The 86180-nt window shown below is 68.8% G+C and carries 73 protein-coding genes; 31 read left to right on the forward strand and 42 right to left on the reverse strand.

Features of this window, described 5'->3' with window-relative positions; genetic code table 11:
• Window positions 1-83: 83 nt before the first annotated feature.
• Together sphst_RS03365 and sphst_RS03370 are read left to right on the forward strand one after the other, a co-directional pair.
• Window positions 84-1730, forward strand: a complete 1647-nt coding sequence (locus sphst_RS03365; RefSeq protein ID WP_107045144.1) for an inorganic phosphate transporter — start codon at window positions 84-86, stop codon at window positions 1728-1730.
• Window positions 1731-1779: 49 nt separating this feature from the next.
• The gene (locus sphst_RS03370; protein ID WP_107045145.1) at window positions 1780-3039 is read left to right on the forward strand and encodes an MFS transporter; all 1260 of its coding nucleotides are present in this window, start codon (window positions 1780-1782) and stop codon (window positions 3037-3039) included.
• A gap of 35 nt (window positions 3040-3074) precedes the next feature.
• Here the strand turns inward: sphst_RS03370 and rsmD are convergent, their stop codons facing one another.
• Window positions 3075-3611 carry a 16S rRNA (guanine(966)-N(2))-methyltransferase RsmD gene (gene rsmD / locus sphst_RS03375; protein WP_037530705.1) on the reverse strand — a complete coding sequence of 179 codons (537 nt, stop codon included), beginning with the start codon at window positions 3609-3611 and terminating at the stop codon, window positions 3075-3077.
• On the reverse strand, window positions 3611-5185 hold the full coding sequence (locus tag sphst_RS03380; protein WP_107045146.1) for a pseudouridine synthase: 1575 nt from the start codon (window positions 5183-5185) through the stop codon (window positions 3611-3613). The genes rsmD and sphst_RS03380 overlap by 1 nt, the downstream gene beginning before the upstream one ends.
• 119 nt (window positions 5186-5304) lie before the next feature.
• Here sphst_RS03380 and sphst_RS03385 point away from each other — a divergent pair, with 119 nt between their 5' ends.
• Together sphst_RS03385 and sphst_RS03390 are read left to right on the forward strand one after the other, a co-directional pair.
• Window positions 5305-5736: a response regulator gene (locus sphst_RS03385; protein WP_031395459.1), complete on the forward strand. Its 432-nt coding sequence runs from the start codon at window positions 5305-5307 to the stop codon at window positions 5734-5736.
• A gap of 89 nt (window positions 5737-5825) precedes the next feature.
• Window positions 5826-7157, forward strand: coding sequence for an AmpG family muropeptide MFS transporter (locus sphst_RS03390; protein ID WP_056680522.1), 1332 nt, complete (start codon window positions 5826-5828; stop codon window positions 7155-7157).
• A 6-nt stretch (window positions 7158-7163) separates the two neighbouring features.
• Here sphst_RS03390 and sphst_RS03395 read toward each other — a convergent pair whose 3' ends face one another.
• From sphst_RS03395 to sphst_RS03440, 10 genes are all read right to left on the reverse strand, one after another.
• On the reverse strand, window positions 7164-7616 hold the full coding sequence (locus tag sphst_RS03395; RefSeq protein WP_107045147.1) for a DUF6628 family protein: 453 nt from the start codon (window positions 7614-7616) through the stop codon (window positions 7164-7166).
• Window positions 7617-7684: 68 nt separating this feature from the next.
• Window positions 7685-9004, reverse strand: coding sequence for a bifunctional folylpolyglutamate synthase/dihydrofolate synthase (locus sphst_RS03400; RefSeq protein WP_107045148.1), 1320 nt, complete (start codon window positions 9002-9004; stop codon window positions 7685-7687).
• 150 nt (window positions 9005-9154) lie between these two features.
• Window positions 9155-10006, reverse strand: a complete 852-nt coding sequence (gene accD, locus sphst_RS03405) for an acetyl-CoA carboxylase, carboxyltransferase subunit beta (RefSeq protein WP_031395022.1) — start codon at window positions 10004-10006, stop codon at window positions 9155-9157.
• Window positions 10003-10830 carry a tryptophan synthase subunit alpha gene (trpA, locus tag sphst_RS03410; RefSeq protein WP_031441223.1) on the reverse strand — a complete coding sequence of 276 codons (828 nt, stop codon included), beginning with the start codon at window positions 10828-10830 and terminating at the stop codon, window positions 10003-10005. Before trpA ends, accD begins: the two co-directional genes overlap by 4 nt.
• A complete protein-coding gene (gene trpB, locus sphst_RS03415; RefSeq protein WP_031393717.1) occupies window positions 10827-12056 on the reverse strand; it encodes a tryptophan synthase subunit beta in 1230 nt (409 codons plus the stop codon). Before trpB ends, trpA begins: the two co-directional genes overlap by 4 nt.
• Window positions 12057-12215: 159 nt before the next feature.
• On the reverse strand, window positions 12216-12851 hold the full coding sequence (locus sphst_RS03420) for a phosphoribosylanthranilate isomerase (RefSeq protein WP_031393718.1): 636 nt from the start codon (window positions 12849-12851) through the stop codon (window positions 12216-12218).
• A 174-nt stretch (window positions 12852-13025) separates the two neighbouring features.
• Complete coding sequence (pyrF, locus tag sphst_RS03425; RefSeq protein ID WP_031393719.1) at window positions 13026-13700, reverse strand: orotidine-5'-phosphate decarboxylase; 675 nt, start codon at window positions 13698-13700, stop codon at window positions 13026-13028.
• On the reverse strand, window positions 13700-14080 hold the full coding sequence (locus sphst_RS03430; RefSeq protein ID WP_042467388.1) for a LapA family protein: 381 nt from the start codon (window positions 14078-14080) through the stop codon (window positions 13700-13702). The genes pyrF and sphst_RS03430 overlap by 1 nt, the downstream gene beginning before the upstream one ends.
• Window positions 14081-14190: 110 nt before the next feature.
• Window positions 14191-16479, reverse strand: coding sequence for a patatin-like protein (locus sphst_RS03435; RefSeq protein WP_107045149.1), 2289 nt, complete (start codon window positions 16477-16479; stop codon window positions 14191-14193).
• A gap of 51 nt (window positions 16480-16530) precedes the next feature.
• Complete coding sequence (locus sphst_RS03440) at window positions 16531-17226, reverse strand: endonuclease/exonuclease/phosphatase family protein (RefSeq protein ID WP_031441229.1); 696 nt, start codon at window positions 17224-17226, stop codon at window positions 16531-16533.
• Between the two features lie 381 nt (window positions 17227-17607).
• Between sphst_RS03440 and sphst_RS03445 the strand changes: the two genes are divergently transcribed.
• From sphst_RS03445 to sphst_RS03455, 3 genes are read left to right on the forward strand one after another with little or no spacing between them, the layout of a single operon-like run.
• On the forward strand, window positions 17608-19209 hold the full coding sequence (locus sphst_RS03445) for a flavin monoamine oxidase family protein (protein WP_325049424.1): 1602 nt from the start codon (window positions 17608-17610) through the stop codon (window positions 19207-19209).
• 5 nt (window positions 19210-19214) lie between these two features.
• Window positions 19215-19787: a GNAT family N-acetyltransferase gene (locus tag sphst_RS03450; RefSeq protein WP_234387281.1), complete on the forward strand. Its 573-nt coding sequence runs from the start codon at window positions 19215-19217 to the stop codon at window positions 19785-19787.
• A 35-nt stretch (window positions 19788-19822) separates the two neighbouring features.
• Window positions 19823-20371, forward strand: coding sequence for a RidA family protein (locus sphst_RS03455; protein WP_031394665.1), 549 nt, complete (start codon window positions 19823-19825; stop codon window positions 20369-20371).
• A gap of 16 nt (window positions 20372-20387) precedes the next feature.
• Here the strand turns inward: sphst_RS03455 and sphst_RS03460 are convergent, their stop codons facing one another.
• On the reverse strand, window positions 20388-20960 hold the full coding sequence (locus sphst_RS03460) for a cytochrome b (RefSeq protein ID WP_031394664.1): 573 nt from the start codon (window positions 20958-20960) through the stop codon (window positions 20388-20390).
• A 131-nt stretch (window positions 20961-21091) separates the two neighbouring features.
• Here sphst_RS03460 and sphst_RS03465 point away from each other — a divergent pair, with 131 nt between their 5' ends.
• Window positions 21092-21574: a potassium channel family protein gene (locus tag sphst_RS03465; protein WP_051916434.1), complete on the forward strand. Its 483-nt coding sequence runs from the start codon at window positions 21092-21094 to the stop codon at window positions 21572-21574.
• Between the two features lie 56 nt (window positions 21575-21630).
• The gene (locus sphst_RS03470; protein WP_056680557.1) at window positions 21631-22437 is read left to right on the forward strand and encodes a universal stress protein; all 807 of its coding nucleotides are present in this window, start codon (window positions 21631-21633) and stop codon (window positions 22435-22437) included.
• A 10-nt stretch (window positions 22438-22447) separates the two neighbouring features.
• Here the strand turns inward: sphst_RS03470 and sphst_RS03475 are convergent, their stop codons facing one another.
• Genes sphst_RS03475 through sphst_RS03485 form a run of 3 tightly spaced genes read right to left on the reverse strand, consistent with a single transcriptional unit; the run spans window position 22448 to window position 24482 of the window.
• Window positions 22448-23362: a hypothetical protein gene (locus sphst_RS03475; protein ID WP_031394729.1), complete on the reverse strand. Its 915-nt coding sequence runs from the start codon at window positions 23360-23362 to the stop codon at window positions 22448-22450.
• Between the two features lie 38 nt (window positions 23363-23400).
• Window positions 23401-23613: a hypothetical protein gene (locus sphst_RS03480; protein WP_031394730.1), complete on the reverse strand. Its 213-nt coding sequence runs from the start codon at window positions 23611-23613 to the stop codon at window positions 23401-23403.
• On the reverse strand, window positions 23610-24482 hold the full coding sequence (locus sphst_RS03485; RefSeq protein ID WP_031394731.1) for an SDR family oxidoreductase: 873 nt from the start codon (window positions 24480-24482) through the stop codon (window positions 23610-23612). The genes sphst_RS03480 and sphst_RS03485 overlap by 4 nt, the downstream gene beginning before the upstream one ends.
• Before the next feature lie 127 nt (window positions 24483-24609).
• Here sphst_RS03485 and sphst_RS03490 point away from each other — a divergent pair, with 127 nt between their 5' ends.
• Window positions 24610-25044: a DUF3291 domain-containing protein gene (locus tag sphst_RS03490; protein ID WP_107045150.1), complete on the forward strand. Its 435-nt coding sequence runs from the start codon at window positions 24610-24612 to the stop codon at window positions 25042-25044.
• Window positions 25045-25061: 17 nt separating this feature from the next.
• On the opposite strand, the gene sphst_RS03495 is transcribed toward sphst_RS03490, so the two are convergent.
• The 7 genes from sphst_RS03495 to sphst_RS03525 all read right to left on the reverse strand — a co-directional run bounded on the left by sphst_RS03495 (window position 25062) and on the right by sphst_RS03525 (window position 30609).
• The gene (locus tag sphst_RS03495; protein WP_107045151.1) at window positions 25062-26069 is read right to left on the reverse strand and encodes a zinc-dependent alcohol dehydrogenase family protein; all 1008 of its coding nucleotides are present in this window, start codon (window positions 26067-26069) and stop codon (window positions 25062-25064) included.
• A gap of 97 nt (window positions 26070-26166) precedes the next feature.
• Window positions 26167-27039, reverse strand: coding sequence for an exonuclease domain-containing protein (locus sphst_RS03500; protein ID WP_107045152.1), 873 nt, complete (start codon window positions 27037-27039; stop codon window positions 26167-26169).
• Between the two features lie 55 nt (window positions 27040-27094).
• Window positions 27095-27355 (reverse strand): DksA/TraR family C4-type zinc finger protein, encoded by a 261-nt coding sequence (locus tag sphst_RS03505; protein WP_031395993.1) that lies wholly within the window; start codon window positions 27353-27355, stop codon window positions 27095-27097.
• Window positions 27356-27453: 98 nt separating this feature from the next.
• Window positions 27454-27933, reverse strand: coding sequence for a MarR family winged helix-turn-helix transcriptional regulator (locus sphst_RS03510; RefSeq protein ID WP_234387282.1), 480 nt, complete (start codon window positions 27931-27933; stop codon window positions 27454-27456).
• 101 nt (window positions 27934-28034) lie between these two features.
• Window positions 28035-28835 carry an SDR family NAD(P)-dependent oxidoreductase gene (locus sphst_RS03515; RefSeq protein ID WP_031395992.1) on the reverse strand — a complete coding sequence of 267 codons (801 nt, stop codon included), beginning with the start codon at window positions 28833-28835 and terminating at the stop codon, window positions 28035-28037.
• A 14-nt stretch (window positions 28836-28849) separates the two neighbouring features.
• A complete protein-coding gene (locus sphst_RS03520) occupies window positions 28850-30028 on the reverse strand; it encodes a zinc-dependent alcohol dehydrogenase (RefSeq protein ID WP_037530290.1) in 1179 nt (392 codons plus the stop codon).
• A complete protein-coding gene (locus sphst_RS03525) occupies window positions 30028-30609 on the reverse strand; it encodes an SRPBCC family protein (RefSeq protein WP_107045153.1) in 582 nt (193 codons plus the stop codon). Before sphst_RS03525 ends, sphst_RS03520 begins: the two co-directional genes overlap by 1 nt.
• A 359-nt stretch (window positions 30610-30968) precedes the next feature.
• On the opposite strand from sphst_RS03525, the gene sphst_RS03530 reads away from it, so the two are divergent.
• Complete coding sequence (locus sphst_RS03530; protein ID WP_234387283.1) at window positions 30969-31451, forward strand: hypothetical protein; 483 nt, start codon at window positions 30969-30971, stop codon at window positions 31449-31451.
• 95 nt (window positions 31452-31546) lie between these two features.
• Window positions 31547-33340, forward strand: coding sequence for an autotransporter domain-containing protein (locus tag sphst_RS03535; RefSeq protein ID WP_107045154.1), 1794 nt, complete (start codon window positions 31547-31549; stop codon window positions 33338-33340).
• A gap of 47 nt (window positions 33341-33387) precedes the next feature.
• On the opposite strand, the gene sphst_RS03540 is transcribed toward sphst_RS03535, so the two are convergent.
• Window positions 33388-35766 (reverse strand): TonB-dependent receptor, encoded by a 2379-nt coding sequence (locus sphst_RS03540; protein WP_107045155.1) that lies wholly within the window; start codon window positions 35764-35766, stop codon window positions 33388-33390.
• Between the two features lie 250 nt (window positions 35767-36016).
• Here sphst_RS03540 and sphst_RS03545 point away from each other — a divergent pair, with 250 nt between their 5' ends.
• The 5 genes from sphst_RS03545 to sphst_RS03565 all read left to right on the forward strand — a co-directional run bounded on the left by sphst_RS03545 (window position 36017) and on the right by sphst_RS03565 (window position 44008).
• Complete coding sequence (locus sphst_RS03545; protein WP_107045156.1) at window positions 36017-38467, forward strand: TonB-dependent receptor plug domain-containing protein; 2451 nt, start codon at window positions 36017-36019, stop codon at window positions 38465-38467.
• Entirely contained in the window at window positions 38468-39640 is a 1173-nt protein-coding gene (locus sphst_RS03550; protein WP_159043490.1) for an endonuclease/exonuclease/phosphatase family protein, read from the forward strand.
• 9 nt (window positions 39641-39649) lie between these two features.
• On the forward strand, window positions 39650-40075 hold the full coding sequence (locus sphst_RS03555; RefSeq protein ID WP_056405581.1) for a DUF2946 family protein: 426 nt from the start codon (window positions 39650-39652) through the stop codon (window positions 40073-40075).
• A 151-nt stretch (window positions 40076-40226) separates the two neighbouring features.
• On the forward strand, window positions 40227-42608 hold the full coding sequence (locus sphst_RS03560) for a TonB-dependent receptor family protein (protein WP_056405582.1): 2382 nt from the start codon (window positions 40227-40229) through the stop codon (window positions 42606-42608).
• The gene (locus sphst_RS03565) at window positions 42608-44008 is read left to right on the forward strand and encodes a PepSY-associated TM helix domain-containing protein (RefSeq protein WP_107045157.1); all 1401 of its coding nucleotides are present in this window, start codon (window positions 42608-42610) and stop codon (window positions 44006-44008) included. The genes sphst_RS03560 and sphst_RS03565 overlap by 1 nt, the downstream gene beginning before the upstream one ends.
• 10 nt (window positions 44009-44018) lie before the next feature.
• Here the strand turns inward: sphst_RS03565 and sphst_RS03570 are convergent, their stop codons facing one another.
• Window positions 44019-44495 (reverse strand): GAF domain-containing protein, encoded by a 477-nt coding sequence (locus sphst_RS03570; protein ID WP_107045184.1) that lies wholly within the window; start codon window positions 44493-44495, stop codon window positions 44019-44021.
• Window positions 44496-44591: 96 nt separating this feature from the next.
• The gene (locus sphst_RS03575) at window positions 44592-45434 is read right to left on the reverse strand and encodes a type 1 glutamine amidotransferase (protein ID WP_056405585.1); all 843 of its coding nucleotides are present in this window, start codon (window positions 45432-45434) and stop codon (window positions 44592-44594) included.
• A 196-nt stretch (window positions 45435-45630) separates the two neighbouring features.
• On the opposite strand from sphst_RS03575, the gene sphst_RS03580 reads away from it, so the two are divergent.
• A complete protein-coding gene (locus sphst_RS03580) occupies window positions 45631-46749 on the forward strand; it encodes a Gfo/Idh/MocA family protein (RefSeq protein ID WP_056405586.1) in 1119 nt (372 codons plus the stop codon).
• Window positions 46750-46788: 39 nt separating this feature from the next.
• On the opposite strand, the gene sphst_RS03585 is transcribed toward sphst_RS03580, so the two are convergent.
• Window positions 46789-48264, reverse strand: a complete 1476-nt coding sequence (locus sphst_RS03585; RefSeq protein ID WP_043156603.1) for a helix-turn-helix transcriptional regulator — start codon at window positions 48262-48264, stop codon at window positions 46789-46791.
• A gap of 170 nt (window positions 48265-48434) precedes the next feature.
• On the opposite strand from sphst_RS03585, the gene sphst_RS03590 reads away from it, so the two are divergent.
• Together sphst_RS03590 and sphst_RS03595 are read left to right on the forward strand one after the other, a co-directional pair.
• The gene (locus sphst_RS03590) at window positions 48435-48704 is read left to right on the forward strand and encodes a GlsB/YeaQ/YmgE family stress response membrane protein (RefSeq protein WP_031393553.1); all 270 of its coding nucleotides are present in this window, start codon (window positions 48435-48437) and stop codon (window positions 48702-48704) included.
• A gap of 141 nt (window positions 48705-48845) precedes the next feature.
• Window positions 48846-51434, forward strand: a complete 2589-nt coding sequence (locus sphst_RS03595; RefSeq protein ID WP_031393552.1) for a PAS domain-containing protein — start codon at window positions 48846-48848, stop codon at window positions 51432-51434.
• A 46-nt stretch (window positions 51435-51480) separates the two neighbouring features.
• On the opposite strand, the gene sphst_RS03600 is transcribed toward sphst_RS03595, so the two are convergent.
• The gene (locus sphst_RS03600; RefSeq protein WP_234387285.1) at window positions 51481-51927 is read right to left on the reverse strand and encodes a PA2169 family four-helix-bundle protein; all 447 of its coding nucleotides are present in this window, start codon (window positions 51925-51927) and stop codon (window positions 51481-51483) included.
• A gap of 212 nt (window positions 51928-52139) precedes the next feature.
• Here sphst_RS03600 and sphst_RS03605 point away from each other — a divergent pair, with 212 nt between their 5' ends.
• Window positions 52140-52850: a prolyl hydroxylase family protein gene (locus sphst_RS03605; protein ID WP_043156602.1), complete on the forward strand. Its 711-nt coding sequence runs from the start codon at window positions 52140-52142 to the stop codon at window positions 52848-52850.
• Here the strand turns inward: sphst_RS03605 and sphst_RS03610 are convergent.
• From sphst_RS03610 to sphst_RS03620, 3 genes are all read right to left on the reverse strand, one after another.
• Window positions 52844-53533, reverse strand: a complete 690-nt coding sequence (locus tag sphst_RS03610) for a hypothetical protein (protein ID WP_056405587.1) — start codon at window positions 53531-53533, stop codon at window positions 52844-52846. The two genes, sphst_RS03605 and sphst_RS03610, sit on opposite strands and share 7 nt — an antisense overlap.
• 1 nt (window position 53534) lies before the next feature.
• Window positions 53535-56099 (reverse strand): two-partner secretion domain-containing protein, encoded by a 2565-nt coding sequence (locus sphst_RS03615; RefSeq protein ID WP_107045158.1) that lies wholly within the window; start codon window positions 56097-56099, stop codon window positions 53535-53537.
• Window positions 56100-56169: 70 nt separating this feature from the next.
• Window positions 56170-57807 (reverse strand): ShlB/FhaC/HecB family hemolysin secretion/activation protein, encoded by a 1638-nt coding sequence (locus sphst_RS03620; RefSeq protein ID WP_234387287.1) that lies wholly within the window; start codon window positions 57805-57807, stop codon window positions 56170-56172.
• Window positions 57808-58351: 544 nt separating this feature from the next.
• On the opposite strand from sphst_RS03620, the gene sphst_RS03625 reads away from it, so the two are divergent.
• Genes sphst_RS03625 through sphst_RS03650 form a run of 6 tightly spaced genes read left to right on the forward strand, consistent with a single transcriptional unit; the run spans window position 58352 to window position 67330 of the window.
• Entirely contained in the window at window positions 58352-61009 is a 2658-nt protein-coding gene (locus sphst_RS03625) for a glycoside hydrolase family 2 TIM barrel-domain containing protein (protein WP_107045160.1), read from the forward strand.
• The gene (locus sphst_RS03630) at window positions 61006-62289 is read left to right on the forward strand and encodes an MFS transporter (protein WP_107045161.1); all 1284 of its coding nucleotides are present in this window, start codon (window positions 61006-61008) and stop codon (window positions 62287-62289) included. The genes sphst_RS03625 and sphst_RS03630 overlap by 4 nt, the downstream gene beginning before the upstream one ends.
• A gap of 19 nt (window positions 62290-62308) precedes the next feature.
• Complete coding sequence (gene uxuA / locus sphst_RS03635) at window positions 62309-63478, forward strand: mannonate dehydratase (protein WP_234387294.1); 1170 nt, start codon at window positions 62309-62311, stop codon at window positions 63476-63478.
• On the forward strand, window positions 63475-64887 hold the full coding sequence (gene uxaC / locus sphst_RS03640; RefSeq protein WP_107045162.1) for a glucuronate isomerase: 1413 nt from the start codon (window positions 63475-63477) through the stop codon (window positions 64885-64887). The genes uxuA and uxaC overlap by 4 nt, the downstream gene beginning before the upstream one ends.
• Window positions 64884-66329, forward strand: coding sequence for a mannitol dehydrogenase family protein (locus tag sphst_RS03645; protein WP_234387296.1), 1446 nt, complete (start codon window positions 64884-64886; stop codon window positions 66327-66329). Before uxaC ends, sphst_RS03645 begins: the two co-directional genes overlap by 4 nt.
• Window positions 66326-67330 carry a sugar kinase gene (locus tag sphst_RS03650; protein WP_107045163.1) on the forward strand — a complete coding sequence of 335 codons (1005 nt, stop codon included), beginning with the start codon at window positions 66326-66328 and terminating at the stop codon, window positions 67328-67330. Before sphst_RS03645 ends, sphst_RS03650 begins: the two co-directional genes overlap by 4 nt.
• A gap of 6 nt (window positions 67331-67336) precedes the next feature.
• Here sphst_RS03650 and sphst_RS03655 read toward each other — a convergent pair whose 3' ends face one another.
• Window positions 67337-68299 carry a 2-hydroxyacid dehydrogenase gene (locus sphst_RS03655; protein ID WP_107045164.1) on the reverse strand — a complete coding sequence of 321 codons (963 nt, stop codon included), beginning with the start codon at window positions 68297-68299 and terminating at the stop codon, window positions 67337-67339.
• A 176-nt stretch (window positions 68300-68475) separates the two neighbouring features.
• Between sphst_RS03655 and sphst_RS03660 the strand changes: the two genes are divergently transcribed.
• The 4 genes from sphst_RS03660 (at window position 68476) to sphst_RS03675 (ending at window position 72019) form a co-directional block, all read left to right on the forward strand.
• On the forward strand, window positions 68476-68754 hold the full coding sequence (locus sphst_RS03660; protein ID WP_128082125.1) for a hypothetical protein: 279 nt from the start codon (window positions 68476-68478) through the stop codon (window positions 68752-68754).
• A 135-nt stretch (window positions 68755-68889) separates the two neighbouring features.
• The gene (locus tag sphst_RS03665; RefSeq protein WP_234387298.1) at window positions 68890-69465 is read left to right on the forward strand and encodes an SAM-dependent methyltransferase; all 576 of its coding nucleotides are present in this window, start codon (window positions 68890-68892) and stop codon (window positions 69463-69465) included.
• Window positions 69462-69725, forward strand: a complete 264-nt coding sequence (locus sphst_RS03670) for a hypothetical protein (RefSeq protein WP_031394926.1) — start codon at window positions 69462-69464, stop codon at window positions 69723-69725. Before sphst_RS03665 ends, sphst_RS03670 begins: the two co-directional genes overlap by 4 nt.
• 176 nt (window positions 69726-69901) lie before the next feature.
• On the forward strand, window positions 69902-72019 hold the full coding sequence (locus tag sphst_RS03675; protein WP_107045165.1) for a phosphocholine-specific phospholipase C: 2118 nt from the start codon (window positions 69902-69904) through the stop codon (window positions 72017-72019).
• Here the strand turns inward: sphst_RS03675 and sphst_RS03680 are convergent.
• From sphst_RS03680 to sphst_RS03725, 10 genes are all read right to left on the reverse strand, one after another.
• Window positions 71989-72783 (reverse strand): MetQ/NlpA family ABC transporter substrate-binding protein, encoded by a 795-nt coding sequence (locus tag sphst_RS03680; protein ID WP_031394900.1) that lies wholly within the window; start codon window positions 72781-72783, stop codon window positions 71989-71991. The two genes, sphst_RS03675 and sphst_RS03680, sit on opposite strands and share 31 nt — an antisense overlap.
• 8 nt (window positions 72784-72791) lie before the next feature.
• The gene (locus sphst_RS03685; protein ID WP_031394901.1) at window positions 72792-73454 is read right to left on the reverse strand and encodes a methionine ABC transporter permease; all 663 of its coding nucleotides are present in this window, start codon (window positions 73452-73454) and stop codon (window positions 72792-72794) included.
• Window positions 73451-74185: a methionine ABC transporter ATP-binding protein gene (locus sphst_RS03690; RefSeq protein ID WP_081877636.1), complete on the reverse strand. Its 735-nt coding sequence runs from the start codon at window positions 74183-74185 to the stop codon at window positions 73451-73453. Before sphst_RS03690 ends, sphst_RS03685 begins: the two co-directional genes overlap by 4 nt.
• Window positions 74182-75198 carry an LLM class flavin-dependent oxidoreductase gene (locus tag sphst_RS03695; protein WP_031394903.1) on the reverse strand — a complete coding sequence of 339 codons (1017 nt, stop codon included), beginning with the start codon at window positions 75196-75198 and terminating at the stop codon, window positions 74182-74184. Before sphst_RS03695 ends, sphst_RS03690 begins: the two co-directional genes overlap by 4 nt.
• Window positions 75198-76103, reverse strand: a complete 906-nt coding sequence (locus sphst_RS03700; RefSeq protein WP_031394904.1) for an ATP-grasp domain-containing protein — start codon at window positions 76101-76103, stop codon at window positions 75198-75200. Before sphst_RS03700 ends, sphst_RS03695 begins: the two co-directional genes overlap by 1 nt.
• Window positions 76104-76392: 289 nt before the next feature.
• A complete protein-coding gene (locus sphst_RS03705) occupies window positions 76393-77001 on the reverse strand; it encodes an alpha/beta hydrolase (protein ID WP_107045166.1) in 609 nt (202 codons plus the stop codon).
• A 187-nt stretch (window positions 77002-77188) separates the two neighbouring features.
• Window positions 77189-79012 (reverse strand): diguanylate cyclase, encoded by a 1824-nt coding sequence (locus sphst_RS03710; RefSeq protein ID WP_031396208.1) that lies wholly within the window; start codon window positions 79010-79012, stop codon window positions 77189-77191.
• A 68-nt stretch (window positions 79013-79080) separates the two neighbouring features.
• Window positions 79081-81216 (reverse strand): alpha-L-fucosidase, encoded by a 2136-nt coding sequence (locus sphst_RS03715; RefSeq protein WP_031396207.1) that lies wholly within the window; start codon window positions 81214-81216, stop codon window positions 79081-79083.
• A complete protein-coding gene (locus sphst_RS03720) occupies window positions 81213-83555 on the reverse strand; it encodes a beta-N-acetylhexosaminidase (RefSeq protein ID WP_107045167.1) in 2343 nt (780 codons plus the stop codon). The genes sphst_RS03715 and sphst_RS03720 overlap by 4 nt, the downstream gene beginning before the upstream one ends.
• The coding region (locus tag sphst_RS03725) for a TonB-dependent receptor domain-containing protein (protein ID WP_107045168.1) at window positions 83555-86180 on the reverse strand (2626 nt) is incomplete at its 5' end. The genes sphst_RS03720 and sphst_RS03725, both read right to left, overlap by 1 nt.

Raw genomic sequence — 86180 nt, forward strand, 5'->3', positions numbered from 1 at the left:
GTCACTGTGTCATTCTGGTATCGCCGCGCGGCGATGCATCGCGTTGTCATAAAGTTGTAATCGTTAGGGCCGACTGCGCGATCATGGCTACTTCCCCATTAACGGTCGACGCGATCGACCGCGCACCGCGCAGCGGACCGCGGCTCGATCATGATCTGCATCCGGCCGGGCGCTGGATCTTTTTGGCAATATTGCTGGGGGGGCTGGCCTATGCGGGGTTCAGCATCGCCACCGATACCGCGCAGGTCGGCGAGACGCTCGCGGTCGGTGCGTTCGCGTTCCTCGGACTCGCGCTGCTGATCGCGCTCGGGTTCGAGTTCGTCAACGGCTTCCACGACACCGCCAATGCGGTCGCGACGGTCATCTACACGCATTCGATGCCCGCGCCGCTCGCGGTCGTCTGGTCGGGCTTCTTCAACTTCGTCGGCGTGATGACGTCGTCGGGTGCGGTCGCCTATTCGATCATCACGCTGCTGCCGGTCGACCTGATCCTCAACGTCGGCAGCGCGGGCGGGTTCGCGATGATCTTCGCACTGCTGCTCGCGGCGATCCTGTGGAACCTCGCGACCTGGGCGGTCGGGCTGCCCAATTCGTCGAGCCACGCACTGATCGGCTCGATCCTCGGCGTCGGGCTCGCCAACCAGCTGATCAACGGCGGCGCGGACGGCACGTCGGGCGTCGACATGGCGCAGGTGACCAAGGTGCTCTCCGCACTCGCGTTCAGCCCGGTGGTCGGCTTTGTCGGCGCGCTGCTGATGCTGCTGGTGATGAAGCGCTTCCTGCGCGATCGCAAGCTGTACGAGGCGCCCGAGAGCGATACGCCGCCGCCGCGCGGGATCCGTGCGCTGCTGATCGGCACCTGCACCGCGGTCAGCTTCGCGCATGGCAGCAATGACGGCCAGAAGGGGATGGGGCTGATCATGCTCATCCTGATCGGCTGCGCACCGACCGCCTATGCGCTGAACCGGACGATGCCCGAAAGCGCGACGCCGGCGTTCGTCCAGAGCGCCCGCGCGGCGTCGTCGGCCTATGCCGCGCATGCCGACGGCACGCCCGCGACGGTCGAGGCCGCCCGCGCGCGCGTCACCACCGCGCTGAAATCCAAGCAGGTCGCCGAGCCTGTCGTCTATGGCGCGCTCGCCACGCTGTCGAACGACGTCACCCGCCGGATCGAGGGCTATGGCTCGCTCGGCAAGGTGCCCGCGGCGGCGACGTCGAACCTGCGCAACGACATGTACCTCGTGCTCGACACGACCAAGCTGGTCGCGGCCGACAAGACCGCGCAGGCGCGCTTTACCGCGCAGGAGATCACGGAGCTTAAAACCTATGGCGGCGGGCTGGAGCAGGGGACGCGCTACATCCCGATCTGGGTGAAGGTCACGGTCGCGCTCGCGCTCGGGCTCGGTACGATGGTCGGGTGGAAGCGGATCGTCGTCACCGTCGGCGAACGGATCGGCAAGTCGCATTTGACCTATGGCATGGGTGCCTCGGCAGAGCTGGTCGCGGCGGCGACGATCCTGATGGCGGACCGGTTCGGCCTGCCCGTGTCGACGACGCATATCCTGTCGTCGGGGATCGCCGGTTCGAGCGTCGCGAATGGCGGCGGGCTGCAGCGGCGGACGCTGGTGAACATGGGGCTGGCGTGGATCATGACGCTGCCGGTCGCGATGCTGTTGTCGGGCGGGCTGTACTGGATGCTGCTCGGGGTGGCGCACGCGCTCGGCCGCTGAGTACGTACGCGCGATTGACGGAGCGGCGGCGGGCGGCGATGCACGCGGCATGAGCACGCTTAGGTCCAGCCGCCGCATCCTCGCCGCCAGCCTGGTCGGCACCGCGGTCGAATTCTACGACTTCTACATCTACGCGACCGCGGCGGCGCTCGTGTTCGGGCCGCTGTTCTTCGCGGGCCAGTCGGCGTCGGCGCAGCTGCTGCTGAGCTATGCGACGTTCGGGCTGGCGTTCGTCGCGCGGCCGGTGGGCGCGGTGCTGTTCGGGCATTTCGGTGACCGGGTCGGGCGCAAGTCGACCCTGGTCGCGTCGCTGCTGCTGATGGGCGGATCGACCGTCGCGATCGCGTTCCTGCCAACCTATGCGCAAGTCGGCTGGTGGGCGCCGGCGCTGCTCTGCCTGATGCGGCTGGGGCAGGGGCTGGGGCTGGGCGGCGAATGGGGTGGCGCCGCGCTGCTCGCGGTCGAGAATGCGCCGCCGCACCGCCGCAACACGTTCGGCATGTTCCCGCCGCTCGGCGCGCCGGTCGGGTTTCTCGCCGCCAACGGGCTGTTCCTGATCATCGGCCTGGTCCTCGACGAGGCGCAGTTCCTTGCCTGGGGGTGGCGGATCCCGTTCCTGGTCAGCGCGGTGCTGGTCGGGCTGGGGCTGTGGGTGCGGCTGAAGCTGACCGAGACGCCCGCGTTTCTGGAAGCCGAGAAGACCGAGGCAATCCCGCGCGTGCCGATCGCCGAGCTGCTGACGCGGCATCTGCGCGCGACGCTGGCGGGGACGTTCGGAGTGATCGCGTGTTTCGCGCTCTTCTATCTCGCGACCGCGTTCGCGCTTGGCTACGGCACCAAGACGCTTGGTTATTCGCGCGAGGCGTTCCTTGGCGTCGAGCTGGTCGCGATCTGGTTTCTCGCGGCAGGGGTGATCCTCGCGAGCGTGCTGGCGGATCGCTATTCGGCGGCGCGGATGCTCGGCATCGGGTTTGCGGGCTGTATCGTCGTAGGCGCGCTGATGGGGCCGATGCTGGGATCGGGATCGCTGGTCACGGTATCGCTCTGGCTGTCGGGCGCGCTGTTCGTGATGGGGTTCGCCTATGGCCCGCTCGGCGGATGGCTGCCGAGCCTGTTTCCGGCGGGCGTGCGCTATACCGGCGTGTCGATGACGTTCAACCTTGGCGGCGTGCTCGGCGGCGCGCTCGCGCCGATCGTGGCGGAGGCGCTGGCGCCGCGCGGGCTGGGGCTGGTCGGGGTGTATCTGATGGCCGCGGGGGTGCTGAGCCTTGGCGGGCTGCTGATCGTCGGGCGCCGCGCCGCCGCGTAGGACGGGGTCTCCCGCTTGCGCGGGAGACCGTTACGTCAGGCGGGGCGCAGCAGCGTCAGCCGCGCCTTGCCGTGGACGCGCGTGGCGTCGACCTCGAAGCCCGGCAGTTGGACGACCTCCGCCTTGGCCGTCTCCAGGCTGATCCACGTCGCCGGGCTGGTCCAGCCGAGCCGGGCAAGCTTGTCGAGCGCGACGAGGCCTGCCCCGGTGTCATAGGGCGGATCCATCAGGATGATGTCGAGCGGCGCGGGCGCGGGGCCCATCGCCATCACCGAGGTCGCGCGGACGTCGCCGCGAATGCCGAGCTTGGCGAGATTGGCCTTCAGCGCATCGAGCGCGGGCTTGTCCTGCTCGACGAACAGGCACGATCCCGCACCGCGCGACAAGGCCTCGATCCCGAGCGCGCCCGAGCCCGCGAAGAGATCGGCGACCGCGAGGCCTTCGAAACTGCCGACCCGGCTGGTCAGCATCGAGAACAGCGCCTCGCGCATGCGATCGGCGGTCGGGCGGGTCGCGTCACCCTTGGGCGCGACGATCTGGCGGCCGCGATACTGGCCTGCGATGATCCGCATCAGCGTTTACCTCCGCGTGGTGCGCGGGGCGGATGACCGCGCCCCCCTGATGGTCCCTTGCCGGGCGCAGGCGGACGGCTGCCGCGTTCGGGGCGCGGTGCGGCGTCGCGCGGCGGGCGGGGATCCGCACCGGGGCGACCCGCGGCACTGCGCGCGGCACGCTTGTCGAGACCGGTCCGCGCGCGGGAGTCGTCCGTCTGAGGGCGGAAGCCGCGTTGCTGATCCTGGCGCTGGGGCGAGTCGGGACGGCGCGGGGCTGTCGTGCCGGCGCTACCTCCGCCGCCGACGCGGGTCGGGGCGGCGCGGTCGCGGGGCGGCTTGGCGGCGCGGAAATGCTTGATCTTGGGGCTGGTACTCAGTTCCTCGCCGCGGTCCGCGCGCTCCTGGCGATAGGTCGGGCGGCCGGCGCCGGCGCCGGTCGGCTGGGCGTGATGCGTCGCGGCCGCACGACTGCCGCCGCGTGCATCGGGCTTGGCCCAGGGATCGGTGACGTCGCCGCGGACCATCGCCGCGGTCGGGCGGATGCGCTCGGGCCGGGCCGGGCGGGCGGGCCGTGCGGCACGGTCGACCGGTGCTGCGCCGCTCGAGAAGCCCGAGCTTGCCGGCGCCGCATAGGGGCTGCGCGCGGGCTGGCGTGTTGGGGTCGCTGGCCTGGCCGAGGGGGCGGGACGGGGGGCGTTGGCGCCACGCTGGGGCGACTTGGCGCCGATCCCCGCGCCCGCGCCGGCGCTGGCGCTGATGCCGATGTTCGGACGCGCGCCGGGGCCCTCGGGCTTGCCGCGCGCGAGTTCCTTCTGGAAGGCGACGACGTCGTGCTGGAGCACCTCGCCGATCTGGCCGGGGGCGAGATCACCGAGCACGAACGGACCGTAGCGGGTGCGGATCAGGCGCGAGACCTGGAGACCCAGATGTTCGAGCACGCGGCGGACTTCGCGGTTCTTGCCCTCGGTCAGGATCATCTCGATCCAGACGTTCGCGCCGGTGCGACGTTCGATATTGGCGTTGATCGAGCCGTAGCGGACGCCCTCGATCTCGATCCCCTCGATCAGCTCCTCGAGCTGTGGCTGGGTGATGTTGCCATAGGCGCGGGCGCGATAGGCGCGCTCGACGCCGGTCGCGGGGAGTTCGAGCTGGCGCTTGAGGCCACCGTCGGTGGTCATCAGCAACAGCCCCTCGGTGTTGAGATCGAGCCGGCCGACGGGAACGAGTCGCGGCAGTTCGCGCGGCAGGCGGTCATAGATCGTCGTCCGGCCCGCCGGATCGCGCTCGGTGACGAGCAGGCCGGTCGGCTTGTGATAGAGGAACAGCCGCGCCGCGCTGGGCGCCTCGACCGGATCGCCGTCGACGGTGACGCCGGCAAGGTTGCGCAGGATCGTCGCCGGCGTGTCGAGCGTGGTGCCGTTGAGCGCGACGCGCCCCTCGGCGATCATCCGTTCGATGTCGCGGCGCGATGCGACGCCCGCGCGGGCGAGTAGTTTGGCGATGCGGTCGCCCTTGATGGGGACTGCGGGGGCTGTTGCGGGCGCGTCGTGCGACGGGCTGGCAGTCGGGTTATCGTCTTTTGAAGTCGTCATGGCGCGGCTGATACTATGGATCGGGGTGCAGCGCGAAAATATTTGCGTCCCTTCGTGGTGCGGTGCGTTATGTCGCATGGGCGTAACGACCATTCGTTGCGCGAAGGGGCGTGATGTCGATGCTGTTCGCAAAGAAGAAGCGGCTGATCATCCGCTTGCTGGTTGTTGAGGACGAACCGCTGGTCGCGTTCGACACCGAATATTTCCTGACCGAATCGAAATTCACCGTGGTCGCGACGGTCGACCGGGTCAGCGATGCACTGGCGGTGATCGAAAGCGAGTCCGCGATCGACCTGATCCTCGCCGATGTCAGTTTGAGCGACGGATCGGGGCTCGACGTGGCGCGGGCTGCGCTCGAACGCGGGGTGCCGGTGCTGTTCGTCACGGGCAATTGCCCGGTCGAGGCGACGACGCTGGCAGCGGGCTGTCTTTCCAAACCCTATTCGCAGCGCGACCTGCTCGCCGCGATCGCGGCGATCGAGGCACGGATGGCGGGGAGTGAGCCGAAGAAGCTGCCCTCGGGCCTGCGACTGTTCAGCGCGCCCGTCTGACGGCACGCGCGGCGGCCTGATCGGCTGACGGGTAGCGCATCCGCAAATTGCCGCTAGGGTCCCGCCCAAGTGAGTGGGAGCGTAGGGCGATGGACGAGATGGCAGCCAAGAGCTGGGGTGACGGCGTGCGGCCCTATTTCGAGCGAGCGCCGCTGGCGGCACTGGCATTGGGGATCTCGTCGGGCTTTCCCTATGCGATGATCGGCGCGACGCTGACGACGCGCCTCGCGGCAAGCGGCATCGACAAGAAGACGGTGACCGCGTTCAGCCTCGCCTTCCTCGTCTATAACCTCAAATTCCTCTGGGCCTGGATGGTCGACGGCGTGCGGTTGCCCGTAATTGGCCGGCTGGGGCAGCGGGTGTCGTGGCTGATCCTGACCGCCGCGCTGGTTGTTGCGGCGCTGGTCAATCTCGCGCTGGTCGATCCGGCGGCGAGCATCGCGCAGACCGCCACCGCCGCGATCCTGGTCGGCGCAGCCGGGGCGACGTTCGACATCGTGATCGACGCGTTCCGGATCGAGATCCTCGAGCCGCGGCAACTCGGCATCGGGTCCGGCATGAGCCAATATGGCTGGCGGATCGGCTCGGCAGGGGCAGGTGCGCTGGCGCTGGTCGTGGCCGAGCGGGCCGGATGGAGCGCGGCCTATCTTGCCTGCGCCATGTTCGCACTGCCTGCGGTGATTGCCGGGCTAGTGCTCGGCGAGCCGCAGCGCCGTCGTCCGACGATCGAACGCCGCGGCCTTGCCGAGGGGCTTCGGGCGATCTGGGGGCCTTTCGTCCAGTTCTTTTCGCGGGAGGGCGCGTTCGTCGTCCTCGCCTTCATCCTGATCTTCAAGGTCGGCGACACGCTGGCGAACCTGACGCTGCGACTGTTGTTCGACGATCTGGGCTTCACCGGCGACGAGATCGCCTTCTATGACGTCGGCATCGGCTTCATCGCCTATCTCGTCGGGATCCTGATCGGTGGTATCCTCTATGCGCGGATGGGCATGAAGCGGTCCGTCCTGCTGTCGCTGGTGCTGATGGGGGTATCGAACCTGTCGTTCGCAGCGCTGGCGGCATCGGGCCATTCCAATCTCGGCATGGCGGCCGCGATCGGTTTCGAGAATGCCGCAAGCGGCTTTGGCGGAGTCGTGGTCATCGCCTATTTCTCCGCGCTGTGCGACCTGCGCTTCACCGCTGCCCAGTTCGCGCTGATTTCGGCGGCCGCCAGCATCGTCGGCCGGATCGTCACGGGCACGACGGCGGGCGCGCTGATCGAGGCGATCGGCTATGTCGACTTCTATCTGCTGACGACGGCGCTCGCCCTCCCGGGCGTGGCGCTGTTCTGGTGGATGTGCCGTTCGGGCATGATCGATCGCTCGATCGGCAGCGCCGGCGTCGAGGGGGAAGGCGACGCCCGCGCGGGCGAGCCGGTCTAGCCCGGTTCAGCCCGTAACCGGGCGCCCCTCGTCCGCGAAGGCGGCGGCGACTGCGGCGGCGCTGGTGAGGACGCCGTCGACGCGGCGGACGCCGAGCAGGTCGGTCATCAGCAGCCGCGCGGTGTCGGGCGCGGTCTCGACCCGCGCGAGGATCGACAGCAACGCCGCCTCCGCGGGCGTCATCCGCGCGCAGCAGCAGGGCGCGATCGCGATCGTCCCCGCCGCGCTGCCCGCCAGATCGGCCATCAGTGCGCGCATCAGGATCAGCGGCCGGCGAAACCCCTGTCCGAAGGCGGTGAACAGCGTGTGCGCGGCACGCGCGTCGCCAAGCCCGTTCGCACCCATCCGCCGCATCGCGAACAGCGCGACCCGCGCATTTTCGCACGATGGCAGTGGATGCGGCAGCACCGTCGTCATGCTGGCAAGCGTCGTGCCGGCAAAGCGGTTGGCATCGGTCATATACGCGACTCCGTGGTTACAAGACCAAGGTCGCTTGTTCGTTATTGATAGTCAATAGCAATAAGGGTTCAGTGCGGCAGCTCGTCGTTGCCCGCGAGCACTTCGCCCGCGAGATAGAGCGAACCGGCGATCAGCACGAACTGCGGCGCGTCACCCTGCGCGGCGATGCGGTCGAGCGCCTCGGCCGGCGTCGCGGCGGTCTCTGCGCTGCACCCGGCGCGTCGGGCGATCGCCGCCAGCGCGTCCGGGGCGTGGTGCGCATGACCCGGGACGGGGAGCGCGACGACGTGGCCGACCTGCGGGCCGAGAATGTCGAGCACCGCGTCGGCATCCTTGTTCGCGAGCATGCCGAGTACCAGCGTTGCGGGACGGCCTGCCGCCAGCGTCCGCAGCACGCGCGCGACCGGCTGTGCGGCATTGGGATTGTGCGCGCCGTCGAGCCACAGGTCGCTGCCGGCGGGCAGTCGCGCGTGGAGCGGGCCGTTGGACAGGCGCTGCATCCGCGCGGGCCAGTGCGCGGCGTCCGCGGCGGCGCGCATCGCCGCCTCGGGGATGGCGAGCGCCGTCTGGTGCCGCAGCATCGCGATCGCGAGCGCGAGGTTGCGCGACTGGTGCAGGCCGACCAGCCGCGGGCGGTTGGTGACGAGCGTGCCGCCCGCATCGGTGTAGCGCATCGTCGTGCGCGTCGTCTCGCTCGTCCAGGCGGTGCCGCGCGCGAGGACGGGGGCGCCCGCCGCCTCGGCGATTCCCGCGATCCGCGCGCGCAGCGGGCGGGCATAGTCCATCGTGACGAGCGGCACGCCGCGCTTGGCGATGCCCGCCTTCTCGCCCGCGATGGCGAGCAGCGTGTCGCCGAGAAACGCCTGATGGTCGATCCCGAGCGCGGCGATGCCGGTGACGACGGGGTTCGGGATGACGTTGGTCGCGTCGAGCCGGCCGCCCAGCCCGACCTCGACGATCGTCGCCGCGGCGGGGGTGCGCGCGAAGGCGAGGAAGGCGGCGGCGGTGGTGACCTCGAAGAAGCTCGCCTGCAGGTCCGCGGCGTAGTCGAGCACCTCGGACAGCAGCGCGGCGAGCGCGTCGTCGTCGATCAGCCGGCCGGCGAGGCGGATGCGTTCGTTGAAGCGGACGAGGTGCGGGCTCGAATAGACATGGACGCTGAGCCCCGCCGCCTCGATCGCGGCGCGCAGGAACGCGCAGGTCGATCCCTTGCCGTTGGTGCCCGCGACATGGAACACCGGCGGCAGCGACAGATGCGGGTCGCCGAGCCGCGCCAGCAACGCGGTGATGCGCTCGAGGCCGAGGATGTCGGCGCCGGGGGACAGCGCTGTCAGCCGGTCGAGCTGTCCCTGGACGGCGGGGGATGAGGAGGTGGCGTGGTCGGGCATGATAGGCTCCCTCTCCCCTCCGGGGAGGGGGCGTCGGGTAAGCTCCCTCTCCCCTCCGCGGAGAGGGCTGGGATGAGGGGCGGTTCCGGGTGCAGCAGTGCTGGGCTGCCCCTCACCCCGACCCTCTCCCCCGAGGGGAGAGGGCGTAGGTTACGCCGCTTCGCGGGCGCTCAGATAGCCGATGACGGTGCCGAGCTGTTCGCGCAGGTCTTTCCGGTGGACGACCATGTCGATCATCCCGTGTTCGAGATAATATTCCGACGTCTGGAAATCCTCGGGCAGCTTCTCGCGGATCGTGCTCTCGATCACGCGGCGGCCGGTGAAGGCCAAAGTCGCCTTGGGTTCGGCGATCTGGACGTCGCCGAGCATCGCATAGGCCGCCATCACGCCGCCCGAGGTCGGATCGGTCAGCACGACGATATAGGGCAGGCCGGCATCGTGGAGCATCTGGATCGCAACGGTGCTGCGCGGCATCTGCATCAGGCTGAGGATGCCCTCTTGCATGCGTGCGCCACCGCTGGCGGTGAAGATCACATAGGGTACGCGGTCCTCGATCGCGGCCTCGACGCCGCGGACGAAGGCTTCGCCGACCGCGAGGCCCATCGATCCGCCCATGAAGCCGAAATCCTGCACGCCGACGACGACGCGGTGGCCGTCGATCGCGCCGCGGGCATTGACCAGCGCGTCACGCTCGCTGTTGTCGGTCCGCGCGGCCTTGAGGCGATCGGTGTAGCGCTTCTGGTCGCGGAACTTGAGCGGATCCTCGGGCACCGGGGGCGCGGGCAGCTCGCTGCAGCTGCCTTCGTCGAACAGCTGTGCGAACCGGATCTTCGGGCCGATTCGGTCGTGATGGTCGCATTTTGGGCAGACGTGGAGATTTTCCTCCAGCTCCTTGGTGAAGACCATCTGCCCGCAGCCCTTGCACTTGTGCCAGAGATTTTCGGGCGTCTCGCGCTTGGCGACGAACGGCAGGACGTTGCGGACGCTGTTGAGCCAGCTCATGCGCCGATCTCCATGCGAATTTCCTTTCTTGCGGACGCGACGGCATCGGCGAGAGACGTGATATAGGCGCGGACGGGCTCGGCCGCAGCGGTGCCGTGCTGCGCGACCAGCTCGACGATCGCCGAGCCGACCACGACGCCGTCGGCGACGCGCGCGACGTTCGCCGCCTGTTCGGGGGTGCGGATGCCGAAGCCGACCGCGACCGGGATGTCGGTCTGCGATTTCAGCCGCGCGACCGCGTCCTCGATCGAGGATTGCTGCGCCTGTTGCAGCCCGGTGATGCCCGCGACCGAGACGTAATAGAGGAACCCGCTCGCGCCATCGAGCACGGTCGGCAGCCGGGCCGCGTCGGTGGTCGGGGTGGCGAGGCGGATCAGGTCGATCCCGGCGGCGCGCAGCTGGGGCCCAAGCGCATCGTCTTCCTCGGGCGGCACGTCGACGCAGATCACGCCGTCGACGCCCGCAGCCGCGGCGGCCTGCGCGAACCAGTCGGCGCCGCGCCGCAGCATCGGGTTGCCGTATCCCATCAGCACCAGCGGCGTCTCGGGATGGCGCGCGCGGAAGGCGGTGGCGATCGCGAGGATGTCCGCGGTGCGCGTCCCCTGCGCGAGGCTGCGGATATTGGCGGCCTGGATCGCGGGGCCATCGGCCATCGGGTCGGTAAACGGCATGCCGAGCTCGATCGCATCGGCGCCGCCCGCGACGAGCGCGTCGAGGATCGCCGGCGTCGCGGCGGTCGAGGGATCGCCCGCGGTAACGAACGCGACGAGCGCAGCGCGGTTCTCGGCCGCGGTGCGCGCAAAGGTGGCGGCGAGGCGGCTCAAATCGCCACCCCGAGCGCTTCGGCCACTGTGAAGATGTCCTTGTCGCCGCGGCCGCACAGGTTCGCCAGGATGATCTGGTCCTGCCGCATCGTGCGCGCCTTCTTGGTCACCGTCGCGATGGCGTGGCTCGGCTCCAACGCGGGGATGATGCCCTCGGTCCGGCAGAGCAGCTGGAACGCTTCGAGCGCATCCTGATCGGTCGCGCTGTCATAGTCGACGCGGCCGATGTCGCGCAGCCAGGCATGCTCGGGGCCGATGCCCGGATAGTCGAGCCCCGCCGAGATCGAATGCGCCTCGGTGATCTGGCCGTCCTCGTCCTGCAGCAGATAGGTCTTGTTGCCGTGGAGCACGCCGGGGAAGCCGCCCGCAAGACTCGCCGCATGCTGCTTGTCGAGCCCATGGCCCGCCGCCTCGACGCCGAGCATCGCGACATCGGCATCGTCGAGGAACGGGTGGAACAGCCCGATCGCGTTCGATCCGCCACCGATCGCGGCGACGAGCAGGTCGGGCAGGCGGCCGACGCGGTCGAGCATCTGCGCGCGCGCCTCGGTGCCGATCACCGACTGGAAATCGCGGACCATCTCGGGATAGGGGTGCGGGCCGGCCGCGGTGCCGATGATGTAGAAGGTGTCGTGGACGTTCGCGACCCAGTCGCGCATCCCCTCGTTCATCGCGTCCTTCAGCGTGTGCGCGCCGCTGGTCACGGGACGGACTTCCGCGCCGAGCAGCTTCATGCGGAACACGTTGGGCGCCTGACGCTCGACGTCCTTGGCGCCCATGTAGATCACGCAAGGCAGGCCGAAGCGCGCGCAGACGGTCGCGGTCGCGACGCCGTGCTGGCCCGCGCCGGTCTCGGCGATGATCCGCGTCTTGCCCATCCGGATCGCGAGCAGGATCTGGCCGATGCAGTTGTTGATCTTGTGCGCGCCGGTGTGATTGAGCTCGTCGCGCTTGAACCAGATCTGCGCGCCCATGCCCTCGGGAGCGGACTCGCGCAGGGCCTCGGTGAGGCGTTCGGCGTAGTAGAGCGGGCTCGGGCGGCCGACATAATGTTCGAGCAGGTCGTCGAACTGCGCCTTGAACGCAGGGTCGGCCTTGGCGGCGCGGTACGCCTCGTCGAGTTCGAGGACGAGCGGCATCAGCGTCTCGGCGACGTAACGGCCGCCGAAATCGCCGAAATGGCCGCGTTCGTCGGGCTGGGCGCGGTAGGAATTGGGAGCGTTCATGCGGAGCGCTTTAGCATTTCGGAAAACGCTGTCACCCCTAGCGTTTCTGATACGCACCACCCCGGCGAAGGCCGGGGTCCAGTCGGGAAGGTCGTGGTGACGGGCAGGACCCGGCAATGCACCGTCCCCAACTGGGCCCCGGCCTTCGCCGGGGTGGTGCTAGAGCGCAGCGACTGCCTTCAGAAATGCCGCGATCCTCGCTTCGTCCTTCGTGCCGGGTTCGCTCTCTACCCCCGAGGACACGTCGACCAGTTCGGCGCCGGTCCGCCGGATCGCCTCGGCGACATTCGCCGGGTCGAGCCCGCCCGACAGCGCCCAGCGCAGCGGATGCCGGAACCCGTCGAGCAGGTCCCAGTCGAAGCGCAGTCCCATCCCACCGGGCAGCGCGGCCGAATCGGGGGTTTTCGCGTCGTAGAGGATGCGATCCGCGACACCGACGAACGCGTGCGCACCGTCGAGATCGCCGCGCGTGCGCACTGCGACGGCGACCCACAATTCGATCCCGAACCGCGCGCGGATCGCGGCGGCGCGTGCGGGCGTGACCTTGTGGAGCTGCAGCACGTCGAGCGCCGCGGATGCGATCGCCTGTTCGAGCATCTCGTCCTCGGGATCGACGAACACGCCGACCCTGGCGACATGGCCGGGCACGCGCGCGGCGAGTTCGGCGGCCTTGTCGAAGGTCACGTGGCGCGGCGAGGCGGGGAAGAAGACGAAGCCGACATGGCTCGCCCCGTGCCGGATCGCGGCGTCGAGCGTCGCGGGGGTCGAGAGGCCGCAGATCTTGGCGGTAGTCATGATGTTCCTTCGGTGCCTTTCGGCGGAGGCGGCGTGAACCTGTCCCGCAAACCGTCCGTCATCCTGACGAAAGTCAGGATCCAGAGCCATGGCCGCCAGCGTGCGTTACTCTGGATCCTGACTTTCGTCAGGATGACGGGGGTAGAGGGTCAGGATGACCGTGGACGGTGGGGGTCAGAGCGTCGCGGCGATCGCGCGCGCGGCGGTGTCGGGGTCTTCGGCCTGGGTGATCGGGCGACCGACCACGAGGATCGAGGCGCCGGCGTCGAGCGCCGCGCGCGGGGTGACGACGCGCTTCTGGTCGCCGACATGGCCGTCGGGCAGGCGGACGCCGGGCACGACGAAGAACCCCTTGGGCCAGATCGCCTTGGCCGCGGCGACTTCGGCGCCCGAGCAGACGATGCCGTCGACCCCGGAGTCGCGCGCCAGTTCGGTCAGCCGTGCGACATGGTCGTGCGCGCTGCCGGTGATCCCGGTGGCGGTGAGATCGGACACATCGAGGCTGGTGAGCATCGTCACCGCGATCACCTTGGTCCCGACCGGCGCGGCGGCCTTCGCATCCTCGAGCATCGCGCGACCGCCGCTGGCATGGACGGTCAGGATCGCGGGGGCGAGCCCGCCTAGCGCCTGCACCGCCTTGGCGACGGTATTGGGAATGTCGTGGAGCTTGAGGTCGAGGAAGATCGGCAGGTCGAACTCGGCCATCGCATGCACGCCGGGCTGGCCGTGTGCGCAGAAGAATTCGAGACCGAGCTTGATCCCGCCGACATGGTGGCGGACGCGCCCGGCGATCGCCTTGGCGCGGGCCAGATCGGGGGTGTCGATCGCGACATAGATAGGGCTGCTCATCATGCGACTCCCGGCGGGACCGCGGTCGGCGCGGCGGCGGGCGGGATGGCGGACGCGACGGCCGGTTCCTCAGGGTAGGACGGAGTCGGATAGGACGGGGTAGGGTAGCCCACCGGCGGCACGGCATGCGCGGCGCGCAGGTCGAGGATCGTCCGCTCCGCGGTCGCGAGCCGCTGACGCAGGCGCCAGCGCATCGCGAGATTGTAGAGCAAGGTCGGCAGGAACCCGATCAGGAACGTGACCAGCAACAGCATCGGCAGATTCACGTCGGCGATCAGGCCGCCCCAGAGCCGGATCGGCACGGTCGCCCAGTTGGCGATGGTGAAGACTGCGGCGATGAACGCCAGCAGGCACCAGAACAGGATCTTCAGGAACTGCATGACTTATCCCCTTGCATCCGCCCGGGGGTAAAGCCGCCGTCCGCTTTTGGCCAGCCTTGCGCCAACTTAACCCTGTTCCGGACCGGGCCGGCGGTCACGGGCCGTGCGTTTCAGCCGATCTCGCGCCGCAGATCCGCGAACAGGCCGGGCACCGCGGTCAGCCGTTCCTCCTCCTCGTCGAGGATGGCGAGGAACGCAGCGCGCTTGATCGCGGCGACGCGGCCGGGCTTCATCCGCACCGACGGGGGCAGCGTCGAGACGGTGATGTCGATCATCCGTTCGGCACCGTGCAGCCGGCCCCAGAGATAGTCGTTCTCGCGGTAGGCGCGGCTGAAGAACGCGCCGAAGCTGTTGAACTGGATCCCCTTCAGCGTCGCCTCCGCCCCGCCCGAGCGAATCGCGACCGCGTCGTCGGGGGCGATCCGGTCGACCTTGATGGGATCGAATTCGTCGAGCCCCTCACCCTGCAGCAGCGGCAGCGTCGCGGTGTCGAAATAGGGGAAGCCGAGATAGGCGAGCAGCATCGAGCGGCGCACCGGTCGGTCGAGCGCGACGAACGCCTCCGCGAGCCGTACATCGGTCTCGGCATCGCGGCGGTTGAGGTCGAGCGAGGCGGCCAATGCGTCGAGCAGCGGCATCGCGTCGTCGCGCAGCGTGCGGACCTCGCGGCGCAGCGCGGCATGCGCATCGGTCCGCTGGCATTCGAGATAGTCCGACAGCGACGCATAGATCGCGTCGCGGATCGGCGCGAGCGCGACCTCCTCGACCTCGGCCTCGAGCACCGTCAGGCGGCGTGCCATCAGGCGCAGCCGGCGGATCCGGAAGCCGAGATCGAAGCGTCGCAGGAACGCGATCGTCGCGGGGCTCGCGCCGCCGCCATGCGCCGCGCCGATCTCCTCGGCGCCGCTCGCCGTCACCGCGGTCGCGATCGCCGCGCGGATCCGGTTCCAGCGCTGCGGCCCGGGTTCGCCGCCAGCGTGGAACAGCAGCGAGGTCAGCGTCTCGACCACGCCCGCGACCTTCAGATGGCCATAGGCGGCATAGCCATAGCCCGCGCTGCTTGCCGCCGCCTTTTGCGCACGCGCACGCCAGTTGGCGAGCCGCGCCGCGGTCGGGCTGTTGAGGAACAGCGTGTGCCCGAACAGCTGCTCGACCTCCGCCTCGACATCGGGGCGGATCGCATCGATGATCGCGCGCATCCGGTCGATCTGCGCCGAGCGCGCGGCGATCGCGTCGAGATTGTCGCGGATCGGCTGCTGGCGCGGCAATTCGCTGATCGCGCCGATGATCGTCTGGAAGAAGCCCGGCGTGCCGTTCTGTGGCGGGAGGCGGAACTTCATCCCCGGCGACGGATCGATATAGACGAAGCGGCGGTCGATCTGGCGGCGCGCCGGGCGTTCCTTCAGCGCGTCGATCGCGGGGCGGAACGGCGCATTGGCGAGCACCGACCCGTCGATCAGCACGACCTGATCCGCGCCGTTGGTCGCCGACTGGCGGGGCAGGATGCGCTTGAGGAAGGCATCGCGCGACGCCCAGGACGTCTTGCGATCGGCGAGCACGCCGTCGAGCTCGGCGACCATGAACGGCGGGAACGCACCCGGAAAGCTCGATGTCGCGCGTGCGGCAAAGGCGAGTTCGGGGATGTCCGCCAGGCTGTCGGTCGGCGCGCCATGATCGGAAAAGTCGACGACGACGCGGTGCTCGGTCTCGACCACCTCGGGCGGCGAATTGAGTTTGAGCCGTTCGGGATGGCCGGTGAAATCGGTCACCGTCACGAACAGGTCGAGCGGCTGGCCCGGCGGCAACAGCCGCGGCCCGCGCTCGCTGGCGGCCATCGCGTCGAACGCGTCGAGCAGCAGCCCGGTAAAGGTCGCACCGCCGAACGGGGGCTCGAACCAGCGCGAGCGGACGAAATGCGACAGCTTGGCCTTCACCTCCTCGCGCGTCGTGTCGTCGAGCGTCTGGACCTTGTCCGCGCTGCGCCCCGCCGCCATCCAGGCGAGCGGCAGGGCCCAGGCCTTCGAGAAGCGCGAATGCGGCGCGGCATGGGGATCGATCAACGCCTCGACATCGGCCGAGCTCAGCCAGAGATCGGTGAGCGGATCGAGGCTCTGCCCGGTCGCGATCGCCTGGGCGAGGAAGATCCCGTTGATCCCGCCCGCGCTGGCGCCGGCAATGATGTCGGCGAGCACGCGGACCTTGAGCGCGCCCTGCGCCTCGATCTCGTTGAGCAGGTCGCGGTAGACCGCCTGGCTGCCGGTCCCGCGGTCGCCACCGGCATGATGGCCGTGGCTGGCGCGGACGAGATGCCAGATCTCCTTGGTGATGCCGTGCATGTAGACGGCCAGGCTGATCCCGCCATAGCAGACCAGTGCGAGGCGGAGTTCCTTCTCGCGCACCCGCTCAGCCTCCGACCGGGCAATGGTGATAGCTGACGGCGCCGGTCCGGATCATGCGGGTTCCAGCGTCGCCCAGATCGGCAGGTGATCCGACGCCTTGCGCGCCGCGGCGCTGCTGTGCACGCCGCAGCTGGCGATGCGCAGGTCGCGCGACGCCATGATCCGGTCGAGCCGGGCGATCGCGCGGCGCGAATGGAAGCTCGCGCCGGTATCGGCAAACGCGAAGTCGCGGCCGAAGTCGCGCAGACAGCCCGAGCCCGCGCTCCATTCGTTGAGGTCGCCCATCAGCACGGTAGGGTGGCGGGTCGCGCAGGCGTCGACATGCGCGAGCACCGCCGCCGCCTGACGCCGTCGCCACAGCCCCGACAGGTCGAGATGCATGCCGACGACGCGGATCATCCCGCCCGTGGTCCGCACGTCCGCCATCACCGCGCCGCGCGGCTCGAGCGAGGGCAGGTGGATCGCCTCGCTGTCGACGATCACCGCCGACTTGCGCACCAGCACGACATTGCCGTGCCACCCCATGCTGAGCGCGCTGAGGCTGACTGGGATCGGCTTCCAGTCGCTATGCTCCTCGAGCAGGTGATAGGGCAGCACGCAGGCGCGCGTGCCGAACCGGCGATCCGCCTCCTGCAGCGCGATGACGTCGGCGTCGATCTCGCGCAGCACCTCGACCACGCGTTCGGGGTTCCGGCGGCGGTCGAGACCGATGCCCTTGTGGATATTATAGCTGGCGACCTTGATCATGTGCGCGGGCTTAACGCGGGATGGCGGGTGCGGGTTGCCGCGGGCTCGGCCGATTGCCCCGGCCTGCGCCGTGCATGATGGACTAACCGGCACCGCACGGCGGCGGAGCGATGGATTGGAATACAGCAATCTCCTTGTACGTAACAATAGCACCGGGATGCGCGCGAAACAGGACAAAAACTGCTTGCGCGATCGATTCAATTGGGGTGTCATGCGGTCATAACAAAACGCAGGGACGAACGATAACGAGCTGGTGCGGGCAACGCGCCGGTCGCCGGGGGAGTGTGCCGCGGATCCGAGCCAACAGGACGGACGACGCGAAGGTGAGCGACTTTCCAGGGGACGCGCGGTCGAGGCCGCGCAAACGGGGCGGACTCACAGATGATCACGCGGCGATCGATCCTACAGCATATCGGCATGGCGGGCGGCGCGGCCGCGACCTTCGGCGCGATGGAGGCGCTGGGGATCGCGGGCAATGTCGCGGCGGCGGCGCCGATGCCCGATCTGCCCGCCGGCTTTGGCAAGGGGCGGTCGGTGATCGTGCTGGGCGCGGGGATCGCCGGGCTGGTCGCCGCCTATGAGCTGCAGCAGGCGGGGTTCGACGTCACCGTGCTCGAGGCGCGCGACCGGGTCGGCGGGCGCAACTGGACGGTGCGCGACGGTGACCGGATCGTGATGGACGGCGAGGCGGACCAGGTCGCGCGCTTCTCCGACGGCGCCTATTTCAATGCCGGGCCGGCGCGGCTGCCGAGCTTCCACCACCGCATCCTCGGCTATTGCGGCAAGCTTGGCGTCCCGCTCGAGGTCGAGATCAATTCGAGCCGCAGCGCCTTCCTGATGGGGCAGAAGGGCGACAAGGTGCGGATGCGCACCGCGATCAACGACACGCGCGGGCATGTCGCCGAACTGCTGATGAAGGCGGTCAACCAGGGTGCGCTCGACCAGAGCCTGAGCCCGGCGGACAAGCAGGCGCTGCTGCCGTTCCTCAAGACGTACGGCGATCTCGATGCGACGGGGCATTTCGCAGGGACGTTGCGATCGGGGTTCCAGGCGTTTCCAGACGCGGGCGTCGGCGTCTTCGCGCGACCGCCCGCGCCGATGCCGCTCGACCGGCTGCTCGCCAACGAACAGCTGCCGGCGATGCTGTTCGAGGACAATGTCTACATGCAGGCGACGATGTTCCAGCCGGTCGGCGGGATGGACCGGATCCCGGCGGGGTTCGAGCGCGCGCTGAGGCGCAAGGTGGTGCGCGGCGCGGACGTGACGCGGATCCGCAACCGCCCCGATGGCGTCGAGATCGCCTGGCGCGATACGAAGACGGGCGCGGGCCGGATCGCGCGCGCCGATTTCGCGGTCTGCACCATCCCCTTTCCGGTGCTCGCCAAGGTCGACTGCGACTTCGCGAAACCCGTCGCGCAGGCGATTGCGGGCGTGGTGTACGACCATTCGAACAAGGTCGCGTTCGATTCGCCGCGCTTCTGGGAACAGGACCAGATCTATGGCGGCATCTCGTTCGTCGGCGGCGAGACGTCGCTGATCTGGTATCCGAGCGCAGGGCTGTTCAGTCCGCGCGGGATGCTGCTGGCCTGCTATACCTCGGGCGAGCGGGCGGAGGGCTTTGCGAAGCTGCCGATCGCCGACCAGGTCGAGCGTGCGCGCGCGGCGGTCGAGCGGCTGCACCCGGGGCATGGCAAGGACCTGATCAACGGCGTCGCGGTCAACTGGAACAAGATCCCGTACAGCCTGGGGCCGTGGCCGAACTGGTTCGTCGGGATGGCGGGACATCAGGAGGGTGATATCGATACCGAAGGCTATCGTCTGTTGTGCCAGCCCGCGGGCCGCACCGTCTTTGCCAGCGCCGCGCTGAGCCAGACGCCGGGATGGCAGGAAGGCGCGGTCCAGTCCGCGCATCACGCGATCGCCGCGATCGCGGGGCTGCAACGGGCCGATCTGGGCGCGCGGCCGGACCGGGTGGCGGCGTGATCGGCATGAGAATGAGCACGGCGACGACGGGCGGGGTGATGATCCGGGCGGCCCGGCGCGAGGATGTCCCCGCGCTGGAGCAGCTGATCGCGACGTCGGCGGCGACGTTGGGGCAGGGCTTCTACGCCCCCGATGCGCTGGCGAGTGCGATCCGGACGATCTTCGGGGTCGACACCGATCTGGTCGACGACGGCAGCTACCTCGTCGCGGAGATCGACGGCGCGCTGGCGGGGTGCGGCGGGTGGAGCCGCTTCGCCACTTTGTTCGGCGGCGACCGCTATGCCGACCGGTCCGCCGCGCTGCTGGTGCCGGGGCAGGATGCGGCGCGGATTCGTGCGATGTTCACCGCCCCGGGCTTTGCGCGGCGCGGGGTGGGATCGGCGATCATGGCGGCGAGCGAGGCGGCCGCGCGGAAGGCGGGGTTCGACAAGCTTGCACTGATGGCGACGTTGTCGGGAGTCCCCTTCTACGAAAGCCACGGCTTCGTCGCGGAGCCCGGGATCACCGTCGACGCGGACGGAATCGCGGTTCCGTTCGTGCCGATGACCAAAGCGCTTCACACACCCGACGCGTCCTGACGCGCGCAATCACCGAATATTTGGGAGAGACGACCATGCCAGTGCGACCGATCGTGAACCGCGTCTCGCGCAGACTGACCCGTGCCGGTCTGGGGGTGAGCATCGCCGCGGCGACGATGCTTGCGACTTCGGCCTCCGCGCAGATCGTCCGCCACGCCAATCCGGGGCCGGGGCCGTCGCTGATCCTGCAGAGCGTGACGATCCCCGCCGGTGCGGAAACGCTGGTGCTGTCGGGGCAGCTCGCCGCGCCGATCGATCCGTCGAAACCGGTCACCGGCGTCGAGTCGTTCGGCGACACCAGGACGCAGACGGTCAGCGTCTTCACGAAGATCAAGGCGATCCTGGCCGAGCATGGCTATACGATGGCCGATGTCTACAAGCTGACGGTGTTCGTCACCGCCGACCCGAAGCGCGGCGATGGGAAGATGGACTTTGCCGGCATGAACGACGGCTTCAAGCAGTTCTTCGGGAGCGCGGACAACCCCAATACGGTCGCGCGGTCGACGGTACAGGTCGCAGCGCTCGCAGGCCCCAATTACCTCGTCGAGATCGAGGCGACCGCGGCGCGGATGCCGCGTCGCTGAGGCGGCGGGGCGGCGGTCAGCCGTCGCCCCGCGCGCCCGACGGCAGCATCCGGTTGCCGATACGGTCGACGAACTGATGCTTCAGCGCGGCGCCGACATGCAGGACGAGCAGCGCGCAGGTCAGCCAGACGAGCAGGCCGTGCGCCTCTTCGAACCCCTCATGCGCGCCGCGCGGCAGGCCGGGGATGAACGGCCAGCTCAAGCCGCCGATCAGCGAGGTGGTGCTGCTGGTCAGCGCGGGCTTGCCCGTCGACAGATACATCCACCCGGTCGCGGGCAGGCCGATCAGGATGACGTAGAACAGCGCGTGGTTGGCGCGGGCGAGCACGCGTTCCCAGGTCTGGAGTGCAGCGGGGAAGGGCGGCGGCGGATTGGCTATCCGCCAGATCAACCGGGCGATGCTGAGCAGCAGGATCGTGAAGCCGAGCGTCTTGTGCCACTCGAACCAGCCGGTGCGCAGGTCGCCGCGCGGCATGTCGGCAAAGGTCCAGCCGACATAGAGCTGGATGAAGACCAGCGCTGCGATGATCCAGTGGAACGCGATCGCGCCCAAATTGTAACGCCGTGCGCCATCGCGTCGTGCCGTCATCTGCTGTCTCCCCGGTCGCCCGGTTCTACGCCGCGCGGCCATCGGCGTACAGTGGTCATCCCGCCTGCGCCGGGCCGGTCTAGGTAGATACCCGCATGGGAAACCGCAGGCGGCCGCCCTACGCTCGCCCGATGAACCTCTTCGTCCAGCTCGCGGTGGCGACGGGCATGGTGCTGGCCACCATCCTGGTCCATCTTGCCGGGCTTGCAGGGCTGTTGCTGGTGATCCGGCGGCAGGGGCGCAGGACCGGGGTGCGGCGGCGCTGGCATGACGTGATCGGGATCGTCGGCGCCGCGACCGCGCTGTTCGTGGTCCACGGGATCGAGATCTGGGCCTATGCGCTGTTGTACAGCGGGACCGGCGCGCTCGCCGATTTCGGCACCGCGCTGTATTTCTCGACCTCGACCTACACGACGATCGGGTATGGCGACGTGCTGCTCGGGGAATCGTGGCGGATCGTCGGCGCGATCGAGGGCGCCAATGGCGTGATCCTGCTCGGCTGGTCGACCGCGTTCTTCGTCGCGATGGTCGCGCGCATCACGATCGTCGAGCGCGAATTCACCGATCGGCCAGCGACCCCGCGCCCCGCGGCGGATCCGTATAAACCGCAATAACGCGCGCCCGCCGGACGGCCTAGCACCGGGGCTGTATCCAACCCGAAAGGCGTCCGATGAAAAACATTCTGGTGCTGGCGCATGACGACGAGGGCCAGGAGGCCCGGCTCCAGGCCGCGCTCGATCTCGGGCGGGCGCTGACGGGGCATATCACCTGTCTCGACGTGACCTATATCCCGCCGATCCTGGGCAACGACTATAGCGAGGCGGGCTATGCGATGGCGGCGGTGCTGGCCGACGAAACGACGCGCGAGCGCGCCAACAAGGTGACGCTCGAGGCTCGGTTCGCGCGCGAGGATGTCGCGTGGAACTGGGTCGATGCGACCGGGGAGGCGGCGGCGTGCATCGTCCGTGCCGCGGCACTCGCCGACGTCATCGTCCTCAACCGCCGGCTCGAAAACCCGTCGGTGATCGACATGCGCCGCACCGCGAGCGAGCTGATCGTCAAGTCGGGCAAGCCGGTGCTCGCGGTGCCGGGCGAGTCCCGGGGGATCGACCTTGCGACCGCACTGGTCGCGTGGGACGGGTCGCCCTGCGCCGCGGCGGCGCTGCGCGCGGCGGTGCCGATGCTCAGGCTCGCCGACCAGGTCACGCTGTTCTCGGTCGACGACGGGGCGATGGCGTCGCCGATCGAGGACGCCGCCACCTATCTGTCGCGCTACGACATCCACCCCGTCATCCGCCGGATCGAGGTCCAGCCCGGCGGCGCGCCCAAACAGCTGCTCGCCGCCGCCGCGAGCGGGCAGTACGGCTATGTCGTGATGGGCGGGTTCGGGCATCTGCGCTTTACCGAGGCGCTGTTCGGCGGGGTGACGCGGACCATGCTGACCAGCAGCCCGATCCCCGTCTTCCTCGCGCACTAGTTGAGCGGGGTCAGAGCGCCCCGGTCAGCAGCAGCGTGCGGACGTCGTCCTGCACCTGGTTGGCGGCGCCCAGCCGCTCGATCAGCTGTGCGGGACGGCTGCCGCGGAGGCCCGCGACGGTCAGCTCGCCGTCTCGGACATAGGTGTAGACGCCGCTGACCGCGAACGCCGCGACATGGCCGATATGTGCCTTCTGTCCGTCGATCGTGGCCGTGAAGCGGTCCGAGGCGAAGAAGCGGCGGCGGGTCATCGGCGTCTCGAAGGCGAATTCGAGGATCGCGACCTGTTCACGCTCGGGCGGCACGCTGTGCACGACGTCGGGCGCGGGCGGCGCGGGGTCCGCATTGTCGTAGCGCTCGGGCAGATGCAGCCGCAGCTTCAGCACCGCCGGGTCGGCGGCGAGCGTCTCGGCGAACTGCGTCATGAAGTCCGCAAACCCGGCGGCATCGGTGTCGCCGATCCCGAAATGAACGTGGAGCCGATCAATGCTCTCCCCGCCATTGGGCACCGGGTTGGCGATCCGGTCGACCAGCGTCCGTGACCCCTGCGGCAGTGCATAGGCGACGGTCGCGGCGAACATGTTCTGTTCGTCGGCGAACAGGATCGGGCAGGCGGCGTTGAAAATCTCCTGCTCCGCGGCGCTGGCAAAGCCGATCTCGACCCCGCCATCGAGCACATAGTCGTCGAACGGCGCGATCCCGTCGATCGCCGGCCAGAGATGCGCGTCCTGCGCGCGATCGAGATGCATCTGGACGTACCAGCCGAGCCCGGGAATGCGCGAGCAGAGCGGTCCGTGAACGTCGCGCCAATAGGTCGCGAAGACCTCATGCGGGACCTGCGGACGGCGCAGCACCGTCGTGAAGGTGTTGATCGCGATCCGCGAATCGCGCGCGGAATAGTCGGTCGTGACGCTGGGGTCTGACATGAAAGGATCTTTGTTCTGGAGAAATCGGGGGAGCAGCGTCAGCGCTCGCGAAGATCGGGGACGCTGTAGACTGAGGGTTCGTCGTCGGCGGTGCCGCGCGCGAAGACGGCGATGTCGCCCGGCATCACCTCCTGCCGGGCCCACCGGTCCCATCCGATATGGATGAAATCCGGCGGGCCGAAGATGCGCAGCGCGGCGCTGTATTCGTCGCCGCGAAACCCGACAAAGTGCAGCGCGGGGCGGACGCTCACAGCATCGGCATGCCGCCCGTCACCGGCAGCAGCGCGCCCGACATGTAGCTGCCCTCGTCGGAAGCGAGCAGGACATAGGCCGGGGCGAGCTCGCCCGGCTGACCCGCGCGGCCGAGCGGGGTGTTCTGGCCGAGCGTCTCGAGCTCGTCGCCGCCCTTGGCGATCGGCTGGATCGGCGTCCAGACGGGGCCGGGCGCGACGCAGTTGACGCGGATGCCCTTGGGCGCGAGCAGGTTGGACAGCCCGATCGTCAGGCTCGCGATCGCACCCTTGGTGGTCGAATAGACGATCATGTTCTCTGTCGCGATCTTCGCCTGCACGCTGGTCGAATTCACGATCGCGGCGCCCGGCTTCATGTGCGGCACCGCGGCCTTGGCGAGGCGGATCATCGCGAAGACATTGGCAGAGAACGCATCCTGCATCTCGTCGTCGTCGATCCCGTCGAGCCCTTCGTTGGTCGTCTGCGCGGCGGCGTTGTTGACGAGGATGTCGAGCTTGCCGAGATCCGCGACGGTCCGCTCGACCAGCGCCGCGCAGTGATCGCGGTCGCGAATGTCGCCGGGCAGCTGGATGCAGCGGCGGCCGGCCTTCTCAACCCAGGCCTTGGTCTCGTCGGCATCGGCCTGTTCCTCGGCGAGATAGGAGATCGCGACGTCGGCGCCTTCGCGCGCATAGGCGATCGCGACCGCGCGACCGATGCCCGAATCGCCGCCGGTGATCAGCGCGACGCGGTCTTTCAGCAGCCCCTTGCCGACATAGCTGTCCTCGCCGTGATCGGGCTTGTTGCGCATCTCGACCTCGAGACCGGGGCTCGGCTGCTGCGGTTCGTTCGGAAAGGACGTGGGGGCGCTGCTGCGGGGATCGCTCATAATCTCGTGTCCTGCGTGGAGTTTAGGGGGGGATATGCGGGTCGAACGAACCAGCACGCGCATCGCTCCGCCGCGCAGGCCCGATCGCGCAGTTGCTGGGCGATGCGGGCAGGCGTAGGTGTCGCGCATGGCCTTTGTCAGCATCACCCGGCTTCGGTTGCGCGCGCTGCGGTTCGTGCCGCTGTTCGCGCTCGATGCGCTCAGGACCACCGCGCAGGTGCGGCGTGCCGACGGGTATCTTACCGGGGCCATCCTGCGCGACCGTGCACTGACCTTCTGGACGATGACGGTCTGGCGCGATGCCGCGGACATGAAGCGCTATATTACCGACGGGTCGCATCTGAAGGCGATGCCGAAGCTGATGCACTGGTGTGACGAGGCGAGCATCGCCCACTGGACCACCGAGACCGCCGATCTGCCCGGCTGGGACGAGGCGGATCGGCGGATGCGCGGGGAGGGTCGGCCGTCCAAGGTCCGGTATCCGAGCGCAGGTCATGCCGCGCTCGACTACCGCCCGCCGCGGCTGACCGGCGCGGCAGCGATCCCGCCGCGCCGGGGGTAATTACCCGGTCGCTGCGCTTACCATTCGATGCCGATCTTGCCGAAATGCGCGCCGCTCTGCTGCAGCGCGAACGCCTCGGCAAGCTGGTCGAGCGGGAAGCGGCGGTCGACCACCGGCTTGATCCCGGTCGCGTCGATCGCGCGGACGAACTCCTGCTGTTCCTGACGACTGCCGACGATCAGGCCTTGGAGCCGCGCCTGCTTGCCCATCAGCGCGGCGGTCGGGACCTCGCCGCTGTTACCCGTCAGCACGCCGATCAGCGAGATGTGCCCGCCGACACGGACCGCAGTGATCGACTGCGCCAGCGTGCCCGGGCCGCCGACCTCGACGACATGATCGACGCCGCGCCCGCCGGTCCAGTCGACGACCTTGCGTCCCCAATCGGCCTCGTCGCGGTAGTTGAGCGTGAAATCGGCACCGAGCGCGCGCGCACGGTCGAGCTTCTCATCCGATGACGAGGTGATCGCGACCCGCGCGCCCATCGCCTTGGCGATCTGCAACGCCCAGATCGAGACGCCGCCGGTGCCGAGCAGCAGCACGGTGTCGCCCGCCTTCAACTTGCCGTCGACGACGAGCGCGCGCCACGCGGTCAGTCCGGCGGTGGTGATCGTCGCCGCCTCGACCGCGTCATAGCCCTTGGGCGTGTGCGTGAACGCGGTCGCGGGCAGGACTACATGCGCCTGCGCGAAGCCGTCGATGCCGTCGCCGGGCGTCCGCGAGAAATCGCCGATCGTCGGCGTGCCGGTCTGCCAGTCGGGGAAGAAGCACGACACGACCTGATCGCCGACCGCGAATTCGGTCACGCCGTCGCCGATGCTCTCGACCACGCCTGCGCCGTCGGACAGCGGGATGCGCCCGTCCTCGGTCGGCATCCGGCCGGTGACGACGCCCAGATCATGGTAGTTGAGCGAACTGCCGTGCAGCGCGACACGGATCATTCCCGCGCCCGGCACGCCCGGATCCGCACGGTCTTCGCTCTGCAGCGTGTCGAGCCCCGCGGGCGATCGCAGCGTCATGGCCTTCATCGTCAAACTCCTGATGTTCGCGCCCCCAACGGCCGAGCCGGGCAAACAGCCGCATGCGATGTCGGAAGCTTTACTCGATCCCCGGCACGTCCCGACGTCAGACCCGGTGAAGCAGCGCGTCCAGGTCGGCCTCGCCCAGGATGCGGATCGCGCTACCGTCGCGACGATAGGCCTCCGCCTTCAGCCGGGCGGGATGCGTGCGCAGCGCACGCGCCTGCGGGTCGGGGCCGGCGACTAGCAGGATCGTCGTGGTCGCGCCGACCGAGGTCATCACCCGCGCGCCGAGCGCGGCGACCCGGTGTGCGAGCGGCCCGTCGCGCGGCTGGCCGAGCAGCGCGATCCGTTCGCCGCGCAACGGCCCGTCGAGCGCCGCGGCGGGGGCGGGGCCGGCGACGCGCGGCGGGGCGAGCCAGTCGGCGAGCGTCAGGCCGGTATGGTCGATCGCCTTGACGATCACCCAGCCCGCGGCGCGCGCATCGCTCAGCGCGTCATGGTGGCGATGCTCGATCCCGAGATAGCGCGCGAGCTGCCCGAGCTTGTGGTTCGCCAGATCGGGCCAGGCGCGCTTGGCGACGCGCACGCTGTCGAGCCAGGTCGTCTCGATCGCCGGGCGATCATGCACGCGGCAGGCGGCGGCGAGCGCCCCCTTGTCGAAATAGGAATGCGCGACCGTGGTCCGCCCCGACAGATGCGCGGTCACCGTCGCATGGATGTCGGCAAAGCTCGGCTGGCCGACGACATGATGCGCGGCGATGCCGTGGATCCGCGTGTTGAACGCGTGGAACTCGTCGCGCGGATCGACCAGCGTCTCATAGGCGAAGACCTCGGCACCGTTCCGGAAGCCGACGATCCCGACCTGACAGATGCTGCTGACGCGCGCGCAGGCGGTCTCGACGTCGATCACGACGAAATCGGGCGCAGTCTCGTCGAGGTCGTGGGCCAGCGGTTGCAGCGCGGTCGTCGTCAGCATGGCGTCACCCCTAGCGCCGACCTGAGCGGCACGCGATCCCCCGTCACCCTCCGCATCAGCGAAGCTGACTGTCCTTGCTGCCGCGGCGGTTGAACAGCGAGGCCGCGGGCCGATCGCGACCGCTCTGGCAGGCGATGCACGTCCGTACACCCGGCACGGCCTGGCGCCGGCCTTCCGGAATGTCGTCGCCGCAGGCGATGCAGTGCTCTTCGCTTTCGCCGACCGGCATCCGTGCGCGCGCGGCCATCACCGCATCCATCACGGTATCGTCGATCTGATCCTGCACCGCGCCATCGCGCGTCCAGCCGCCTGCCATGCTTCGTCTCCGTTCATGCCCCGATCGTGTCAGGTGCCTGACCTATATGGGAAAGCACCGGCGTCATTGCACGTCGCCGGGTCCGGCGGCGGCGCCAGTTAGCGTCCTGCGCTATCCGGATCGCCGAGCGCGCGGCGCAGCGCGGTGACCTCGGTGTTGAGCGCGCGCAGCCGGTCGGGCGTCATCCCGCTGCGATCGACGATCATCGGCCCGAGGCACCCCGTACCCGCCCAGCAGGTCCGGCCCGCCGGGGTGAGGCGGACATGCATCTGCCGCTCGTCTGCCGGGTTGCGCAGCCGCGTGACCAGCCCCGCTGCCTCCAGCCGCTTGGCGAGCGGCGTGATCGTGCTGGGTTCGAGCGCGAGCCGTTCCGCGATCGCGCCGATCGCCCGGCCATCCTCCGCCTCATGCAGCGTCTGGAGCACGAGGAACTGCGGATAGGTGATGCCGAGCTGGTCGAGCATCGGCTTGTACGCGCGGTTGATCGCGATCGTCGCGGCGTAGAGCGAAAAGCAGAGCTGCTCGTCGAGGGGAAGCGGCGGGGGGACGGTGTCGGACGATGGCGGCTGATCGGGCACGATGGCAGGGCTCCTGACTATGTCGCCGACCTACCATGCCGATCTTTATCGTGGCAAACGACGCGGCGGACCGAAGCCCGCCGCGTTCTGTCAGGCAGCGATCAGTCCTTCGCGCTGCCGGGCTCTGCCATCTTGCGATGCTGCTCGGCGAGGACCGAGCCGGGGACGACATTGGCGATCACGCCCTGGAGCTTGGTCATCCAGCCCGAGAACACCGAGCCCTTGCCCGCCATCAGTGCGTCCCAGCCATCGCGCGCGACGTCGGCAGGCGAGCGCTTGTTGGGATCGGTGCCGACATCGGTGTCGTTCATGTCGGCGCGGTCGAAGAATTCGGTGTCGACCGGCCCCGGCATCAGCGTCGTCAGCGTGACGCCGTCCGCATCCTTGATCTCGTTGCGGAGCGCTTCGGTGAAGCTGTCGATGAACGCCTTCGACCCGTTATACACCGCCTGGAACGCGCCGGGGATATAGCCCGCGACCGAGCCGGTCACGAGCAGCTTGCCGTCGTTGCGCGCGACCATCGCGGGCAGCACCTTCTGTACCAGATACAGCGTGCCCGTGATGTTGGTGTCGATCACCGCGCGCCAGTCGGCCACGCTCTGGTCGAGGAAACCATGTCCCAGACCGCGACCGGCATTCGCGCACAATATGTCGATCTGGCGCCCGTTGGTCGCGGCGAGCAGCGCGTCGACGCCGTCGGTGGTCGACAGGTCGGCCTCGAGCGCCGTTACCGTGGTCCCAAACTGGCGGAAGTCGGCCGCTGCCGCCTCGATCAGCGCCTCGTCCGCGACGACGAGGATATCATAGCCGTCCTGCGCCGCAATCGTCGCGAGTTCGAAGCCGATGCCCGTCGAGGCGCCGGTGATGACGGCGAATTTGCCGTGTGGTGATGCTGTAGCCATGGGTCGATATCCTCTCAGTTGAAGCCGGGCTTGAGCACGACCTTGGTCACTTCGTTCTGATCGTCGTGGAACATCTTGTAGCCCTGCGGCGCCTCCTCGAGATCCATCCGGTGCGAGATGAGGAAGGTCGTGTCGATCTTCTCCTCGAGGATCGCGTTGAGTAGCGCGGGCATGTAATGCTGGACATGCGTCTGGCCGGTCTTGAGCGTCAGCCCCTTCTCCATGAACGCGCCGAGCGGGAATTTGTCGACGAGCCCGCCATAGACTGCGGGCATCGAGACGCGGCCGCCCTTGCGGCAGGCGATGATCGCCTGGCGGATCGCATGCGCGCGATCGGTGCCGAGGAAGGTTGACTTCTTGATCTGGTCGATGACGTTGTCGACGAAGAAGCCGTGCGCCTCCAGCCCGACGCTGTCGATCACCGCATCGGGCCCGATCCCGCCGGTCATCGCCATCAGCGCCTCATAGACCGCGCTTTCCTCGAAATTGATCGTCTCCGCGCCGAACCGCTTGGCGAGGGCGAGCCGCTTGGGGAAATGATCGATCGCGATGACGCGCTCGGCGCCCATCAGGAACGCCGACTGGACCGCGAACAGCCCGACCGGGCCGCAGCCCCAGACCGCGACGGTGTCGCCGGGCTCGATCTGCGCATTCTCCGCCGCCTGCCAGCCGGTCGGCAGGATGTCGGAGAGGAACAGCACCTTGTCGTCCTCGATCCCGTCGGGGATGACGATCGGGCCGACATCGCTGAACGGCACGCGGACATATTCCGCCTGGCCGCCCGCATAGCCGCCGGTCATGTGGCTATAGCCGAACAGCCCGCTCATCGGCTGGCCGTACAGCTCCTGCGCGATGTCCTGATTGTCCGCGGGCAGGCCGTTGTCGCAGGCCGAATATTGATGCTTGCCGCAGTGATAACAGCTGCCGCACGCGATCGTGAACGGCACGACGACGCGCTGGCCCTTCTTCAGCGTCGACTTGGGACCAGTCTCGACGACCTCGCCCATGAATTCGTGGCCGAGAATGTCGCCCGCCTGCATCGTCGGGATATAGCCGTCATAGAGATGCAGGTCGGAGCCGCAGATCGCGGTCGACGTCACCTTGATGATGCAGTCGCGCGGGTTGAGGATCTCGGGGTCGTCGACCGTGTCGACGCGGACGTCGTGGCGGCCATGCCATGCCAATGCGCGCATCAGGCGAACTCCTCGTCATGCTGTTTGCGGGTGAAGGAGCCGGTCGCGATCTCGCCCGTCTCCATCAGTTGCTTGAACCGGCGCAGGTCGCGGCGCGCCTGGATCGCGGGTTCGCGCTGGAACATCTTGGCGACGATCTTGCCGATGATGCCGGCGGGCGGATCATAGACGATCGTCGCGGTGACGACGGTGCCGCGCGCGCCGGCGTCGCGGAACTCGACCCGGCCGCTGTTCGCGACATCGGCGCCGGGTTCGGACGTCCAGGCGATCACCCGGTCGGGCGTCTCGTCGGTCACGACCGCGTCCCATTCGACCGTGCGGCCCGCGGGCGCCTTGACCACCCAGTGCGACCGCGTGGCGTCGATCGGGGTGATCGACACGACGTTTTCCATGAAGCGCGGCAGGTTGGTGAAGTCGCGGAAATAGGCGAACAGCTCGGCCGCCGGGCGATTGATCGTCACCGTGCGGCCGACGATGCTGTCCCCGGTGGTGGTCGGCAGGCCCTCGGCGGCGATCGGATCGCCCTTCTTCCAGGTCGTCGGGGGCGCGTCGTCGGTATGGTCGGTAGGGGACTGCGACATGTCCGTTCTCCTGTCCAAAGATGCTGTCCCAACGCGTCAGTCTGGCGGGGAGCCGGCGGGCGCCGGGCGGTTCGTCGCAACACAGCGACGGTTCGTCGTCAGCCACCGGGGAAATTGATGTCGCTCAGTAGATTTCTCTCTGCGGTGCGGCGGGCAACCCCAACGTATAAAAAACTACCGCCCGGTACAGAAGGCGATTGACGTTCGGGTCGATCGGTTTGTATACCGCTCGGTATCGAAGGTTGCTCCGACGTCGGAACGACACCGTCACCACGACCGCACCCGCGCTGCCCCATGCCGTGCCGATGGACCCTCCATCGACGCAGGTCCGGTGCTGCCCGATCCGAAAGGGGATATTCATGGCCTATCTCGACCTCGACACGCATTTCGCCGCACCCTGTGGCACGCGCAAAGCCGCGCGGGTCGCAGCCGCCGCGCCAGTAAATCCGGCCGCGAACCTCGCCGCGGATCTGGGCGCCGATCTGGTGGTCGATCTCGCAGGTCACGCCGCCGACGAGACGGCGGGGTTTTCCGCGCTCGAATGGAGCGTCATCGCGCTCGCCAGGCGCGACACGCTGCGCAGTCTCGCCAGCCCCGGCGCGGTGTCGCGTGCGATGGGCGGGCTGTTCGGGTTGGGCAGCCGGTCGCAGCTTGCCGATCCGCGGCTCGAGGCGCTGCGGCGGATGGCGGTCTATGCGTGGCGGCGCGGCTTCGCGCTGCCGATGACCGAGATCCGCGCCTTCCTCGCCGCGGGGTTCGTCGAGGCGCAGATGGAGACGCTGGTCGACAGCGTCACCGGGATGCGCGTCGGCGCGACGACGCGCGCGCAGCTCGACGGCTGAGGCCCCGCGCGAGACGGCTTGACGTCACAATGTGACAGATCCACGACGGTGCCAGAGCAGGGGGCAACGACCCCTTGCCGCACAGGAGAGGATCTATGAAAACGACGTCCGCCGTTGCAGCGATGCTGGGCACGACCCTGGCGATCGCATCCCCCGCGCGAGCCCAGACCGCGAGTGGCGCGACCGCCGCCGCCGCGCCGGTCAACCGCATGGTCGTGTTCGGCGACAGCCTGGCCGATGGGGGCTATTATCTGACGCTCGACCCGCGGTTGCCGCGCGACGCGGGCAGCTTCACGACAAATCCCGATCCGGTGGCACCCGAAGTGGTCGCGGCGCGGCTCGGGCTGCCGCTGACCCCGGTCTATGGCCAGGGCGGGACCAATTATGCGGTCGGCGGCGCGCGCGTGACCGCAGCGAACGCGCTGTCGATCCCGATCACGACTCAGATCACCAACTTCCTCGGCGCGGGCGGCACGTTCGGGCCGCGCGACCTCGTCTATGTGCAGGGCGGCGGCAACGACTATTTCGCGTTCCTGGCCGGGGGCGGCGCGGACCCGGAGATCCTGACCACCGCCGCGACGCAGCTCGCCACGCAGGTCAGCCGGCTGCAGGGCGTAGGCGCGCAGCGGATCGTGACGCTCGCGGTGCAGACCGGCGGTGCGGCGGGGCTCGCCTTGTTCAACCGGACCTATGCCGCGGCGCTCGCGGCGGCGAACGTCAACGCGCTGTATTTCGATACCGACCGGTTGTTCAACGAACTCGTGACGAGCCCGGCGACCTATGGCTACACCAACATCACCGGGGTCGCCTGCACCGTGCCCTCGTCGCTCGCCTGCACCCGCGCGACGCTCGTCACGCCGAATGCGAACGAGACCTATATCCTCGCCGACAGCGTCCACCCCGCGGGCATCACGCAGCGGATCCAGGGGCAGGCGATCGCCAGCCTCGTCCAGGCGCCCGAGCAGATCGCCGGGCTCGGCTATGCGGCGCAGGCGATGTTCCGCGCGCAACGCGACCTGCTCGAGGGGCCCGAACGCGGCGGCTCGCAGCGCGACGGTCGCGCGCTGTCGGTGTTCGGCGGAGCGGCCTATCATTATTACGCCAGCGGCAATTCGGCGCAGCGCGTCGGCATCAACGAGCGGGGCTTCAGCGGGACGCTCGGCGCGGACCTCGCGATCGGCGAAGCCTCGGGCGTCGGGATCGCCGGCGCCTATTCGGACGGCACGGGCGATTTCCAGAACGGCGCGGGACGCTACAAGCCGCGCGCCTGGTCCGCGAGCGGCTATGCGCGCGGCGAGCTGGGGCCGGTCCGGCTGCTGGCGGACGGGACCTATGGCGAGATCGACTATCGCCAGATCCGGCGCAGCGTGCAGCTCGGGCCGACGATCCGCACGCATGACGGCGAGACCGACGGCAATTACGTCGCGGGCCGGATCACGGGCGCGCTCGACCTGGTCCGCACCGGCGGCCTTGCCTTCGGGCCCGATCTGGCGGTGCAATATGACCGCGTCCGGCTGGCGGGCTATGCCGAGGCGGGCGGGCTGTCGACCGCGGCGGCGTTCGGTCGCCAGCAGATCGAGAGCCTGACCGGCCGGTTCGGCGCGGTCGTGCGGTCGCTGCCGGGCGAGCCGGTCCGCGTGTTCGTGCGGGCAGGCTATGAGCGCGAGTTCGACGACGATCCCCGCACCCTGACGATGACCCCGACCGGCGCGCCGATCCGCTTCACCAGCAGCGTCGAACGCGCCGATCGCAATTACATGAGTTATGCGATGGGGGTCGACGGACAGGTTGCGGGCGCATTGTCGCTGCGCGCGGGCGTCGCGGGCTATGCGCTGCGCGACGACCGCGACAGCGTGACCGCGTTCGCCGGGCTGTCCGCGGCGTTCTGATGGCAAAGGCCGGATCGGGGCGCCCAAGTCCCGATCCGGCCCGCGCGTCAGAACCCCTTCTTCAGCGACACGAACACCTGGCGCGGGGCGCCGGCCAGCAGCGTCTGGTTGTCGCCGCTGGCGGTGAAGCCGTTCGAGCCGATCGTCGAGATATAGCCCTTGTCGGTCAGGTTGGTGACGCTGCCCTCGATCGACACGCCGTGGAGCGGGCCGTCCCCCTCGAAGCGGTAGCCGATGCTGGCGTCGACGAGCACGCGGCCCGACACCGACTGGTCGTTCAGATAGGTGAAGTAGCGCTTGCTCATATAGTCCGCGCCGACGCGTGCGGTGACGCCCGACTGTTCGAACACGATCTCGCCCTTGACCATGTGTTCGGGGCTGTCGACCGCGGTCTTGCCGTCGGTCGCGACCAGCACCGTGCCGCGCGCATCGAGCACGTCGTCGGCATATTGCGAGTTGTTGTACGAGTAGCTCGCGAACAGCGACAGCGGCGTGAACACGCGGTAGGTCAGCGCGACCTCCGCGCCATAGGTCCGGACGCTGCCGACATTGTTGAGCGTCGCCGGGTTGCCGATGATCCCCGCGCCATTAGCAAAGCCGAGCAGCCGGTTCGAGAAGTCGATATAATAGCCGACCGCCGAGGCCTGGACTGGGCCCTGGCGGAACCGCAGCCCGCCCTCCGCGGTCTTCGACCGTTCGGGCTTCAGCCGGTCGCGGATCGCGTTGAACCCGGCCTGCGTGGTCGAGAACGGCCCGGTCGTCGCCGACGAGACATAGGCGCGGACGTTTTCCTTATAGTCCGCGAACAGCTCGGTGCCTGGCGCGAGCTTGAAGAGCAGCCCGGCCTGGGGCTGGAACCAGTCCTTGGCGGAGATCCGCCCGACCGCGAGCGGCGAGGTCGTCGCGGGCAGCATGATCGCACGGTTGGTGACGGTGAAGCCCTTCCACCCGGCGTTGAGGGTCAGCCGATCGTCGGCGAGGCGGAGCGTGTCGCCGACATGATACTGGATCGTGTCGGTGGTGTATTTGCCGTCCCATTGCGTCGCATAGGGATTGTCCTGGAACTTCAGCACGTCGCGGTTCGGCGTCGCGGTATCGGTCATGCTGTAGAAGCGGCGCGCCTGGGTGAAAGTGTTGCTTTCATACCAGCCGCCGAGTTCGAGCGTGTTCGCGCCGGTTTCATAGGCCAGGTTGCTGAGTGCTCCGCCGCGCTTGATCGCATATTCGGTGGTGCGGAAGCCGAGCGGGCTGGCGGCGGCGATCGGCGTGCCATCGGCATTGGCGGCGCCGGCGGGCGTCGGCGAATAGGGCGTGATCCACGATCCCTGGCCCTTGTTGTCGTGATAATAGCCGGTGGTCCTGAGCGTCAGCCCGGGGGTGAGGTTCGCGTCGAACGTCACCCCGCCCAGATAATCGCGACGGACGCCCGCGGCGTCGAAATAGACGTCGTCGACCGTGCCGATCCCGGCGGGAAACGCGGTGCCGACGCCCGCCCAGGGCTGCGCCGCGCCGGCCGCTGCCGCCGCCTGGTTCTGCGCGACCTTCGCGATCTGCAGCGCGAGCGGATAATTGTCGGCGATGTTGTCGTTGCCCAGCCCACGTCGGCGGATGATGTCGTAGCTCAGATCCTGGTAATCCTGCTCGCGCCGGTCGGAGAAGTTGAGGAACGCCGACAGGCTGCCGAGGCTGCCCAGATCCTTGACGATCTTGCCGTTCGCCTGGTGCTGGCGCTGGACGCCCGCGCCCTTCCACTTGTCGGTGGTGAGGAACCCGTAGCTGAGATAGCCCTTCAGCCCGCCGCCGAGATCGCCGCTGTCGATCCGTGCGAAGCCGCGATAGGTGTCGTTCGAACCATAGGTGCCGCCGCCGGTGACGTTCAGCGTGTCGCGCGGTTTGTCGCTGAAGAACTCGATCGTACCGCCCAGATTGCTGGTCGAAGCGGTGCCGAGCGCGCCTGCGCCCTGCGCCACGTCGGTCCGCGCGACGTTTTCCGAAATGATCGCGCGGCTGATGTGCAGGCCGTTGACGTTGCCATAGCTCATGTCGCCGAGCGGCACGCCGTCGAGCGTGAAGCCGAGCTGGTTCTGGTTGAACCCGCGCAGCGAGATCCGGACCGCCCATTCATAGGCGCCGAACGGATCGGCGGCCTGGAAATTGACGCCCGGCAGCTTCTCGATCGCCTTCAAGGGGCTCGACCCCGGCGTCAGCCGCGAGAGATCGGCGGCGGTCACGCTCTGCACCTGACGGCTCTCGCCAAAGCCGAGCACGACGATCTCGTCACCCGGCGGCGCGTCGGCGGCGGGCGTCGCGACCGGCAGCGATGCACGGTCGCCCGCGGTCTGCGCGGCGGCGGGTGCCGTGACCGCGAGGCCGATCCCGAGCGCGACCGCGGCGACGCCCGTGAGCAAGGTGGAGAGATAGGTCATGAAGCGTCCCCTTGGCCGCGACCGCGCAGCCTCGGGGGGATCCATTAACCAGATCCGTGACGTGGCCGCGTCGTTACGGTGACGGTTCGATGTCGCCGCCGCGATGCCCCGTTGCAGCCCGCGCATCCGGTCTCGCATTCTTTTCACTTATCGCACAGTCGCTTGGGACCTATCGGGCCGGGTGAATGCGTTGTGCATCTTCGTGCACGCGAAAGATCGTCACAGAACGATCGCCAAAAGGGACTTCGACATGACTGCCTATCGTACCGCGCTGGCGCTGGCCGCCTCGACTCTCGCTTTTGTGGCCGCGCAAGCCGACGCACAGGTCGCGCCCGCGCCTGCAGAAACCGTGCAGGATGCACCCGCCGCCGCGGAGCCTGACGGCGCAGCGCCGGTCGCGCAGGACGAGATCATCGTCACGGGGACGCGCGCGGTCGGCCGGTCGCGGCTCGACAGCGTGTCGCCGGTCGACGTGCTGAGCGGCGCGTCGCTCCAGCGCCAGGGCACGACCGAGCTTGGCGCCGCGCTGTCGGCGATCGCGCCGTCGATCGACTTCCCGCGCGCCTCCGCGGTCGACGGCACCGACGCGATCCGCCCGGCGACGCTGCGCGGCCTGTCGCCCGACCAGACGCTGGTGCTGATCAACGGCGTGCGCGGGCATACCGCGGCGCTGCTCAACATCGGCGGTTCGGTCGGCCGCGGCTCGGCAGCGGTCGATCTGAACACCATCCCGACCGTCGCGCTCGACCGGATCGAGGTGCTGCGTGACGGTGCATCGGCGCAATATGGGTCCGATGCGATCGCGGGCGTCGTCAACCTGCGGCTGCGCGAAGCCCGTTCGGGCGGCGGCGCGACGGTCAATTACGGCTTCTACAACACCGACATCGATACCGCGCGCGGCAGCCGCAGCACGACCGGCGAGCATGCCGTGACGGTCTCGGGCTGGCAGGGGCTGGGCTTTGGCGAGGACGGGTTCCTGACGCTGTCGGGCGAATATCTGAACCGCCAGGCGACCAACCGCGCCGATTTCGATCCGCGCGTCACCCCGACCCGCGTCACCGGACGCTTCGGCGATCCGCAGGTCGAGCAATATAGCGTCTTCGCCAATGCCGGCACGACGCTGACGGGAAGCTGGGGCCTTTATGGCTGGTTCGGCTATCAGGACCGCGACACGCGCAGCGCGGCCTTCCCGCGGTTGGCGAGCGCGACGACCGCGCTGGCCGGCTATCCCGACGGCTTCCTGCCGCTGATCAACACCAAGTCGCGCGACATCAATTCGGCGGTCGGGATCAAGGGCGAGGTCGCGGACTGGAGCGTCGACCTGAACGTCAGCTATGGCCGCAACAAGATCGGGTTCCGCACGCTCAATTCCGCCAACTATGCCTATGGCGCCGCGACGCCGCAGGACTTTTCGGACGGCGCGCTGATCTATGGCCAGCTGGTCGCCGGGCTCGACGTCAACCGCAAGCTCGACGTGCTGCAGGGGCTCAACGTTGCCTTCGGGCTCGAGGCGCGGCGCGAGAGTTTCGAGATCCAGGCGGGCGAACGCGCCTCCTACACCACGCCCGTGACGGGCGCGGTCGCGGGCGCGGCGGTGGGGGCGCAGGGGTTTGGCGGCTTCTCGACCGACAATGTCGTCGACCGCAATCGCCGCAACTTCAGCGCCTATCTCGATCTCGAGGCGCAGGTGACCGACGCGCTGCTGATCGGGCTGGCGGGGCGCGGCGAGGATTATTCCGACTTCGGCTCGACCGGGACCGGCAAGATCTCCGCACGCTATGACGTCGCGCCGTGGATCGCGGTGCGCGGAACGGCCTCGACCGGCTTCCGCGCGCCGGCGTTGCAGCAGCAATATTTCACGTCGATCTCGACCGTGATCCAGAATGGCGCGCCGATCCAGACGGGCACCTTCCCCTCGGTCAGCCCGGTCGCGGCGCGGCTCGGCGGACTGCCGCTCGAGCCCGAGAAATCGACCAACCTGTCGCTCGGCACGGTGCTGCGGTTCGGCGGGTTCGACCTGACCGTCGACGCCTATCGCATCCACATCCGCAACCAGATCGGGCTGTCGGAGAACATCACCACCGCGGCGACCCAGTCCCCCGAGGTCAACGCGCAGATCGCCACGCTGCTCGCCGGATCGGGCGCGACCGCGGCGCGGTTCTTCATCAACGGTCTCGCCTCGACCACCAAGGGCATCGACGCGGTCGCGCATTACCGCGTGCGGACCGTGGCGGCGGGCAATTTCGACCTGACGGTGGCGGGCAACATCAACGACGGCAAGGTGACGCGCGTCCCGACCTCGACCTCGACGCTCGACCCTGCACCGACGCTGTTCGCGCGCAGCCGGATCCTGACGCTCGAGGACGGCACGCCGGGCGAGAAGGTCACCGGCTCGATCGACTGGTCGCTCGACCAGCTCGGCGCGCTCGCCCGCGTCACCTATTATGGCGACGTCAACCAGCCGGGGACGACGCCCGCCGCGGACGTGCACAGCGGCAAGCACGTCATCACCGATGTCGAGCTTCGCTATCAGGCGACCAAGGGCGCGCAGCTCGGGCTGGGCGTCAGCAACCTGTTCGACGTCTATCCCGATGCGACCGTCACGGCGAACAACACGACCGGCGTGATCGGCTTCCCCTATTACTCGCCGTTCGGCTTCAACGGCCGCTATCTCTACGCCCGCGCCGGGCTGAGCTGGTAGGTGATTCCAGGCCGCATCCTGCTGGGGGTCGCGCTCACGCTCGGCCTCGCAGGGTGCGGCAGCTTGCCGCGGTTCCGGACGCTGCCCTGTGGCGGCGTCGACGCCGGGGAGGGCGGCGGGCCGCCTGCGATCCAGATCGCGGCATCGGGCGAACGCAGCACGACGATCGACGTGCTGACCTATAATATCGAGGGGCTGCAATGGCCCGCGCGGTCGGGGCGCGGGCGCGATCTCGCGGCGATCGGGCGGATCCTGCGCGATCTGCGCGTGGCCGGGACCGCGCCCGACGTGGTGCTGTTCCAGGAGGTCTTCTCGCGCGCGGCGGTGCGCGGGGTGGTCGCCACCGGCTATCCGTCGCTCGCGAGCGGACCGTCACGGACGAGGCGCAGCGTCTATTCGCAGGACGACCGGCTGCCCGGGCGTGCCAAGCTGGCGAAGGGCGAGCTGGGCGTGCGGCTGATGAGCTCGGGACTGGTCATCGCCAGCCGCTTCGCGATCACCGGCGTCGCGCGCGATCCCTATTCGCGGCGGGCCTGTGCGGGGTTCGACTGTCTGTCGAACAAGGGCGTGGTGCTGGCGACGCTCGCGGTGCCCGGCGTTCCCGAGGGAATAGACATCGCCAACACGCACATGAATGCGCGCAAGGCGTCGAAGGTCGCACCCGCGCGGCACCGCGCCGCGCACCGCGCGCAGACCCGCGAGCTCGAGGCGTTTCTCGCCGCGCGCCGCACCCCTTCGCGGCCGATGATCCTGGGCGGCGATTTCAACATGCGCCGGTCGCCCGCGCGGTTCGACGATTTCCGGCTGCATCACCCGTTCGGTCTGGTCCATGAATATTGCCAGGCGCGCGCAGCCTGTGCGGTATCACTGTCCTGGGACGGCGACGCGCCGTGGCTCGACACGCAGGATCTCCAGTTCTTTGCGCAGGGTACGCGCATCCGCATCGTGCCGGTCGCGGTCCGCGCGATGTTCGACGGCGCGCCGGGCAGCCCGAAGCTGTCCGATCATGACGGGCTGCTCGTCCGCTACCGGCTCAGCTGGACCGGCGATGCGCCGCCCGGCGGCGGCTGCCTGCGGATCGCCGAGCTGCGCGGAGCGGGGCGTCCAGCGGCGGGACAGGCGGATGGCCCGACCCGCGCGACGACCGGCGACAGATCCGCGCCGACCCGCTAGGACGGGCGCGTGACACCGCTTCGCCGCCTGCTCCGCGATCATCCTGCGCTCGCCGCATGGCTGGTCGTGGTCGCGCTGGCGATGAAGATCCTCGTGCCGGGCGGGTTCATGCCGGTCGTGACGAACGGCGTGCTCACGATCCAGTTATGTGCCGGGGCGGGGCCTTCCCCCCTCGCGACGGCGACGTCGCAGACGACGCACGCGGCGATGCCGGGGATGACGCATGACCCGGACAAGACTCAGCATGCGGGCCGCGAGATGCCCTGCGCCTTTTCCGGCCTGACGACGGCGGCGCTGGCCGCGGCCGATCCGGTGCTGCTCGCGCTGGCGATCGCATTCGTCGTCGCCACCGTCTTCCGCGTTGCGACCCCGGTCGTCGCGCGCGCACCCGAGTTTCTGCGTCCCCCCTTGCGAGGTCCTCCGGTCCGCGGTTGAGCGGTTGCCGGCGCGACGCCCCGAACGGGCCGCGCGGTGACCCGATGCGATGCCGACCCTGTCCGCCGAAGTGCGGGCGGGGGGCGGCTGCCCGCGACCCCTACATGACCCGGTCCCGACGGGACCCGGCCGCGTCCGACCAGGAATTCCCATGTCCCGATGCCATCTCATGGCGGCGATCTCCGCGATCGCCTGTGCCGCGCCGATCGCGGCTGCGCCTCTCCCTGCCGCCCAGAATGCCGATATCGCAGCCCGGCGTGCGGCGCTGCTGCGCGATCGTGCCGCGATCGATGCCGAACTGCGCCGCCTCGACGAACCGAGCGGCCCGGCGGAGGCGCCGCGGCGTACCGCCGCCGTGGCGATTGACGGTGACGACATCATCGTCACCGGCAACGCATTGTCGCTGACGACGCGCGTGACCGGGCAGACCGTCACGACGATCGACGACGCCGCGTTCCGCAACACCCCCGCGACGACGATCGCCGACATCGTCAAGCTGTCGCCCGGCGTCGTCGTCATCCAGGGCAACGGCCCGCGCGACGTCGGCGTGTCGATCCGCGGCTCGAACGCGCGCAACAGCTTCGGCGCGCGCAACATCCAGGTGTTCGAGGATGACTTCCCCGTCACCCAGCCCGACGGGCTGGCGCGGTTCGACCTGACCGATCCGCATGCTTACGGCGCGGTCGACGTGGTCCGCGGGCCGTCCTCCGCACTTTATGGCAATTACGCGATCGGCGGCGCGGTCAATTTCCGCACCCGACGCGGTCGCGACATCGACGGCGCCGAGATCGGCATCGACACGGGCAGCGACGGCTATGCCAATGTCTATGCGACGATCGGCGATGCCGGCGCGGATTTCGACTATGTGCTGTTCGGCAGCTTCGTCCGCGCGAACGGGTCGACCGGGCATACGGGGTATGAGACCGGGACGATCAACGCGCTGGCGACCTATGCCATTTCGGACCGCGACCGGCTGACCGCGAAGATCATCTACAACGAGGGCGAATTCGCGCTGTCGACGCGGCTCTCGCTCGACCAGTATCGCGCCAATCCCTATCAGCGCGGCTGCGCGACGCGGGTCGGCGCGGCGCCGGGCTGCGGGACGATCTCGGTGCTCGCCAACGGCGTCAACGGCGCGCGGATCGCGCAGACCGCGGCCGAGGCAGATCTTGCGCGCAACGATCGCCGGACGATCGTCGGCACCCGCTACGAACATGACCTGAGCACGACCGCGACGTGGCGGACCCAGGCGACGTTCGACAGCCGCGTCGTCAACCAGCCGACCAGCGCGACGCCGTTCAAGGGGACGCTCGACAGCTACAACATCACCAGCGACGTCACGCACCGCGGCACGCTGTTCGGAATGGCGGCGACGAGCTTTGTCGGCGTCTTCTACAATTACCTCGATAACCAGAGCTACAGCTTTAACAAGACGCCCGCGGGCCGCGACGGGATCGGCGCGCCGACCCAGACGGTGTTCGGCGACGTCCGCAACATGGGCGCGCGCGCCCGCGAGGAGCTGAGCCTGACGTCGCGGCTCCAGTTCATCGCCGGCATCGGCGCGGAGCGATCGATCATCGGCGTGACGCAGACCGGCTATGCCTATCCGCTCGGCGCGAACCCGGTGCTGAGCGTGATCCCCGCCGAGCGCCATTTCTGGAACGTCGCCCCCGAGGCCTCGCTCGTCTGGCAGGCGATCGACGCGGTCCGCCTGCATGCGCGCGTCGGCACCGGCTATGGCATCCCGCAGGCCGGCGCGCTGTTCGTGACCGCGGCGGGGGTGCCGGGCAACAACGTGACGCTGAAGACCCAGCGAAACACCGGTATCGACCTCGGCGTCGAAGTCGCGCTCGGGACCAATCTGAAGGCCGAGGTGACGGGCTATTACGAATGGTTCCGCAACGAACAGGTCAGCCAGTCGGCGGGCGTCAATTTGCTCGCCTATACCACCAACGCGCCGCGCTCGGTCCACCGCGGCGTCGAGCTCGGGCTCAGCTGGACGCCGCTGCCCGCGCTGCTGCCAGGCGCGCGGATCGATGCGAGCTACAGCTATAACGACCATCACTATACCGAATTCGTCGAGCGGCTGACGTCGGGCGCGGTGTCGGCGACGTTCGACCGCGCAGGTAACCGCATCCCCGGGGTCATCCCGACCTTCGTCAACGTCCGGTTCGGCTATGACCAGCCGGGTGGCGCGGTGGCGGGGCTGGGCGGGTTCGTCGAGCTGACCCACCGCGATCGCTATGCGATCGACAATGGCAATTTGCTGAGCGTGGCGGGCTATACGCTCGCCAATCTCAACCTCCATTATGATCCACCAAGGGGGGAGGGGGTGTGGTCGCGGCTGCGGCTGTTCGCCTCGGTGCAGAACCTGTTCGACACGACCTATGTCGGCTCGGCCTCGGTGATCGCGAACAGCCTGAACGCGACGACCGGTCAGCAGAATCCGGAAGCGGTGCTGCGGACGGCGACCGGGTCGATCTATGCCGGTGTCCCGCGCACCGTCTATGCCGGCGTGAAGGCGCGGTTCTGATGCGTGCGTCCGCTCCCGCCGCCGCCCCGGCCTCTCCAGGCGGACCCGGCCCCGGCCGTGGCTGGCCGGGCTATCCGACGATCTGGCGCTGGCATTTCTATGCCGGGCTGTTCTGCCTTCCGTTCGTGCTGTGGCTGTCGGTCACCGGCTCGATCTACCTGTTCCGCCCGCAGATCGAGGCGCTGATCGATCGCCCCTATACGCATCTCCCGCTGGACGGCGCGCGCGCCTCGGCGGCGCGACAGGCCGATGCGGCGGTGCGCGCGGTGCCGGGATCGGTGCTCCACCGCTATCAGTTGCCCGAGCGGCCCGACGAGGCGGTGCAGGTGATCGTCGGCGCCGGCACCACCGAGACGCGCGTCTATGTCCATCCGAACACGCTCGCGATCCTCCACAGCGTCGACGAGGACAGCCGGCTGATGCGGATCATCTTCCGGCTCCACGGTGAGTTGCTGATCGGCACGCCCGGCTCTTATCTGGTCGAGCTCGCCGCTTCCTGGGCGATCGTCATGATCCTGTCGGGGCTGGTCCTGTGGTGGCCGCGCGGCAGCGGGCTGGCGGGGGTAATCTATCCGCGGTTGCGCGCGGGCGGGCGGCGGTTCTGGCGCGACCTGCACGGCGTCACCGGGCTCTGGGTATCGGTCTTCGCGCTCGCATTGCTCATATCGGGCCTGCCCTGGGCCGCGAGCTGGGGGAGTTACCTGAAGGCGATCCGGACGGTGGCCGAGGGGCGGGTGGTCAGGCAGGACTGGTCGGCGGGGCAGGCCGCGGAACTTCGCGCGCGCGGTGCCGCCGATGCCGGCACCCGCGCGATGGTGGGCGCGCATGCCGAACATGGCGGGATGACGATGGCGCATCCCGCGGTCTCGGACGTGCCGCTTGACCGGCTGATCGCGACCCTGCGCCCGCTCGCGCTCGCGCCGCCGGTCCTGATCGCGCCGCCGGCGGGCGCGGGCCAGCCCTGGACCGCCAAGTCCGATGCCGCGAACCGGCCGCTGCGCACCGACCTGACGCTCGACGGTGCGACCGGCGCGATCCTGACACGCAAGGACTTCGCGCAACGCCGGCTGATCGACCGGATCGTCGGTTACGGCGTCGCCGCGCACGAGGGACAGCTGTTCGGCTGGGCGAACCAGCTGCTCGGGCTGCTGACCGCGATCGGGCTGGCGCTGGTGTCGGTCAGCAGCGTCGTGCTGTGGTGGCGGCGTCGGCCCGCCGACACGCTCGGCGCACCACCCGCGCGGCCGCGACCGCGCGTCGCGGCGGGGTTCGTGGCGCTGCTGATCCTGCTCGGTCTGGCTTTGCCGCTGTTCGGCGCGTCGATGCTGCTGGTGCTGGTCGTCGAGCGGCTGGTGCTGCGCGACTGGACGGCGGCGCGACACTGGCTCGGTCTTCGGTGATCCGGCCCGCTCAGCCCGCGGGCACGTTCCGCGACAGCACCGCGCCGACTTCCGCCGCGAACCCCGCCAGCGCCGCGGCGGTCTCGCGCCCGCTCAACTGGCGCGGGCGCGGATCGATCGCGCACAGCGTACCGTAGAACGACCCGTCGGCTAGCGTGATCGGGAAGGAGACATAGCTCTTGAAGCCATAAAGCGACGGCGCGGGGTGCGTCAGCCAGCGATCATTCGTCGACACGTCGTCGATGACGACGGCCTTGCCCGACTGGCGGATGTCGTCGCAGATCGTCGTCGAGATCCGCAGCTCGTCGCCCGGCGACATGCCGAAATCGATCTGGTCGAGCACCTGGCAGGCGATCCAGCGCGTATCGGTGACGCGCGCGACCGCGACGAACCCCATGCCGGTCAGCGCCGCGACCTTTTCGAGGATCGCCCGCACATCGCCATTGTCGCTTTCGAGCATGACGCTCTCGGCCAGTTGATCGTACATCCGCCCCATTCCCCGTTCGGCGCACGATCCCCCCGGAGATCGCGCTGCTTACGCTACGGCAGATGTGGGCGCGGCGTGAGAATGCAAGGGCAGGGGTCAGTCGCCCCGCTCGACCAGATGCGTCAGGAAATTGGTGAGTTCGAGCCGCCGACCCGCCTCCTGCGCGAAATCGTCGCCGACGCCGAGCAGCCAGAGCAGCGACCGGCGGTCGGGATCGTCGTGCAGCGCATCGAGCTGGGCCGCGCGCTGTTCGACATCGGCCTCGCGCTCGGCGAGCCCCGCCTCGATCAGGCTGCCGGCCTGGCGGCGGAGCGCGATCGCGATTTCGCGCGGGGCCAGTTCGGGGTGATATTGCACGCCCCAGAAAATCCCGCCGTCATGCCGGATCTCGGCCGCCTGGATCGCGGTGACCGCGTTGCTCGCGAGCAATGTCGCATCGTCCGGCAGCCGCTCGACCTCGTCGCCGTGGATCGCGGGTGCGTCCCAGCTCTCCGTGCGGCCGGCGAGCAGCGGGTGATCGCGCCCCGCCTGCGTCCGCGTGATCCGGCGCGCGATCCCGGCCTCCATCGTCTGCGGCATCTTGCGGACCGTGCCCCCCGCTGCGGCGACCGCGAGCTGCAGTCCCGCGCAGGAACCGAAAGACGGCGTCCCCGAGGCGAACACCGCACGCATGAAGGCGAGCTGGCGCTGCACCTCGGGCGAGTCGTCATAGACGTGGAGCGGCGAGCCGGTGACGAACACCGCGTCGAAATCGCCGATCTCGGCAGCCGCGAGCACGCGCGCGTCGTCGTCTGCGGGTGCGACGATCGTGATCTGCGCATCGGGCCTGAGCTGTTCGAGCGTCGCCGCATAGGTCTCGCCCGAGCTCTTTCCCGCATGCTCGCGGCGGGCGTCGCGCTGTTCGGGTGTTTCGCTTTCGGCCACTAGAAACTTCAGCACTATCAGTCCTCTGACCGCAAATGGCCGACAGGATAACGCGCGCGCTGGCGGTTCGCCCAAGACCGCAGGCATATAATCCGCGCGCGTCCGTAACGACCTCGCCCGCCAGCTTCGTCGCGCAGGGTGCAGTGCAACAAAACCGCGTCGCGCGGAGTTGCCAGCCTCATTCCATCCTTCCTGAACCACGGAGACTGTCATGTTCGGACTTACCAAGAAGGTGCGCTACGCCGTCGTCGGCGGCGGGCAGATTTCGCAGCAGGCGTTCATGCCGGGGATCGCGCGGACCAATAATTCGGAAATGACCGCACTGGTCACCGGCGACCCGGTCAAGGCGGACAAGCTGGCCAAGCTCTACAAGCTCAAGGCCTATTCCTACGAGCAATATGGCGAGCTGCTGGCCTCGGGCGAGATCGACGCGGTCTATATCGCGACGCCCAATTTCCTGCACATGCAATATGCCGTCCCCGCGCTCCAGGCGGGCATCCATGTCCTGCTCGAAAAGCCGATGGCGTCGAGCGTCGCGGAGGCCGAGCAAATCATCGCCGCCGAGAAGAAGGGCGGCGCCAAGCTGATGATCGCCTACCGGCTGCATCACGAACCCGGCACGGTCGAGATGATCACACGCGCGCGGGCGGGCGAGTTCGGCGACCTGCGCGCCTTCTCGTCGACCTTCATGCAGAATGTCCGCGAGGAGAATTCGCGCGGGCATAACGGCTATTGGGGCGGGCCCGTCCCCGACATGGGCACCTATCCGCTGAACGCGGTGCGCAACCTGTTCGGGCAGGAGCCGATCGCGGTGCATGCGGTCGGGACGAAGACGCCGGGTCGCGGCTTCAACTTTCACGACACCGTCGCGGTGACGCTGAAGTTCGCCGACGACCGCATCGCGCAGTTCACCGTCAGCTATGCGACCGCCTCGTCCGAGGGGTTCGAGCTGGTCGGCACCAAGGCTAGCATCCACGCCGCGCCCGCCTTCATGTTCGGCCCGACGACGAGCATCACCTATGTCGAGCGCACCGCGGACGGCAAGGAGAAGACGCACGCCTTCGATCCGGTCGAGCAGTTCGGCAACGAGACGCAGTATTTCTCCGACTGCATCCTCAACGACCGTCATCCCGAAGCCGATGGGCAGGAGGGCCTGTTCGACATGCGCGTGCTGGCAGCGGTCGAGCGGTCGCTCGAGACGGGCGAGACCGTGACGCTCGAGCCGGCGACGCGCACGCGGCATGTGACCGCGGATCAGGCGCTCAAGCTCAAGCCCGCCAAGGAGCCGAGCGAGGACGCGATGATCAGCATCATTCCGCAGTCCGCCTGACCACCGGCCGCGCCGCCCTTCGGGGCGGCGCGCGCCGTCTCAGGCGCCGACCCCGCGTTCATGCGCCCAGACCACCGCGGCGCTGCGCCGGTTGACGCCGATCTTGGCATAAAGCCGCGCGACATGGTTGCGCACGGTGTTGCGTGACAGTTCGAGCCGCTCGGCGATCGCGGCATCGTCGAGATCCTGGCAGATCAGCTCGAGCACCTCGCGCTCGCGCTTGCTGAGATCGAGCAGCGGCGCGTCCGAGGCGGCGCCGGGGCGCGGGTTCCGCAGCGTCGCCAGCTTGTCCATGATCGACCGGCCGAGCCAGTTGGCGTCCTTCATCACCGCCTCGATCGCCTCGACCAGCTCGAGCTCGCCGCGCCGCCGCGCGGTAATATCCTGATAGAGCCAGAGCACGCAGGCATCGCCGTCGATCCGCATGTTTTCGGCGGAGGCGAGACAGTCGAGCGCCTCGCCATTCTTGTGGAGCAGGCGGACGTCCTGTCCGCGGAACCCGCCCTGCGCGCGGATCTCGGTTTCCAGCTGCTCGCGCTGGCCCGCATCGTTCCACAATTGAAGATCGTCGGCGACCCGGCCGACCACCGCGCGATCGTCATAGCCGGTCAGCGTCTTGAACGCCGCGTTCACCTGCAGGATGCGATTGTCGTCGGTCTGGGTCACGACCATTGCCACCGGCGCCATCTCGAACACCGCGGCGAAATGCCGCTCGCTCGCCTTCAGCGCATGTTCCGCGCGCCGCCGCGGTTCGAGGTCGGCGAAGGTGAACAACAGGCAGTCGCGGTTGCCGACCTCGATCGGCTGCCCCGCCAGGATGACCAGCGTGGTGTCGCCGCCGGCGAGCGGCAGCTCCGCCTCGAGCTGTGGCACGACCTCGCCGCGCGCCACGCACGCCTTGACGAACGCCTTGCGCTCGACATCTGCAAGAAAGTCGAAATCGAACAGCGTCTTGCCGATGATCGCGTCGCGGTCATAGCCCGACAGGTCGAGAAACCCCTGATTGACCAGGACGAAACGCTGGTCGGCGATGCGGATGATCAGCGCGGGGGCGGGATTGGCATGGAACATCGCCTCGAACCGGTCCTCCGCGTCGAACCGCTCGGACACGTCGCTGATCACCAGCGCGAGGCAGTCGGGCTCGCCGCCATCCTCGTCCATGACGATGTCACGGACCTGATGGACCCAGCATGGTTCGTCCGCGTCGCGCGGCGTGACCTCGACGATCAGGTCGGGGAAGCTCTCGCCCGCGAGCAGCCGGAGCAGCGGATATTCGCGCCGCGGCACCTTGCGCCCGTCGCGGTAGCGCAGGGCGAACCGCGCGGCATAATCGTCCGCGGTCGCACCTAGGTCGCCGACGCCGCGGACGCCGTGCATCTTGAGCGCGGCGGGGTTGGCGCTCAGGATCACGCCCGTCGGGTCGATCAGGATCACCCCTTCGAGCAATCCGGCCATGAGCTGTTCGAGATGGTGCAGGGTGGGGGCGTGCAGCGGCTTGCCGGGGGTACTGGTCATGCCTCCTCAGCGCTGGAGCGCACGACCGGTTCCTTCACAGTCAGACCCGACCTACCAACCGGACTAGTATCCCTGCACCAATGTCGCAAAGCACTATGCGTGGCGGAACTGAACGTTAGCCGCACCCGGTCCGTTGAGCAGCCTGTACAAGTATCAACAGGAGCCTCATCATGAACCTCATCATCCTTCTCGTCGTCGGCGGACTCATCGGCTGGGTCGCCAGCATGATCATGCGGACCGACGCACAGCAGGGCGTTTTCCTCAACATCGTCGTCGGCATCGTCGGCGCGTTGCTCGCAGGCTTCCTGATCACGCCGCTCATCGGTGGCGCCTCGATCATGGACGGCGCGCTCAACATCCAGTCGATCCTGATCTCGCTGGTCGGTGCGGTGATCCTGCTCGCGATCGTCAACATGGTGCGCCGCGGTTCGGTGCGCTGATGAGGGGAGGGGCGGCCGCACCACGCGGCCGCCCTTCGTCGCATATTGATCTCGATTATTCGTCACGCCAGCCCGGCGTTGCGGTGTCTTTGCGCGTAGCCTAGATATCAGCGACTTAGTGCAAAGGGCGAGTAGACGGTCTTGAACGATACACCCGACCGCGCCGACCCCGGCGCTCGTCCGTTGACGGCCGACGCCGAGCGAATCGCCGCCGAGCTGATCGGGCAGGACCTTGGCACCGACCCGTTCGTCGCGGCGGTGCGGGCGACGCGGATGCCGATGATCATCACCGATCCGCGCCTGCCCGACAATCCGATCGTGTTCACCAACGACGCGTTCTGCCGGCTCACCGGCTATCCGCGCGAGGACATACTCGGGCGCAACTGCCGGTTCCTCCAGGGGCCGGAAACCGATCTCGCGACGATCGACCGGATCCGCGACGCGGTCCGCCGGGTCGAATCGATCGAGATCGAGATCCAGAACCACCGCAGGGACGGTGAGACGTTCTGGAACCGGCTGCTGATGGCGCCGGTCTTCGACACGCACGGCGTGCTCGCCTATTTCTTCGCCAGCCAGGTCGACGTGACGCTCGAGCGTGAGCGGCTTAAGGGACTCGAGAGCAGCAACGCCTCGCTGATGGCGGAACTGACCGACCGGTTGCGGCAGCAGCAGGAGCATGAGCGCGAGCTCGCCTTCACGCTCAAGGCGGCGCGGTTCGGGACCTGGAGCCTCGAGATCGCGACGAAGCGGCTGACCGCATCGGATACCTGCAAGGAGATCTTCGGCCGGCCTACGGACGCGCCGTTTTCCTATGACGACCGGCTGGCCGCGATCCATCCCGACGATCGCGCGCTGAGCGTCGCCGAGGTCCGGCGCTGCGTCGAGGAGGGGACCGATTACGAGGTCGTCTACCGCATCTACCGCCAGGACGGCGAATTGCGGTGGATCGGATCGCGCGGACAGCCCTTTTATTCCGCCACGGGCGAGGCGCTGCGCATCGCCGGCGTGTCGACCGACATCACCGACCAGCGCCGCGGCGAGATGATGCGCGCGGCGCTGGTCGAGCTTGGCGACATGTTCCGCGACACCGACTGCCCCGACGACATCTCCTACCAGGCCGTCCAGATCATCGGCCGGACGATCGACCTCAGCCGGACCGGCTATGGCGAGATCGATCCGGACGCCGAGACCGTGACGGTGCACAGCGACTGGACCGCGCCGGGGGTCGACCAGCTTTCGGGAACGTTCAGGCTGCGCGACTTCGGCACCTATATCGACGACCTCAAGCGCGGCGAGGAGGTCTGCGTGACCGATGCGCGTGCCGACCCGCGGACCTACGCGACGAGTGCTGCGCTCGAGGCGGTGCAGGCCCGTGCGATCATCAACATGCCGATCACCGAAAATGGCCGGATCGTGGCGATGCTGTATCTCGCCAGCGGCTGGGCGCGGCACTGGCGCGCGGACGAGGTCGCGTTCGCGCGCGAGGTCGCGGATCGGACCCGCATCGCTACCGAGCGCCGTCGCACCGAACAGGCGCTCGCCGCGCTCGCCGCATCGCTCGAGCAGCAAGTGATCGCGCGGACGAGCGAGTTGCAGACCGCCGAGGATGCGCTGCGCCAGTCGCAGAAGATGGAGGCGGTGGGCCAGCTGACCGGTGGTGTCGCGCACGACTTCAACAACCTGCTCACCGTGATCCGGTCGGCGACCGACCTGCTCAAACGCCCCGACCTCCCGCCCGAACGGCGCGAGCGTTATATCGACGCGATCTCGGACACCGCCGATCGCGCCGCCAAGCTGACCGGGCAGTTGCTCGCCTTTGCGCGGCGGCAGGCGCTCCAGCCCGAGGTGATCGATGTCGGCCAGAGTCTCGGCAGCATCGCCGACATGCTCGGCACGCTGACCGGATCGCGCATCACGATCGCGATCGACGTGCCCGACACGCCCTGCTTCACCAATGTCGACCCGAGCCAGCTCGACACCGCCCTGGTCAACATGGCGGTCAATGCCCGCGATGCGATGGACGGCGCCGGACGGATCGACATCGCGCTGCGGACCGCCACGATGATCCCCGCGGTGCGCTCGCATCCGGCGGTCGAGGGGCAGTTCGTCGCGATCTCGATGCGCGACACCGGGTCGGGCATCCCGCCCGAGAAGCTCGAGCGGATCTTCGAGCCGTTCTTCACGACAAAGGGGGTCGGGCAGGGCACCGGCCTCGGGCTCAGCCAGGTGTTCGGTTTTGCCAAACAGTCCGATGGCGACATCATTGTCGAGAGCGAAGTCGGCTGCGGCACGGTCTTCACGCTCTATCTGCCGCGCGCGGAGGAGCGCACCGCGAACCTGCCGGGGGCGGTCCCGGAGGGGCTGGCGGACGGCCATGGCACCTGCGTGCTTGTCGTCGAGGACAACAAGGACGTCGGCACGTTCACGACCCAGTCGCTTGCCGAGCTCGGCTATGTGACGGTCTGGGCGGCGGATGCGCAGGAGGCGCTGGCGGTGCTGGGCGAGGACGCGTCGCGCTTCGACATCGTGTTTTCGGATGTCGTGATGCCGGGCATGAACGGCATCGATCTGGCCAAGGCGATCCGGGCGTCGCATCCCGGACTGCCGGTGGTGCTGACGTCGGGCTACAGCAACGTGCTGGCGCAGGATGGTACCGACGGGTTCGAGCTGCTGCACAAACCCTATTCGGTCGAGGACCTGTCGCGGATCCTGCGCAAGGCGGCAGGATAGCGCGCAGGAAAAAGGGCGACCGGCCGAGACCGGTCGCCCCTTCGGATCAGGTGAGGCTGTGCTTGAGCGCGCTCATCTTGTCATGGCCTTCACGGACCGAGGCATAGCCCTTGGTGACCGCGTCGAGCGACGCGGGCGACAGCTGGCCGTCCTTCATCGCGTCCTCATACTTGGCCTTGATGTGGTCCTCGCCACGCTCGACCTCGAGGATGATCGCCTTGTCGTCCTTGCCGGTCAGCGCCTGCTTCAGGTCCATGAAGGTGCGATGCGCTGCGGCGAGCATGCTCGAATCCATCTCGGGCTCGCTGCCGAGTGCGCGGACCTGCGCCTGCAGGTTCGTCGCAACCTGGGCACGATCGCGTGCGAAGTCGGCGAACATCGTCGCATACTGCGTGCTCTCGGCGTCCTTGGCCGCGTCCTCATAGCCCTTCATGCTGTCGAGGGTCGTCTTGATCAGGCCGTTCAGGACGGACACGTCGGTGTCGTTGCTCATCATTCGTCTCCTTTGGGAATGGCGGCTCAACGATCGTCACGCGATTAAGTCGCACCCGGATTTTGCTTTCCGCGCGGACAAGTATCGAGCATTGCGGCCGAATTCGGCGGTGAAACGGCTTTTGCGCCTGTACGGCTTGATCTATGTGATGGTCTGGCCACGGGGCCGGACCGCCGGTCCGCCACCGACGCGCCCGACAGTCTGGAGTGCCCATGGTCGCCGTTCCGTCCGCCGCATCGCCCTCTTCCGCCACCGACCGACGCGACGGCCCGGTCGAAGCGCTCGCGCGCGCGGAGTCCGCGGCACAGGTCCGCGAGCAGATCCTGTGCTATCCCGGCGCCGTCCGGATCCCGGCACCCGGGATCGAACTGTACATCGTCCGCGATTTCCTGCCGCTCGACGTGTGCGCGACGCTGATCGCACTGATCGATGCCGATCGCGTGCCGTCGCCGGTCGTCGCCGACGATCCGCGTCCCGCCTACCGGACCAGCGAGACCTGTTACCTCTATGCGGGGCCCGACGCGGTCACCGCGGTCGAGACGCGGCTTGACGCGCTGACCGGGCTGGAACCGCGCTTCGGCGAGGCGCTGCAGGGCCAGCGTTATGCGGTCGGGCAGGAGTTCAAGCCGCATCACGACTTCTTCGATACCGGCCAGCTCTACTGGCAGGATCAGGTCGCGGTCGGCGGACAGCGGACCTGGTCGGCGATGACCTTCCTTAACGAACCGGAGGCGGGGGGGCGGACCAATTTCCCGGCGGCGGACGTGATCATCGCCCCCAAGGCGGGCAATCTGGTGATCTGGAACAATATGGACGACTATGGCGCGCCCAATCCGGGGTCGGTGCATCAGGGCATGCCGGTCGAGCAGGGGGTCAAGTACGTGCTGACCAAATGGTATCGCGAGCGCCCCTGGGGTCAGTGAGGCACGGCGTCCGGCGCTGAGGCCGTCATTGCAAACACGCTGCGTAAGGGCCGGGTCTCGGGGAGGATATAGACGATCCCGACCGTGCCCGTGAACAGCGGCTTGATCACCCCGTCATAGAATCGCGCGGGCACGTTGACGCAGCCATAGGAGATCCGGTTGTCCTGCGGCGTCGCCGAGGCCAATCGTCCGGCGCGGTCGTCGACCCGGCGGCCGGCGATGACGCGGTGGAGCGACAGCGCAGCGGCATAGTCGATCCACAGGATATCCTGCTCGAAATCGGCGCCGATCGACGCCTGGAACCGTCCGGCGGGCGTGGTCCGCTCGGCCGGCGTGATGGTCGCGAGCTTGCGCTGGCCGATCCCCGGCACGCTGTCGTCGCCGCGGGCGAGCCCGAGCAGCGCGGGTGCCGTATCGCGCAGCACCCCCGCGCCATCGAACGCGAAGACCACCGCGTTCACCTTGTCGATCACGACGAACGGCAACGCCTGGTTGTCGCGCGACCGCATGACCCAGTCGACCGTGTCGCGGGCATCGCTGGAGACCGCGGCAGTCCCGAAGCGCGCCGTCGCCGGTGTGCTGGCCGCGACCGGCCGCGCGCCGGCGGCGGACGCGACCCCAGCCGCCAGGGCGACCGCGACCAGCACGCCGTGCCGCGCTGCTCGCGACCCGAAGCCTGCCATATCAGTGGCGCGCCTGCTTGCGCGGATAGACCGGGACGACGGGGGTGCGTGGCACGGGTTGCGTCAGCTCCCCCAGCGACGATTGCGTCGGCGGCGTCACGGGGACCGGCGTCACGGGGGCCGGGGGGATCGGGAACGGTCCCGGACCCTCCGGCGGCACGCTCACGCCGCCATCGACCACCGTCCCGACCGGCACGTTCGGCCGCCGGACCTGGGCCGGTGGCACCTCGAGGAACGGCCGCGTCGCGGTCGGCAGGACGGTGACGATCACCGGCGTCGGCGTCGGTGTCGGCGTCGGCGTCAATATCGGCGTTGGCGAAGGCGAGGGTGCTGGCGACGGCGCGGGTGCGGGTGCTGGCGACGGGGCTGGCGAAGGCGCTGGCGAGGGGGCAGGCGACGGCGCCGGCGCAGGCGCAGGCGATGGCGACGGTGCGGGCGCTGGGGCCGGCGACGGGGCCGGTGCTGGCGACGGTGAAGGCACAGGCGACGGGGCCGGCGAAGGCGACGGGGCCGGCGACGGTGCCGGGGCAGGGGCTGGGGCCGGTGCAGGCGCCGGCGCGGGCGCCGGTGCTGCGGTGATCGTCCCGGTGGTCCGGAAGCCCGCGGTGCAGCAGGATCCCGCCAGCGCATATTGGTCCGCATTCGCGCCGGTCAGCGTATAGCCGCTATAGCTCACGCCGATGCCCGCCCCGGCGTCCGCGCTGTCGAACGTCGCCGTTGCGTCCGTCCCCGCGACCAGGGCGACGCCGCTCGGCAGACCCGACGTGTCCGAGGCGTTGAAGCCGCTCAGCACCGCCGCATTGGTGCCGTCCGCGACCTTCTGCGCGGACGGGAAGACCAGCATCCGCTGCGCGATCGCCGCACCCTCGGTCAGCACGAACTCGCTCGAGAAGTCGGTCGGCGTGGTATACGAAATAGGATTGTAGTTGATCGACACCGGCGCCGCGGTCACCGTCGTCGGCGGCGACAGCGCGGAAAACACGATCGTGCCGCCATTGACGCCCGGCCCGGTGCCGTCCGCGCCTGCGATCAGCGTCAGCCCGACCGGCAGGCCCAGGCTCTGCGCCGGGATCGTCGTGCCGCGCGTCAGCGTGACGGCGGCGTCGATCATCACGTCATGCCCCGCGCACAGCGCGATGTTGCCGTCGGTCGTCGTGATCGCATGATAGACGTTCACGTTGCGCCCGGCGTTGAGCAGGATGCTGCCATTGACCGTCGTCAGGTCGGCGTTGACGTTCACGTCGCGGCCGCAGCAGGCGACGATGTTGCCGTTGGTCGCGCTGATCGGCGCGTTGATGACCACGTCGCGAAACGCGTTCAACGTCAGCGTCGTCGGCACGCCCGACGCGGTCCACGCGACCGCGTCGTTGACGAAGATGTCGCCATTGCCCGTCGTCGTGTCGCCCGCCGCGGGCAGCGTGCTGATCGTGATGCTGGTCGTCACGAGCTGCGCCGACAGCGTCGAGCCGGAGATGTTGCCGCCTGCGCCGATCACATAATCCTGCGGATCGATCAGCCAGGTGCCGGTCGTGCCGGTCCGCGCCAGCGTCGAGACCTTGGCCCCATCGGCGATGTTGACGGTCGCCGCCGACGTTTCGATGAAGCCGCCATTGCCGCCGACCGGTGCGCTCGCATCGAGCGTGCCGCTGAGATTGGTGGTGCCGGTCTGCATGTCGCCGAGCAGCAGGATGGTGCCGCTGCGGTTCTGCAGCGTCCGCGCCTCGATGATGCCGCTGTTGTTGACCGCGGTGTGGAGCAGGTCGCCTGCGCCCTGCGCGGTCATCACGACCTTGCCGCCATCCGCGCGGATCAGCCCGCCATTGCGGACCAGCGCGCCCACCGCGCCCTTGTCGACCGCGACGTTGAGCAGCCCGTCGCCCGCGACGTCGAGCGTGATCGCCTCGCCTGCCGCCAGCACGACCGTGCCGAAATTGGCGCGGATCACGCCGCTGTTGCCGACCTGGGCGCCGAGCAGCGCGACATAGCCGCCCTTGGCAGTGATCGTGCCGTCATTCTGGACGCCCGCGGTGCTGGTCCCGGCAAAGCGCGACTGGCCGGCCATGAAATCCGCATCGCTGATGTTCAGCGTCGATGCGACCAGCCCGCCGACGTTCACGCTGGCGGTCTTGCCGAACACGATGCCGTTGCCGTTGACCAGGAAGACCTTGCCGTTGGACGAGAGGCTGCCGAGGATCGACGATGGATCCGACCCGACCACGCGGTTGAGCGCGACCGAGCTCGTGCCCGGCTGGTCGAAGGTCACGCTCGCGTCCTTGCCGATCGAGAAGGACTGCCAGTTCAGCACCGCGCGATCGCTGGTCTGGGTGACCGTCATCGCCGGCCCGCGCGTCGCGATGCTCGCCTGGCCCGCGGCCACCTCGCCCCCGGTCGGCAGCGTCTGCGCCGTGGCGGGGCGCGCGGCGACCGTGCCGGCAAGGCTGATGCCGATCAGCCACGCGAACCGCGCGAGTCCGGTCGTGCCGAACAGCCCGCCGCGGCGCTGACGCGTCGGGGCGGTGGAGGGGGCAGTAGGGCGATGGCGGATCGATGCGGGGATCGGGGTCATGGGCGGTATCCTCGGGTTGCGGCGGATGGCCGCGAAATGTCGGTGCTGGTCGCTGGGGCGCGCGCGGGCGTCAGAAGCTCTTGGCGATCTGGAACCAGGCGCGGCCGGACCGGTCGGGGGCGGCGGTCGCATCGGCGCTGCCCAGCTTGCGCGCATAGGTGGCGCGCAGCACGATGTCGTACGGCGCAGTCCAGGTCGCGCCCGCGCCATAGGCGCTGCGGACCGCATGGTTCGATCCGTCGAAATAGCGCCGCTTCACATAATCGACCTCGCCGACATCGACGAAGGCGAACAGCTGCAGCGCGCCCGGGATGACCCGCGGCAGCGCGAGCCGCGCCTCGGCGGTCGCGACATAGCCCTGGTCGCCATAGGCCTCGCCCTCGGGATAGGCGCGCACCGCGTAGGCGCCGCCCAGTTCCATCTTCTCGGAGATGTCGAGATTGTTGAACGCGACCTGCCCGCGGACCGAGCCGAACACTGAGACCGGCCCGCTGATCGTCTGCAGCCGCGCCAGGCTGAACTGCATCTTGCCGTAGCGCCCATCGGTGCGCGCGGTCAGTGCGTCGACCGACCGCTCATAGGCACCGCGAATGTCGAGCGTGCCGACCGAGACGCTCAGCGAATAGGCGTTCCAGCCGCCGCCAAGCAGCGTGTCGTGCGAGTCACCGCTGAGGCCGCCGGTGACGACCTGCGCGCGGCGATAGGTGACCGTGTCGACGATCCCGAACCGGTCGTCGAACCATTTCGCATCGCCCGCCACCGTCACGTACAGGTTGCTGTCGCGCGACCGGATCAGAGGGTAGCTGGCATAGACGCTGGCGATCTCGGCATTGCCGCTGCCGTCGAGGCTGTCGAATTCCTTGCCGAGTTCATAGTCGAGATGCGCATAGGCGACGCCAAGCGTCACCTTGCCGATCGGCGCCTGATAGGAGGCGCGGCCATAAGCAAGCCCCGAGAAGGACGTCAGCGCGCGAAAGCCGAGCACGTCGCCCGAGCCGGTCGGGTTGTTCCAGTTGACCGACCCGCCGACGCGGTAAGCGCCGGTATAGCGATTGCCCGCATTGTCGGCCTCGACGCTGCCCGTGATGCTGCGGCCCGGGGTGATGTCGACCAGCAGGTCCGACGTGCCGACCGCGGTGCCGGGGCTCAGCGTCGAACGCACGCGCACGCCGGGCAGGTCGGACAGCATCAGCAGCCGGCGTTCGATCGGCGCGACCGCGACCGCATCACCGACCTCGAGCCCGTCGAGCATGCCGTTCGCGACGCTGTCCGCGAGGCGGGATTCGTTGCGCAGCCCGACCGCGCCGAGGCGACCCTCGACGACCGCGATCGTCACCGTCCCGCTCTGCACGTCCTGCGCGGGCAGATAGGCCTGCGCGACGAAATAGCCGCGGCTGGTATAATAGTCGGTGATCCGCGCCGCGAGCGTCTTCAGACCCGCGAGATCGAGCGTCGCACCGGGCGCGAACCCCGTCGCGGCGACCAGCGTCGCTTCGGGGAACAGCGTCGCGCCGGTGACGCGGATCGCATCCACGCGCGCCGAGGGTCCGCCCGCGGCCGGGATCGCGACCGGCGTCTTGCGAGTCAGGCCGAGCTCGGGATCGGGCGTATCGGTCAGCGGCACGGGCGGGATCTGCTGCAGCTGGCCACCGGCGCCGACCGGTACCTGTGCCTGCGCGGCCCCGCCGCCTGCCACGAGCGCAGCCATACTCACCGCCGCACACGCGGCTGCCCGAAGGATCGACGTCATTGGATATACCTCGAAAGTCACCGCGGATGGACGCTACGAACCTCCCATCCGCAGCAGCGGGAGTCGTAGTAGCAAGGCGTCGGAAGAGCCGCTGAATGCGGCAATGTCGGTGGCGAAGGTCTTGATGAAAAGAAGGTCGATCGTTGTATAAAACGAACGGCCGCGGTGGCTTAGTCCTTCGAATACAACTAAAATATACCCCGATTCCGTTACCTTTCTCTTAACGTTGATCTCTGTTCTTGATTTGAATCAAAAAAGAGGCCCGCGCGCGGGCTGATGCTGGACGCGCGACCTGCCTTACCGGACAGCGGCAAACCCGATCACATGCCAAGCCGCGACAGCCTTATTGTCCTGACACGCGGAGGGCCGGGGGCGTCAGAGACGTGGCACCACGTGACTCGCTCTTCCAAAAACCGTCCAAAATCCAAGCCAAACCCAAAAATTAACTGGTCAGGCCAATTGTCAGGAATTAAGCTGCCAAAAAAAGATCAGGGAGAGGGTTATGCAGACCAGATATGTCGCGGCGGCCGTCATCGCCGTCATGGCCGCGCCCGCTCCCGCACAGAGCGAGCGATCGGTCGTCCCCCTGGCGCAGGGCTGGGAGTTCCAGCGCGGCGGCGACGTCGATCCGGCGCAGGCCGCGCAGGCCGCCGGAACCTGGGAGCGGGTCAGCGTACCGCACACCTGGAACCGCGTCGGCTATTACATGCCCGACCCCCAGACCCATCTGAACAATGCCGAATCGGTCGACAAATATCAGGGCGTCGGCTGGTACCGCATGACGTTCACGCCGCCGGCGATGGACGCAGGTCAGCGCGCGTGGCTCCAGTTCGATGCGGCGAGCCGCACCGCCGAGGTCTGGCTCAACGGCCAGCGGATCGGCGGGCACAAGGGCGGGTTTTCACGCTTCCGGCTCGATGCCACGCGCGCGCTCCGCGCCGGGCAGGCGAACACGCTGCTGGTCAAGGTCGACAATACGCAACCGGCGCAAGGGTCCTCGACCGCCGACATCCTGCCGCTCGCGGGCGATTTCTTCGTGCATGGCGGGCTGTATCGGCCGGTCAGCCTGATCGTCACGAACGCGGTCCATGTCGACATGCTTGATGCCGGCGGCAGCGGGATCTTCGCGACGACGAGGTCGATCGACGCGGCGATGGCGAAGGTCGACGTCCGCGTGCGGATCCGGAACGACGGCACGAAGACCCAGGCGGTCAACGCGGTGGTCAGGCTGATCGACGCGGGCGGCAAGACGGTCGCGACCGCGACCCGCCGCATCCCCCTGCGTGTCGACAGCGCGTCCGAAAGCGTGGAGACGCTGTCGGTCGCGACGCCGCACCTGTGGAACGGCGTCGCCGATCCGTATCTGCACCGTCTGGTGGTCGAGATCGCGACGCCGTCCGGCGCGGTGCTCGACCGGGTCGAGCAGGCGTTCGGCATCCGCGAGATGCGCGCCGACCCGGCCCGCGGCTTCATGCTCAACGGCAAGCCGCTGCGGCTCCAGGGCGTCGGCTATCACCAGGATCGCGAGGGCAAGGGCTGGGCGACCGCGCCTGCGGATATCGAGCAGGATTTCGCGATCATGTGCGAAATGGGCGTGAACAGCATCCGGCTCACCCATTACCAGCACGGCCAGATGATCCACGACCTCGCCGACCGGTACGGCATGGTGCTGTGGGACGAGATCCCGCTCGTGTCGCGCTGGACCTGGGGCGACGATGCGGTCGCGAGCGCCGGGCTGCGCGACGATGCGCGCCAGCAGCTGCGCGAGCTGATCCGGCAGAACGGCAACCACGCGTCGGTGTTCAACTGGGGGATCGCGAACGAGGTCGATTTCGGCAAGTCGCTGCCGGCGTTCATCACCACCAGCAAGGATACGCCTGCGCCCGATCCGCTGCCGCTGCTGCGCGAACTGAACGCGCTGGCTAAAAGCGAGGATCCGTCTCGCGCGACCGCGCTGGCAACCTGTTGCGAAGGCCGGCTGCTCGGCTCCGCGGACATTCCGATCACCGCGGAGGCCGCCGATCTCGGCGGGGCCAACCGCTATTTCGGCTGGTATTACGGACAGCCCGGCGATCTCGGCAAGCATCTCGACTCGCTCCGCGCGCTGCGCCCGAACCAGCCCGTGTCGGTGACCGAATATGGCGCGGGCGGCGCGACGACGATCCACACCGACAACCCGCTCGGCGGCAAGGTCGACCAGCGCGGCCGCAACCAGCCCGAGGAATATGAGAGCTACATCCACGAAACCGCCTGGGCGACGCTGTCCGCCAAACCCTATCTCTGGGGGACATGGCTGTGGAATTCGTTCGACTTCGCGACGACCGTCCGGCGCGAGGGCGATGCGATCGACATCAATACCAAGGGGCTGGTCACCTACGACCGGAAGATCCGCAAGGACGCCTATTATTTCTACAAGGCGAACTGGACCGCGACGCCGACGGTGCACGTCGCCGGGCGGCGCTATGTCGACCGCGCCTATCCGGCCGCCGACGTCCGCGTGTACAGCAACGCGCCGCGGACCGACCTGCTCGTCAACGACCGCGTTGTCGGCACGCTGAGCGCCTGTCCGCAGATGGTCTGCGCCTGGTCGAACGTCGCGCTGGCGGCGGGGGCGAACCGCGTCGTCGCGCGCGGCGTCTTCCCGACCGGCGCGGTCGACGACGCGATCGAATGGCGGGTGGCGCCGGAGGCTGCGCGGTCAGTCCGGATCGACAGCGGCGCGCTGGTCGCACCGGAAATCGCGGGCAAGCGTTATGGCTCGGACGCGTTCTTCGACGGCGGCAGTTTCGGCGATATCAACGCCTATTCGGGCTATGGTCCGCGCCCCGAGAAGAAGGTTGTCGCGGGGACACCCGAAGGTGCCGTCGCGGAAACCTACCGCGAAGGCCGGTTCGGCTACCGCGTACCGCTAGCCAACGGGCGCTACACGGTCGAGCTGAGCTTCGTCGAACCCGCGCTCGCGGCGGGCGCCCGACAGTTCGACGTCGTCGCCAACGGCAAGCGCGCGATCGCCGCGCTGGACATCGCCGCGGTCGCGGGCGCGCCGCTCACGCGCGTCACGCGGCGGATCGTCTTGGGCGTCACCGACGGGATGCTCGACCTGAAATTCGTGCCGATCAAGGGCGACGCGATCGTGTCCGGTATCGAGATCACGCGATGAGCGCGCCGGGCACCCCGCGGCGCGGCTGGCGCAGCGTGCCGCTGCGCTGGCGGCTCATCGCGCTGGTGACGCTGGGGACGATCCTCAACTATCTCGCGCGCTCGACCCTGTCGGTGGCCGCACCGCAGCTGAAGACCGAATTCGGCATGTCGACCGAGGATTACAGCTGGGTCGTGCTGGCGTTCCAGGCCAGCTACACGGTGATGCAGACCGTCGCCGGCAGTGTGCTCGACCTGCTCGGCACGCGGCTCGGCTTCTTCCTGTTCGCGGTCGGCTGGGCGCTCGCCAACATGGCGCATGCGCTGGCGACCGGCTGGCCGAGCCTCGCGCTGTTCCGCGCGCTGCTCGGCGCGAGCGAGGCGGCGGCGATCCCCGCGGGCGCCAAGACGGTGTCCGAATGGTTCCCCCCGCGTGAGCGGTCGCTGGCGACCAGCGTGTTCCAGATGGGCACCAGCGTCGGCAACATGATCGCGCCGCCGCTCGTCGCCTTCTGTATCCTCGCCTGGAACTGGCAGGCGGCGTTCATCGTCACCGGCGGGCTTAGCCTCGTCTGGGCGTTCCTGTGGTATTGGGGCTATCGCAGCCCCGCCGACCATCCCGCGCTGAGCGAGGACGAGCGCGCCGCGATCATCGAGACCCGCGGCGAGGACGTCACCGCCAAGCCCGCGACGCGCGGCGACCTGTTGCGCAGCCGCAGCTTCTGGGGGATCGCGGTCCCGAAATTCCTGGCCGAACCGGCGTGGCAGACGTTCAACTTCTTCATCCCGCTCTATCTCGTGTCGGTATGGAAGCTCGATCTGAAGAGTATCGCCTTATGGGCGTGGATGCCGTTCCTCGCCGCCGATTTCGGCAGCCTGGCCGCGGGCGTGTTGCCGAGCTGGCTGATGAAGCGCGGCGTGCCGCTGGTCGCGTCGCGCAAGATCACGATGACGATCGGCGCGATGTGCATGATCGGGCCGGCGTGCATCGGTCTTGCGCACTCGCCGGGCGTCGCGATCATCCTGTTCTGCATCGGCGGCTTCGCGCACCAGATGCTGAGCGGCGCGCTGGTGACGCTGTGTTCGGACATGTTCGACAGCCGGACGGTCGGCACCGCGACCGGAATGGCGGGGACGTCGGCCTGGGTCGGCGGGATGCTGTTCACGCTGCTGATCGGGCAGAGCGCGGATGCGTGGGGATATGACCCGCTGTTCGCCGCGTTGGCGGCGCTCGATCTGCTCGCGGCGGTCGTCTTGTGGAGTTTGCTGCGCGCTACGCCGCGCACGGGGTTGAGGGTTTAAGAGGATGACGAGTGTGTTGATGACGCAGACGATGCGCTGGTTCGGGCCGAACGATCCGGTGCGGCTGGACAGCATCCGGCAATCCGGCGCGACCGAGGTGGTGACCGCGCTGCACGAGGTCCCGAACGGCGAGGTCTGGACGCGCGAGGCGATCGCCGCGCGCAAGCAGATGGTGCGCGACGCCGGGCTCGACTGGACGGTGGTCGAAAGCCTGCCGGTGGACGAGGGCATCAAGACCCGCTCGGGCGGATGGGACCGGCTGATCGAGGCGTACCGCGAGAGCCTGCGCAATCTCGCGGCGTGCGGCATTCGCGTCGTCACCTATAACTTCATGCCGTTGCTCGACTGGACGCGGACCGATCTCGCCTGGGAACTGCCCGACGGATCGCGCGCGCTGCGGTATGAGGCGATCGTGGTGGCCGCCTATGACCTGTTCATGCTGCAGCGGCCGGGGGCCGAGCAGAGCTATGCGCCGGCGGTCCGTGACGCGGCGGCGGCGCGCTTTGCCTGCATGGACACAGCGGCGCGCGCGGATCTCGAACGGACGATCCTCGCGGGCCTGCCGGGCAGCGAGGAGGGCTTCACCTCGGCGGCGTTCCTCGAGGCGATCGGCCGCTATGACGCGATCGACGCGGCGCGGCTGCGCGACAACCATGTCGCGTTTCTCGAGGCGGTGTGCCCGCTCGCCGACGAGCTCGGCATCGCGCTGGTCGTCCATCCCGACGATCCGCCCTTTCCGATCTTCGGCCTGCCGCGCGTCGTCAGCACCGAGGCCGACGTGACCGACCTGTTCACCCGCGTGCCCAACGTCTCGAACGGGCTGTGCCTGTGCACCGGGTCGTTCGGCGTGCGCGCCGACAACGACCTGCCCGGCATGGTCGACCGGCTCGGCTCGCGGATTGGCTTCCTGCACCTGCGTTCGGTCCAGCGCGAGGCCGATGGCGCGTTCCACGAAGCCGATCATCTGGAGGGCGATGCCGGCATGGCCGCGGTGATGGCGGCGGTCCACCGGCTGTCGGTCCGCGAAGGCCGCAGCATCCCGATGCGCCCCGATCACGGGCATCAGATGCTCGACGACCTGACGCGCACGACCAATCCGGGCTATTCGCTGCTCGGGCGGATGCGCGGGCTCGCCGAACTGCGCGGACTTGAACGCGGTATCGCCTTTGCGGCAGGAGCCCTTGCATGACCCGTCCTCTCGAGCTTCATCCCGACCGGCTGTTTCCCGCCGATCCGACGACCCGCGCGATCGCCCGCACGCTCTATGCGGAGATCGCCGACCTGCCGATCGTCAGCCCGCACGGTCATACCGATCCGACCTGGTTCGCCGACAATGCCAACTGGACCGACGCGACGTCGCTGCTGCTCGCGCCCGACCATTATCTGTTCCGCATGCTCTACAGCCAGGGCGTCGATCTGGACGCGCTGACGATCGCGCGCCGCGATGGCACGCGGAGCACCGATCCGCGCGCGGCGTGGCGGCTGCTCGCCGACCATTATGCGCTGTTCCGCGGCACGCCGTCGCGGATGTGGCTCGACCATGTCTTCGCCGAGGTGTTCGGGTTCGACGTCGCGTTCGAGCCGGCGACTGCGGACCTGTATTTCGACACGATCGGTGAAAAGCTCGCGACCGCGGCGTTCCGCCCGCGCGCGCTGTTCGACCGGTTCCGGATCGATTTCCTCGCCACGACCGAAGGCGCGCACGACAGCCTCGACGCGCATCACCGGATCCGCGAGAGCGGCTGGAACGGCCGTGTCGTCACCACCTATCGCCCCGACGGCGTGATCGATGTCGAGCACGAGCAATTCGCCGGCGCGCTGCGCCGCTTCGGCGAACTGACCGGCGAGGACGTCTATGGCTGGCAGGGCTATCTCGCCGCGCACCGCAAGCGCCGCGCCGATTTCCGCGCGGCGGGCGCCACCGCGACCGATCACGGCCATCCGACCGCAGCGACCGCGAACCTGTCGACCCCCGAATGCGAGGCGCTGTTCGCGCGCATCACCGGTGACGACTGGACCGCGGCCGACGCCGAGCTATTCCGCGCGCAGATGCTGACCGAGATGGCGGCGATGAGCGTCGAGGACGGCATGGTCATGCAGATCCATCCGGGCTCGGTGCGCAACCACAATGCCGGGCTGTTCGCCAGCCATGGCCGCGACAAGGGCGCGGACATTCCCGGACGCACCGACTATGTCCACGCGCTCAAGCCGCTGCTCGACCGGTTCGGGACCTCGACCGCGTTGTCGATCATCCTCTTCACGCTCGACGAGACGGTCTACACGCGCGAGCTGGCACCGCTGGCGGGGCATTATCCGTGCCTGAAGCTCGGCCCCGCCTGGTGGTTCCACGACAGTCCGGAGGGGATGTGGCGGTTCCGCGAGATGACCACCGAGACCGCGGGCTTCTACAACACCGTCGGCTTCAACGACGATACCCGCGCCTTCCTGTCGATCCCGGCGCGGCACGACGTCGCGCGCCGGATCGACTGCGGCTATCTCGCGCGGCTGGTCGCCGAGCACCGGCTGGAGGATTGGGAGGCAGCCGAGCTCGCACGCGAACTGACGAGCGATCTGGTCCGCAAGGCATACCGGCTGTGAGGCTGTCCAGGGCCACGCGATCCGCGCTCGCCGCCGACGTGACGCAGCCGGCATCCTCCGCCGCGACCGTCGGGCGGATCGTCCATCTCGGGATCGGCGCGTTCCACCGCGCGCATCAGGCGGTCTATACGCAGGATGCGTCGACGCCGGACGTAGGGTGGCGGATCACCGGCGTGTCGCTGCGCTCGCCGCAGGTGCGCGATACGCTCGCGCCGCAGGACGGGCTGTACACCGTGACCGAACGGTCGAACGGCGCCAGCGCGACCCGGCTGATCGACGTGATCGACACGCTGCTGGTCGCCGCGGAGGATCCCGACGCGGTGATCGCCGCGCTCGCCGACCCTGAGACCTGGGTCGTGACGCTGACCGTCACCGAAAAGGGCTATTACCGGCATCCGGCGACCGGTGCGCTACTCGTCGACGATCCGGCGATCGCGCACGATTTGAGCGGCGGCGTGCCGCGGACGATCTTCGGCTTTCTGGCGGCGGCGCTCGATCGGCGGCGCGGCGCGGGGGCAGGGGGACTGACGCTCGTGTCGTGCGACAATCTGTCGGGCAATGGCGCGCTGCTGATGCGCCTGCTGCTCGCGTTCGTCGAGCGCCGCGATTCGGATCTGGCCGGCTGGGTGCGCGCGCACGTGACCGCGCCCGACACGATGGTCGACCGGATCGTGCCCGCCTCGACCGAGGCCGACCGTGCGGGCGTCGCGACCGCGATCGGGGTCGACGACGCCGCCGCGCTGGTCACCGAACCGTTCCGGCAATGGGTGATCGAAGACCGCTTTGCCGGCCCGCGCCCGCGCTGGGAGGCGGCGGGGGCGCAGATCGTCGACGACGTCGCGCCGTTCGAACTCGCCAAGCTGCGGCTGTTGAACGCGAGTCATTCGACGCTCGCCTATGTCGGGCTGCAACGGGGTCACGCCTTCGTCCATGAGGCGATCGCCGACCCGGCGCTGCGCGCGTTCGTGATCGCGCAGATGCAGGAGGAGGCGGTGCCGAGCCTGACCGCGGCGGCGGGGCTCCATCCCGCGGCGTATATCGACGCGATCCTCGACCGCTTCGGCAATGCCGATCTGCACCACCGTCTCGACCAGATCGCGATGGACGGATCGCAGAAGCTCCCGCAACGCTGGATCGCGACCGTCGCGGAGCGGCAGGCGCAGGGGCTCGACAGCCCGAAGCATCGGCTCAGCATCGCCGCGTGGATCGCCTATACCGCCGATGCGCCAGCGATCGCCGATGATCCGCTGCGGAATCGCTACGCCGCGATCTGGGCGGACGCCGCGGGCGACGCGCGGCAGGTCGTCGCGCGGTTCGTCGGCGAACTCGGCATATTCCCCGCCGATTTCGACCACGCGGCGCTGGGCGATGCGGTGGTAACGTGGCAGGCGCAGGGGCCAGAGGCCGCGCTGCGCGGCGCCATCGGAGAGCCCGTCGCATGACCGGTACGATAGTGTGTTTCGGCGAGATGCTGTTGCGGCTCGCCGCGCCCGACCGCGGGCATCTGTTCCAGGACGCCCGGCTCGACGCGCATTTCGGCGGCGCGGAGGCGAACGTCGCGGTCGCGCTCGCGCGGATCGACGTGCCCGCCGCGGTCGTCACGACGCTGCCGCACGGCCTGATCGGCAATGCGGCGCTCGACTCGGTCCGCGCTGCGGGCGTCGACGTCTCGCGGGTGGTGCGCGCGGACGGCCGGCTCGGCCTGTATTTCCTGTCGCCGCCGAGCGGGTCGCGCGGCGCGCAGATCGTCTACGACCGCCTCGACAGCAGCTTCGCCGCGACCCCGTCGAGCGCCTATGACTGGCCCGCGATGCTGGACGGCGTCGGCTGGCTGCATCTGTCGGGGATCATTCCCGCCATCGGTCCGGGTGCCGCGCAGCTGTCGCTCGATGCGATCGCGGCGGCGCGGGCGGCGGGGGTCAGGGTCTCGTTCGACGGCAATTTCCGCGCGAGCATGTGGGCGCGCTGGTGCGCCAATCCGCAAGGCGTGCTGGTCGATCACGTCGATGGTGCGGACCTGCTGTTCGGCAGTCACCGCGACATTTCGCTGCTGCTCGGCGAGGACCATGCCGGCGACACGCCGGACGCGCGGCGTCGCGCGTGCGAGGCCGCGTTCGCGCGGTTTCCGACGCTCGCCTGCATCGCCTCGACCGCACGCCGCGTGATCGATGCCGATACGCACGCCTTGTCCGCGCGCGTCGATCGCCGCGACGACGCGTTCGAGACCGAGACGATCCTCGTCACGCAGATCGTCGACCGGATCGGCACCGGCGACGCGTTCGCCGCGGGCGTGCTCTCCTGTCTCGACGACGGGTGCGAGGCGGCGGCGCGACGCGGCCTCGCGCTCGCCGCGCTCAAGCACGGCACCGCGGGCGATCACAGCCGGACGACGCTGACCGATCTCGCCGACTTCACCGGCGCGCCCGCCGACGTGCGGCGGTGACCGGGCTCAGCCGGGGTTGGGCGTTTCCGCGACGGGGGTAAGCGCGCGGCCGGTCTCGAACCACGCGCGCAGATTGTCGACGACCAGCCCGCCCATCGCCGCGCGCGTCCGCTTCGACGCCGAGCCGATATGCGGCAGCAGCACCGTGTTGGGCAGCGCGCGCAGGCTGGCCGGGACATTGGGCTCGTCCTCATAGACGTCGAGCCCGGCGGCCAGGATCGTGCCCTGCGGCAACGCCGCGATCAGCGCGTCCTGATCGACGACGCTGCCGCGAGCGACGTTGATGAACACGCCCTGCGCGCCCAGCGCCTCGAGCACCGCGGCGTCGACCAGATGCTGCGTCCCCTGACCGCCGGGCACGATCGTGATCAGCACGTCGCACGCCGCGGCCAGCGCGACCGGCGTGTCGTGATAGTCATAGCCGATATCCGCCTGCCGCGACCGGCCATGATAGGCGATCGGCACGTCGAACGCCTCGAGCCGCCGCGCCACCGCCTTGCCGATCGCGCCGAGCCCCAGAATCCCGATCCGCCGTCCGCGCAGGCTCGGCGACAGCGGAAACGACTGTTCCGCCCAGGCACCGTCGCGGACATGGCGATCGGCCTGCGGGATCCCGCGCAGCGTCGCCAGCAGCAGCCCGATGGTCAGATCGGCGACCTCCTCGTCCAGCACACCGGGCGTATTGGTCACGACGATGCCGCGCGCCGCCGCGGCATCCGCGTCGATCCCGTCATAGCCCACGCCGAAATTGGCGACGATTTCGAGCGCGGGCAGCCGGTCGTACCACGACGCGTCGATCCGCCCCGCGAGCGAACTCGCCGCAAGCCCGCGGACGCGCGGCGCCACCGTCGCGAGGAACGCGTCGGGGTCTTCCTGCTCCCATAGCCGGTGCACGACGAACCGCTCGCCCAGCGCGTCGAGGACGCTCGGCAGCATGGGGGCGGGGATCAGGATTTCGGGTCGGTTCATGCCGGGGGTTTACGCACAAACCGCGCGGGCAGACACCCCCTTCCGGGGCCCCCGCGGCGGCCGCCGCATGCGAGAAAACTGCCCAACCCTATGCCCCCGCTACGCAAAAGGCCGGGATCGCTCTCGAATTGCTATGCCGCGGCCGATAGCTGGAGGGCCACGACAAGGAGAGTGGCATGGCAGCGTGGCATCGTTCGCGGCGCGCGGATCTTGGTCTGCGCGCGGTGGGACTTCTCCTCTGCGCAATGGCGTACATCGCCGTGTGGCGGCTGTCCGCCCTCGCGCTTTCCCCTCACGCCGCGGGTGCGTTGGCCTTCGCGCTCGCCGCGATCGGCTTTCTGGGGGCGAGCGCGGGCAGTGTCATGGTGCTACTCGGGCATCACCTGTTCGACGGTATCGCGGTCAGCGAGCGCTGGCGGCCCCGCGTCCGCGCCACGCCAGCGACCACGCACTGAAATGCGACGAGCCGTTGCGGCCACTATGGCGCCACTATGGGGTTTCGGGGAATTGCTCTCGAATCCCTATGCCGCGGTTCGTAATTCGGGTTTGCGGGCGCCTGGACGCCCGATCACACAGGCAAAAACGCGAACATGTCGTCTGAACCCACGCCGGAGCCCCGCGCACGCGGGCGCGTCATTCCTCTCGGCCAGAACAAGGCGGGCCACGGGCGTGTGACCCCGGCACTCGGCGCCACGGCTGAAGCGAAGGCGGACATGCCCGCCACCATGACCCGAGCCTGGGCACGCCGCGCGACGCGCGATCCGCGCTGGCCACATATCGCGGCGGCGCTCGCCGATCTGCGCGAACGGCATCGCCACGCGGTCCGGATCGTCGATGCCGACTGTGCATGCGGGACGCTGCTGATCGAGACCGTGCGTTACGCCCGCGCGCTCGGCTTCACCGCGATCGAGGGGCAGGGCGTCGACGATGCGCCGGCGCTGATCGGCCGCGCCCGCGCCGCTGCAGCGCGGCTGCACGATCCCGCGATCGGGCTCGACTTCGAAGGTGGCGGTCTGGCGCAGGTGCTCGCCCGCGAAGCCGATTTCCCCGCCGACATCGTGCTGTGCCACGACCAGGACGGCGGCATCGCGCGGCTGCTGGCGGCCGCCGGCACGCTCGTGATCGCCGATCCCGTCGCAACGCGCGTGCGGAGTGAGGCGGCATGACGCGGCGCGACCTGCAATGGAAAGCGGGCGGCTTCGCGCTGATGGCCGTCTCCTGTGCGCTGTGCATGGCGGTCGACGGATCACCGTTGATGCTCCTCTTCTTCCCGCTCGCGCTGCTCGGGTTGCCGCTGATGATCCACGGCAAACGCGTCGGGCAGATGGTCCGGGCGGAACGCCGCGGGCACAGCCACACGGTCGACGCCGTCCATGCCGCGCGCAGACGTCGGCGCGGACAGGGCCGCGATGGCTTCGGCCGCTGACCAGCAGAGGACCTGTTACGGACATCGTCGACGATCGCATGTCACGCTCGTGCAACCTGTCGGCTTTAGCGATCCTGGATGGACACGCCGTCGCCGCTGTCGCTCGACGTCTGATCTGAACCGGGCATGGTCCGCGGGCGTTTGCGGACCATGCGCTCCTCCTGTGGGTTGCCCCGATGACCGATGTCTCCCGTCGTACACTGCTCGGTGCAGGCGCCACCGGTGCCGCGCTGTCCGCGTTTCCCGCGGCGATCGCGCGCGCCGCGGCGATCGCGCCCGAGGTGAAGACGGGCTCGATCATGGATGTCGAGCATGTCGTCATCCTGATGCAGGAAAATCGCGGCTTCGATCATTATTTCGGCACGTTGCGCGGCGTCCGCGGCTTTGCCGACCGGTTGCCGATCCCCGTGCCCGCATCGTCTGAGGGCGAGGCGGCACCGGTCTGGTATCAGCGCGACCGGACCGCACCGGGCGGCGCGCGGACCGTGCTGCCCTTCCATCTCGCCACGCGCACCAATTTCGACCTGATGCGGATGGAGGGTACGCCGCACAGCTGGCCCGATGCGCAGCGCGGCTGGGACGAGGGGCGGATGGCGCACTGGCCCGAGGCGAAGAGCCAGCGGGCGATGGGCCATTACCGGCGCGAGGATCTGCCGTTCCAGTTCGCGCTCGCCGAGGCGTTCACGCTGTGCGACGCCTATCACTGCTCGGTGCAGACGGGGACCAACACGAACCGGCTGTTCCTGTGGAGCGGCACCAACGATCCCGGCGGCACGCTGGGCGGTCCGGCGATCGGCAATTCGCATGACGGTTTCCCGGAGGATGGCGGCGATCCCGACCCCTATCGCTGGACCACGGTCGTCGAGCGGTTGCAGGCCAAGGGCGTCGACTGGCGCATCTATCAGGACATGGCCGACAATTTCACCGACAACCCGCTGGTCGGGTTCGCCACCTTCCGCGCGGCGCATCATGCGGCAGGCGACGCGGACCTGCGCGACCGGGCGCTGACGACGCGCGGGCTCGACGTGCTGCGCGCCGACGTGCTGGCCGGGCGGTTGCCACAGGTGTCGTACGTCATCGCCACCGCGAAGGGATCCGAGCATCCCGGCCCGTCGAGCCCGGCACAGGGTGCGGCCTATACCGCCGAGCTGCTCGACGCGCTCACCGCGGATCCGAAGATCTGGGCGCGGACCGCCTTGTTCGTCATGTTCGACGAGAATGACGGCTTTTTCGATCATGTCCCGCCGCCCGCGCCGCCGTCGCGTGCCGCCGACGGCACGCTGCTCGGCGGATCGACGGTCGATCTGACCGGCAGCTATCACCGCCACCCGAGCAAGGGCGACGCGGCGCTCGACCTCCCCGCCTATCGCGGCCGCGCCTATGGCCTGGGGCCGCGCGTGCCGATGTACGTCGTCTCGCCCTGGAGCCGGGGCGGGTGGATCAATTCGCAGGTGTTCGACCACAGCTCGGTGATCCGCTTCCTCGAACGCCGGTTCGATTTTCACGAGTCCAACATCACGCCGTGGCGCCGCGCGGTCTGCGGCGACCTGACCTCGGCGTTCGACTTCACCGCCGCCGATATCGCGCCCTTCACCGCGATGCCCGATCCGCGCGCCGATGCCGCCCGCGCCGCGGCGATCCCGCGGCAGGTCAGCCCGCAGGCACCACTGGGTGAGTCCCTCCCGTGGCAGGAACCCGGCATCCGCCGGTCCCGCCCGCTGCCCTATGCGCTGCGCGTCGGCGAGACGATCACGGGTGACGCGATCCGGCTGCACTTCACCACCGACGGCACGCAGGCCGCGGTGTTCCACGTCTATGACCGCCGGGGCCTGGACCAGCCGCCCCGCCGCTTCACGGTCGAGCCCGGGCGCACGCTGGACGGGCAATGGGGATTCGACGCGGAGGGCCGCTATGATCTCTGGGTGCTCGGCCCGAACGGCTTCCACCGCCATTATGCGGGACACCGTGACGACCCGGCACTGGCGTCGCAGCTCGTCTGGCGCACGACACCAACCGAACTGGCGTTAGTGCTCCCCGCCGGACACCGCGCGCACGGACTGGTCGCGCACGTCGAACGCGTCGGGGCGGCGGCGCAGGTGACCGGTCTGGTCGACGCGCGCTACCGCTGGCCGCTCCGCAACAGCCATGGCTGGTACGACGTCACGATCACGGCGGCGACCGCGCCAACCTATCGGCGCCGCGTCTCGGGGCGGGTCGATGCGCCCGGGCGGATGACGTGCAGCGATCCGTTCGTCACCGGGGCTCAGAACGCCGGCAGCACCGCGCCCGCATAACGATCCGCGATGAAGCGCCGCGTCTCGGGGCTTCGCAGCGCGGCGATCAGCTTGACGACGCGCGGATCCTTGTCGCCACCGGGCAGGCCGACGACGAAATTGGCATAGGGGCTGTTCTTGTCCTCGATCGCGAGCGCGTCGCGCACCGGGTTGAGCTTCGCATCGAGCGCATAGTTGGTGTTGATCAGCGCCAGATCGACCTCGCCGAGCGTGCGGGGCAGGGTGGCGCCCTCCAGCTCCTTGAACTTGAGGTTCTTGGGGTTGGTCGCGATGTCGTTGAGGCTCGACAGCGGGTTGGTCGGGTTCTTCAGCGTGATCAGCCCGGCCTTCTGCAGCAGCAGCAGCGCGCGGCCGCCATTGCTCGGCTCGTTCGGGATCGCGACGGTCGCGCCGTTCGGGACCTGCGCGATCGTCTTCCACTTGCGCGAATAGGCGCCCAGCGGCTCGACATGGACACCCGCATAGGGAACCAGATGCGTGCCGCGCGAAGCATTGAACTCGTCGAGATAGGGCTTGGTCTCGAAATAGCTGACGTCGATCTGCTTCTGCTCGACCTGAAGGTTGGGCTGCACATAGTCGTTGAAGACGCGGATCTTGAGACCGACGCCCTGCTTGGCGAGCGCGGGCTTGATCGATTCGAGGATCTCGGCATGCGGCACCGCGGTCGCGGCGACGGTCAGCGCCGTGCCGTCATCCGTCTTGGCGCCACCGCATGCGGCGAGCGCGAGCAGCGAGAGCGAGGCGAGAAGCGTGCGGCGGTTCATGGCATTTCCTAGCGGCGGGTAAAGTGGCGGGCGAGCGCGTCGCCGGCATATTGGATGATCTGGACGAGGACGACCAGCAGGACGACGGTGACGACCATCACGTCGGTCTGGAAGCGCTGATAGCCGAAGCGGATCGCGAGATCGCCGAGCCCTCCCGCGCCGACCACGCCTGCCATCGCGGTGAACGAGACGAGCGCGACCGCGGTGACGGTGGCGCCCGAGATCAGCCCCGGCATCGCCTCGGGGATCAGCGCCCGCGTGACGATCTGGCGGGTCGTCGCGCCCATCGCCTGCACCGCCTCGATCGTCGTCCGGTCGATCTCCTTCAGCGATCCCTCGACGAGGCGCGCATAGAAGGGCGCGGCTCCCACCACCAGCGGCGGGATCGCGCCGGCGACGCCCAGCGACGTGCCGACCAGCAGGACGGTCAGCGGGATCATCACGACCAGCAGGATGATGAACGGCACCGATCGCAGGATGTTGACGGCGATCCCGAGCGCGCCATTGGCAAGCCGGTTCTCGATCAGCCGCCCCTTGCCGGTCAGATACAGCAGCACGCCGAGCGGCAGGCCGAGCAGGATCGTCAGCACCAGCGACCCGGCGAGCATGATGAGCGTGTCGAGGCACGCCTGGCCGATATCGGACCAGTCGACATTTTCGAAGAAGGTCATGCGGCGAGGGCCGCCAGCATGCGCCGGGTTGCCGGGTGCGCGGCGTTGGCGAAGATGTCGGTGACGGTGCCGGTCTCGACGACCTGGCCACGTTCCAGCACCGCGACGCGGTCGCAGACGTAGCGGACGACGTCCATTTCATGCGTGATCAGGACGATCGTCAGGCCGAGGTCGCGGTTGAGGTCGCGGAGCAGCGTCAGCACCGAGCGCGTGGTTTCGGGGTCGAGCGCGCTGGTCGCCTCGTCGCACAGCAGGATGTCGGGGTCGGTGGCGAGCGCGCGGGCGATGCCGACGCGCTGCTTCTGCCCGCCCGACAGCTGAGCAGGGTATTTGGCGGCGTGATCGGACAGGCCGACCCGGTCCAGCAAGGCGGCGACCTTGCTCTCGCGCGTCGCTTTCGCGACGCCCGCGAGCACCAGCGGGAAGGCGACGTTCGCTGCGACCGTCCGCGAGGAGAGCAGTCCGAAGTTCTGGAAGATCATGCCGATCCGGCGGCGCAGGGCGCGCAGATCCGCCGCCGACAGGCCTGCGACGTCGATCCCGTCGACCTCGACGCGCCCGGACGTCGGCCGTTCGAGCGCATTGATCAGCCGGATCAGCGTCGACTTGCCCGCGCCCGACTGACCGATCACCCCGAACACGCCGCCCGCCGGAATCTCCAGCGACACGCCGTCGAGCGCCGCCGCATCGCTGGCCGGGTAGGTTTTGGAAACGTCGCGCAGGCGGATCATGCGGACCCCATCACCTGCACCGCGAACCGCTCCATTTCCTCGGCCTGCGGGCTCATCTGGAGCAAGAGCAGGTCGAGCCCGGCGGCCTCATATTCCGCGATCCGCTCCTTCAGCTGTTCGGGCGTGCCGACCAGATTCGGGCGCAGGCCGCGGTTGGAGACCGAATATTCCTGGATCTTCAATTCGCGTTCGAGCTGCGTGCCCGACAGCCACTGGTCGAAATTGGCATAGCCCGCGGGCAGTTCGGTGACGCTGGTGATGCGCTCGAGCTCGCGCTTCGCCTCGGCCTCGCTGTCGCGGACGATCACATAGGCGGCCATGCCGTATTGCATCGGCGCACCGCCCGCGGCTTCGCGTCGTGCCGCCATGTCGGCGATCTTCGGCGCGATCGCGTCGGCCGGGTCGCCGTGCATGACATAGGCGTCGCACTTGGCCGCGATCATGGTCTTCGCCTTCTCGCTCTCGCCGCCGGCATAGACCGTCGGGCGCTTGGCGGGCTTGGGCGAACAGATCGCCTGCTCGGTGGTGTAGAATTGCCCGGCAAAGTCGAACCGGTCCTCGGTCCACAGCCCGTCGACGACGGAGAGCCATTCGTCGGTCCGCGCATAGCGATCGTCATGCTGGTCGAACTGGAGGCCATATTGCTTCGCCTCGTCCGCCCACCAGGACGACACGACGTTGAGCGCGAGCCGCCCGCCCGAGATCCGGTCGATATTGGCCGCCGCCTTGGCGAACAGCGCGGGGTGGTGGAAATTGGGGCGAACCGCGACCATCAGCTCGATGCTGTCGGTCACCGCCGCCAGCGCCGCCGCAGTCGACCACGCATCGAGCGCGGGCTGTTCGACGCCCTTGATGTCGTTCAAATTCAGCTCGGCGATCAGCGTCAGGTCATAGCCCCAACGCTCCGCATTCTGAGTCAGCGCCTTGGTATAGGCCCAGCTCGCCTCCATCCCCTCGTCGGGGACGTTGCGAAGCCAGCCGCCGAAAACCGGAGTCCAATAGCCATAGCGCATCAACGAGTCTTCCCAATCTGTTCGATCAGGTAATCGACGAGCCGGTCATGCGGATCCCAGCCGAGAACGTCGAGCGGCCTGGCGACGAAGTTCGACAGCGCGTTGATGTCGTAGAAGCGCGCGACGCCGTCGCGGTCGTCGATCATCACCTCGACCCCGCCGACATCGAGATCGACCGCGCGCGCGATCGCCTCGGCGGCATCCATGAGCACTTGCGACGGCTCGACCGCGGCCATCTTGATGCCCGATCCGGGGACGACGCACGCATCCGCAGGGCAGAGATCGAACGCGCCGCCGCCCGCGACGTCGATCGCATAGAGGAACTTGCGGTCGAGCGTCTCGATCCGGGTGATCGCGCCACCCCGGACGGGGACATATTCCTGCACCAGCAACACGCCGTCGACGCTGCTCGGCAGGCCATCGTCGGTGACCGCAGCGCGGAGTTCGTCGAGGCTGTCGAAGCGGATGATCCCCGCCCCCGATCCACCGATATTGGCCTTCACGACCAGCGGGAAGCGCAGCGTCTGCGCCGCGGCGACGACGTCGGCGGCGCGGTGGACGACGCGCGTCTCGGGAATCGCGAGGCCGAGCGACGCGATCAGCGACAATTGCCGTGCCTTGGAGGCGTCGATCGCGAGCACGTCGGCGCCGTTGATCACGCGCGCGCCGGTGCGGCGCCAGTGATCAAGCATCGCCATCGTGTCGAAGATCGGATGCTCGTCGCTGCGCAGGAAGCTCGACATCGCGATCCGGTTGAACACGACGCGCGCCGGCGCAGTCTGGTCCGCGGGGTTCCAGAACCCGTCCGGCGTGGCGCGCGAGAACTCGACGCCGCGCGCGTCGAGCGCTGCGAACAGCGGCACGAACCAGGCGGGATGTTCGTAAAGGACGGCGAGATCGGTCATGAAGCCTCGGATGAATTGAGCGCGCCCTCTGCCATGCCGACGCGCGGACCGCCATCGATAGCGGCTTTGGCCCGATCAAGCCTGGGTTTAGCGGACGGCGCCGGCGCCGGCGGTCGCGCCGGCTGATCCGCGGCATCGACCCTCGCGATTTCGACGAGGCACGTTTTGCCACCTTGCGTCGGGCTTGCCGCCTCGACCTTCCCCTATCCCGATGCGCTCACCCAGCTGTTCGGCGGGTGGATCCGCGACCGGTTCCGCTCGCGCAGGACGCCGCTGGTCTGCGGCGCGCTCAGTCGATCGCGGCGGGTCGGCGGAGGCGCCGCGCGGGGCGGGGTCCGGGCGCGAAGGCATCGCCCGGCACCCTGTGCTGAAGCAGCGGGAGCAGCGCGATCAGCCGGGCCTCGTCCTCGGTCGGGGTGGCGTTGCGCGTCGTCGGCGCCGGTACGGCGATCGATCCGCGCTCGACGAAATGACTGCCCCAGCGATCGGCCAGCGCCAGCACCCGGTCGATGAACGGACCCGGGGCACAGGCGACGACCGACGGGAAGGGCAGGCGTGTCGTCGGCCCGGGACGCGCCGCCGCCGCGATCGCCTCCTGACCGAAGCCGACCGACAGCGGCGACAGCAGGACCGCGCCCTCGATCGCCTGCAGATAGCTGCGCGGCGACAATTGCGCCCACCACGCGACCGCAAGACAGGCGACCCCCTGCGCTAGGATCACCGCCGGCTCCTCGCGCCGGGCAAATGCCGCGTCGAGCTGCAGTGCCCAGCGACCGCTCTGAAATTTCGCGAGATCCAGTTCGATCGTCGGGATCGCGGCGTCGGGGACCGGATCGCCCCGGATCACGACGATCACGGCATGCTGGGTATCGGTCGAAGCCTTGTCCCTGACGGCCATAGCGGATCACCTCGGATAGACCTGCAGCAGCGCGCGACCATCGATCTCCGACTCGCAGTCACGCGCTCCATTTACGAAGCGTAATTCGACCCGGACGATAGGCAATAGTCTTGCGGCATCCGATGCCGGCAATGCGCCGGATCGCGTCCTGCCGACCCTGCCGCGCTGGCATGGCCGAACTGCCGGATCAGGCCGCGAGCGCGCTGATCGTCGCGCGGTTGCGGCCGTCGCGCTTGGATTGATACAGCGCCATGTCCGCCGCCTGGATCAGCGTCGCGCCCTCCCGGTCCATGATGTCCGTCCAGGTCGCGATGCCGAACGACATGCTGGTCGATCCCAGCGCGCGGTTGCCGTGGCGGACGGCGATCTCGGAGATCGCCTGCCGGACGATATCGACACGCTTGGCCAGCGCCTCGGCGGTCGTGCCCGGCGCGATGATGGTGAACTCCTCGCCGCCGAAGCGACAGACGACATCGCCGTCGCGGAACCGGCTGCGCATCTCGGCCGCGACCTGCTGGAGCACCGCGTCCCCCGCGTCGTGACCGAACTCGTCGTTGAACCGCTTGAAGTGATCGACGTCGCACATGACCAGGCTGAGCGGATTGCCCGACCGCGAGGCGCGGGCGATCTCCAGCTTGAGCGCCTCCTCCATGTAGCGGCGATTGAACAGGCTGGTCAGCGGATCGCGGATCGTCTGTTCGCGCAGCGACCGCTGCAGGCGATGGTTGACCAGCGCCGAGGCAATGTTCTCGGTCAGCACGTTCATCCGGAAGCGGTTCTCGGCCTCGATCCGGCCGCGCAGATAGAGCACGCCGATGACCTCGCCGCCCGCGAGCAGCGGTTCGCAGTGATAGACCTCGCCCTCGGCGACATGCGCGCAGACGATGTCGCGGCGCGGATCCACGACCGAATGGCTCTGGCCGCGGCGCAGTGCCCAGCACCGCTCCGGCGCGAAGCCGTCGTCCGGCACGACGATGTCTCCCCAGCTGGCGACCGGGACCAGGCAGTTGCGCGAGTTGTTGTGCGCGTACAGCGCGCCGGGAATGTCGGGCAGGACCTGCGGTACGAACACCCGGATGATCTGGGCCAGCTCGTCGTCGGTGCGCGCGGCCTGCATGCGATGCGCCATGCCGCCGAGCAGCTCGATCACGTCGCCGCGTTCGCGCAGCGTCTTGGTATTGCGCTCGAGCTCGGCGTTGACGACCTGCAGCTGGCGCTCGCTCGTGCCCCGATCGGAAACCGCGCCCTCCAGCCGGTCGGCCATCGCATTATAGCCGATCGCGAGGCGGTTGAATTCGCGCGATCCCATCGCGGTATCGATCCGCGTCTGCTCGTCCCCGCTGCCGAGCGCGGTCATCGCGCGCAACATGGTTTCCAGCGGGCGGCGGATACCTTGCACCAGCAAGGTAAAGCCGCCGATGACGATCAGCGCGACGGCGATCGCGCCGAAGATGGCAAGCCGCTTGCCGCGACGAAGGCGCTGCGCCGCCGCATCCTGCCGCGTGGTCTGCAACGCGCGTTCCTCTTCGAGAAACGCCTCCCCGCGCACGCTGATCGCATCCATCAGGTCGCGACCACGGCCGCTGGCGATGATCGTGACCGCTCCCGCAAAATTGCCCCGGCGGGCAAGGTCGAGCGGCTGGCGCAGAAAGGCGGACCGCTCCTTCATCAGCAATGCCATTTCCCGCGCACGGGCATGCTGGCGCGGGTTGTCGCGGGTCTGGCCCGCAACCCGCGCGATGGTCCGGGCGGCGCTGTCCAGGCGTTTGGCGAAGGACCGCGCATAGGCCGGATCCCGCGTGATGACGAACCCGCGCTGGCCCGATTCGGCCTCGCGCAGATCGTTCAGCGCCGCCTCGGTCGTCTCGATGACCTGCGCGGAATGGGCGGCCCATTGGAAGCTCTGGCTGGCTTGGTACGAGGCGTCGGCGAGCAGCCCGGCCAGCGACCCCAGTGCCAGGACCACGATGAGGCCGATCGCGACGATCCGCGCAGTGAGCGATATGAACATTGCGCTATGTTAAACAACAAAGACTTAGCTTTTGGTTACTTGCCATCACACGCCGCGCCGCGACCGGTCTACTGCGTCAGCACCCCGAGCTCCGCGATGGCCAGCCGCGTCTCGCCCTTGGCGGTCCGGGTGAAGGCGATCTCGATGTAGCGGCCACGGTGCGGCCGCGCGAAGGCGAGGCGCTGCGGCGCCTGGTTGGCGGCGATGTTCGAGAACTCGCCCTGCTCCTGCGGCGCGTCGGCCAGCGCCGGGTCGTCGCCGATGCGTACGCGCCAGGCGGCGGGGTCGCCGGCCCCCTGCGGCGCGTGCCAGCCGGGCTTCAGCACGAACCCGCGCAGCTCGACGCTGCGCCCGAGATCGATCGTCACCGAACAGGGCTTGCCGTCCGCACCGGTCAGCGGCGCGACCCAGTCGGTGCGGTTCTTCTCGTCGATCAACAGCTCGGCCCGCGGCGCGCTCGCCCGCAGGATCTTCCAGTCGCTCTTGCGGATGTCGAAGTTGCGACGCCCCACGCTGCTGACCGCACCCTTGGCCGCGTGGATGCTGATCGCCTGGACGATCCCCGCATCGCGCATCGCGAACGGCGCCGTGTAGCGCGGCGATGCGATCGTCGGCGCGCTGCCGTCGGTGGTGTAGGCGATCGCCAGCCCGGGGGAATCGCTGGTCAGCGTGACCACGCCTTCGCGGTCGCGGACGATGTGCGGCGGATCGAGCAGCACAGGCGCGAGATACACGCCGAATTCGGTGATCGCCGGCGCCGCGGCGGCTGCGGTGATCCGCAGCCTGACCCGCCGCGCGGTGATCGGCGCGTCGAGCCGGATCAGCCGCTGCGATCCGATGCCCTGCTTGCTGGCGATTTCGGTCCAGCCGGTCGGGCCCTGCGCGTCGATCGCGAACCGGTCGACGCGCAACCCGAGCGGCAGATGCTCCGCTAGCCTGACGACATCGAACAGCCTTGGCTGTTTAAGGTCGAGCGTCAGCGTCGGGACCGGCGCCCGATCGGCGCTGACCCAGAAGCTTTCGGGATTGCCGTCGAGCACCAGCGTCGCGTCATGCCCGGCGCGCACGCTGCTCGCAGAGGCGATCGCACCCTTGCTCAGGTCGGTGGCGTACATCGCGCGCATCGCCGTGCCGAACGCGGTCAGGTTCGCGACATCCTCGTCGGTCACCAGGCCACGCGTATCCGGGGCCAGGTTGAGCAACAGCCCGGCACTGCGCCCGACCGTCTCGAAATAGATCTTCATCAGATTGGCGGGGCTGCGGCTCTGCCCGTCCTCATAGGCGTGCCAGAACCAGCCATAGCGGGTCGAGACATCCGCCTCGGCCGGCCACCAGATCGCGCCGCCGCGAACGCCGGCATTGCCCTTTTCCTCGGTGAAGCCCTTGTCGTCCATCGTCGCCCAGCACGGGTCGCCGGCCTCGCCCTCCTCGTTGCCGACCCAGCGCAGGTCCGCGCCGACCGGATCGAAGGTGCAGGCCATCGGCTGCAGGGCGTGGACGAAGGCGATGATCGACGGCCAGTCATAATAGGGGACCGCGTCGATCTTCCGCACTTCGCGCGCACCACCATAATAGCCGTCGCCGCCGTTCGCGCCGTCGAAGAACACCTCGTAGATCGGTCCGTATTGCGTCAGCAGCTCGCGCAGCTGGTTGCGGAAGAAGGTGATGTATTCGGGCCGGCCATAGTCCGGATGGTTGCGATCCCAGGGCGACAGGTAGATCCCGAACTTCAGCCCCTGCCGCCGGCATGCGGCGGCCAGTTCGCCGACGATATCGCCCTTGCCGTTCTTGTAGGGGCTGCTCGCGATGCTGTGTTTTGTGAACTTGCTCGGCCACAGGCAGAAGCCGTCGTGGTGCTTGGCGGTGACGATCAGGCCGCGCAGGTTCGCCGCCTTTGCCGCGGCGACGATCTGGTCGGCATCGAACTGCCTGGGGTCGAAGATCGCGGGATCCTCGTCGCCATAGCCCCATTCGCGGTCGGTGAAGGTGTTGATCGTGAAGTGGACGAACGCGGTCTGTTCCAGCCGGTGCCACGCCAGTTGCCGCTTCGACGGCGTGGCACCGAAGGGCACGAGCGCCGCACCGGTGGGCGCCGCGCCAATGGTCGCCGCGAACGTGCCGCCGGGAAAGGCCATCGCTGCGCCAAGCGTTCCGGCCGTGAAGGCGATTGCATCGCGCCGCGATGGGCGCAGGGGATCGGTCATCGAATGTCCTTCAGCGTAAAGCGTACCGTGTCGACGCCGTAGAGCGGTCCACCGACCGGCGGCGCGACGATCAGGCACAGGTCCGTGTCGGTCGTGCCGCCCGCCAGCGGCGCGGTCAGTATGAACTGGTTCGGCGTGGTCGCCGGATCGGGCAGCGGCACCATCGCCAGCGCGGGCCCGTCGCAGGTCCGCGCATGCACCATCAGCGTCCCGAAATGCGTCGGGTTGTAGCGCCACGCGACCATCTGGCGCTGCGGCTGGCGCAGCGCGAAGTTGCGCGGCAGCCGGCCGAGCGAGACCGTGATGCCCCGGATCTGTCCGAGCGGCGCGGCGCGGTACAGCCAGCAGCCGTCATAGATGTTCATGCTGTACGCCGGCCCGCCGCCCGTCGCATCCGGCGTCAGCGGCAGGCGCAGCCGGATCCCCGCGCCGGCACAGGTTTCGAGGCTCGCACTCGCCCGCGTCAACAGCGCGGCGGGTGCGGTATCGAAGCTGCGCACGGCGGCGAGCGCGCGGCCGTCGGGTGCGAACGTCACCGCGCGGACGACCGTGTCCGGCGCCACGCTCAGCGGTCGGGCATAGGCGCGCGAGGTCGATGACGGCGCCGCGCCATCGGTCGTGTAGCGGATCGTGCCATAGCCGGCCTGGTTCGCCATGCCGATCGTGACCGTCTTGCCGCGCACCGCCGGACCGACCCCGCCGACCACGGTGTAATCGACCGCGAAGGCGCTGTCCGCGGCGGCGATCCCCTGCCGCTGATAGCGGTTGAGCTGGGGATCGAGCCGCGCGAGGAAGCCCGGCCAGTCGCGCGCGGCGCGCGGCGACCAGGCCATCTCCGCCAGCGCCGCGATGCGTGGAAACAGCGCATGTTCGCGCTGCGCGGGGGTGACCATATATTCGGCCCACAGATTGGCCTGCGGCCCCAGCACGTGATGCGCCTTTGCTGCGGCAATCCCGGCGGGCAGGGGGTCATAGGCATAGACGTCGGCGAGCGTCTGTACCGCCATGCGTCCCGGCGGCTCGTCGTCGCGCCCGCTTTGCAGATTGTCGAGATACAGGACCGGGCCGGGCGACAGCACGACGTCGTGCCCCATGTTCGCCGCTTCGATCGCGCCCGCCTCGCCGCGCCACGACATCACCGACGCGGTCGGCGGAAGCCCACCCTCGAGGATCTCGTCCCAGCCGATCAGGCGGCGCCCGCGCTTGGCGAGGTGCGCGCCGAGCTGACCGACGAACCAGCTCTGCAGGCCCTTTTCATCGGCGATGCCGAGCGTGCGCATCTTCGCCTGGACCGCGGCCGATGCCTGCCACTGCTCCTTCAGCGCCTCGTCGCCGCCGATATGGATATAGGTCGACGGGAAGATCGCCATGACCTCGTCGAGCACCTGCTTGACGAACGTGATGCTGCGATCGTCGACGTTGAACAGATAGGGGTTGATGCCCCAGTCGCCCGACACCGGCGGCCGGTCCCCCGTCACGCCGATCTGCGGATAGGCGGCGACCGCTGCCTGTGCGTGGCCGGGCAGGTCGATTTCCGGCACGATCGTCACCGCGCGTGCTGCGGCATAGGCGACCAGCGCGCGCAGCTGGTCCTGCGTGTAGAAGCCGCCATAGCGGCCCGCCGGCGCACCCGCGTTGGGCGTGGACGAGGCGCGCCAGGCGCCGATCCGCGTCAGCTCGGGATGACGCTTGATCTCGATCCGCCAGCCCTGGTCATCGGTCAGATGCAGTTGCAGGCGGTTCAGCTTGTGCTGCGCCATCATGTCGATGACGCGCTCGATCGATGCGATTGGCTGCATGTGGCGCGCGACGTCCAGCATCACCCCGCGCCACGCAAAGCGCGGGGCGTCGTCGATCGCCACGACGGGGACTGCGACGCCCGTCCCGAACCGCGCATCGGGGGACAGCATCTGCGTCAGCGTCATCGCGCCATAGAACAGCCCGGCATCGGTGGCCGCGGCGATGCGGATCCCCGCGGGGGTCACGTCGAGCCGGTATCGCTCGCTGCTCCCCCCATTTGCGGCGGGCAGCCGCACGAAACTGATCGCCCCCGGTCCGCGGTCGGCCACGTTCAGCGTGATGCCGCGCGTGCGGGCGACGATCTCGACCGCGCGCCGCGCCGCACTGGCAGCGCCCGTGTCGCCGGCAGGGACGACGATCCGCGCACCATCGTCGATGCGGACGCTGTCCGTACCCGCTGTCGCATGCGCGGGCAGCGGCAGCAGCGGGGAGGGGCCGGCGACCGCGGGCTGGCAGACAGTAACCAGCGCCGCGGCAACGCACGGCGCGATGACGAGGCTCATCCGACGCCGACGGATCGCCCCTTGGACCACGCGCATCAAAAGCGCGTCGTTGCCGAAATCGAGATCTGGCGTCCCAGCGTGTCGTAACGCTGGGGAATCGTGTTCCCGCGCGACAGCGCGTAATCATAGGTGTTCGTCAGGATCGGCTGCTGGCGGTCGAAGATGTTGTTGACCGCCGCGGTCAGCGTCATCCGCTTGGCGATGTTCACGCCCAGCGACAGATCGAAATAATGATAGGCGGGGATCCGCGTGAAGTCGGAGACCTCGGTCGCCGGCGTCGAGTTCGGGCCACCATTCTGACCCGCGGTCGTGCCATCGATATAGCGCCACGCGACCGACGCGCTGAAGATCCCGTCGTCGCTCGAATAGGTGGTGCGGACATTGTGGATCCAGCGTGGTGTCGGCTGCGGGCAGGATCCGCCGAAATAGCCGACGCAATTGGTCCGCGGCTGATCGGGTGCGGCCTGGCCGCCCTGGTCGGTGGTCAGCGTGCCGTTCATCAGGAAGTCGAGCTTGCCCGCCGTCCCGCCCAGCCGCGCCGAATATTGCGCCTGGAAATCATAGCCGCTCGCATAGAGCCGGTACGCATTCAGATTGCCGCCCTGGATATAGCCCGCCGTCGTGCCCGTGCCGTTTAGCTGATAGGTCGTCGGATCGCGCACCAGCCGGCTGCAATAATAGGGGTCGCCGGTGATCACGCAGCCATCGACTGCGAAGCTCGCACCCAGATAGCTGATCACGTTGTCGACGCGGATCTTGTACCGGTCGACCGAAAAACTGAACCGCGGCAGGAACCGGGGCGTCAGCACCAGGCCATAGGTCAGCGTCTGCGCGTCCTCGGGATCGATCGGCGTGCCGTTGTTGCGCTGGCGGCAGACATCGTCGACGCAGCGCAGGCTGCCGGGAATACCCGCGGCCAGACCATTGCCATATTGCGCGTCGGGCAATCCGGTCAGGCGACACGCCTCGATGCTGGCCCTTGGCGCGACGCCGTTGACGCTGGCACAGGGGTCGACGATCGTCGCATTCTGATAGCCGACGACCTGATCGGCCTCCCTCAGGCCGGGCGCGCGCGCGGCCCGGTTCCGGCCGACGCGGAACGTGACGTCCTCGCTCGGCGAATAGACCGCCTCGATCTTCCACGTGTTGAAGGTCTGGGGATTGGTGCTGTATTTCGACAGGCGATAGCCGCCATTGACCTGCAGCAGTTTGAAGAACGGCACGTTCTGCACCAGCGGCAGCTGGGCTTCGGCATTGCCCTCGACGACGTCCTGTGTGGTCAGGCTGTCGGGTACGCCGCCATAGACTTCGATGAAGCGCGTGTTGCGCGTCGTCCGCTCCTCCTGCCGGCGATATTCCCCGCCGACCGCCACGGCCAGGCCCTGTTCGGCGAATGGCGACCGGATGCCGTAGCGGGTGAAGTCCGCCGTCAGATTGGCGGTCACGTCATAGAATTTGGCGCGCAGGTCCTGCACGCCGAGCCCCTCGTCGAACAGATAGTCGCTGAGCGCGGCGCTGCCGGGATTGTTGGCGGTGAACACGTTGAGCGGGACGCACGCGGGGTCGGTGCCGTTGACCACCGACCGGCACGTCGGCACGCCGTTCACGTTGACGACGTCGAGCGCGCGGCTGACCTTGGCGGCGACCGGGTTGCCGCCGGGCTCCCATAATTGCCGGCTCGTGCTGTAGACGCCGCCGACGTCATACCGCCAGCCCTCGGCGATCTCGCCGCGGACCGACGCGTTGATGCGCGTCTGCGTGTTCCTGAAGCTTTCCTTGTCGCGGTCGCCGGCCAGCCCCGGAAAGCCGTATTGGACGCCGAGCGGCGCCGACGCGCCGGTCCCGGCATTCGCGCCGCAGATCGTCTGCGCCTGCGATGCGGACATCAGCGGGTTATCGCAGTTCACCCGGTAGCTGCCCTGGACATAGGGGCCGTAGAGCAGGTTCTCTGATGTATCGCGAAGGTACATCACGCCCGCCGAAAACTCGGCCGCGGGCGACGCCTTGAAGTTGATGAAGCCGCCGCCGTTGAAGCGCTCATAACCACGCGCCGCGAGCCGGTCCGCCTGGTTCGCATAGCCCGGAATCGTCGATGCGGGCGCGAAGACGCCGGGGCTGCCGGTGACGTTCGAATAATTCACGCCGTTCGCCGTCAGCGTCCCGTTGGGCGACGCCGCGGTCACGCCGCAGATAAGGTTGTTGACCCTGAGCGGGTTGCCCGTGTCGCGGCGCAGCTGACAGCCCGACGCGTCGCGGTCACGGAAGAAGATGCCGTCCGCGGTCCGGTAGGTGCCATAGACGGAGACATTCAGCCGGTCGTCGAGGAAATTGTGGCCGTAGGTCGCGCTCAGATCCGCGCGGCCGCCATCGTTGGTCATCCCCGTCGGCGTGGCGATCCCGTAACGCTGCGCGACGGGTGTCGAGGCGTTGGCGCGGTTGTCGTGATTGTAGAAGCTGTAATTGCCCGACAGCTGCAACCCTTCGAAATCGCGACGGATCACATAGTTCACGACGCCCGCGATCGCGTCGGAGCCATAGACCGAGGATGCGCCGCCGGTCAGCAGGTCGATGCGCTCGACCAGCGAGACCGGGAACAGGCTGACATCGGCGACGCCGGTGACGTTCGCGCCGACGACCCGCTGGCCATCGATCAGGGTGAGC

Source organism: Sphingomonas sp. STIS6.2, from assembly GCF_000732685.2.
In the GTDB taxonomy this organism is placed as follows: Bacteria; Pseudomonadota; Alphaproteobacteria; order Sphingomonadales; family Sphingomonadaceae; genus Sphingomonas; species Sphingomonas aerolata.

Bases quoted from the DNA above. Each gene is read 5' to 3' on its own strand.
- sphst_RS03545 (WP_107045156.1), top strand. From the start codon at position 36,017: ATGACTGCCTATCGTACCGCGCTGGCGCTGGCCGCCTCGACTCTCGCT.
- uxuA (WP_234387294.1), top strand. From the start codon at position 62,309: ATGACGCAGACGATGCGCTGGTTCGGGCCGAACGATCCGGTGCGGCTG.
- sphst_RS03605 (WP_043156602.1), top strand. From the start codon at position 52,140: ATGGTCGCCGTTCCGTCCGCCGCATCGCCCTCTTCCGCCACCGACCGA.
- sphst_RS03490 (WP_107045150.1), top strand. From the start codon at position 24,610: ATGGCCTTTGTCAGCATCACCCGGCTTCGGTTGCGCGCGCTGCGGTTC.
- sphst_RS03470 (WP_056680557.1), top strand. From the start codon at position 21,631: ATGAAAAACATTCTGGTGCTGGCGCATGACGACGAGGGCCAGGAGGCC.
- sphst_RS03380 (WP_107045146.1), bottom strand. From the start codon at position 5,185: ATGACGACTTCAAAAGACGATAACCCGACTGCCAGCCCGTCGCACGAC.
- sphst_RS03370 (WP_107045145.1), top strand. From the start codon at position 1,780: ATGAGCACGCTTAGGTCCAGCCGCCGCATCCTCGCCGCCAGCCTGGTC.
- sphst_RS03390 (WP_056680522.1), top strand. From the start codon at position 5,826: ATGGACGAGATGGCAGCCAAGAGCTGGGGTGACGGCGTGCGGCCCTAT.
- sphst_RS03495 (WP_107045151.1), bottom strand. From the start codon at position 26,069: ATGAAGGCCATGACGCTGCGATCGCCCGCGGGGCTCGACACGCTGCAG.
- sphst_RS03450 (WP_234387281.1), top strand. From the start codon at position 19,215: ATGAGAATGAGCACGGCGACGACGGGCGGGGTGATGATCCGGGCGGCC.
- sphst_RS03700 (WP_031394904.1), bottom strand. From the start codon at position 76,103: ATGACCGATCTCGCCGTCCTTTACGAACATCCCGCCTGGTTCGTGCCG.
- sphst_RS03685 (WP_031394901.1), bottom strand. From the start codon at position 73,454: ATGACCTTCTTCGAAAATGTCGACTGGTCCGATATCGGCCAGGCGTGC.
- sphst_RS03720 (WP_107045167.1), bottom strand. From the start codon at position 83,555: ATGCGCGTGGTCCAAGGGGCGATCCGTCGGCGTCGGATGAGCCTCGTC.
- sphst_RS03590 (WP_031393553.1), top strand. From the start codon at position 48,435: ATGAACCTCATCATCCTTCTCGTCGTCGGCGGACTCATCGGCTGGGTC.
- sphst_RS03540 (WP_107045155.1), bottom strand. From the start codon at position 35,766: ATGACCTATCTCTCCACCTTGCTCACGGGCGTCGCCGCGGTCGCGCTC.
- rsmD (WP_037530705.1), bottom strand. From the start codon at position 3,611: ATGCGGATCATCGCAGGCCAGTATCGCGGCCGCCAGATCGTCGCGCCC.
- sphst_RS03620 (WP_234387287.1), bottom strand. From the start codon at position 57,807: ATGGCTGCGCTCGTGGCAGGCGGCGGGGCCGCGCAGGCACAGGTACCG.
- sphst_RS03530 (WP_234387283.1), top strand. From the start codon at position 30,969: ATGGCCTATCTCGACCTCGACACGCATTTCGCCGCACCCTGTGGCACG.
- sphst_RS03430 (WP_042467388.1), bottom strand. From the start codon at position 14,080: ATGCAGTTCCTGAAGATCCTGTTCTGGTGCCTGCTGGCGTTCATCGCC.
- sphst_RS03580 (WP_056405586.1), top strand. From the start codon at position 45,631: ATGTTCGGACTTACCAAGAAGGTGCGCTACGCCGTCGTCGGCGGCGGG.
- sphst_RS03680 (WP_031394900.1), bottom strand. From the start codon at position 72,783: ATGAACCGCCGCACGCTTCTCGCCTCGCTCTCGCTGCTCGCGCTCGCC.
- sphst_RS03485 (WP_031394731.1), bottom strand. From the start codon at position 24,482: ATGAGCGATCCCCGCAGCAGCGCCCCCACGTCCTTTCCGAACGAACCG.
- sphst_RS03385 (WP_031395459.1), top strand. From the start codon at position 5,305: ATGCTGTTCGCAAAGAAGAAGCGGCTGATCATCCGCTTGCTGGTTGTT.
- sphst_RS03660 (WP_128082125.1), top strand. From the start codon at position 68,476: ATGGCAGCGTGGCATCGTTCGCGGCGCGCGGATCTTGGTCTGCGCGCG.
- sphst_RS03715 (WP_031396207.1), bottom strand. From the start codon at position 81,216: ATGACCGATCCCCTGCGCCCATCGCGGCGCGATGCAATCGCCTTCACG.
- sphst_RS03570 (WP_107045184.1), bottom strand. From the start codon at position 44,495: ATGTACGATCAACTGGCCGAGAGCGTCATGCTCGAAAGCGACAATGGC.
- sphst_RS03420 (WP_031393718.1), bottom strand. From the start codon at position 12,851: ATGACTACCGCCAAGATCTGCGGCCTCTCGACCCCCGCGACGCTCGAC.
- sphst_RS03465 (WP_051916434.1), top strand. From the start codon at position 21,092: ATGAACCTCTTCGTCCAGCTCGCGGTGGCGACGGGCATGGTGCTGGCC.
- sphst_RS03585 (WP_043156603.1), bottom strand. From the start codon at position 48,264: ATGACCAGTACCCCCGGCAAGCCGCTGCACGCCCCCACCCTGCACCAT.
- sphst_RS03445 (WP_325049424.1), top strand. From the start codon at position 17,608: ATGATCACGCGGCGATCGATCCTACAGCATATCGGCATGGCGGGCGGC.
- trpB (WP_031393717.1), bottom strand. From the start codon at position 12,056: ATGAACGCTCCCAATTCCTACCGCGCCCAGCCCGACGAACGCGGCCAT.
- sphst_RS03535 (WP_107045154.1), top strand. From the start codon at position 31,547: ATGAAAACGACGTCCGCCGTTGCAGCGATGCTGGGCACGACCCTGGCG.
- sphst_RS03525 (WP_107045153.1), bottom strand. From the start codon at position 30,609: ATGTCGCAGTCCCCTACCGACCATACCGACGACGCGCCCCCGACGACC.
- sphst_RS03560 (WP_056405582.1), top strand. From the start codon at position 40,227: ATGTCCCGATGCCATCTCATGGCGGCGATCTCCGCGATCGCCTGTGCC.
- sphst_RS03625 (WP_107045160.1), top strand. From the start codon at position 58,352: ATGCAGACCAGATATGTCGCGGCGGCCGTCATCGCCGTCATGGCCGCG.
- sphst_RS03650 (WP_107045163.1), top strand. From the start codon at position 66,326: ATGACCGGTACGATAGTGTGTTTCGGCGAGATGCTGTTGCGGCTCGCC.
- uxaC (WP_107045162.1), top strand. From the start codon at position 63,475: ATGACCCGTCCTCTCGAGCTTCATCCCGACCGGCTGTTTCCCGCCGAT.
- sphst_RS03400 (WP_107045148.1), bottom strand. From the start codon at position 9,004: ATGCCCGACCACGCCACCTCCTCATCCCCCGCCGTCCAGGGACAGCTC.
- sphst_RS03455 (WP_031394665.1), top strand. From the start codon at position 19,823: ATGCCAGTGCGACCGATCGTGAACCGCGTCTCGCGCAGACTGACCCGT.
- sphst_RS03610 (WP_056405587.1), bottom strand. From the start codon at position 53,533: ATGGCAGGCTTCGGGTCGCGAGCAGCGCGGCACGGCGTGCTGGTCGCG.
- sphst_RS03365 (WP_107045144.1), top strand. From the start codon at position 84: ATGGCTACTTCCCCATTAACGGTCGACGCGATCGACCGCGCACCGCGC.
- sphst_RS03475 (WP_031394729.1), bottom strand. From the start codon at position 23,362: ATGTCAGACCCCAGCGTCACGACCGACTATTCCGCGCGCGATTCGCGG.
- sphst_RS03520 (WP_037530290.1), bottom strand. From the start codon at position 30,028: ATGCGCGCATTGGCATGGCATGGCCGCCACGACGTCCGCGTCGACACG.
- sphst_RS03690 (WP_081877636.1), bottom strand. From the start codon at position 74,185: ATGATCCGCCTGCGCGACGTTTCCAAAACCTACCCGGCCAGCGATGCG.
- sphst_RS03395 (WP_107045147.1), bottom strand. From the start codon at position 7,616: ATGACCGATGCCAACCGCTTTGCCGGCACGACGCTTGCCAGCATGACG.
- accD (WP_031395022.1), bottom strand. From the start codon at position 10,006: ATGAGCTGGCTCAACAGCGTCCGCAACGTCCTGCCGTTCGTCGCCAAG.
- sphst_RS03695 (WP_031394903.1), bottom strand. From the start codon at position 75,198: ATGCGCTATGGCTATTGGACTCCGGTTTTCGGCGGCTGGCTTCGCAAC.
- sphst_RS03710 (WP_031396208.1), bottom strand. From the start codon at position 79,012: ATGTTCATATCGCTCACTGCGCGGATCGTCGCGATCGGCCTCATCGTG.
- sphst_RS03600 (WP_234387285.1), bottom strand. From the start codon at position 51,927: ATGAGCAACGACACCGACGTGTCCGTCCTGAACGGCCTGATCAAGACG.
- sphst_RS03615 (WP_107045158.1), bottom strand. From the start codon at position 56,099: ATGACCCCGATCCCCGCATCGATCCGCCATCGCCCTACTGCCCCCTCC.
- sphst_RS03505 (WP_031395993.1), bottom strand. From the start codon at position 27,355: ATGGCAGGCGGCTGGACGCGCGATGGCGCGGTGCAGGATCAGATCGAC.
- sphst_RS03440 (WP_031441229.1), bottom strand. From the start codon at position 17,226: ATGATCAAGGTCGCCAGCTATAATATCCACAAGGGCATCGGTCTCGAC.
- sphst_RS03665 (WP_234387298.1), top strand. From the start codon at position 68,890: ATGTCGTCTGAACCCACGCCGGAGCCCCGCGCACGCGGGCGCGTCATT.
- sphst_RS03675 (WP_107045165.1), top strand. From the start codon at position 69,902: ATGACCGATGTCTCCCGTCGTACACTGCTCGGTGCAGGCGCCACCGGT.
- sphst_RS03500 (WP_107045152.1), bottom strand. From the start codon at position 27,039: ATGCTGACGACGACCGCGCTGCAACCGCTGGCCCACGACCTCGACGAG.
- sphst_RS03655 (WP_107045164.1), bottom strand. From the start codon at position 68,299: ATGAACCGACCCGAAATCCTGATCCCCGCCCCCATGCTGCCGAGCGTC.
- sphst_RS03705 (WP_107045166.1), bottom strand. From the start codon at position 77,001: ATGGCCGTCAGGGACAAGGCTTCGACCGATACCCAGCATGCCGTGATC.
- sphst_RS03670 (WP_031394926.1), top strand. From the start codon at position 69,462: ATGACGCGGCGCGACCTGCAATGGAAAGCGGGCGGCTTCGCGCTGATG.
- sphst_RS03565 (WP_107045157.1), top strand. From the start codon at position 42,608: ATGCGTGCGTCCGCTCCCGCCGCCGCCCCGGCCTCTCCAGGCGGACCC.
- pyrF (WP_031393719.1), bottom strand. From the start codon at position 13,700: ATGAGCAGCCCTATCTATGTCGCGATCGACACCCCCGATCTGGCCCGC.
- sphst_RS03630 (WP_107045161.1), top strand. From the start codon at position 61,006: ATGAGCGCGCCGGGCACCCCGCGGCGCGGCTGGCGCAGCGTGCCGCTG.
- sphst_RS03515 (WP_031395992.1), bottom strand. From the start codon at position 28,835: ATGGCTACAGCATCACCACACGGCAAATTCGCCGTCATCACCGGCGCC.
- sphst_RS03460 (WP_031394664.1), bottom strand. From the start codon at position 20,960: ATGACGGCACGACGCGATGGCGCACGGCGTTACAATTTGGGCGCGATC.